Below are 112055 nucleotides of genomic sequence, written 5' to 3' on the forward strand. Positions count from 1 at the left end.
GGTGGGAAGGGTGGCGGATCGCGCCGCGCAGATCATGGGGGCGCTCGGCATGTCCGAAGACGCTCCGGTCTCGCTGATCCTGCGCGAGATGCGGCCGTTCCGCGTGTACGACGGCGCGTCGGAGGTGCACCGCTCGACGCTGGCCCGCCGTGTCCTGAAGGCGGCGATGGCCCCTTGATGCGTACCGTGGGTCCGCGAACCCAGTCCGGATGGACGCCTGCGGCCTATCGGGCCTTCGCACCCGGGCTCGGCGGCTTCAGCTTGGCTCGCGCCGCCAGCGCGAGTTCGCGCGCATGGCAGTCCTCGACATGGTCGTTGACCAAGCCCATGGCCTGCATGAAGGCATAGACCGTGGTCGGGCCGACGAAGCTCCAGCCCCTTTTCTTCAGGTCCTTGGACATCGCCATCGACTCCGGCGAGGTCGTCATGGCCTTCAACGCCTCGTGGGTGATGCGCCGCGGGCGCGAGGCCGGGTCGGGCTCGAAGCTCCAGGCATAGGCGGACAGCGAGCCGAACTGCTCGCGCAGATCCAGCACCCGCTGCGCGTTGTTGATGGCCGACTCGATCTTGCCGCGGTGCCGCACGATGCCCGCATCGCCGAGCAGGCGCTCCACGTCTTTCGACTTGAAGCGCGCGACGCGCTCCGCGTCGAACTCCGCAAAGGCACGCCGGAAGGCCTCGCGCTTGTTGAGGATGGTGAGCCAGCTGAGCCCCGCCTGGAAGCCTTCGAGGCACAGCTTCTCGAACAGGCGCCGGTCGTCGGTGACCGGGAATCCCCATTCGTTGTCGTGGTAGTGCTGGTAAGCCGTGGTGGACTGGCACCAGCGGCAGCGCAGCGCGCCATCTTCGCCCGCGAACAGCCCCGGTCGATCAAGACTCATGTGCTCACACTCACCAGCGCCTCGATCGCCAGCGCATAGCCCTTGACGCCGAAGCCGACGATGATGCCGCGCGCCGCCGGCGAGATGTACGAATGGTGGCGGAACTCCTCGCGCGCATGCACGTTCGAGATGTGCAGCTCCACCAGCGGCACGCTCGCGCCCTTGATCGCATCGTGCAGCGCGATCGAGGTGTGGGTGTAGGCGCCCGGGTTCATCACCACGCCCAGCATGCGCCCGGCGGCCACCTCGCGGCCGGCCTCGTGGATCCAGTCGATCAGCTGGCCTTCGTGATTGGACTGCCGGCATTCGATGCCCACGCCCAGCTTCGTGCCCGCGTCGGCGCACAGGCGCTCGACATCGGCCAGTGTTTCGTGGCCGTATTGCGCGGGCTCGCGGGTGCCGAGCAGGTTGAGATTGGGGCCGTTGAGGACGAGGATCTTTTTCATGGCCCGTTTGTAGCAGGTGCGGCGGCCTTCGGAGCAGCCGCCGGCTCGACAGGCACCGCGGGGGCGGCCAGCGGACCTCGACCGGAAACGGCAGCCCTGCGTGGCCGGGCAGACGAAGAAGGGCATGCCCTGCGGGAAGGCGGTCACCTCGCGCTGCAGCTGGGCGCGGTGGCGCTTCGCCGCGCGCAGGCGCTGCGGCTCCTGGTGCAGGCCGCGCTCGCAGGTCGGCCACCTGGCTGGCCGACAGCCGTGTCAGCTCATCGTTCACGACATCGCCCCGGCCACCACGCGCTGCGGCGGCGCGCAGCAGGAATCGCGCACCACGAGCATGGGCGCCATGATCTCCGTGCGCGGGGGCAGCGCCGCCGCGCTGCGGTCGATGCGCGACAGCAGCATGCGCACCGCCGACTCGCCCATCGCCGCAACCGGCTGCGCCACCGTGGTCATGCGCGGGCGGAAGGCATTGGCCCAGGCGAAGTCGTCGATGCTGACCACCGACACGTCCTCCGGACAGCGCAGGCCCAGGTCGGCGATCGCGCGCATCAGGCCGATGGCGATCAGGTCGTTGGCGGCGAAAACGGCGGTCGGCCGCTCACGCGCGCGCAGCATCTCGCAGGCCGCGTCGTAGGCGCGCTCCTCGCGGTAGCCGGCGTCGCGCACCCAGCGCTCGTCGTAGGCCAGGCCGCCTTCGAGCAGTGCCTCGCGGTAGCCGGCGAGGCGCTCGGCCGCAGTGCTGACGGCGGCCGGTCCGGAGAGCATGGCAATGCGCCGATGGCCGAAGCCGATGATGTGGCGCACGGCTTCGAGGCCGGCGCGGCGGTTGTCCAGCATCACCGCGTCGCGCCCGAACTCGGCCGAGCCACGGTCCACCAGCACCACTGGCACCTGCAACTGGCCGAGCGCCGCCGCGCGCTCGTGCGAGGCATGGCCGGTCGCCGCCAGGATGACGCCGTCCACGCGCTGCGCGCGCAGCAGCTGCAGATGCTGCTGCTCGCGCGCCGGGTCCTCGTCGCTGTTGCACAGCAGCACCGCGTAACCACCGTCATTCGCCGCGCGCTCCACCGCATGCACCAGCGAAGTGAAGAAGGGATTGGTGATGTCGGCCACGATCAGCCCGATGAGTCCGCTGCCGCGCCCGCGCATGCTGCGCGCCGCGGCATGCGGCGTGTAGCCCAGCGCCGCCACCGCCTTCAGCACGCGTGCCCGGGTGGCAGCCGCGACCGGCCGCGACTCGTTCAGCACGTTGGACACCGTGGCCACGGAAACCTCGGCGAGCCGCGCGACGTCATGAATGTTGGCGTTGGCAGGCGGTGCGTTGTCGTTCATGGATTGAAAAAGAAGAGCCGGGAGATGCTGCAGGATTGAAACGATTCAATGATGCGCCAACGCCCAGCCGCCGTGCTCACGCAGCGCACCCCTTTTCGTTCGGTATTTTCCCTTGGTGAGGATCACCAATATGGCGCCACGCACTCTCCACGCAGATTAATAAAACGTTTTACATCACAGACGAAGGAAACCGCCCGATGACCTAGGTTCTGCGTCGCCTGCTCGCCGTCGTGCCGGTGCTGGGCTTCGTTGCGGTGTTCGTCTTCGCGCTGCTGCAGCGCCTTCGGCGCGCTGGCCCTCCTGCTGCTGGCCGCGCTCGCGCGTATCGCGAACGGCGCCTTCGAGCCCTGGGCGGCATGGATCGCGCGCTTTGCCGCGCAGACCCAGGCTTGTTGCAAGCTCTCCGGCCTGGCCACCGAGGCCGGTCCCGGTTGGGATGCGCAGTGGCTGCGGCCCTGGGTCGAGCGCCTGCTGACGCACTCGGCTCTGCACGCCTGATGTGGGGCGGCGACTGGCCGGTGCCGGAGCTGGCAGGCAACTCTGGGCCAGCCTGGCGCTTCAATCCCAAAGAGTTCAATTTTTGCTTCGGCCGCGGCTCGCGATTCGCAGGTTTCGATGGCAGGCGGATTCTTCAGTTCTGAAGGCCGTGCACGGCCGGCCATCATGGCGGCCCTGCCAGGGGCAATTCATATCCCGGGTGTCGATGGCGGTCCCCAGCCATGGTTGGCTGCCATCTCCGGATTTCTGGTGGAGGAAGCGCAGAAGCCGCTACCGGGCTCCTCCCTCATGATTTCTCGCTTAATCGACCTGCTGGTGATCCGGGCACGCGGAGCTGGGCATCGAGCCACGCAGAGCGTGGAGGCTGGCTCGGCGGCCTGAGCGACGAGCGTATCGGCCGCGCGCTGAGCGCCATGCACGCCGACCCATGCCGGCGCTGGACCGTGCTGGCTTTGTCGAAGATTGCGCTGATGTCACGCACGGTGTTCGCCGAACGCTTTGCCGCCACCGTGGGCGAACCGCCGTTGCGCTATCTGGCGCGATGGCGCCTGACTATCGCCAGTGACCTGATGCGCAACGGCATGAAAGTGGCCCAGGCGGCACAGCGTGTGGGCTACGCATCGGATGCCGCATTCAGTCGCGCGTTCAAGAACCACTTCGGCTTTGCCCCGAGTGCGCTCAAGGACTAGTAAGGGTTGGCGGGAGACCTCGGCATGGGATGCGAGGGCCGCAACGTCGAGCCAGGCGATCCTTCGGGCGCTTGTGAGCGAGGGCGCTCAGTAAGGTCTGCGCTACGCGCCTTCCTGCGCGCCCGGTGCCAAGGTGGAGTGGTGAAGCCACCCCCGCGGCAAGGGCGCCTCATGCTCATCGGCCAACAGCACGGCCTTTTGGAGCTCACCCGGAAAGCAGCGCCCGGCGCAGTTGAGGGTCGTCGACCACCGCCATCTTCTCCACGTTCAGGCTGACCTCGACCGTCTGCAGGTGCCGCTGGAGCAGCTGAAGCGCCTTGGCGGCAGCACCCGATTCGAGCAGGTCGATGAACTCGGCGTGCTCGTCCTGCAGGCACTCGACATGCTCGTCATACTCATGGCGGTAGAGCAGCAGGATCAGCGCGATGCGCGCGACCAGCTGCTCGAGAGTTCGGGCGAGCAGCGCATTGCCGGCGAGCTGTGCCACCAGCACATGGAAGCCCGCGCCCAGCCGGCGCACCTCTTCCGCGTTGCGTGCGGCACGCGCCGCCCGTTCCAGCTTGACGTGCGCCCGCAACGCCGTCACGTCTTTCCTGGTGAGCTTCTGCGCCAGTGTCTCGGTCGCATGGCGCTCGATGGCCCAGCGCAGGTCGAAGGTATCGCGCGCCTCTTCGGGCGTCGGCTTGGCGACCGAGGCGATCCGGCCCGGCGTGAGATCCACAAGACCTTCGCGCGCCAGCGTCTGCAGGGCCTGCCGCACGACCGTGCGGCTCACGCCGTACAACTTGCCGAGCGCCACCTCGCGCAACTGCACGCCCGGCAGCAGGCGGTGTGCCGCGACGGCGTTGCGGATGCTCGAAACAATTTCGTCGGTCTTGCTGGACATGGCATCGGATTCTAAATACACTGAACCGGTATACCGATTCAGATTACTGTTTCGGAATTCCTATCGGCTTGCCGCACCCTCGCCCCACCGCACAAAAGGAGACAATCCATGGCCCTGCATTCCCCCATCCGCGCCCTGCTCGCCGGCGTCTTCGCCGCCTGCGCGGCGCTGCCCGCGGCCGCGGCCGATCCGCTCGAGATCGGCTTCGTCTACCAAAGCCCGGTCTCCGACGTGGGCTGGGTCGCGGTGCACGAAACCGCCCGCAAGCAACTCGAGAAAGAATTCGGCAGCCGCATCAAGACCCGCGTGGTGCAGGACGTGAAGGTCGGCCCCGACGGTGCGCGGGTCATGCGCGAGCTCGTCGGCGGCGGTGCCGGCATGGTCGTGCTCGGCAGCTTCGGCTACATGAACGACGGCTTGAAGCTCGCCGCCGAAGAGCCGAAGGTCAATTTCATCCATGCCAGCGGCTTCAAGCAGGCGCCCAACTTCGGCACCTACAACGCACGCTGGTACGAAGGCGCCTATGTCGCGGGAATGGTGGCCGGCAAGGTCACCAAGAGCAACAAGCTCGGCTACGTGGGTGCGATTCCGATCCCCGACGTGGTCTCCACGATCAACGCCTTTGCGCTCGGCGTGAAGCGCAGCAATCCTGCAGCCACCGTGTCCGTCGTCTGGGTCAACGAGTGGTTCAACCCGGGCAGCGAGCGCGACGCGGCCAACTCGCTGATCCAGCAGGGTGCCGACGTGATCGGCTCCGGATTCCAGGACAACCCGGCGATCGTGCAGGCCGCCGACGCCAAGGGCGTCTGGTCGGTCGGCATGTTCTCCGACCTGCGCAAGGCGGCACCGCACAAGCTGCTGACCTCGATCACGCATGACTGGACGCCGCACTTCCGCCAGGTCGTTGCCGACACGCTCGCGGGGAAGTTCAAGGGCGCCGCCTACGTGGGCACGCTCCAGAACGGCGGCGTGAACCTGCTGGACTGGAATGCGGCCGTGCCGCCGGACGTCGTGAAGATGGCCAAGGCCGCGCAAGCCGACATCGCCGCCGGCAGGTTGATCCCCTTTGCCGGTCCGCTGAAGGACAACACAGGCAAGGTGCGTGCCGCACCGGGCGCCGCTGTGCCGGATGCGGAGATCGCCGGGATGAACTGGTTCGTCGAAGGCATCCAGGGCGCAATGCCGCGCTGAAGGGCGGCGCCATGCATGAAGAAGCACAAGCTGGCGGCGCCTTTGCCGCCGACGGCTGGTTTGCCGTCGAGCTCTCGGTCCATGTGCCGCCTGGGCAGGTCGTGCAGACCTTGCTCCACGGCCAGGAACTGGCCTTGTGGCGGCCATCCGCAGGCTCGGTGCAGGCCTGGGAGAACCGCTGTCCGCACCGCAGCGTGCGGCTGACGCTCGGATTCGTCCACGGCGACCAGCTGGTCTGCCGCTACCACGGCTGGCGCTACGGCCGCGACGGGCGATGCACGGGCGTTCCCTCCACGCCTGCACTCGCGCCGCCGCCGGCCGCCTGCGTGCGAACGTACATGTGCCGCGAATCGGATGGCGTGATCTGGGCCAGCCTGGCACTCGCGCCGCGCGGCTATCCGCCGCGGCTGCCCGGCCTGGGCGCCTGCCGGAGCTTCGTGGTGGACATGGCGGCAGACGCTTTGGCCCAGGCGATCGAGGCCGCGGGCTTCGTGCCCGCCGGCCACCCGGGTGTCTGGCGCGAACCGGCCAGCAGCGGCGATGCCGCCACCCTGCTGCTCCAGCCGATGAACGCCGCCAGCACCTGCGCGCACCTCTTCATTACGGAAGGCCTTGGCGCAGCGCGGCGCCTGGCCGCGGCCCAACGCATGAAGGCGGTTTTCGCCAAGGAGCTTGCACATGTTTGACCCCATGGACGGCACCGCGCTGCAAGACACCCTGGATCCGGCCATTGCCAACGACTGGTTCGCGATCGGCGCGGGCAGCGATGCCATTGCGTCCGGTCCGGCACTGCACCGGCAACTGCTGGAGCGCGAGATCGAAGTCCGGCGCCATGCCTCGGGCGCGCTGTCCGCGAGCATTACAGATGGCTCGAGCGCCCCGTGCGTCGCGCGGGACCACTGCGGCTGCATCTTCGTGTGCCTCGGCGATGCGCCCAAGCCGCTGTTCGCGCTCGATGAATTCGACGCGCCAGGCCGGCGCTTCGTCTACATGGGCGCGATCGGCGTTCACACCGGCGGGCTGCGGGTGGTCGAGAACTTTCTCGACATGGCCCACTTCCCCTTCGTCCATGCGCACATCCTGGGCACCGAAGAGGCGACCGAGGTGCGCGCCTACGAGGTCGAGCTCGACGCACGTGGGGAGCTCTGGGCCCGCGGCTGCAAGTTCGTGCAGCCGATGGCTTCCGCGGCATCCGAAGGGCCGGCGGATGTCGACTACGTGTACCGCGTCGTCAATCCCTTCTCACCACTCCTCTACAAGGCGCCTGCCGGCCATCCGGGCGAGGCCGACATCATCTTCCTGTTCGTGCAGCCCACGCAGGAGGACGCCTGCACCGTGCATTTCGCGATCTCGCTCCTCGACGCCACGCACAGCGCCAGCGAGATCACGGCGTTCCAGCAGACCATCCTGGGGCAGGACAAGCCGATTCTCGAGAACCACGTCTACAAGCGGCTCCCGCTGGACGCGCGCCTCGAGGTCCCTTCGCGCGCCGACGCGGGCTCGAGCGCCTACCGGCGCTGGCTGCGCAGCATCGGGTTGCGCTGGGGCGTGGAGCCGACGGCCGCCACGGCGCCAACGCGGCTCGTCGTGGAGGTTGCCGACAAGCGCAGGGTGGCAGAAGGCGTGGCGAGCTTCACCCTTTGCTCGCCGGCGGGCGGCCCGCTGCCGCCGATGACGCCCGGCGCACATCTCGACGTGCACCTGCCGGGCGGGCTGATCCGACAGTATTCGCTGTGCAACGGACCGGACGATGACGGCTGCTACACGATCGCGGTGAAGCGCGAAGAAGCATCGCGCGGCGGCTCGGCCGCGATGCACGACAGGGTCCGGCCAGGCGACCTGCTGCACGTCGGACTGCCGAAGAACAACTTTGCGCTCGACAGCACTGCCGGGCACTCGCTCCTCATCGCGGGTGGGATCGGCATCACGCCGTTGCTGGCAATGGCACGGCATCTGGCTGCGCGCGGCGACGACTTCCACCTGCACTACTTCTGCCGCTCGGCCGCGCACGCCGCCTTCGGTGCCGAGTTCGATCGCGAGTTCGCGAACCGCTGGACCTTGCACGCGGCGCTTTCGCCCGAGGCCACCCGCAAGGCGATCGAGCGTGTGCTCGGCGCCCCCGACGCGGACACCCACGCCTACACCTGCGGTCCGCTGCCGCTGATGGAGCTGGTGACGTCGGTGGGCGCGGCCCTGTGCTGGCCCCCCGAACGCATGCACTTCGAGTACTTCAAGGCAGCGGGGCCGGTGGCAACGGGCGGCACGCCCTTCGAGCTCACGCTCGCGCGCAGCGGCCGCACGTTGCAGGTCCCGGCCGAGCGCAGCATCGTCGAGGTGCTGCGCTCGATCGACGTCGCGATCGAAACCAACTGCGAGCAGGGCGTGTGCGGCACCTGCCTGTGCACGGTGATCGATGGCGTGCCCGAGCACCGCGACCAGTACCTGAGTGCCGCCGAGAAGGCCGGCAACATGCAGATGCTGCCTTGCGTTTCGCGCGCCCGCTCCGGGAAGCTGGTGCTCGACCTATGAGCCGCACGGCCGTTCCGAAGGCGAATAACACCGCAGCCGAAGGCGAAGGTACTCCAGTGCGCCGCACGGCCGTTCCGAAGGCGCATAGCACCGCAGCCGAAGGCGAAGCTACTCCAGTGACCCGTGGGCAAGACACCATGATCAAGCTGTACAACGACGAGCTCTCCGGCAACTGCTACAAGCTCCGGCTCTTCATGAGCCTGCTGCAGCTGCCCTATGCGCGCGTGCCGGTGAACTTTCATCCGGGCCGCGAGCACAAGGGCGAGGCTTTCCTGCGCATCAACCCCTTGGGCCAGCTCCCCGCGATCGATGACGATGGCTATGTGCTGCGCGACGCCCAGGCCATCCTGGTCTACCTGGCCAGCCGCTACGACCGCTCCGAGCGCTGGTACCCGGCCGAGGCGGCCACACGCGGGCGCATCGCGCTTTGGCTCGCCGTGGCCGAGGACATCACGCGCAGCGCCTCGGCTGCAAGGCTGCACGATGCCTTCGGCTACCCCTTCGACATTGCCGCCTGCCGCGGCGCGGCGCATCGGCTTTTCGCGCACATCGAAGACCACCTTTCGGATGGCGAAATCGAAGGGCGCACGTGGCTGGCGGCACATGACGCCACGATTGCCGACATCGCGTGCTTTCCGTACATTGCCCTCGCGCCCGAAGGCGGCGTGGGACTCGAACGCTACCCTGCACTGAGACGCTGGATCGCCCGCTTGAAGGCACTGCCGAACTTCGTGGGCATGCCGGGCATCTTTGCCGCAGGGATCGACCCGGAACCGTCTTAAGCTCGGGGGTGCGCCGGCTCGCCGGCGGTACCCTCATCTCCCGAAGGACCAACGAATGAAGACCAAAGCTGCAGTTGCCTGGAAATCCGCCGCCCCCCTGTCCATCGAAACCGTCGACCTCGAAGGTCCGAGGTTCGGCGAGGTCCTGGTCGAGATCAAGGCCACCGGCATCTGCCACACTGACTACTACACGCTCTCGGGCGCCGACCCGGAAGGCATCTTCCCGGCCATCCTCGGCCATGAAGGCGCAGGCATCGTGGTCGATGTCGGGCCGGGTGTCACCTCGCTCAAGAAGGGCGACCACGTCATCCCGCTCTACACGCCCGAGTGCCGGCAGTGCAAGTTCTGCCTCTCGCGCAAGACCAACCTTTGCCAGCTGATCCGAGGCACGCAGGGCAAGGGCCTGATGCCCGACGCCACCAGCCGCTTCAACCTGGACGGCAAGCCCATCTTCCACTACATGGGCACTTCCACCTTCAGCAACTACACGGTGGCGCCCGAGATCTCGATGGCCAAGATCCGCGAGGACGCGCCCTTCGACAAGGTCTGCTACATCGGCTGCGGCGTGACCACCGGCATCGGCGCGGTGATCTTTACCGCCAAGGTGGAGGCCGGCGCCAACGTGGTGGTGTTCGGCCTGGGCGGCATCGGGCTCAACGTGATCCAGGGCGCGAAGATGGTAGGCGCCGACAAGATCATCGGCGTCGACCTGAACCCGGCGCGCGAGGCGATGGCACGCAAGTTCGGCATGACGCACTTCCTCAACCCGAAGGAGCACGCCAACATCGTCGATGCCATCGTGCAGCTGACCGACGGCGGCGCCGACTACAGCTTCGAGTGCATCGGCAACACGCAGGTAATGCGCCAGGCACTGGAGTGCACGCACAAGGGCTGGGGCCGCAGCATCATCATCGGCGTGGCCGAGGCCGGTGCCGAGATCAGCACCCGCCCCTTCCAGCTCGTCACCGGCCGCAAGTGGGAAGGCTCGGCCTTCGGCGGCGCGCGCGGGCGCACCGATGTGCCGAAGATCGTCGACTGGTACATGGAGAACAAGATCAACATCGACGACCTGATCACGCACACCATGCCGCTGGAGGACATCAACAAGGGCTTCGACCTGATGAAGCGCGGCGAATCGATCCGCGGCGTGGTCCTCTACTGACGGCGGCACGGCGATGGCGGCCATGACACCGGTTCGACAGGTCCGGGCCGGCGTGCTCGACATCGGCTACCACGAGAGCGGCCCGGCCGACGGGCCGCCGGTGCTGCTGGTGCATGGCTTCCCCTACGACATCCACGCCTATGCGGGGGTCGCGCCGCTGCTCGCGGCGAAAGGCTGCCGCGTCATCGTGCCCTTCATGCGCGGCTACGGCAGCACGCGCTTCCTCGACGCCGCGACGCCGCGCTCCGGCCAGCAGGGCGCCTTCGGTGCCGACCTGCTCGCGCTGATGGACGCGCTGGCTATTCCGCGCGCCGTGCTCGCCGGCTACGACTGGGGCGGGCGTGCCTGCTGCGTCGTGGCCGCGCTGTGGCCCGAGCGCTGCGCGGGCCTGGTCTCGCTCAACAGCTACAACATCCAGGACATCGCCGCCGCCTCGAAGCCGGCCGTGCCCGAGAACGAGCGGCGCCATTGGTACCAGTACTACTTCCACGGCGAACGCGGCCACGCCGGGCTCGAGCAGAACCGCCGCCCGCTGTGCCGGCTGCTGTGGTCGCTCTGGTCGCCCACCTGGGTTTTCGACGACGCCACCTTCGAGCGCAGCGCCGCGGCCTTCGACCACCCCGATTTCGTCGAGGTCGTGATCCACTCCTACCGCCACCGCTTCGGCCTGGTGCCCGGCGATCCAGCGTACGACGAGATCGAGCACCGGCTCGCCGCGCAGCCGCCGATCACCGTGCCCGCCATCACCTTCGACGGCGCCGACGACGGCGTGATGTCGATCGGCGGCACCGCCGCGCACGCGCGCCACTTCACCGGCCCGCACCAGCACCGCGTGGTGCCGGGCGCCGGCCACAACCTGCCCCAGGAAAAACCGCAGGACTTCGCCGATGCCATACTCGAACTGGTGAACGCTTCCCGACCATGAACCCAGGCATCCGCACGCTTTCCGAACACCGCTGCTTCGGCGGCACCCAAGGCTTCCACGAACACGACGCACGCGAGATCGGCCTGCCGATGCGCTTCTCGGTCTTCCTGCCGCCGCAGGCGCAGCAGGCCCCCGTGCCGGCCCTGATGTACCTCGCAGGCCTGACCTGCAACGAGGAAACCTTCATGGTCAAGGCCGGCGCCCAGCGGCTGGCGGCCGAGCTGGGCCTGGCGCTGATCGCACCCGACACCAGCCCGCGCGGCGCCCATGTGGCCGGCGAGAGCGACAACTGGGACTTCGGCGTCGGCGCCGGCTTCTACCTCGATGCCACGCTGGCCCCTTGGGCGACGAACTGGCGCATGGAAAGCTGGATCGTCCACGAGCTGCTGCCGCTGCTGGGCACACATTTCCCCATCGACATCCACCGCATCGGCGTCTTCGGCCACTCGATGGGCGGCCACGGGGCGCTCACGCTGGCGCTGCGCCATCCGGGCCGCTTCGCCTCGCTCTCGGCCTTCGCGCCGATCTGCGCGCCCAGCGAGTGCCCCTGGGGCGAGAAGGCCTTCGGTGGCTACTTGGGACCGGACCGCGAGCAATGGCTGGCGCACGATGCGAGCGCGCTGATGCAGTCGCAGACCGCCGCGCCCTACCCCGAGGGCATCCTCGTCGACCAGGGCCTGGCCGACAAGTTCCTGGCCGACCAGCTGCATCCGCACCGGCTCGAGACCGCCTGCCGCGCCGTGGGGCAGCCGCTCACGCTGCGGCGGCACGAGGGCTACGACCACGGCTACTACTTCGTGCAGAGCTTCGTGGCGGACCACCTGGCGCACCACGCCCGGTTCCTGCGGGGCTGAGGCAGACTGGCCCCGTCGTTGGTATGAGCCAGTTCGTGGAGAGCCTGCACGAGGTGTTCGAGCGCATGGGCCCCATCGAGGCGCGCCGCATGTTCGGCGGCCACGGCATCTACCACGACGGGCGCATGTTCGCCCTGGTGGCCAACGACACGCTCTACCTCAAGGCCGATGCGGACACGATGGCCGAATTCGAGAAGCGCGGACTGCCCGCCTTCGGCTACGAGCGCGAAGGCCGGCGCACGGAAATGTCCTATCGCTTGGCGCCCGAGGAGATCTTCGAGGACCGCGAGGAGGCCATTCGCTGGGGGCGGTCGGCCTGGGAGGCAGCCCTGCGCGCCGCGGCGCCGAAACGCGCTCGGCGTCCTGCGGCCAAGAGGACCAAAGGCCCGGCGCGCTGAGACGCGGCCCACTCGCAAGTGCTGAGCGGCACTTCACCCTTTTGCCTGATCCTCCTGGTCCTTGCGAATCAGGTCCCGAACGTACTCGCCCGATCGTCGCACTTCAGCGCCAGTCGACGGCCAGGAGGGGTGCCAGGCTGTTCTGGTGGTCCTGTGGCCATGTCGTCTGCCCCGGCGCCGGCACCGCGAAGGTGGCCATCGCCTGCACCAGGAGGCTCACGCTTCTTTCCATCTCCGCGGCCGCACGCATCTGCTCGCTGTTCCACACCGTGCCATCGGCGAAGCGCAGGTGCTCCACCTGCTTACCGTCTGCGGACCAGCCGGGGGACACCATCTGCAGATCCAGCGTGATGGTGTAGCCGGTCAGTGCATCGACGATGTGGTCGGGGTTGCCGTTGAGGCCCTCGATGATGCGCACGTCGCCCGGGTTGAGGTCCAGCAGTTCCACCGTGTCGTCGCCGCCCGTGTCCAGCACCGTGTCGTTGCCGTCGCCCGAGCGGTAGCGGTAGGTGTCGTGGCCCGCTCCGCCGTTGAGCGTATCGGCCCCGGCAGCTCCGTCGAGCGTGTCGTTGCCGAGCCCGCCGCTGAGCACATCGGCCCTGCTGCTGCCCGTCAGGATGTCGTTGTAGTTGCTGCCGAAGAGGTACTCGACGTTCCGCAGCGTATCGGTGCCGGAGCCCCCTGTGGCTTGCGCGCCGGTGGTAGCCAGACTGACGTTCACGGCGGAGCCGGCATAGGCGTACGAGACCCAATCATTGCCGCCGAGGCCATCGAGCACGTTGTCGCCGGCCCCGGCGTACAGGACGTTGCTCAGGGCATTGCCGGTGCCGTCGATGGCCGCTGTCGTGTTGAGCATCAGGTTCCCTGTCTTCTTTTCTCTGGGTGCAGCGCCGCTCAAGATCACGGCGTTCGCTGAATCAAGTCCGGCACGTTAACGCCCGCGACTACCAATTCAATGTGAATAATGCCCAAAGCGAGAATTGATCAGATTTGATTCCTGTGCGCTGCCACCTCGACGCATGAATCGCGGCAGAAGGCGCCAGTCCGCCTCAGGCCGAGCGGCCATGCGCAAATTGGCGAGCTCTTCAGAACCTGAGCAGTCGGCAGCGGTTCCAGGCCATCGGGGCCTGTTTACCCCCCCTCTAGGACGCGGCCGCTTCGAACTCGGCGACCACCTGGTGAGCCGCCACTTGCTCGCCGACGGCGACATGCAGCGCGCCCACCGTGCCTGCCGCGGGCGCCGCATGGATGTGCTCCATCTTCATCGCCTCGAGCGTGACCATAGGCTGCCCCTCCTCCACGCGGTCGCCCACCGCGACCAGCACGGCGACCACGCGCCCGTTCATCGAGGCGCGCAGCTTGCCGTCGCCGCTGCCCTCGCCCGCACGCACGCCCGCGGCGCGCGCGAGGTCATCGATGACGAAGGGCCGGCCGCGGTAGTGCAGCAGCAGGCGCGTGCCCTCGCGGTGGAACACCGCGCTGTCCATCACGCCGTCGCAGACCAGGCGCGCCCGGTCGCCGTCGAGCCGGAGCAGCGCGAGCGCGATGCTGCGGCCGTCGAGCTCGACCTCGAAGCGCTGGTGGTTGCGCAACTGCAGTTCGCCTTCATGACGCCGTCCGTCCACCTCGAATCGCAGCGGCACTGCCAGCGAATGCCTCAGCGCGCGTCCGGCCGGTCGCCGTGCACGGCCATCCGCGGACTCGTGCAGCAGCACGGCCGCGACGGCCGCGGCGTGCAGGTTCATCTCCTCGTCCGGCGCGAGCAAGGCATCGGCATGCTGCGCGATGAAAGCGGTGGTGGCCTCGCCCGCGACGAAAACAGGATGGGCCAGGCAGCGGCCCAGGAAGACCTGGTTGGTCCTGACGCCGAGCGCCACCAGTTCCTCCAGCCCGTGCAACAGGCGGCGGCGCGCCTCCTCGCGCGTGCGGCCCTGGCCGATCAGCTTGGCGATCATCGAGTCGTACCAGGGCGTGACTTCCGCGCCGGCGCGCAGCGCATGCTCGGTGCGCACGCCCTCCGGCGGCTGCCACAGCGCCAGGGTACCGCTCTGCGGCATGCAGCCCTGGTCCGCATCCTCGGCGCACAGCCGCAACTCGATGGCGTGTCCTTCGAAGCGCACCTGCGCCTGCGTGAGCGGCAAGGGCTCGCCCGCGGCGATGCGCAGTTGCAGTTCCACCAGGTCGAGGCCGGTGATCGCCTCGGTCACCGGGTGCTCGACCTGCAGCCGCGTGTTCATCTCCATGAAGTAGAACCGGCCCTCGGCATCGAGCAGGAACTCCAGCGTGCCCGCACCCTCGTAGCCGATCGCGTTCACGGCCGCCACCGCAGTCGTACCCATGCGCTCGCGCAGCTCGGGCGTGACCGCCGGCGAGGGTGCTTCCTCGATCAGCTTCTGATGGCGGCGCTGCACCGAGCAGTCACGCTCGCCGAGGTGGATGGCGTTGCCGTACCGGTCGGCGAAGACCTGGATCTCGATGTGGCGCGGCGCCGCGATGGCACACTCCAGGATCACGGCGTCGTCGCCAAAGGCACCGCGCGCCTCGGACTTCGCGCTCCTGAGCAGCTCTGCGAATCCGGTGTCTGACGATGCGAGCCGCATGCCGCGGCCTCCGCCGCCGGCGCTGGCCTTGATCATCACCGGATAGCCGATGCGCCCGGCCTCGGCCCTCAGCCGCTCCTCGCCCTGGTCGCCGCCGTGGTACCCCGGGATGCAGGGCACGCCGGCCTCGCTCATCCGGCGCTTGGCACCGGCCTTGTCGCCCATGGCGGCCATGGCCTCCGGCGAGGGCCCGATGAACACCAGCCCCGCCTCGCGGCAGGCGCGCGCGAAGGCCTCGTTCTCGGCCAGGAAGCCGTAGCCCGGATGCACCGCATCGGCGCCGGTGCGCCGCGCCGCCTCGATGATCGCAGGGATGCATAGGTACGACTGCGCCGGCAGCGGCTCGCCGATGCAGACCGCCTGGTCGGCCCGCTCGACGTGGAGCGAGCCGGCGTCGGCCGTGGAATACACCGCGACTGTCCGGTAGCCGAGCGAACGCGCGGTGCGCATCACGCGAAGCGCGATCTCGCCGCGGTTGGCGATGAGGATCTTGTGGAAGGGCGTAGGTAGAGCCGTCACGGCCGGGCCACCGAGAACTGCATGGGCTGCGGCGTCTTCGCCTCGGCATCGCGGCAGATCGACATCAGCTGGGCCAGCAGCGCGCGGGTGTCGCGCGGATCGATCACGCCATCGTCGAGCAGCAGCGCGCTGGTGCTGAACACACTCATCTGGCGCTCGAAGCGCTCGACGATCTGGCGCTGCAGCGCCTCGAGCTTTGCGTGGTCCACCTCGCCCTTGCGCCGCATCGCGGCCTCGGTGACGATGGCCATGGTGCGCGCCGCCTGCTCGCCGCCCATCACCGCCGTCCTGGCGTTGGGCCAGGAGAAGCAGAAGCGCGGATGAAAGCCGCGCCCGCACATGCCGTAGTTGCCGGCGCCGAACGAGGCGCCGCAATGAATGGTGAACTGCGGCACGCTCGCGCTGGTCACGGCCTGGATCATCTTCGAGCCGTGCTTGATCATGCCGGCCTCCTCGTGGGCGCGGCCCACCATGTAGCCGGTCGTGTTCTGCAGGTAGAGGATGGGCGTGCGCGCCTGGCAGCAGGCCTGGATGAAGTGCGTGGCCTTGTTCGCGCCGGCCACGTCGATCGGGCCGTTGTTGGTGATGATGCCCAAGGGCCAGCCCTCGATCTTCGCGGTGCCGCAGACGGTGGCCGGCCCGTAGTCCGGGCTGAAGGCGAGGAACTCGGAGCCGTCGACGATGCGGGCGATCACCTGCCGCATGTCGACCGGGCGCTTGGGGTCTATCGGCATGATGCCCAGCAACTCCTCGGCGTCGTGGCGCGGCGGCCTGAAGCTGCGCGGCTCCCGCACCGGGCCGCTGTTCCAGTCGATGCAGGCCAGGATCTCGCGCGCGATGCGCAGCGCGTCGCGGTCGTCCTCGGCCAGGTAATCGCCCAGGCCAGAGACAGAGGTATGCATCGCGGCGCCGCCCAGCTCCTCCTCGCTCGCGACCTCCCCGGTGGCCGCCTTCAGCAGCGGCGGGCCGGCGAGAAAGGCGCGGGTGCGGTCGCGCACCATCACGATGTGGTCCGACAGGCCCGTCTGGTAGGCGCCGCCGGCGGTCGAGGAACCATGCGTCACCGTCAGCACCGGGAGGCCGGCGGCCGACAGGCGGGCGAGGTTGCGGAAGATGCTGCCGCCGCGCACGAAGTCCTCGACCCGGTAGGCCATCAGGTTGGCACCGGCGCTCTCGACCAGCTGCACGAAGGGCAGCCGGTTCTCCAGCGCCATTTCCTGCACGCGCAGCTGCTTGTCCAGCCCCATGGGCTGGAGCGCGCCGGCGTCGATGCCGGAATCGGAGGCGCTGACCATGCAGCGGATGCCCGAGACCTGGCCGATGCCCGAGATCACGCCACCGCCCGGCACGCTCTTGTCCGGGTCGGGGTTGTCCTGGCAGAAGCCCGCCAGCGTGGACAGCTCGAGGAAGGGCGCCCCCGCATCGAGCAGCAGCGCCAGCCGCTCGCGTGGCAGCAGTTGCCCGCGCTTGCGGAAGCGCTCGCGCGAGGCGGCGGAGGCCTGCACGGTGCGCGCCTCGATGCCGCGGATGCGCTCGATCAGCGCGAGCATGCCAGCACGGTTGGCCTGAAAGACTTCGCCGCTGGGGGACAGGGTGGATTCGATCACGGCCATGCTTGCGACCTTAGCCCGCGCCCCTGCGGCGGGCTTGCGGGAACTGGCTACGCCGTGGGTCCGCCCGCCGCCTCGTCGCGCAGCCACGCCCGGGTCCGGTCCACCAGTTCGGACAGCGGCGCCGTCGCATCGACGGCCAGCACACCGGGCTCCCCGACCGGCGATTCGAGGGTCGCGAACTGGTCGGCGACCAGGCTCGCGGAGAAGAAGTGGCCGGCCCCGCGCCCGGCGACCCGGCGCTCGGCCTCCTCGCGCGACAGGTCCATGAAGACGAAGCGCAGCCGGGGCACCGCGGCACGCAACCGGTCGCGGTAGCCGCGCTTGAGCGCCGAGCAGGCCAGCACCGCTCCCTGCGGATGCGCGGCGAGCGTGCCCGCCAGCGTGTCCAGCCAGCCGGCCCGGTCGGCGTCGGTGAGCGCGATGCCGGCGCGCATCTTGCTCACGTTCCCGGGCGGATGGAAGTCGTCGCCTTCGATCAGCGGCAGCCCCAGCTCACGGGCCAGCGCGGCCCCGAGGCTGGACTTGCCGCAGCCCGAAACGCCCATCACGACAAGCCAGCGGGGTGGGTTCTCCGACGAAGATAAGTAAAGCTCGGTCATTGGAACTATTGTGTTGCGATCTCTACTTATGATGGCGCCCTTCGACGGGAAGTAACAAGCCGTGTCCATGGTTTCGCTGGCTCTGCGCCGCCCCTACACCTTCATCGTGATGGCGATGCTGATCGTGCTGGCCACGCCCTTCGTGCTGGCACGCATGGCGACCGATATCTTCCCGGACATCAACATCCCGGTGCTCAGCATCATCTGGAACTACGGCGGCCTGCCGGCGCAGGAGATGGGGCAGCGCATCGCGGGCCAGACCGAGCGCGGCCTCACCACCACGGTGAGCGACATCGAGCATATCGAGTCGCAGTCGCTGGCCGGGGTGAGCGTGATCAAGATCTTCTTCCAGCCCACGGCCAACATCGAGACCGCGATCGCCCAGACCGTCGCCTCGGTGCAGACCCAGGTGCGCCAGCTGCCGCCGGGCATCACGCCGCCGCTGGTGATCAAGTACTCGGCCTCCAGCATCCCGGTGATCCAGCTGGCGCTGTCGAGCAGCGAGCGGCCGGAGAACTCGCTCTTCGACTCGGCCATCAACCAGCTGCGGCCGCAGCTCATCACCATTCCCGGCGTCGCCATCCCCTTCCCCTACGGGGGCAAGAACCGCGTGATCTCGGTGGACCTCGACACCCAGGCCCTGCAGGCGCGCGGGCTCTCGCCGGCCGACGTGGTGAACGCGGTGAATGCGCAGAACCTGATCCTGCCCTCGGGCACCGCCAAGTTCGGCGCCACCGAGTACAGCGTGAAGATGAACGGCTCGCCGGAGGTGCTGGCCGGCCTGAACGACCTGCCGGTGCGCACGGCCAACGGGGCCACCACCTACCTGCGCGACGTGGCCTACGTGCGCGACGGCTTCCAGCCGCAGACCAACATCGTGCGGCAGGACGGCGTGCGCGGCGTGCTGCTGTCGGTGATCAAGAACGGCAGCGCGTCGACGCTGGACATCGTCGCCAACCTGCGCGCCCTGCTGCCCGTGGCGCAGCAGGGCATGCCGGCGGACATCAAGGTCACGCCGCTGTTCGACCAGTCGCTGTTCGTCAAGGCGGCCGTGCAGGGGGTGGTGCTCGAGGCCATCATCGCGGCCCTGCTGACCGCCGCGATGGTGCTGATCTTCCTGGGCAACTGGCGCAGCACGCTGATCATCGCGGCGACGATCCCGCTGTCGATCCTGGTCTCGATCCTGGCGCTCTACGCCCTCGGCGAGACGCTCAACCTCATGACGCTGGGCGGGCTCGCGCTCTCGGTCGGCATCCTGGTCGACCAGGCGATCGTGACCATCGAGAACATCGAGCGCCACCTGCACATGGGCACGCCGCTCAACGAGGCGATCATGGTGGGCGCCGGCGAGATCGGACCGGCGGCCTTCGTCTCCACGCTGTGCATCTGCATCGTGTTCGTGCCGATGTTCTTCCTCTCGGGCGTGGCGCGCTTCCTGTTCGTGCCGCTGGCCGAGGCGGTGGTGTTCGCGATGCTGGCCTCCTACATCCTGTCGCGCACGCTGGTGCCGACGCTGGTCATGCTGATGATGGGTCGAGCGCACGCGCAACACGCGCACGGCGGCGCCGCCGGCAACGCCAAGCCCAGCCTGCTGCAGCGGGTCTACCGCAGCTTCGACCGGCGCTTCGAGCGCGTGCGGCGCGCCTACACGCTGGTGCTGTCGGCGCTGCTGTCGAAGCGCGGCAGCTTCATCGCCCTCTTCCTCGGCTTCTGCCTCCTGTCCTGCCTGCTGTATCCGGTGCTGGGCCGCGACTTCTTCCCTGGCGTGGACGCGGGCCAGATCCGCCTGCACATGCGCGCGCCCACCGGCACCCGGATCGAGGAGACGGCGCGGCTGGCCGACGAGGTGGAAGCGGCGATCCGCGAGCTGGTGCCGAAGGACCAGCTCGAGACCATCCTCGACAACCTGGGCGTGCCCAACAGCGGCATCAACCTCTCGTACAGCAATGCCGGCACCATCGGCACGCTGGACGGCGAGATCCTGCTCTCCCTGCGCGACGGCCACCGGCCGACCGAAGAGTTCATCTCGCTGCTGCGGGCAGAGCTGCCCCGGCGCTTCCCCGGCATCGAGTTCTTCTTCCAGCCCGCGGACATCGTCACGCAGATCCTCAACTTCGGCCTGCCCGCGGCCATCGACGTGCAGTTCAGCGGCAGCGATCTGGCCGGCAATGCGCAGCATGCCGCGGCACTGGTCAAGGCCATCCGCAAGATTCCCGGCGCCGTCGATGCCCACGTGCACCAGCGGCTGGACGGGCCCAGCCTCAGCCTGCAGATGGACCGCACGCGGCTGCAGCAGGTCGGGCTCACGGCGCAGAACGTCGGCCAGAACGTGCTGATCGCGCTGTCGGGCAGCTCGCAGACGGCACCGGCCTTCTGGCTCAATCCGCAGAACGGCGTGGTCTACAACGTCGCGGTGCAGACGCCCCAGTACAAGGTCGACTCGCTCGATGCGCTGCTCAACATCCCGGTGGGCGGCCAGGGCGCCGCGGCCGGGCCGCCGCAGCTGCTGGGCAACCTGGTCGAGGCGCAGCCCGCGCGGCAGCCCTCGGTGGTCTCGCGCTACAACATCTCGCCGGTGATCGACGTGTACGTCAGCGTGCAGGGCACCGACCTCGCCAGTGTCGCGGGGGAGGTCAGGAAGCTCGTCGACGAAGTGCGGCCCAGGCTCTCGCGCGGCAGCCAGGTCGCAATCCGCGGCCAGGTGGAGACCATGCAGTCGTCCTTTCTCGGGCTGGGCGTCGGGCTCGCGATGGCGATCGTGCTGGTGTACCTGCTGATCGTGGTCACCTTCCAGTCCTGGCTGGACGCCGCGATCATCATCACCGCCCTGCCCGCGGCGCTGGCCGGCATCGCCTGGATGCTGTTCCTCACCGGCACCACGCTGAGCGTGCCGGCGCTGACCGGCGCGATCATGACCATGGGCGTGGCCACTGCGAACAGCATCCTGCTGGTGTCCTTCGCGCGCGACCGGCTGGCCGCCGGCGTGCCGCCCCTGTCGGCCGCGCTGGAGGCCGGCGCTACCCGCATCCGGCCGGTGCTGATGACGGCGCTCGCGATGATCATCGGCATGGTCCCGATGGCGCTGGGCGTGGGCGAAGGCGCCGAGCAGAACGCGCCGCTGGGCCGCGCCGTCATCGGCGGCCTGCTGTTCGCGACCGTCTCCACCCTCTTCTTCGTGCCGGCCGTGTATGCCGGCATCCACAGCCGCATGGCCCATCGCAAGGCGCGCCAGGCCGAATCGTCCGCGCCGCCGCAGGGCGTGCCCCAGGAGAGTTGAGACCATGACGGAGCAACGCCACGCGGCATTGGCCATCCATCCGATCGCCGCCGACGAGCAAGGCGAACATCACGAGCTGCTGCGGCGGCGCCAGATCGTGCGCCGCATGCGCATCGCCGTCCTCATCGTCCTGGTGCTGCTGGCCATCGGCGCGGCGCGCACGATGTTCGTGCGCATGGCCAATGCGCGGGCGCTCGAGGCCTCCTCCACCGAGCTCGCGAAGCAGTACGTCAAGACCGTGCTGCCGCAGACGGCCGCGGCCGGCCAGACGCTGGCGCTGCCGGGCACGCTGCAGGGCTTCGTGCAGGCGCCGATCTCGGCGCGTGCCAGCGGCTACCTCAAGCGCTGGACGAAGGACATCGGCAGCCAGGTGCAGAAGGGCGAGCTGCTGGCCGAGATCGAGACCCCGGAGATCGACCAGCAGCTCTCGCAGGCCATTGCCGCGCGGCAGCAGGCCGCATCGAGCCTGGAGCTCGCGAAGAGCACGGTGGCGCGCTGGGAGAACCTGCGCAAGAAGGACGTGGTGTCTCAGCAGGACCTGGACGAGCGGCGCAGCGGCCTCGCGCAGGCCACTGCCAACGTGGCCGCGGCGGATGCCAACGTGCAGCGGCTGCGCCAGACCGAGGGCTTCAAGCGCATCGTCGCGCCCTTTGCCGGCGTGGTCACACGGCGCAACGTCGATGTGGGCGACCTGATCGACGCCGGCGGCAGCCGGCCGCTGTTCCTGCTCGCGCAGACCGATCCGCTGCGCGTGTACATCAACGTGCCGCAGGCCTATGCGCAGCTGGTCAAGGCCGGCCAGCCGGTGGTGGTGACGCAGGCCGAGCTGCGCGGCCAGCGCTTCAAGGGCGAGGTGGCGCGCACCTCCGGCGCCATCGACACGGCCACGCGGATGATGCAGGTCGAAGTCGCACTGCCGAACCGCGAGGGCCTGCTCCTGCCGGGCGCCTACGTGCAGGTCTCGCTGCCGCTCGCGGCAAGCCGCGCGCTCAGCATCCCGGCTAACACGCTGCTGTTCCGCCCCGAGGGCACGCGGGTCGCCACGGTCGATGCCGAGGGGCGCGTGCGCCTGCGCAGCGTCAACCTGGGTCGCAACTACGGCGAGACGGTGGAGGTGCTGGATGGCATCGCCGCGAACGATCGGCTGATCCTCAATCCGGCGGACTCGCTGGCCGAGGGGGATGTCGTGGCGGTGGCCAAGGAACCCGCGTGAGCGTGCGGCTGCGTCCCTGGGCGGTCGTGGCCGGTGCGCTGCTGCTCGCGGCCTGCGCCGCCGGCCCGGACTACCGCGCGCCGCAAGTCGAGGTGCCGGTGAGCTGGCAGCTCGAGGCGCCCTGGCGCGTGGCCGCGCCCAGCGATGCGCTCGACAAGGGGCCCTGGTGGCAGCGCTACGGCGATTCCGAGCTCGATCGCCTGCAGCAGCAGGCGCTGCGCAACAGCCCCACGCTGACACTCGCGGGCGCGCGGCTCGCGCAGGCTCGCGCGGCGTTGGCAGCGGCCGACGCCGCACGCTATCCGCAGCTGGGCCTGGGCGCACGCGCGGCACGGTTGAAGATCTCCGCCAACCGCCCGCTCACGAACTACGGGGCGCAGAACTTCTCGACGGTGCAGAACGACTTCGCGCTCTCGCTCAATGCCAGCTACGAGCTGGACCTCGCGGGCCGCGTGCAGCGCTCGGTCGAGGGCGCGACCGCCTCCGCCGAGCAGTCGGGGGCCGACCTGGAAAACACGCGGCTGCTGCTCACCACCGACCTCGCCTCGGCCTACTTCAACCTGCGCGCGACCGACATCGAGCTCGACGTGCTGTCGCGCTCGATCGCCCTGCAGCGCCGCGCGCTGGAACTGGTGACGGCGCGCCACGACCTCGGCGCCGTCTCGGGGCTGGACGTGGCGCAACAGCAGGCGCTGCTGGACAGCACGCTGGCGCAGGTGGACGTGCTGAGGAAGCAGCGCTTCCAGTACGAGCATGCCCTCGCCACGCTCAGCGGCACGCCGGCACCGAGCTTTGCGCTGGCGCCGGACCTGCGCCCCATCGTGCCGCCGGCCATCCCGCTCGGCGTGCCCTCGGAGGTGCTGGAGCGCCGGCCGGACGTCGCCTCGGCGGAGCGCGCCATGGCAGCGGCCAACGCGCAGATCGGCGTCGCCACCGCTGCCTTCTATCCCAGTGTGGTGCTGGCGCCGATGGCGGGCGTGGACAGCCGCCTGATCGAAAGCCTGTTCGATGCGCCGAGCCTGCTGTGGTCGGTGGGCGTCTCGGCCACGCAAGTGCTGTTCGACGGCGGGCGCGTGCGCGCCAACGTGGACTTTGCGCAGGCCGGGCATGAGGCCACGGTCGCCAACTACCGGCGCGTGGTGCTGACGGCAATGCAGGAGGCGCAGGACGGCATCACCGGCCTGGCCGCGCTGGACCGCGCGGTGACGCAGTCGCTCGCCGCCGTCTCTTCGGCGCGCCGCGTGCTGGACATGGCGACCAGCCGCTACGAGGGCGGTGCTTCGACCTACCTCGACGTGATCAGCGCGCAGCAGTCGCTGCTGACCGCCGAGCGCCAGGCCGCGCAGCTGCAGGGCCAGCGCCTGCTGATCTCGGTATTTCTCGTGAAGGCCCTGGGCGGCGACTGGTGCGGCGTCGCGCCAGGCGGTGCCGACAGCGCGGCCGACGCTAGAACAGGCTGCCCTGCCCCGCTGCGCCGGGTGGCCGGAATGCGCTGAGGTCGAGCGCGATGCGCTCGCGGTTGAAGCCCAGGCGCTGCGCCGCCTTCTCGAAGCGCTGGCGGATCAGCTCGGCCCACAGGCCGCTGCCGACCATGCGCGTGCCGAAGTCGGCGTCGTAGTCCTTGCCGCCGCGCATCTCGTGGATGCGCGCCATGATGCGCGCGGCGCGCTGAGGGTAGTGCAGCTCCAGCCACTGCTTGAACAGCGGCGCGACTTCCCAGGGCAGGCGGATCACCGTGTAGAAGGCGCTGCGCGCGCCGGCCTCCCATGCGGCCTCCAGCACCTTCTCCATGTCCTCGGTGACGAAGGGAATCTGCGGTGCCACGCTCACGCCCACGGGCACCCCGGCCTCGGCCAGCGTGCGCACCGTGCGCAGCCGCCGGTGCGGCGCGGCGGCGCGTGGCTCCAGCTTGCGTGCCAGCTCGCCGTCGAGCGTGGTGATGGTGACGTAGACTGCCGCAAGATGCTGCGCGGCCATCGGCGCTATCAGGTCCAGGTCACGCTCGACGGCACTGGACTTGGTCACCAGGCCGAACGGATGGCGCACCTCCTGGAGCAACTCGATCACCGAGCGGGTGAGACCCAGCTCGCGCTCGATGGGCTGGTAGCAGTCGGTCGCGGTGCCGATCGCCAGGTTTTGGGGCCGGTAACTGCGCCGCCCCAGCTCGGCGCGCAGCACCTCCACGATGTTGCGCTTGGCGATCAGCTTGGTCTCGAAGTCCAGGCCGGGCGAGAGGTTCAGGTAGCTGTGGGTCGGCCGTGCGAAGCAGTAGATGCAGCCGTGCTCGCAGCCGCGGTAGGGATTGATCGAGCGATCGAAGTGGATGTCGGGCGAGTCGTTCTCGCTCAGCACCGACTTCACGTCCTCGAAGCGCACCTCGGTCTGCAGGGGCGGGAGCGGCTCGGCGGAACCTTCCTCGAGCGTGCCCCAGCCGTCGTCGAAGGCGTCGCGCGCGTCGCGCTCGAATCGGTGGGGCAGCCGGGTCGCCGCGCCGCGGCCCTTGATCGCGTGGATGGGAATGAAAGCATCGGGCATGGTCTTTCACCTCGGAAAACTGTATGGATATACAGTATTCCATCAATCGGCCGCGCCTGCACGCGCAGCAGCCATCCAACCCGTCTAGAACTCCGCGTCGAGCTCGTCGATCTCCTCGGGCTCCAGCTTCGCCGCGGCGATCCATTCCTGCATCGCGGGCAGCTCGGCGATCCGCCTGGCATAGGCCGCGCAGGGCTTGTCGAGCGCGACGTCGTAGGTCATGAAGCGCGTGACCACGGGCGCATACATCGCATCGGCCATGCAGGGCTGCCTGCCGAAAAGGAAGGGCCCGTCGTAGCCCTTGAGGCATTCGCGCCAGATCTCGACCACGCGGTCGATGTCGGTCTGCGCACGCGACCAGATCTTGAAGCCCGGGAAGCGGGCCTTGATGTTCATCGGCAGCGCGCCGCGCATCGAAGCGAAGCCCGAGTGCATCTCGCCGCAGATGGCGCGGCAATGGGCGCGGGCCTGGATGTCGGCCGGCAGCAGTCCCGCCTTTGGCTTGATCTCGTGCAGGTACTCGCCGATCGCCAGCGTGTCCCACACCTTCACGCGGCCGTGCTGCAGCGAAGGCACGAGCATCGACGACGAGAGCAGCAGCATCTCGGCCTTCATGGCCGGGTCGTCGGGCGGTATCACCTTCTCGACGAAGTCCAGCCCCGCCAGCTTGCACATCAGCCAGCCGCGCAGTGCCCAGGCACCGTAGTTCCTGCTGCTGATGGTGAGAACGGGTTTGGCGACGGCCATGCGGACTCCTCGTCTGACGGGATGGGCGGCTCGAAGCAGTGCAAGCCCTGTGCCAGAAGAGTGCGCGGTGCGCCGGGGCGCGGCCCTTGGCCCGCAAATTGCCTGCCCTCATGCATGTTGTACCGGGCCTACCAGACCAGCGCCGACCTGCTCTCGCCGTCACGGCTCGCGGCACAGTACGTCGGCAGCTCGCTGTGGCGACAGGACTCGGACCGCAGCGCCATGCGGCGCGTCGCAGCTGCCATGGAGGTCTACTCGCGCCTGCGGCTCACGCACACGCACCCGCCCTATGGCATCCGCAGCGTCATGGTCGGCGACGAAGAGGTCGCGGTGCACGAGGAGGTCGTCCTGAGCGCCCCTTTCGGCACCCTGCTGCGGTTCCGCAAGGACACCCCCCTGGTGCATCCGCCGGTCCTGCTGGCCGCACCACTTTCGGGCCACTTCGCCACCCTGCTGCGCGAAACCGTACGCACCCTTCTGGGCGACCACGACGTCTACCTGACCGATTGGCACAACGCGCGCGACGTGCCGCTGTGGCATGGCGGCTTCGGGCTGGACGACTACACGCTGCAGATCATCGCCTTCCTGGAGGCCATCGGCCCCGGCGTGCACATGGTGGCGGTCTGCCAGCCCTGCGTGGCCGCATTGGCGGCGACCGCGCTGATGGCGGAGGACGACAACCCTGCCTCGCCGCGCAGCCTCAGCCTGATGGCCGGGCCGGTGGACTGCCGCATCAACCCGACGGCCGTCAACAAGCTCGCGAACGAGCGCCCCATCGGCTGGTTCGAGCGCAACCTGATCAGCCGCGTGCCCTGGCCCCATGCAGGCTGCATGCGGCGCGTGTACCCCGGCTTCCTGCAGCTCACCGCCTTCATGAGCATGAACCCGGAGCGCCACAAGCAGCAGTTCCAGAAGCTCTTCGAGCACCTGGTCGAAGGCGAGCTCGACAAGGCCGCCGTGATCCGCGACTTCTACGACGAGTACCTGGCGGTGAACGACCTGCCGGCCGAGTTCTACCTGGAAACGGTGGAGCGCGTCTTCCAGACCTACGACCTGGCGCGCGGCGTGCTCACCGTGGGCGAGCGCAAGGTCGATCCCGCCGCGATCCGCCGCACCGCGCTGCTCACCGTCGAGGGCGAACGCGACGACATCTGCGCCATTGGCCAGACCGTCGCGGCGCAGGAGCTCTGCACCAGCGTGCGGCCCTACCTGAAGGTGCATCACCTGCAGGCCGGCGTCGGCCACTACGGCGTGTTCAGCGGCAGCAAGTGGAACACCCAGATCTACCCGCGCGTGCGCGAGATGATCCATACGGCGGCCGAACTGCACTAGCGCGAAGCCTTCAGCGTGTGCACCAGGCCGAGCGCCGGGCTTTTCCTATGGGCTGGCACTCACTAGACTCGCCCGGATGACGCCTGCACCACTCGACGCCTTCCTGCACGCGATGCCGAAGATGGAGCTGCACTGCCACCTGTTCGGCACCGTGCGCCACGCCACCTTCGCCGCGCTCAATCGCCGTGCCGGGTCGCCGCTGGCCGAACAGGAGGTGGAGGACTTCTACACGCGCGGCGAGAAGCCCGTCGGCGTGCTGCGCGTTCTGCGCGCGCTCGACGCCCAGTTGCTGCGCACGCCGGACGACCTGTACCGGCTGACGCGCGAATACCTCGAAGACGCCGCCGCCCACCATGTGCGCTACAGCGAGTTCTTCTGGAACCCGACGGGCACGGTGCATGTTTCCGGTCTTGCCTACGTGGACGCACAAGCGGCGATCGTGCGGGCCATCCGCGACGCGGAGCGTGACTTCGGCATCACCGGCCGCCTGATCGCGGCGATCGACCGGGAGGCCACGCCCGAAGCCGCCGTCGAGATGGTGGAATGGGTCACGGCGAACCGCCTCGAGGAGGTGATAGGCATCGGCATCGACTACCGCGAGGTCGACCGCCCCCCGGAGCTCTTCCTGCAGGCCTACCGCGACGCACGCCGCGCCGGCCTGAAGACCACCGCCCATGCGGGCGAGTTCGGCATGCCGTGGACCAACGTGCGCACCGCGCTCGACCTGTTGCAGGTGGACCGCATCGACCACGGCTACACGGTGGTCGACCAGCCCGAATTCGCGCGCGAATGCGCGGACCGCGGCGTGCTCTTCACAGTGGTGCCGACCAACTCCTACTACCTGCGCACGCTGCCGCCCGAGCGCTGGGCCATGGACCATCCGATCCGCCGCATGCCCGGCCTGGGCCTGCACATCCATCCCAACACCGACGATCCCACGCTGCACAAGGTCACGCCCACCCAGGCCTGGGCCAGGATGGTGCGGGACTTCGGCTTCGGCCTCGACGACCTGCGCAGCTTCATGCACAACGGGCTCGACGGCGCCTGGATCGACGACGGCACGCGCCGTGCATGGCGCGCGCAGTGGAGCCAGGAGTTCGACGCGCTGCGCGCGCAACTGCCCCCCGACGCCATCTTCTCCGGAAACTGACCATGCCCCAGCCCAAGCCCCTTCTTCTCGCCTCCCTGCTGCTGGCCGCCGCCCTGCCCGGCGCCGCCACCGCGCAGGCCGCCTGGCCCGCCGCCAAGCCCATCACGCTGATCGTGCCCTACTCGGCCGGCGGCAGCGTGGACTTCAACGCCCGCCTGGTCGCCACCAAGCTGGGCGAGCGGCTCAAGCAGTCGGTGGTGATCGAGAACGTGACCGGTGCCGGTGGCGCCATCGGCGTGGCCAAGGCGGTGAACGCGGCGCCCGACGGCTACACGCTGGTAGCGGGCCCCGACAGCGCGATCGCGATCGGCAAGCTGATCAATCCCGCCGCCTTCAAGTTCGACCCGCTGAAGGACCTGGCGCCGGTGGGCATGCTCAACACGGCGCCGATGGTGCTGGTGGCGCGCCCCGGCCTGGGGGTGCAGAGCTATGCCGATTTCGTGAAGCTCGCGAAGGCCGCGCCCGGCAAGTACAACTACGCCACCTCGGGCGTGGGCACGGTGCTTCAACTGGCAATGGAACTGCTCAAGGAGAAGAGCGGCATCTTCGTGACCCACGTGCCCTACCGCGGCGGCGCGCAGATCGCGACCGACGTGATCGGCAACCAGGTTGACCTGGCGATGCTGGTCAGCACCAGTGCGATTCCGCACGTCAACGGCAACCGCCTGAAGGCGCTCGGCGTCACCGGCAGCAAGCGGCTGGACGCGCTGCCCACCGTACCGGCATTCGACGAGATGCCTGGCCTCAAGGGCTATTCGATGGTGAGCTGGACGGGCATCTTTGCACCGGCGGCCACGTCGCCTGCGATCGTGAAGCGCCTCAACGAAGAACTCAACGCCGTGTTGAAGGACCCCGAGGTGCGTGCCAAGCTGCACGAGCAAGGCGCCCTGCCCGGCAGCGGCACGGCCGAGGAACTCGGCAAGTTCGTGCAAGCGGAGTACGCGCGCAACCAGAAGATCGTGCAGGCCGCGAACATCAAGGAGTGAGATCCACGCCGAGGTCGCGGAAGCTGATCACGTCCATCGGCATGTGCTTGTCCATCACCGGCATGTAAATCTCGCCAAATCTCTTCGAGCGAGGTCATCTCGAAGTCAGCTGCGTAGCATCCTTTCGCCCCCGCCGGATGCGGTTTGCCAACCTGACTTTCGACCTTCATGATTTCATTGCTGCGCTCCGTCACACTCGTCATCGCGTGCCTGGCTACCGGCTGCGCGAGCTTGCCGCCACCCGGTCCCCGCGTCTCCGAGCAGGCAATTCCCGCCTCGCCCCAGACAACACTCGGGCGCATCGCGCTGTCATTGAAAGCCGGGCCCGCCGGCCGGTCCGCCGTGCGACCCTTGCCGCAGGCGAGTTTCGCGCTCGATGCGCGGCTGGAGCTCATCCGCCGAGCGCAGGCCTCGCTGGACGTGCAGACCTACCATCTGGGCAACGACAAGACCGGCCTCCTGATCCTGCGCGAGCTGCGTGACGCAGCCCGGCGCGGCGTGAGAGTTCGGTTGCTGCTCGACGACTTCCATACAGTGGGCCTCGATCGCCCTCTGCTTGCATTGGCCGCGGAAGCCGGCGCCGAGGTACGCCTGTTCAATCCGTTTGCAGGTGGCCGCGAGCACACGGCCACGCGCTGGCTCTCCTTCTTCAGCGACTTCAGCCGCCTCAACCATCGCATGCACAACAAGCTCCTTGTCGCGGATGGCGCCATTGCGATCGCAGGCGGCCGCAACTTGGCTGACGAATATTTCATGCGCAGCAACGGGGCCAACTTCCTCGACTTCGAACTTCTGATGGCCGGCCCCGTCGTACCCCAGTCCGCGCGCATCTTCGACGAATACTGGAACAGCGATGTGGTGTATCCATTGGCGCATGTGGCGCGCACGCATGACACCGCCGACACGCTGAAAGGCGAATTCGAGCTCGCCAGTTCCGAGGCACATGCACCCCGGCCCGACAGGCCACCCGAACTCGACGCCTTCGGCGAGCCGCCGCTAGGCCAGGAACTCGCACGCGGAGAGCTCCGATGGATGCGAGCCGAGGCCGACGCCTTTGCAGACAGCCCGAACAAGGCCCTCGGCAGTCGCCCCGCGGGCATGGTGACCCTTGCGCAACGCTGGTACGCGACCATGGAAGCCGCCAAGTCGCAGCTGATCGTGATTTCGCCGTACTTCATCCCCGGCGACAAAGGGATGGAACGCATCCGCGCCGCTCGAGCGCGCGGGTTGCACATCACCGTCATCACCAACTCCCTGGCTGACACCGACGAGCCGCTGGTCAACGTGAACTACAACACTTATCGAGTCGCGCTGCTCCAGGCAGGTGTCGAACTGCTCGAGGTGAGCTCGCGCCAGATGAAGCGCAATGGGGTCATGCGTCGCGCGCTGCGCGACGCGCAAGGCCGGCTGCACGGCAAGCTGGCCTTGATCGATCGCGAATGGGTTCTGCTCGGCTCCATGAACCTCGACCCGCGCTCGGCACTGCTCAATACCGAATTCGGCGTGCGGGTACGCAGCTTCGAACTCACGCAAGCCCTGCACTATGCCTATCTGCTGGACAACGTCGAAGGCGTGTACCGCGTCAAGCTCGGGCCCGATGGCCAAGGCGTTCAGTGGGTGGGCACCGGCGACGAATCCAACGAAGTGCTGGACGACGAACCCGACTCCAGCATGCTGACGCGCCTTCAACTGCTGATGTTCTCGTGGTTCGTCCCGAGCGACCAGCTCTGAACCGCTCGGAAGCAAAAAAGCGCGGCGCCCGGCGCGCCCAAGCACTCAGGAAGACTCGTCCTCCGCCGGCCAGTCGCGGATGTAGGCCTTGAGCATCTTGTTCTCGAAGTTCTGGCTGTCCACCACCGCCTTGGCCACGTCGTAGAAGCTGATCACGCCCATCAGCATGCGCTTGTCCATGACCGGCATGTAGCGCGCGTGGCGCTCGAGCATGATGCGGCGGATCTCGTCGAGGTCGGTTTCCAGCGTGCAGGTGACGGGGTGGTCGTCCATCGCCTTGCGCACCAGGGTGCCGCCGACCTGCCCGCCGTTGCCGACGATGGCGACAATCACTTCGCGGAAGGTGAGCATGCCCACGAGCTCGCCATGCTCCATGACGACGAGCGAGCCGATGTCCTTCTCGGCCATGGTATTGACGGCGTCGGCCAGGGGTTCTTCAGGCGTGATGGTGTAGAGCGTGTTGCCCTTCACACGCAGGATGTCGCTGACTTTCATCGTGTTGCTCCTCACTTGGCTCGGCGCTGCTGCCGAAATTGAATATAGCCCACAATGGCCGCCCGTCCCCGGCCCCTGGCGCCATCGCACTCATTGCGCGCGTAACGGGGCATTGCAGAAACGACCTTGCTTCGAAAGGCCCCCATGCCCGGCTATTCCGATCCCGGCTTCGACACGCTCGCGCTGCACGCCGGTGCCGCGCCCGACCCCGCCACCGGCGCGCGCGCCGTGCCGATCCACCTCAGCACCTCCTTCGTCTTCGAATCGAGCGACCACGCGGCCGCGCTTTTCAACCTGGAGCGCGCGGGCCATGTGTACTCGCGCATCAGCAACCCGACCAACGCAGTGTTCGAGCAGCGCGTAGCCGCGCTGGAAGGCGGCATCGGCGCGATCGCCACCGCCAGCGGGCAGGCCGCGCTGCACCTGTCGATCGCCACGCTGATGGGCGCGGGCGCGCACATCGTCGCCAGCACGGCGCTCTACGGCGGCTCGCAGAATCTCCTGCACTACACGCTGCGGCGCTTCGGCATCGCGACCACCTTCGTCAAGCCCGGCGACCTCGACGGCTGGCGTGCCGCGATCCGGCCCGAGACGCGGCTGCTCTTCGGCGAGACCGTGGGCAACCCCGGCCTCGACGTGCTCGACATCCCGGCCGTCAGCGACATCGCGCATGCGGCCGGCGTGCCGCTGCTGGTGGACTCCACCCTGACCTCGCCCTACCTGATCAAGCCTTTCGACTGGGGCGCCGACCTGGTCTACCACTCCGCCACCAAGTTCCTCTCGGGCCATGGCACGGTGATCGGCGGCGTGGTGGTCGACGGCGGCAGCTTCGACTGGGAGCGCTCGGGCAAGTTCGCCGAGCTGACCCAGGCCTACGAGGGCTTCCACAACATGGTGTTCAGCGAGGAGAGCACGGTGGGTGCCTTCCTCCTGCGCGCGCGGCGCGAGGGGCTGCGCGACTTCGGCGCCTCGATGAGCCCGCACACCGCCTGGCTGATCCTGCAGGGCATCGAGACCCTGCCGCTGCGCATGGAGCGCCACATCGACAACACGCAGAAGGTGGTGGAGTTCCTGGTCTCCCATCCTTTCGTGGCGCATGTGGGCCATCCGCTGCTCGAATCGCACCCCAGCCATGCGCTGGCCGGCAAGCTGCTGCGCCACGGCGCCAAGGGTGCGGGCGCGGTCTTCAGCTTCGACCTCAAGGGCAACCGGCAGCAGGGCAAGGTCTTCATCGAGACGCTGAAGCTGTTCAGCCACCTGGCCAACGTGGGCGACTGCCGCAGCCTGGTGATCCACCCCGCGAGCACCACGCACTTCCGCATGACGGACGATGCGCTCGCCGCAGCGGGCATCTCGCAGGGCACCATCCGGCTTTCGATCGGGCTGGAGGATCCGGCCGACCTGATCGACGACCTCAAGCGCGCACTGAAGGCAGCAGAGAAGGCGGCAGAAAAGGCAGGCGCATGATGGAATTTTTGGTCAACGGCCACAAGACCTACTGCTACACCGGCGGCAAGCCCTTCGATGCCGCGAAGCCGACGGTGGTGTTCATCCACGGCGTGCTCAACGACCACAGCGTGTGGATCCTGCAAAGCCGCTGGTTCGCCCATCATGGCTGGAACGTGCTGGCGCCCGACCTGCCGGGGCATTGCAGGAGCGCGGGCCCGCCGCCCGCGAGCGTGGAAGAGGCGGCGCAATCCGTGATTGCGCTGCTCGACGCCGCGGGCATCGAGAAGGCCGCCCTCATCGGCCACAGCTTCGGCTCGCTGATCGCGCTGGAGGTCGCGGCACGCGCGCCGCTGCGCGTGTCGCATCTGGCGCTGGTCGGCACCGCCTATCCGATGAAGGTCTCGCCGGCGCTGCTCGACGGTGCGCTGAACGACCCGCTGCGCGCCATCGACATGGTCAACAGTTTCTCGCACTCGATGCTGGCGCCGCCGCCCTCCACGCTGGGCCCGGGCACCTGGCTCTACGGCGGCTCGCGCGCGCTGATGCGCCGCGTGCTGGCGAGCAACCGCGAGGCGAATGTGTTCCACATCGGCTTCAAGGCCTGCAACGACTACGCGGGCGGCGACGCCGCGATGGCCGCGGTGCAGTGCCCCGTCCTGTTCGTGCTCGGCAAGTCCGACCAGATGACGCCGCCCCGTGCCACGCAGGCGCTGATCGGCAAGGCCAGCGGCGCGCGCGTGGTCCACGTCGCCGCCGGCCATCAGCTGATGAGCGAGGCGCCGGACGAGGTGCTGTTCGCGCTGCGGGACTTCCTCAGCGCAGCGCGTTGATGTCCGGCATCTCCACCAGCGGCGCCCGCGCGCCGCGCTTGGCGGCAACCAGCATGGCGCGGCCGAGCTGCTCGCTGGTCGTCACGCGGTTCGGTGCCAGCCGGCGCACCAGGCCGAACAGGGGGCCGAGCAGCAGGTAGATCCACCGGTAGACCGCCGTCCTGGAGCGCACCCCGTGCAGCGGCTGGATGAAGCCGGGGCGGAACATGTAGGCGGCCTTGAAGGGCAGGCGCATCAACGCGTTCTCGGTCTCGCCCTTGACGCGCGCCCACATGCGCGGGCCGCGCTCGCTGCTGTCGGTGCCGGCGCCGGAGACGTAGATGAAGCTCATCTGCGGATTGAGGCGCACCAGCAGCCGGGCCGCCGCCAGCGTGATGTCGCAGGTGACGCGCCGGTAGTCTTCCTCGCTCATGCCGACCGAGGAGACGCCGAGGCAGAAGAAGCAGGCGTCGTAGCCCGCGAGCTGCTTCTGGACCGCGCTGTAGTCCATCAGGTCGGGCACGACCAGCTCGTGCAGCTTCGGATGCTGCACGCCCGTAGCGCGCCGCCCGACACTGAGCACCCGGCGCACGTCCGGGTCGAGCAGGCATTCGCGCAGCACGCCCTGCCCCACCATGCCGGTCGCGCCGAAGAGCAGGACGTTCATGGCTGGGCGCGGATGGGTCGGGGTGCTAGGCGACTTCGAAGGTGCCGGGCTCGCGCGCCAGCGCACCGAGCAGGGCCTCGACCTCGGGACTCGCGGCCTGTGCCGGCTGCAGGGCGCCGAGCATGCGCGCCAGCGTCCCGGCATGCGGCAGCATAGGCCCGAGGAAGCGGGTGCCGGACGCGCCGGCCACCAGCAGGGTGGGAAAGGTCTCGACGTCGAAGTCGTCGGCCAGCTCGGCATGGTCCTCGATGTCGACCCAGGCGAAGCGGAACTGCGGATGGGCGCGTGCCACCTGCTCGAACAGCGGCCGGTACTCGCGGCAGGCGCCGCACCATTCGGCGCAGAGGCAGACCACCCACAGGGTCTCGCCGGCGGCTCGCAGGGTCTCGGGGGTGGCGGAATCGTTCAAGGTCGAATGAATGAGGTGGAACGGACCGCCGCCATTATCGGCAAGGCAGCACATCCTGCAGCAGCAGCGTGCGCAAGGGGCCGCGCTGCCACAGGTTATCCAGGGGCGGCGACCGCGGCACCAGCAGTTGCACGAGCAGCGGCTCGAGCGAGGTGCGACCGGGGTCGGCCAACAGCACGTAGCGCGGATCCTCGTCGTCCGGCTCCTCGGCCAGCGGCCCGATCCAGTCGAGCGCGACGAGCGTCTCCAGCACCGGCGCCAGCTGCAGCGCATCGACCCGCATCCGCGCCACCAGCTCGGCCGCGCCCAGCCCCTTGGCGGGCGTGGCCTTCGCCAGCGCCAGCTGCTGCAGCGCCTCCACCGCCAGCTGCAGGGGCCAGCCGGGCATGCCGCCGCGCCGCGCCACGCCGCTCAGCAGGCTGGGCAGGTAGGCCGCGATCACCGCGCCCAGCAGCACGATGACCCAGGCGACATAGATCCACACCAGCAGTATCGGCACCGTCGCGAAGGCGCCGTAGAGCACCGAGTAGGTCGGCACCAGGCTCAGGTAGTAGGCGAGCACCCGCTTGGCGATCTCGATGGCGGCCGCCACGAAGAAGCCGCCGGCCCACGCATGGGCCCACTTGACGTGCGTGTTGGGCACGTAGTGGTAGAGCGAGGCCATGCCGCCCGCCAGCAGCACGAACTCGAAGGTGTCGAACGCCAGCTTGAGCATGCCGCGGACGCCGACCCACTCGCGCGAGACCGAGAAGACGTAGGCCGTGGTGCTCAGGCTCAGCGCCAGCACCAGCGGCCCGAGCGTGATGGCGGCCCAGTAGACCAGCACCCGCTGCGCGAAAGGCCGCGGCGTGCGCACGCGCCAGATGTTGTTGAGCGTCTTGTCGATGGTGAGGATCAGCGCGATGGCGGTGACCAGCAGCACCAGCAGGCCCGCGACGCCCAGCCCGCTGGCCTTGCTCGCGAACTGGTTGAGATAGCCCAGCACCTGGCGTGCGATGTTGTCCGGGATCAGGCTCTCGATCAGCCAGCGCTGCACCCGCCCCTGCATGGTCGCGAACATCGGGAACACCGTGAACAGCGCCAGCGCCAGGGTGAAGAAGGGCACCAACGCGATGGTGGTGGTGAAGGTGAGGCTGCTGGCGGTCAGGCCCAGCCGGTCCTTGCGGAAGCGCTCGCCCAGCACCGCGGCCGTGTTGCCCCAGGGAAAGTGCGAAAGATCCCTCCAGAGTTCCCGGCGATTCATGGCGGCTATCATGCCATCGGGTCCCGCGCCAGCCCGGCGCCGGCCGCCCCCGTTGCCCGTTCCCTGCCCGCCGTGACTCCTCCCGCCATCCCCTCCTCCGTCTCCGCCACGCGCTGGCTCGCCGTCGGCAGCCTGGTCGGGCTGATCGTGCTCGGGCTGGCCTGGGAGCTGTGGCTGGCGCCGCTGCGACCGGGCGGCTCCTGGCTCGCGCTCAAGGTGCTGCCGCTGGTCATCCCGCTCGCCGGCCTGCTGAAGAACCGGATGTACACCTACCGCTGGGTCAGCCTGCTGGTCTGGCTTTACTTCACCGAGGGCGTGGTGCGCGCCTGGAGCGACCTCGACGGCACCGGCCGCCTGCTGGCGCTGGGCGAGGTCGTGCTGTGCCTCGCGCTGTTCGCGGCCTGTGCCTGGCATGTGCGCCTGCGGCTGCGTCATGCGCGGGCTGCCCGCGAACTGGAAGGAGTTGCGCCATGAGTGCAGTGCTGATCGACAAGCTGCGCGCCGTGGTCGGCGCCGCCAACGTGCTGACGGAGGGCGACCTCGGCGCCTGGGAGCAGGACTGGCGCAAGCGCTCCCGCGGCAAGGCGCTGGCCGTGGTGCGGCCGGGCAGCACCCAGCAGGTGGCCGAGGTGGTGAAGGCATGCGCCGCCGCCGGCCGGGCGATCGTGCCGCAGGGCGGCAACACCGGCCTCGCGGTCGGCTCGATTCCGGACGAGAGCGGCACCCAGGTCGTGCTGAGCCTGCAGCGCATGAACGCCATCCGCGGCATCGACGCCGCCAACCTCGCGATGACGGTGGAGGCCGGCTGCGTGCTGCAGACCCTGCAGGAGACGGCCGCCAAGGCCGGCTTCCTGTTCCCGCTGAGCCTGGCGGCCGAGGGCAGTTGCACCATCGGCGGCAACCTCGCGACCAATGCCGGCGGCACGCAGGTGCTGCGCTACGGCAATGCGCGCGATCTGTGCCTGGGGCTCGAAGTGGTGACGGCGCAGGGCGGCATCTGGGAAGGCACCAGCGGCCTGCGCAAGGACAACACCGGCTACGACCTGCGCGACCTGATGATCGGCAGCGAGGGCACGCTGGGCATCATCACCGCCGCCACCCTGAAGCTGTATCCGCTCCCGGCCGCGCGGCTCACCGCCTGGGCCGCCGTGCCCACGCTCGAGCACGCAGTCGAGCTACTGGGCCTGGCCCACAAGCGCCTGGGCGCAGGCCTCACGGGCTTCGAGGTGATGGGCCGCTTCGCGCTCAGCCTCGTGGCAAAGCATTTCCCCGCCCTGCGCGTGCCCTTCCTCGAGGACGATGGCGTGCCCTACTGCGTGCTGCTCGAGAATTCGGACAACGAGTCGGAAGACCATGCCCGCGCCCGCTTCGAGGCCCTGCTCGAAACCGCCTTCGAGGCCGGCTGCGTCAGCGACGCGGTTGTCGCCGAAAACCTGACGCAGGCGCACCAGCTCTGGCACGTGCGCGAGAGCATCCCGCTGGCGCAGGCCGAGGAAGGGCTCAACATCAAGCACGACATCTCGATTCCAGTCTCGCGCATCCCGGCCTTCGTGGAGCAGACCGACGCATTGCTCGAATACGAGCTGCCCGGCGTGCGGCTGGTGAACTTCGGCCACCTCGGCGACGGCAACCTGCACTACAACGTGCAGGCGCCGGTCGGCGCCCACAACGCCAACTTCCTGCGCGACCACGAGGCGCGCATCAACACGCTGGTCTACGAGGCCGTCCGCCAGTTCGAGGGCTCCTTCTCGGCCGAGCACGGCGTCGGCTCGCTCAAGGTCGAGACGCTGGAGAAGCACAAGTCGCCGGTGGCGCTGGAGATGATGCGCGCCATCAAGCGGGCGCTCGACCCGCAGAACACGCTAAACCCAGGGCGGGTGATCCGGATCTGAAGCGAGGCAAAATTCCCCTGACATGACCCTCCGCCCCACCCGCTCCCAATACGAAGACTTCATGCGCCACGTCGACACCCACGGCGTGCACAAGAGCGACCGCACCGGCACCGGCACCAAGAGCGTGTTCGGCTACCAGATGCGCTTCGACCTGGCCGAAGGCTTCCCGCTGGTCACCACCAAGAAGGTGCACCTCAAGTCCATCATCCAGGAACTGCTGTGGTTCCTGACCGGCTCCGGCAACAACAACTGGCTCAAGGAGCGCGGCGTCACCATCTGGGACGAGTGGGCGCGCGAGGACGGCGACCTCGGCCCGGTCTACGGCGTGCAGTGGCGCAGCTGGCCGACGCCCGACGGCGGCCACATCGACCAGATCCAGCAGGTCATCGACACCCTCAGGACCAACCCGGACTCGCGCCGCATCATCGTCAGCGCCTGGAACGTGGCCGAGTTGTCGAAGATGGCGCTGATGCCCTGCCACGCCTTCTTCCAGTTCTACGTGGCCCCGCCGCAGGCGCCGGGCGAGCGCGGCAAGCTGAGCTGCCAGCTCTACCAGCGCAGCGCCGACATCTTCCTGTTTCCCGGCCAAAATAGTTTTGTTCAATCCATCCTGCCGAAAGCGGAGGTTTTTTATGCTGGTCGCCTGATTAAATTCCATCTATTCTTTTGTTCACTTGTTCAATCTTTGAGGTGGACAAAATGGCGCATCTTGCAGATTGGTTCTTGCTCGAGACCGGGTTGCGCACCTCGGAAGCGCTTCGCATCTGGACCAAGGACACTCCATGGTGGCTTTGGTCATCTACGCCTCTGGGGTCCATTGACCAGCGCTCCCCGTCAACAGTCAATCAGTGCGCCGAGACAGTTCGCGCGTCCATGCGGTACACGCAGCGCGACCCGAGGAACGGCGGTGCACGGTGAAGCTGTATCTTCGCCGTCCCGTGCCTGGTCGGAGCAAGCCGCGCTTGCTATTCCTTGACGACCGCGAGCGCGTCGTCGAGCTGGCAACGGGTTTTGTAGAGCACAAGAGCGGAAAACTTTCCGCGAAGTCGATTCCGCTTTACGCGCGTCGTATCAGAGACCTTTGCGCATACCTTGAAAGGCACGAGGTGTTTAGCGCAGTGCGGGTTGATGTTGCACTTACGCAGTTGTCCTTGAGCGTAATCAAGGACTTCTTGCGCGATAGGGAAGCCTTGGGGCACAAGTCCCAGACCCTGCGCGGCTACGAAATAACAATTCGCGAGCTTTGCAAGTGGCTTCCTTCTGCGGAGGCAGGGAACGCCTTGTCGCGAGACCCTTTCGTGAGCGACTCCTGGCTTACGGCCAAGCCAATCAGCGAGCTGCCAGCCCTAACCACTGTGGATGTGGTTATCAGGTTGTTGATGCACATGAACTTCGAAGAGCATCGAATGGTGGCCCACTTCATGTTCGATACAGGGCTACGTATTTCCGAAGTCGGGCGCGTCCTCAAGAGCGACATTCCAGACCCGACTCAGTACCCCCGTAGCGTGATGTACTTCCCGCTCTTTGTCCGCGGCGTGAAGGGCAGGCAGGACGAAGTGAATCACCGGGCCACAATTATCTCTAGAGCGATGATTGCTCGAATCAACAAGTATCACAACTCGTCCCATTACATAAGAAGCGCCCGCAAACTCGTTGAATCACACCAGAGCGGCGTAAAGCAAGCGGAGTCACCGGCGGCTTTCCTGCCCGCATTCCTGAACACCGAAGGCAAAGCGCTCACCCAGGACGCCATCGAGAACTTCATCAGGGATGCGGCGAAGAGAGCTGACCTGCACATCAGCTCTCACAAGCTCCGCCATGGCACTGGTTATTCCATCCTCCGCTCCGAGCACGGCAAGACCATGCTGGATAACCTCATCATTCTGAAGAAAGCGCTGGGCCACAAGCTGCTCTCCACCACTGAAGGCTACACAAACGTTCCGGCCGTCGCACTGGCCCGCAACGCCTTAAACACTCATCCTGAAGACATCGTCTTCCGTTTCGAAGAAGCGCAGTCAATCTTCGACCAAACGTATCTCGCCTCGCACTCGCAACTGAGGAAGCGTCGAGGGGTTGCATCGTGACCGGAAGAACTCGTCCACATGAACTCCCCCCGGACGTCCGCGACTACGGCAAACCACCTCACCCGACGCCGGACAGGCCGTATGCACAAGTGCAATGGATTTTCCAGCGGGTCATCTCGCTGAAGGCGACGCCGGCGACTCGTGGTCACTACGAGTTTGCATTGAAGTTCTACCTCGAGCACCTGAGGGCCGAGAAGATGACCGAGCCCTTCCTCTTGAAGAAGGAATGGGACCAGTACGCGCTCATGAGTTTTCGAGAGCAGGTCGAGCGGCGCGGTGCGAACGAGGACATCAAGTACGCCTCCCTGACGCTCATGGGGCTATTCAGCTGTGTGCGTGTAGTCATGAGGCACGCAGCCTCAGAAGGCCATCTAGCATGCGAGGCTGTCGCCGACGTAACCTACGGGTCGGGAGCTACCGAAACAGATATCTATGCTGCCTATTCAGACGGAGAGATGGCGCAGGTCATCGACGTCTTAGGAAGCAGCCTGCAACACGTCCGGGCGGCCCTCAAGCCCTATGTGCCTCAGCCCGCCGACGCCGGCCGAGACCCACGCGTGGAGAAACAGCGCGGAAATGCGAATGGCTACGGTTTTGGTGTCAAAGTAAATATGCGGTGGTATTTCGAGCATGTGCTTCAGTGCGTGCCCATCACGTACGCCAGTCGCCAGGAGGAGCATAAGACCTTCCTCACAGAAGCCAGCCTAACTCACGGCGGGCTCCACACATTGTATCGGCGCTGGGGAGTTACTGTCGCTTTCGGCATTGACATGCTGATGCCCCTGGTCATGCAGCTGGCTTACCTCACCGGCCTAAACCCGGGCCCACTGCTGGCACTAGACATTGACTGCTATGGAGAAAAGCACCCGGCGACCAACTCTCCATATCTTCGCTTCGTAAAGTCCAAGACTTCAAGCCAGCATGAGTTGCACCTCAACCTCCTTGATGCGGATGAAAAAGACGAGGAGGCACCTCTCGTAAACAACGAGAAGATGTTCGCACAGGAGCTGCGGTACTTGCCGCGCAAACAGGCGCATCAAATCGCTAAGACCATCGGGATGATATTGAGCGCCACCGCACTTCTCCGAGAGGAACTACCTGCAGAAAGTCCCCACAAGCGCAGGCTGCTCATCTATCGCGCGACGAGCAATTTTTCTGACGGACAAGTCTGCGGACTCAGCCCCGCCGCATCGAGCCAGTGGTGTCGGCTAGTCGTCAAGAAATACAACTTGGTCGGAGATGACGGAGGTCCGCTCAAGCTCAACCTTGTTCGATTCAGGTCGTCAAAGTTAACCGAACTCGCGCGACAAGGGAGGGACCTGCTAGAGATTCGCCTGATTGGAAATCACAAGAATGTCCGCACCACCATGGCGTACCTAAGCAGGCGTAACCTGGACGTCACGGCAAACCGAGTGCTGCGGAACGCCTTGGAGCAGATTCACGCGAATCGAGAGGAGTTCGGCACCGAGAGTTGCGCTCGCCCATCAGATGAAAAGCCGATTCAAATCTTCCGAGGAATCGTGTCCGACTGCAAGAACGTGTTCGACCCGCCGAAGAAGGTCCGCCTGGCACGGAGCTATCAAGCGGGCAAGGCCTGCAGTCGCTTCAACATGTGCTTGTTCTGCAAGAACATCATCATCTTTCGAGAACACCTCCCGCTACTGATTGCCTACCTCGGCCAGATTAACGTCTCCCTGGAAAACAATGTTCAGAACGTCCCTAACCCCAGACTGTACGAGGATTCGAAGGCAATGAAGCTGCTGTCAGTGAAGGCGTGGTGGAAGAGATTCGACGGGTCTCGCTCATCTATCGCGAGGCACCTCATCTGTTCGCCCTTCGAGGCCGCACCGCCGGGAAGACAAAGCCGGCAACGCTTATTCCCTTTGTTCGGGCCATGCTGGTCTTCTTCACCATCGTTGATGAAATTCGACTGGAAGCACTTGAAGAACTCGGCCTTGCCTCGTACCACACGCAGGCTAGTTCGATTGCGGACGTCCACTTTGCGGAGATTAAACTCGCTCTGGAACGCACTCCCAATGCTGATGGCCCGGTACTTCGAAAGGGACTGCGCTTTCTTTGCTCGGTCGTAATGAAAGGAAAGTTCTTTGGCGGCGACGTTCAATGGAATGAAGCAGACGTTTCTACGCTTGAGTTCCGAAAGTCAGGAAAGCGCGACGACTTCGAACGTCTTCTCCCGAACAGCCTTTTCCGCTTCCTAAGCAACACCACGTGTGATGACGTTTCAGGTTTCCTGCATCTACTTGGGCTGCCTCGGCTTGACTTCACCACGTCTCCTGCAATGCCCGATTTTGCCAACCAGCCTCGGCAGCTTCGTGATGCGTGGGAGGACTACATCACAATTCGGTTAGTCGACCGGCACGCGAGCTTCAAAGCCGGGAAAAAGGCCATCGGCTCAAGAACGTTGAGGAGGCGCTTTGAGTCCAAGTACGGCTTTACTGCGGGACGGCTGCTCGACTACTACTACAGGGTGCAGCGGGCTGCCTACTCAGTCATAGGCCTCTACGTCGGGGGCCGCTATTCCGACCTCACAAGCTTTGTCTCAGGCTGCGTACGAGAGCAACATGGTGGGTACGTTCTGGTTGGCACGGAGACAAAGCACGTCCCCGAGACGGCGCCGGAGAATCGAGATGTCTGGCCTGCTATCAACATCATGCGCGATGCGCTCGTGTGTCTGGAGCAAATATCGAGGGTTACCTGCAATCCCTACCTCATTTCCGGCAGAGAGACCGTGGCGCCTCGCGAGACGCCCGCTCCGCTTTCGCTGACCGGGCTGTGCGAAGGCATGACGCACTATCTCCGTGAGGTCGACACGAATGGGAGCTGGGCGTCGTGGCGCATCAGCTCAAACCAGCTGCGCCACACGCTAGTGCACCAGCTTGCGAGGGCCGACGTCAGCACTGTCTTCATCTCATACCAGCTGAAACACCTCTACACCGCGTTGGCAGAACTCCCTCCAGACGTCACCCTTGGGTACGGGAATCTCACCGAGCAGCGCATGCAACGCGCCACCGCTTCAGCTGAAGCGAACGCTGCCGCCGCTAGGGCCCTGTTCGACCCAGACAGGGCCAAGTCTGGCGGCCTGGGAGACGAGTTCAATAAACGGATGAAGGTCTATTTCGAAGGCAGGATGGCAGCCGGGATGAGCAAGGAAGAAGTCATCCTTGAGCTGGCGGCAGCAGGCAATCCATTCGTGAACGTGGGGCCAGGCTACTGCGGCGGCGTACGGGAGGAGGAATACGCCGATGGGACAAAGGAAAAACCACCATGTCTCGGCCAGCTGGAGTGCAATACGGGCACGTGCCACAACTCAGTAATCACCCAAATTCACAAGGTCCATTGGGCAGCCATCAGGGACAAAAACAAAGAGTATGCTAAGGACCCGCGACTGTCCCATGCCGCCGAGCATTTTAGAGAGGCTGTTGAGACTGCAAACAAGGTGCTCAACGACCTAGACGCTTCGACAACAGACGATGTCCAAGACAACGCTTCCGACTCCCCTGGTGGAGAGGAATGAACGCGACTATGACGAACTATCCGTCAGGATTGAGGCCGCGCTCAAAAAGCTCGAAACTGACCATCGACTCAAACTGACGCAGGAGACCTTTCGTCGGCTAGCAGGCTGCAGTCGGGGAACCTTGTACAACCGCGGCGCCATTGCCAAATTTGAGGCTTTGAAGGCTGCGCGGCGTACAGCTAAAACGGAACTAGCTAGCGCGAACGCTTCTAAAACGGCCGGCTCGGCAGCAGGTCAGGTCGAGGCCTCCGAGACCGAGGTTGAACGTCTGGAGCGAATGCTGGCGGACAGTCGAGAAGAGGTCGGGCGCTGGAGAGACGAGTGCAAGGAGCTGAGGACCAAGCTTGAGCAAGCGATGAACCTGCTCAAGACGGTTTCAGATACCTCCCCGAAGTCCGGCACCACCCCATCCAACGCACCTGCTGCGCCCCAAAAGCGTGGCCAGGTCGTCACGCTGGCCGGCGAGCCCCTGCCAAAATAGGCCTGCTGTTCCTCCCCAAGCATTCTGACGAGTCGCCTGCCAAAATCTGGGCTGACCGGCGGTTGCTATACGATTTCAACCTAGCTTCCGCGTCCGCATCATGAAACAGTACCTCAACCTCGTCCAGAACATCTTTGACAACGGAAGCTGGCAAACGAACCGAACCGGCGTTCGTACCCTCAGTCTTCCTGGAGCAATGCTTCGGTTTGACCTGCAAGAAGGTTTTCCGGCCGTCACCACGAAAAAGTTGGCGTTCAAGGCCGCAGTCGGCGAACTGGTTGGGTTCCTACGCGGTTATCGAAGCGCGGCCAAGTTTCGCGGCCTTGGTTGCAAGGTGTGGGACCAAAACGCGAACGAAAACGCCCAGTGGCTCGCAAACCCGTATCGACTGGAAATGGACGACCTAGGTCCGGTCTACGGGGTTCAGTGGCGCAACTGGCCTGCTTACAAGCTCATTGACCCCAACCAGCCCCAAGGGCAACGACAAATTGAGGACGCGTTGGGGCGGGGTTTCAGTCGAATCGGGAACGTCGACGGGACTGACGGACAGCAATCCGGGGTCCTCTTGTATAAGGCCGTTGACCAACTGCGCCAGTGCCTAGACACAATCATGACGGACCCTGGCAGCCGCCGCATCCTCTTCCATGGCTGGAACTGGGCGCAATTGGATGAGATGGCTCTCCCCCCTTGCCATCTGCTGTACCAATTCCTGGCCAATCCGAGCAAGAAGGAAATTTCGCTCTGCCTCTACATCAGGTCAAACGACGTCGGACTGGGGACACCCTTCAATCTCACAGAGGGCGCAGCTCTTATGCATCTGGTTGGTCGACTGACAGGATACAAGCCACGTTGGTTTACATACTTTGTGGGCGATGCGCACATCTACGAAACTCATGTAGACATGCTTACGGAGCAACTGAAGCGTGAACCCTTCGAAGCTCCAAAGCTCATCCTGTCTGACCGTATTCCTTCTTACGAGGTGACTGGTACCTATGAGCCAGAGTGGCTCGAAAAGGTTGAGCCATCCGACTTTTTGCTCGATGGTTACCGGCATCACGAGCACATAACTGCACCGATGGCGGTATAGCTACCGACCGCCAATATTTCGGGACGCGCGCCTGATAGGCAAGAGTGCTACTCTGGCCCGCACTTCGTGCGCATCTTTCCCGACCTGTACTGTCGTGGTAGTGACCAATCGGCGCATTTGTCACGCCGGCGCCTAAACACGTTGGGTCTGGCAGCCATGCGCTGCCCCCGGAAATTCGTAGAGCTTAGGTCTAGAGTCCGATCAACCCGAAATGGAGATCGGACCGATGAAGAAGCGATACACCGAGGAACAGATCATTGGCTTCCTGCGTGAGGCCGATGCGGGCATGCCGGTCAAGGAGCTGTGCAGGAAGCATGGCTTCAGCGAGCCGAGCTACTACGCCTGGAAGGCTAAGTTCGGTGGCATGAACGTCTCGGACGCGCAGCGCCTGAAGTCGCTGGAGGCAGAGAACACTAAGCTGAAGAAGCTGCTGGCCAACTCGATGCTCGAGATCGACGCCATGCGCGAGGTGCTCAAGGGAAAGTGAAGGCCGTGGCGGCGCGGCGCGAGGTCGTGCGGCAGTTTCGGGGTCTGGGCCTGAGCGAACGCCGGGCCCTCAGGCTGGTGGGCATGAGTGCCAGCACGCTGCGCTACGAACCCCGCGACGACGGCAATGCGGCCTTGCGCGAGCGCCTGAAGGAGCTCGCGGGGCAGCACCGCCGCCACGGCTACCGCATGCTGCACAGCCGGCTGCAAATCGACGGTTGGGCCATCAACGTGAAGCGCACCTACCGGATCTATCGCGAAGAGGGCTTGATGGTGCGAAAGCGGCGGCGCAAGAAGCTGCCGGTGCCAGAGCGCCAGCCACTGGTACGCCCGACACAACCCAACGAGGTGTGGAGCATGGACTTTGTGTTTGATGAGCTGGCCAATGGCCGGCGGGTAAAGACGCTGACGGTGGTGGACGACTGTTCCAAGGAGTCGGTGCAGATCGTTGCCGACACATCGATCCCCGCGCTGTACGTGACGCGCGTGCTAGACCAGGCCAAGGCCGAGCGGGGCTTGCCCAAGGTGATCCGCACCGACAACGGCCCGGAGTTCGCCGGACGCACGATGCAGACCTGGGCGGCGAAGAACGGCGTGGAGCTGCGCTTCATCCAGCCCGGCAAGCCGGTGCAGAACGCCTACATCGAGAGCTTCAACAGCCGCTTCCGCGACGAGTGCCTGTCGCAGCACTGGTTTGCCAGCTTGAGCCACATGCGCAGCGTCATCGACAACTGGCGCGAGGACTACAACCATCGCCGGCCGCACAGTACCCTGGGGTACGTGCCGCCGGCCGTGTTCGCCGCGCGTTGCTGCCAGCTCGCTGGCAGCAACGCGCAAACAGTCGCATCAACTACGATGCAAACCCCTGGACTCTAGATCGAAGTGCTACGAATGCCGGGGGCAGCGCACGGTTAGGCAAGAGCTCCATCGTCAACTTGCCCCTCTACTCGCTGGCGCAGCACTCTACCGAATGGAAGTCCACGAAGACGCCGACGTCGTTCAGGTGGTCACGACCCTGCCGCCGGCTCCAAGCGCAGTAGCGGTCGAACTGACAGAACTTGCATCTGGGCTTTGGGGGATGGTCGATACTAAGGAGGTGCTACCGGCCTTGGCTGAGCGGGCAAGGCAGCGCTTTTGTGTGATGACTCCGTTCATTGATGAAGTAGGCGCACCCGTTGTCAAGAACCTCTTTGAGCGCAGTCGAGCATGCGCAAAGAAGTCGCTTGTCATCAGAGCAACACCAGAGGGTGCGCTGCCGTCTGCCGTACAGAGTATTAGGTCCGACCTCGACGACTTGGGTGTGCAGATTCTCAGTTTACGAAAGGGTAGGACGGATGCTGCGGGGTATGAGACTTTTCATGCGAAGGTCATACTCGCTGATGAGGACGAGGTATACGTGGGTTCGGCAAACATGACTCGTTGGTCGTTCGAGCAGTCGCTTGAACTCGGTGTACTCATTCGGGGAAAGGCGGCTCAATCAATTGCTCGTTTGGTGGATGCCGTCGCGTCGGTGTCGACTGGATTCTGATGAACGACCACCAAACACGGAGCCACGGCTGCCATCAACTTGAAGAACACTTACGCCCTCCAAGAGTCAAAACGATTCGTTCGAAGCACTGGGACGCCGCCAGCCTATATCCGGTGGCGAGGAAGCAGACAGTGGCAGGCCGGGGGAAGGTGGACCACTGGCACTTGGACGGACGGGCCGCGGAGTTAAGCGTCCTATGGCGGCACTTAATTCCGCTGGCAACGGTCATTGGTTTGGGTCGCACGACGACTAGTTGTCGGCTTAGTCCGCGCTGTCTAACTCGCGCTAGGTACTTTCGCCGGACTTCTTACCATCTACCGCTGCGATAGCCGCCGCCAGGGTTGCGTTCTCTGTGCGACGAAAGTCCGAGCTGAGCGCCGCCCAGTCCGGCGGCAGCGGGAAGCCACTTTCGACGAACTCCATCGAATCGAGAATGGCCTTGACCTGCAACGGCTCACGCAGCTGCTCTATAAGGTCCTCTGCGGTTGGCACATCACCTGACCACAGGCGCGGGCCCGCTAACACTTCGGTTGACCCTTTGCCCAGACTGACGCTGCGAGCGAATACTTGCCCGCTCTTGAAGAAGCGCGACAGGGCTGAGTAGTCGTAGAAGAACACACCGTCTATGCCTCCAGGAACCGAGTAGGGCAGGCAGTTGAGAAGCACAGGAATCCGCTTCATGTAGACTGCGTCAGCTGGCAGGTTGTCTCGAAGGATGTCGGGATATTCCTCCAACGCCTTCATCAGTCGCTTCACTTGACGCACGTTTGAGCGGTTCGCGACGTCAAAGTAGTGCATCTGAAACGGATTGTTGTTTGGGAGCGACCTGTTCTTGCATTCGAATATGAACAAGTACTGTCCCCACGGGACGACGACGTCGTATTCGAACTCTTCACCGTTTCGATTCGCCTTGAACGAGAACGTTGGTATGCCAGCATCCTCAAAGGTCTGGCGAACCGCTCGCTCGAAGCTCTTCCCCTTCTTCTGAAACTGCTCGCCTAGGCTGCCGATTGCCGAGAACACAACTGTTGCAATGTTCATCGAAACAAACGAACCCTTGAACAACAGGTACTTGCCATCCTCTCGCTTGACGAACGGATGGTCGAACAAGTCCCGACTTGACCTGCGAAAGGTCAGCTGTTTGACTAACCGCTCGGCGACACCCGCCGTAAACCCACATCCGGCGAGGAAGTGCTGCCAACCTGACATGGTCTTGACCAGGTCGCTTGGCTTCGTCGTCTGTGCGAGCTCCTTCAAGACGCAGTAGCCCCGAATCCATTCCACAAGCCGCAGGCCACCAGGACGCTCTTGGTCTTCTCGCACGTCGTAGGCAAGCGCCTGGCTCACGCCCCAAAGCACCTGGAGTTCTTCGGTGGATAGCAAGCCGCGAGGGGGCAGCAGATTTCTGTTCTGAGATGCCTTGCTCACCACTTTCTGAGCTGACGGGCTTGATAGCATCTCCATGTAGTTCTGGTTGAGTCTATCGAGGAGACGCTCGGCAGCAACCCAATGCGGCAGCTCGATATTCGGGTTGACTTTGTGTTCGACTAACGTTTTCGCCTCGGGAGCTGCGCCTTCGGTGAATTCTTCCTGTTTAAGAATCCTAAGTCCGCCACCAAGGAGCCGCGCCCTTTGCTCTACAGACCGCCAACGTCTCCAGAGCGTAGCAAGTAGAAAAGTTGAACCTGCCTGATGCAGCGCCTCCTCACTCGGCTCGTCTGCAAGTGGAACGACGATGGCACCCTCGGAGTCAAACCATCCGCCTTTGAAAGCCTCCATCTGAACCGTCATCGACGCGAAGTTGACGATGTGCTCCAGTCCTGCGTCAGGGTCCAAGGGCGCCCCTCCTTCTCCGACATCAACGCGGATGTGCGGTGTGATGGAGCGTCGTCCCCTTACTTGCTCATCCAGCATGTCGTTCAGCGCTTCAGCTTCACGTACGGCGCGGTCCATCGATGCTGCGACGTGGACTGCGGGTTTGAGTTTCGAGGCGTCCGTTTTCGACAGAGCTTCAACCAACTGGCGGTAGCCCGCCTCGGCGACTCGGAGCGTCTCCATAGCCACCGCCACATCCTCGGGGACGTTGTTCGGTCGACCGGACGACAAGTACGCGACGAGTTCGACGTAGAACGCTTGCCGCTTCTTCTCCTTCGTCGGATTCGGGTACTCGTACAGCAAGCCGCCGGCACGGCGCAGCGCCTCGGTCAGTCTTGCCGTATCGGCGCTTGGTCCGCCAACAGCATCAAGCAAAGACCTCGCCAGAGGCCAGTCGAGTGCCTCTAAGGCGTCTTTCATTTGGTCAACCGAGAGAGCAGGGACAGAGCTTGTCATCATCAGAGCGTAGCGGACTTCTGTAAGCTTGAAAGCTCAGGCGACGATGGTAAGGAGACTCGAACGCGAAGGTCGCGACCGGCTTGTTATCGGCGCGCGCTCCGCTTCTCCACTTGTGCGCTAGGACGGCGTTCAACCGGCAGCTGTGAAGTGAGGCTATCCGTCAGTGGCACTTACCGCGATGGGTTTCATGTGCCTAGTTGGACGTCCGTGCTGAATGTCGGGTGTTAGCCGCTGACGGCTGTTGGTCGCAACTTGCCACATCCGCACCAGAATCCACGGACCCAAAGCAGAGGTCCATCGGGCTCCATGACAGACGCTCAAGTGCTGGAATCGACATCAATTCGACTACCGTGACGCTCAGCCGCATGCATAAAAAGATTCTCTAGGAGCTCTCGAGCTTCTGACTCCAACTGAACAAGGTCCACCTTCGGCAGATAGCCATCATGAACAAGGACACTTCGTTTGTCATACACGTGTAGCGCTCTGCGCTGCAATGCTCTCGATTCCTCTGCGTTTACGTCTTCAAGATTGGCGAAGAGCTTTCTCACCTGACTTCGAATCGAATCATCACCGCGGAAATCTAGCTCCCGGCGGAGCGCCTCAAGGCTCATAAATTCTTCGGACGAAGAATCCAATCTTGAAAGTTCAGATGCCAACTCCACTTTCCATCGGTCGAGCAATACCATAGCTGCGTCGTGCTTACGCGTAGGGGTCGCCAGTGCCTCCATAGCAATCACAAGGAGCAGAAATCGAACCCTGACCTGTTCCTCGTTGAAGTGGGCTGCATAGAGTTCCAAGGCTACGCGAAATTTCTCGCCATATGGAGGCTTCGAAAGAAGACTCGCAATGCTGACAAGAGCTTCGTGAACAGCGCTTTTCTCTAAGGTATACCGCTTCTGCATGGAAAGATGGACGCTCGTCTCCATGCTCCCCCTGCCACTACCGAGCTCCTTTCTCACTTGGAAGGGGGCCGCCACGGTGAGGACATCGTTTAGCTTCAGATTGACGAGCGACATGGTCGCGTAGGCAGTCGCCCTCAGAGCCTCGAGTAGCGGTAGCGTTGGTTCCCCATCTAGCTTGAAATTGATGAGTATGTCCACCTCGCCACGGTGCGCATTTCGATGAACCAGCGAAAGCTCTATTACATCGTCAGGGGACTTCAGAATCGCGTCACGAACTCGATGAAGGCCCGGCGTCTTGCCATCCCACACGAGCGGCCCAAACTTGGTCTCTTCATTCAAATAGCGCTCAGGGGCCGGCCGGCCTGCATAAGAGAGGATGACTAGCCGCGCCGGGATGGGCGTCGCACTTCCGTAGTCGATACTGAAGTCTCGAGACTCAACGCCAGACCTCTCGGGCCAGACGTTCCAGGTCTGACACCGCAGAATCGCCACAAACTCGTTTTCCTGATTCACCGTTGTCTCGCTTCGCTTCCAGGCTTCCGTTTCAAAGTGGCCGGCGGCCACACCCAGACTGACCAATCCTAGCCAAAGTTCCGGTCCAACGGCCGACTTCATCAAAGGTCAGGTCACCTATCGGCGGATTGTTGCCCACCGCCCGGTCAGTGCTCACACGCTCCTGAATCCCGGGAATGGCGGGGCAGCTCCGAGCCATGTTCCATGGCTGTTTCTTTGCTACGCCGGGTTGATAGCGCCAAGGAGCGAACTTAGAGCGAACAACAAGGTTGCAGCGGCCGTCCAGGCTGCCGCAATTTTGTTTGCGGCGGCTCCCTCAGCGAGCGTCCTGCCAATTGCAAGCATGTCTAGCGGACCCTTCGGCTTCCCAGTTGCCGCGTCAATCTCGGGCAGGCTAGTTCGTGCCGACTTGTACCAATACCACGCGCTTATCAATGCGAACGCCGCACCGGCCAGGTTAAAAATTAGCAATACAGTCTTCATGTGTTCCATGGAAGCCTCTTAGTTGCCCAGCGCGCCGAGTCGCTCGGGGAATATCGCCATGCTTGCTTCATTTCACGCAGGCCGCTCATTGACCTTCTGCTCTGCTTGAACTACGGACGTAATCATGCGCTTCCCTCATTCCTTGAATGCCAGCGGCACGAGCTCCTGCGTCCGCTGCAGGGTTCGATTTAAACCCGTGGGGATTCTGCCCCAGCCTGTCGTTCGAACACGCCCGCTCAGTTGGCCTTGGCATCAAAGTATGTCTCCCACGACGACGGCGAAGCTTGGCGTCCCTCGGAGTTTCGAAAGGTAGGAACAAGGCGGTTCGACGGGCTGAAAACTCCCTCAAACCAAGTTCGATATAGATTTTCATGGGCGGATAAAAGGGCCCCCTAAACATCTGACCATGACACACCAAAACCAAACCCGCCCCGACGCCCCTCCCGTTCAAATCCGAATCACCGTTGAAACGCTTGACTGCAAGGGGAAGGTTCAGCGGAGGATTTCCCTGTGCAACGACTTTCCCGCCTGGGCACAAGAGCGGGCCATCGAATACTGCTTGCTCGCAGCCTCGACCACGGCCGGAAATCTCCTCATGCGAGCGCTGCCCGTCCTGCAGGTCGGCACTGGCGCCAACGTCACCGAACTCGACCCCCTTGACTACAACAGCATCACCCGCGAGCCGCTGACTGCGCAGGAAAAGGTCCTGAGAATCTTTACAAGCTCCCTTTCCCCCGACTTCTCGAAGCGAGCAGCGGAGCTTGGCATCAGCTCGCTCAATGTCGACGAGAACACCCCGGAACCGTATCTCGAGCTGATTGCAAAGTGGTTCACCACGTGGAAGCTTGCCGTTCGTGCGTCAGACGCAGCCTCGCGGTCAGGTGGATGCTAAGCTCGATTCTTTCGCCCCTGGGGCTCGCGAGCTTGCCACAGCGGGAGCACTGAATAGAGGCAGCCAGCCGTTGCTCTCGCTACCAGTCCTTGGGTCGGCCGAACGCGTGCGGCGGAAATGTCAATTTGGCACCACGCGCCACGGCGGCTGGTATCAAGTGAAGGCTCCGCGGGTACCGGTCGCCGTCCGCGACCTGCGCCTCGAGCCAGGCGTAAGCCCGCGCAAGTTTAAGGCATTGCCTGTGACACGGGCTTCTTGAGGACGGGGCGCTTGGCCATGACCTTCATTTTGGGCGATATCTTTCCCCGCTCCCAGCTTGGTCCAAAGGTGCGGTGCCGTCAGCGCTTACCACTCAACTTTCGGCACATCGGTGCCGTATGGCTGCAGCATCACCTCAACGCCGAGCACAGCGGTGATTGTCAGCAGCTGGTCGATAGTCATCGCCGAGGGGTTGAGCTCGAGTGAAGAAACACGTTTCTGCGACAGCCCGACCCGCGCGGCCAAGTCGGCCTGGCTCAACGATTCCGCCTTGCGGGCACCTCGCAGGATTGGTCCCAGCTGGGAAGGCAGCGAAAGCTTTTGCCTCATACCTGCGAGGTGGGTATTCGCCTCTTTACTTGTGAGCCGAGTAGCGGCTTCATATGCGTAGCACGTCCACGGCTTCGTGTGGGTCCTCCGCATCCTCGAGTGATATCACTAGCCTAGTGCCACCAGCGTGCGCCAGGCGTATGAGTGTGAGCAGCGATGGCCCATCGTCCAAACCAGCGATGTTGAGGACGCTCTTGTCAGGTGTCATGCTGCCATCTGCCCGAACTTGCGCACCGGCTTCCTTGAGTTGCTGGACAAACGTGCCAATCGTGCGCAGCAGCTCATAGTGCTTAGCACCAAATGCGATGTCAGCGTCGCGTAGCAGTGAACGTTCGAACTCGCTTGTTATATCTGCCATGGTGGACTTGGATGGGGACAGCCACGCTTCAATAGCCGATGGGGCCGGCCCTTCCGTTGCGCTTCGGAGCGGGGAGCGAGAGGTACCGGGGAGGAACGGCTGCTGTCAGCCAAACTGCGTTCTCTGATTGCTGGAATTGATGCCCGTCTTTGTTCATTGCGTAGGTGTCGACAACGAGAATCACCGGCGTACCGCGGCGCGCTCCTACCGCGCTTGCGGCCTCTTTCGTCGCCGACAGATGCACCGCATGCCGGCTCATTGGTCGCAGGCCATCGCGGAGGATTGCGGGCAGGTTCTTGCGGACAGTGCCGTGATACAAAACAGGCGGCGGGACGGCCGTGCGTAGCTTGAGGTCGACCTCCACCGAGTGCCCTTGTGCAGCGCGGATGCGAAGGCCGTCCGCCGAGACCGTGAATCTCCGCTTATCGTTGGTCTCAACAATCTCGAGCAGCTCGTCGGCCGTGAGGTCCTGACCGTGGCCGGCAGCGCCGGCGAGCAAGTCTCCGACTCGGCACCAGCCTTCGCGGTCGAGTCGCACACCCCACAACGCCGGCTTGTGCCGCAGAACGCGCGCGAGCTCGCGTGATTTTGGAACGAGCTCTGGTCTCATAGTTGTGGCATCAGGTGGCGCGGTCATCAGATGCACTAGTCGCGAGGGGCGCCTGGTTCTGCCCACAGAAGCGGCAAGACCTGCGCAGTGAAGCGCACATCGGTCTCATCGGGATAGTGCCGAAGAAGCGAGTCGGCTACGTATTGCAGGTGGGTTAGCGAGGCAGACGCCAGTCGGCCGCTCGAGAGTTGCTCCAGGAATTTCCTCGTCTCAACGAGGGCGCGCGTTCGCTCGTAAGGAGTAGTCATTCCGGACCTCGGCCAGCTTGGCGGCGAAGCTGGAATGCGACGCAGAGCTTGGCGTACTCCACCTCGGTCACCCCGACGTTTTCCCTGCATTTCACAATGAACTGCAAGGTTTCGCTGGCCGGCCCGTGGTCGAGCCCAGTGCCTGAGAGCTCATCGTCAAGAACTACCCAATTGCTCGCAAACTCTGGGTGGCCTTGCAGCCAAGCGGAGATTTCGGCCCAGCGGTTGGTGCGGCCACGGATGGTCGGTGTGACGAGGTCATGGTGCAGGCTGTCGACAACGAAAGCTAGGCCGCCTCGGCTGAGGGCGACACGGAGGTTGCCGTCGTCAAGAACCCGCGCCCATGAAGATGATATGACGTACGTAGGGCGAAACTCCTCGTCGATGCGCCTCAGGTGTGCGGATGCAACGGCATTGAAGAGTTGGTCCCAGAGACCGAGGGGAGCGGTCTTCGCGCCGCGGGAATTTGGCGACAGCGCGAGGGCAACGTCGCAGCCGCCGTACGGGTGATTCAGACAAACCACGTCGTCTAGGTCAAGGAATAGCACTATCCGAGCAGGATGTTCAGTAGACGAGTGAGCCACTACGTCCCCTGGCAAACGCCCTGTTGAAAACCTCCTGCGCCTTTCCGCCCGATGAATCCGCGCTGAGGTCGCGTTCCAATACCACCAGGCCGTTGGCAAGGTGAAACATCAAGGTTCCGTCCGCCGAAGAATAGACCTCGTCGAGTTCCTCGAACAGCATTCCGTACCCTTCGCTCAGGGGGGCACGTAGGCGCACATACACGCGGCTCCATTCAGCGGTTCCATACCGTCTGAGAAAGCGCCGCGCCTCCTGGAGGTCGGTGGTCACAAAGGAGATGAGCCGAGGTTCCTCCGTGATGACATAAGCCTCCGCTAGGAACCACGCTTGGGCGCGAATCTCGGCTCCGGTCCAGTAACGCTGCCCGCGCACCCTTTCGATGCTCGGGGGTGTCCGCTCGTCGTCGAGACGGGTGCAGAGCGTTTTGGTGGCAATGCCGGCTACGTTCATGAGCTTCCTTAAGGGCCATCTGGAGTCCTCCAAGAGACAGCCGATTTAGACGATGTCGCGGGCACTTCATGACCGCCTTTAAATGCATAGTGTACTATGCATAATAAACTATATATAGTTTACTTGGTTTATTTTAAATGGGTATCCCCGGACACTTCGCGCTTTCGAAGGGGCACGGGTGGATTCCGAGCAGAAATGGAGGGTGGCGCTGGGCTTGGTCTTGAGGCAGATGCGCCAAGACGCCGAGATATCGCAAGAAGGGTTTGCTCACCACGCCCATGTCACGCGCCTCACCGTGCACAGCATCGAGCGAGGAGCCGCTAGCATCGGCTTCGATAGGCTCGTTCGCTTCTGCGAGGTCCTAAAGGTGCGACCGTCAACGGTCCTTTTGCAGACAGAGGAATTGGTCGGGTCGCCTGCGCGGCTCAAGAAGGCTGTGGACCAGCTGGAAACTGAGCGCAAGCGCGGAAGACCACGTGTGGTCAAGAAGTAGCTTCGTCGATGCATCAGATGATGGTGCCGCGCCTTATTCGACGTGCTGTCGCGGGGTTGTCGGCAAAGCGAGACCCTCACTGAGGTGCAAGTGCATCAGCCCAGTGGGCGGTCGCAGCCAAGCGGTAGAACTGACTGGGACTCTGCGAGTTGTGTGCCTTCTCCACCCAAAGTGCTTGCGGGGTGCCGGCGTCGCCGACGATTGCCTTCGCGGGACCGCTCCACGCCACAGCTCGGCGCTAGACTTCGCCTCGGGCTTTCGAGTTATCCACAGGGGGCCCGCCCCCCCCCTGCACCCCCCACCGATTTAGACAAATGTCCAATACACAAATGCCCAAATGCCTCGAGAATTCGATGTATTGGACAAAATTTGGCCGGCAAGCCCCCTTGGGCGTGCCCTTCAACATCGCGAGCTACGCGCTGCTCACCCACATGGTCGCGCAGCAGTGCGACCTGGACGTGGGCGACTTCATCTGGACCGGCGGCGACTGCCACATCTACAGCAACCATGCCGAGCAGGTTGCGCTGCAGCTCAGCCGCACGCCCTACCCCTACCCGACGCTCGTCATCAAGCGCAAGCCGGCCTCGATCTTCGAGTACGAGTACGAGGACTTCGAGGTGGTGGACTACCGGCACCACGAGGCCATCAAGGCGCCCGTGGCGGTCTGAGGTCTGAGCCATGGCCACCCGCATCAACCTCATCCTCGCCCGCGCCGCCAACGGCGTGATCGGCCACGAGGGTTCCATGCCCTGGCACCTGCCCGAGGACATGGCGCACTTCAAGAAGCAGACCGCCGGCGCGCCGGTGATCATGGGCCGCAGGACCTGGGATTCGCTGCCCCCGCGCTTCCGGCCGCTCTCGGGCCGACGCAACATCGTGATCACCCGGCAGCCCGATTGGCAGGCCGAAGGGGCCGAGCGTGCCACCAGCCTGCAAGAGGCCCTGGCCCGCTGCGAGGCGGCGCAGGAGCCCGAAGTGTGGGTGATCGGCGGCGCGCAGATCTACGCCGAGGCGGAGCCGCTCGCGCACCGCGCCCTGGTGACCGAGATCGGCCGCGACTTCGAGGGCGACGCCTGGGCCCCTCGCTTCGACGTCTCCTGGCGCGAGACGGCGCGCGAGTCGCATGTCTCGTCGAACGGGCTGCCGTACAGCTTCATCACGCTCGAACGGCCTGAGTAAACGAGCGTCGGGGACGCTCAGGCCAGCGACACGTACACCCGCCCGCCTTCGATCTTCACCGGATAGCTGCGCAAATCCTCGGTGACCGGCGCGCACAACGCCTTGCCGCTGCGCACGTCGAACTTGCCCTGGTGCAGCGGGCATTCGATCTCGTGCCCTTCGAGAAAGCCGTCGCACAGCCGCGCCTGGCCGTGGGTGCAGGTGTTGCTGGTGGCGAAGACCTGGCCATCGACGCTGTAGAGCGCGATGTCCAGCCCCTGGACCTCCAGGCCCATCACATCGTCTTCGGGGAGTTCGTCGACCGCAGCCGCGTCGACCCAATCGCTCATGCTCATGGCGGATTCTTCCTTCAGAGTGTCAGTTCTCGGGCTTCAGCCCGGCGCGTTCGATCACCGGCTTCCAGCGGCGCAGCTCTTCGTTCATGAAGGTGGCCAGTTCCTGCGGTGTGCTGCCGACCGGATCGAAGTACGCCGTCGAGAGGCGCTGCCGCGTCGCCTCGTCCTTGAGCACCGCGGCGATCTCGCGGCTCATCCGCTGCACCACCTGGGGCGGCGTGCCCTTCGGCGCCATGTAGGCGAACCAGGGCACGGCCTGGAGGTCCGGCACGCCGGATTCGCGCAGCGTCGGCAGCTCGGGCAGCAGCGGGGAGCGCTCGGCCGAGGTCACGGCCAAGGCCTTGAGCCGCCCAGCCTTGGCCTGCGGCATCACGGCCACGGGCGGGAGGCAGGCGTACTGCACGTCGCCCTGGATGATGGCGGTGGTCGCCTGGCCCGAGGAGGCATAGGGAATGTGGACCGCGAAGGACTTGGTCTTGAGCTTGATCAGCTCCACGCCCAGGTGTGAGATGGAGCCGCTGCCGGTCGAGGCGAAGTTGAACTTGCCCGGGTTGCGCTGCATGGCGGTGAGCCAGCCCTTGACCGAGTCCACGCCCAGCGCGTTCGACACCACGCAGACGTTGGGCGTGGTCGCGGCCAGCGACACCGGCTGCAAGTCGCGGAACGGGTCGTACGGCAGGTTCTTGTACAGCACCGTGTTGTAGACCAGCGGCGCGTTGACCGACAGCAGGAAGGTGTAGCCGTCGGGCTGCGCCTTTGCGACCAGGTCGGTGCCGCTGTTGCCGCCGGCGCCCGGCTTGTTGTCCACGATCAGCGGCTGGCCGAGACGGCCCGCGAGCTTGTCGTTGACGATGCGCGCCAGGATGTCGGGCGAGGAACCCGCGGCGAAGGGCACGACGATGCGCACCGGGCGCTGCGGCCAGTCCTGCGCGGCGGCGTGGACGGCGGACAGGGCAAGCAGCGCGAGGGGCAGAAGGCGAAGGCGCATCATGACTGCCGCTCCCCGATCTCGACCATCTCCGCATGGTCGCGCTGCTCGCGCGCGATGAAACCCGCCACCAGCGCGCGGTAGGCGGCCTCGACGACTTCCGGATAGGCGCCTTTCTCTTCGGCCAGCCGCCGCACCTTGTCGAACACCTCCTGCTGGCGCTGCGGCGCCGAGACCTGGAAGGCATCGCGCTTGAAGCGCGCCGCGTCCTTGACGTAGCGGCCGCGCTCGGCCAGGAGCTCGACGATCTGCGCATCGATCGCATCGATGCGCTCGCGAAGCAACGCCAGGTTGTCGGCCAGCGGCACATAGGCCGGATCGAGGAAGCGGCGCAGCGCGGCGCCATGGGCATCGGGTTCTTTTTCTGTCATATCTCAGATCGGGTAGATGATGGAGTTCGGGATCATTTCGCTGTCGTACACCACCAGCCGCGACGCGAACTTCAGCCCTTCGGGCCTGCGCACGACGGTGTCGATGTAGCGGCCCACGTTAAAGACGGTGGACAGCTCGCTCAGCTTGGTGCGGAACACCGCGTAGTTGGCCTCGCTGTGGATGGTGCCGTCGGCGTCGACCTTGTGCACGAGCGGCTGGCCGACCACGTGGCGCTGGTAGTAGGGGTCGTGGAAAAGGGTCTCGCGGATGCCGTAGACCCGGTCCTCCAGCATGCCCCGGCTTTCGAACGAAAGCGTGGCCAGCGGCAGGCCGCGCTCGTGGTTCTCGCGCGGCTGCAGGCGGTAGCTGCAGTCCTCGATGAAGAAGGCGGGCCACAGGTCCCAGTTGCCGGAATCGACGGCGCGCGCGTAGTCGGCGTAGAGCTGGTTGAGCGCGAAGTAGTCTTCAAAGCCCATGGTCATGCCTCCATCACCTCGCGCCAGTACTTGTACATGCCGCGGATCAGCGTCTCGGTCACCATGTGATCGGTGTCCTCCACTTCGCGCCCGCCGAGCTCGGCCAGCGTGCGGTGGTAGGGCTTCTGCTCGAAGCCCTGCTGCGAGAACTCGATCACCTCGCCGTCATCGGCCGAGACGAAGCCCGCCGGCCCGAACAGGTTGGCCTGGCGCAGGCGGCGCTGCTGCATCTCCTCGCTGTCGTCCTCGAAGCCGAAGTGCGTCCACACGAAATCGAAGGCGTCGTGGCCCACCGGCTGGATGTGGCGCGTCGAGACGCTGTTGACCTGCTGCTGCAGGATCACGCTCGGGAACAGCGTCGTCATCACCGCGGTCGGCCCGCCCCACCAGGACTCGGGCACGATGTCCAGGAAGCGGGGGTCCTTCAACTGCATGCTCTCCTTGAAGCTGGAAACCTGCGTGACCTGCGCCGCCTTGCCGGCGCTGCCGCGGGTCGAGATCATCGCGGCGTGACGGCCGCGCGCGTCCATCCTCAGTTCCGACTTGTTGTCGGCGCGCCAGAGCCCGAAGGTCACGAACCAGGTGTGCAGCAGGCCGGGGTGGTACGGATCCTTGATGTTCTCCTGCATCAGCTTCCAGTTGCCCGGGATGCGCTGGCGGTTGTAGCCGAGGATCTTCAGCTTCCGGCCATCGAAAAGGCGATCGAAGTAGTGCAGGATCGCCGGCCCCATGAAGTCCTCCAGCGACTCGATTTCATGGTCGAAGGACGCGAAGACCACACCGCCGCGCGTCGCCACCTTCAGTTTGTTGAGGCTGTTCTCCTCCGTCTTGAAGTCGGCCGGCATGCCGCCGTTGACCTTGCCGTCCTGCTTCACGCCGCGGCGGAAGGGCACGCCCTGCAGGTCGCCCTTCAACGTGTAGTTCCACTGGTGGTAGGGGCAGACGAACTCCTTGCGGTTGCCCTGCCGCTCGCGGCAAAAGCGCATGCCGCGATGAGCGCAGACGTTCTCCACCACGTTGATGCCGCCGTCGGCGTCGCGCACCATGATCACCGAGCGCTCGCCGATCGCGGTGCGCTTGAAGTCGCCCGCGTTCGGGATCTCCGCCTCCAGGCCGACGTAGCACCAGTGCTTGCTGTAGAAGAAGCGCTCCAGCTCCTTCTTGTGCTGTTGCTCGCCGGTGTAGGCCATGAAGGGAATGCGGCTGGTCTTCTCCGATTCCCATCGCAGCTCCCGCGGGAAGACGGTGGAGGGGTTGGCGTTCGTCATGGGGGTCTCCTTTCTTCTGGTCTTCGCTTCAGGCCGCCTGAGGATAGAAGGCGTCGGCATGGATCTTCTCAGTGGGCAGCCCGCGCTCCTCGAGCAGCAGCGTGACCGCCTCCACCATCGGCGGCGAACCGCAGAGGTAGGCACGCCAGCCCTCGAAGCCGGCGGGCCAGTCGGCGCGGATGGCGTCGGTGATCAGGCCCTGGCGCATGCCCGGGCGCATCGGCCCGGTGACGCCGACGACATGCACCTTCAGTGCCGGATGCAGCGCCTGCAGCTCGCGCAGCTCCTCGAGTCCGTACACGTCCGCGTCCGAGCGCACGCCGAAGTAGAGATGGATCGGGTTGGCCATGCCGGCCTCGATCGCGCCGCGCACGATCGCCAGCACGGGCGCCAGCCCCGTGCCGCCGGCCGCGCAGAGGATGGGGCCGTCGTGCCGCGTTCGCAGGTAGGCCGCGCCCATCGGCCCGCTCACGCGCACCGCGTCGCCCGGCTTGAGCTTGTCGAACACGTAGTCGGTGACGCGGCCACCCGGCACGCGGCGCACATGGAATTCCAGCTCCGCGTCGCCGCTCGTGCGCGCCATCGAATAGGGCCGCACATGCTCGGGCGCGAACTGCAGCTGGGCGTACTGCCCCGGCGAGAAGGACAGCGGCTTGGCCGGCTTCAGGCGCAGCCGCCGGATGTCGTGGGTGAGCATGTCGATGCCTGCGATGGTGGCCTTGACGATGCGCGCCGGGTGCACCACCACCTCGTCGGGCTCGGGGATCTCGATGGTGCAGCTTTCGGTCAGCGTGCTCTGGCAGGCCAGCACGTGCTGCTCGCGGAGGCCCTCGGGCCGCATCGCGCCCGGCCCCGGCCCGCCGTCGAGCAGCCGGCCTTCGACCAGCTTGCAGCGGCAGGTGCCGCAGCGCCCGGCCATGCAGCTGTACGAGACCGGCACCTGGTGCTCGCGCAGGACCTCGAGCAGGTTCGCGCCGGGGCGAACGTCGAGGGTGCGGCCCAGGGGGCGGATGTGCAGGTCCATGGCGCCGATCATCGGCTCCGGACGCACATTGGCCAATAGAATCTCGTGAATCTACCGAATCACTGCCGTGAATAAAGGTCTGCGCGCATGCAGCTCAAGGACATCGACCTCAATCTGCTCCTCGTCTTCGACCGCATGCTGGCCGAGAAGCGCGTCTCGACGGTGGCCGAGACGCTAGGCCTGTCGCAGCCGGCCATCAGCAATGCGCTGGCGCGGCTGCGCCGCGTGTTCGGCGACGAGCTGTTCCTGCGCACTGCGCGCGGCATGGAGCCCACGCCCTTCGCGCTGCAGCTGGCAGAGCCGGTGGCCTATGCCATGAGCGCGCTGCACGGCGCGCTGAACCAGCACACCGTCTTCGAGCCGGCCACCAGCACGCGCGGCTTCACGCTCGCGATGACCGACATCGGCGAGATCTACTTCACGCCGCTGCTCATGGAACTGCTCGCGCGCACCGCGCCGGGGGTGACGATCAGCACCGTGCGAAACACCGCCGTCAACCTGCGCGATGCGATGGAGGCCGGCCACGTGGACATCGCCATCGGACTGCTGCCGCAGCTGAAGGCCAGCATCTTCCAGCGGCGCCTGTTCCGGCAGCGCTATGTATGCCTGTTCAGCGCGGCGCATCCGCTGGCCGCCAAGCCGCGGCTTTCGCTCAAGGACTTCTCGGCCGCCGACCACCTGCTGGTGCAGGCCGTTGGCACAGGCCACGGCCAGGTCGACGAGCTGATGGCCGCGCAGGGCATCGCGCGCCGCATCCGCCTGACGGTGCCGCACTTCGTCGCCATCGGCCACATCCTGCGCGCCACGCCGATGATCGCCACCGTGCCCGAACGCCTGGCCCGCAGCATCGCTGAGCCCTTCGGGCTGGTCTGGCGCGCGCACCCGGCGAAGCTGCCGGAGATCGCGATCAACTGCTTCTGGCATGCGCGCTTCCACCGCGACCCGGGCAACCAGTGGCTGCGCGGGCTGCTGTTCGAGCACTTCGCGGACAGCTGACTGGCCTGCCGCAGCGCCAACCCCCTATGCGCTCCCGTCGTACGGAAACGGCCGCGCGACTCGGGTACGCTTCGGTCCTGCACCTGGATCAACCCCAAGCCGTTCACACGCCGTTCATGAAAATTGCCACCTGGAATGTCAATTCCCTCACCGCCCGGCTCCAGCATGTGCTGGACTGGCTGATCGCCAACCCCGTCGACGTGTTGTGCCTGCAGGAGCTCAAGATGAGCGACGACAAGTTCCCGCTGGACGTACTGAAGTCGGCCGGCTATCACGCCGCGGTGTTCGGCCAGCGGACCTACAACGGCGTCGCGATCCTGAGCCTCGCGCCGTTGCGCGACGTCGCGAAGAACATCGGCGGCTTCGCCGATGACCATTCGCGCGTGATCAGCGCCACGGTCGACACACCCGCCGGCGGATTGCGCGTCGTGAACGGCTATTTCGTCAACGGACAGGCGCCAGGCACCGAGAAGTTCGCCTACAAGATGAGCTGGCTGCGCGCGCTGCGCGACTGGCTGCGCGAAGAGCTGGCGGCGCATCCGCGGCTGGCGCTGCTGGGCGACTTCAACATCGCGCCGGAGGACCGCGACAGCTTCGATCCCGCGGGCCTGGCCGAGACCATCCATCACACCACCGAGGAGCGCGAGCACTTCAAGGCCCTGCTGCAGCTCGGACTGGTGGACAGCTTCCGCTTGTTCGAGCAGCCGGAGAAGAGCTACTCGTGGTGGGACTACCGCATGCTGGGCTACCAGAAGAACCGCGGGCTGCGCATCGACCACATCCTGGTGAGCGAGCCCCTGGTGCCGCAGGCGAAGGGCTGCGTCATCGACCGCGTGCCCCGAAAGTGGGACAAGCCCAGCGACCATGCACCCGTGATCCTGGAGCTCCACGCATGAGAACTTGCGCTACTGCATTCAAGGCCGCGCTGCTCGCGGCCGCACTCGGCCTCTCCGCCTGCTCGATTTTGAAGCCGGACGCAGCAGCCCCCGCGGCTTCGCGCGACAAGGACAAGCCTGCGGACGAAGTGCCCGGGCCCTCGGCCGAGGTGCCCACTGTGCGCCTCATCACCGCGCAGACGCCGGCGGTGCGCGCCTATCGGAAGCTCGGCGCCCGGCACATCTACAACGCCTATCCCAAGCGCATCTACAAGGGGAAGATCCCGCCGCTGGTGTATGCGGTCGTGGTGACCGAGACCGACATCGACGCCACGGGCCGGGTGACCGGCGTGCACTTCACGCGCACGCCGAGCCACGCGCCGGAGGTGAGCGGCAAGATCGCCGAGCTGATCCGCGAGGCCTCACCGCTGCCGAACCCGGGCAAGCTCGGCGCACACACCTATGTCGACACCTGGCTGTGGGACAAGAGCGGCCAGTTCCAGCTCGACACGCTGACGCTGGGGCAGCGCAGCCGCTGAGCGCAGGCCGCGGCCTGCGCGGACCTACTCCAGGCCCAGTTCCTGGATCTTGCGGGTGATGGTGTTGCGGCCGATGCCGAGCTTCTGCGCTGCCTCGATGCGGCGGCCCCGCGTGTTGGCCAGGGCGGTGAGAATCAGGCGCGACTCGAAGCGGCGCGACAGCGCGTCCCAGACGTCGTGGCGCCCGGCCGCCAGCAGGCTCTGGGCTTCCTGCTCCAGGCCGCTTTCCCAGCCGGCGACCTGGCCGACGGCGGCAGCCGGGGCCGCCGGCACAGCGGCCGCGGGGGGGACGGCCGAAGGAGCGGCCGCCTCGCGTTCGGCGAGCGCCGAAGGGGCGGCGCTCGGTGCGGAGAGCGGCGCCTCGACCGGCGCACCGGCCATCACCTCGGGGGGCAGGTCCTTGGCCTCGATCAGCTGCGCCGGCGCCATCACGGTCAGCCAGTGGCAGATGTTCTCGAGCTGCCGGACGTTGCCGGGGAAATCGAAGGTCGACAGCCGCGCCAGCGCCGCGTCAGAAATGCGCTTGGGCTCGACGCCGAGCTGCTTGGCGCTCTGCTGCAGGAAGTGGCGGGTGAGTGCGGGCACGTCCTCGCCCCGTTCGCGCAAGGCCGGCAGCCGCAGCCGGATGACGTTGAGGCGGTGGAACAGGTCTTCGCGGAAGCCGCCCTGCTTCACGCGCAGCTCCAGGTCCTGGTGCGTGGCAGCGATCACGCGCACGTTGGCCTTGACCGAGTTATGGCCGCCCACGCGGTAGAAGTGCCCATCGCTCAGCACGCGCAGCAGGCGCGTCTGCAGGTCGAAGGGCATGTCGCCGATCTCGTCGAGGAAGAGCGTGCCGCCCTCGGCCTGCTCGAAGCGCCCGCGCCGCATGGTCTGCGCGCCGGTGAAGGCACCGCGTTCGTGGCCGAAGAGCTCGCTCTCGAGCAGGTCCTTCGGGATCGCCGCGGTGTTGATGGCCACGAAGGGCCCGTTGGCGCGTGGCGAATGCTTGTGCAGCGCGCGCGCGACCAGTTCCTTGCCGCTACCGGACTCGCCGGTGATCAGCACCGTCACGTTGCTCTGCGACAACCGCCCGATCGCGCGGAACACGTCCTGCATGGCCGGCGCCTGGCCCAGCATTTCGGGGGTGGCGGCCATGCGCTCCTCGGCCACTTCCTCGCGCTGGCTCTCGTCGACGGCGCGGCGGATCAGTTCCACGGCGCGCGGCAGGTCGAAGGGCTTGGGGAGGTACTCGAAGGCACCGCCCTGGAAGGCCGAGACAGCGCTGTCGAGGTCGGAGAAGGCGGTCATGATGATGACCGGCAGGCCGGGATGCTTGGCCTTGATCTTGTCGAGCAGTTCCAGGCCCGAGCCGCCCGGCATGCGGATATCGCTCACCAGCACCTGGGGGCCGAGCATCTCGTCGTCGGCCGCGGCTTCGAGCGCGGCGAGCACCTCGCGGGTGTTGGTGAAGCTGCGGGTGGGCAGGTCCTCGCGCAGCAGCGCTTTTTCCAGCACGAAGCGTATCGATTGGTCGTCATCCACTATCCAGATCGGCTTCATGCAGTTCCTTCTTCCCTGTCCTAAGGCAACGGTATCAATATCTTGAAATCAGTCCGGCCCGGAACACTGTCGCACTCGATCACGCCGTGGTGCTGTTGCACGAAAGTTTGTGCCAGCGTCAATCCAAGGCCTGTTCCGCCCTCCCTGCCCGACACCAGCGGATAGAAGATGCGGTCCTTGATCGCGTCCGGCACACCCGGTCCATTGTCGATGACATGCAATTCCAGTGCCAGTCGATACCACTGCTTGTTGAATATCACCTGACGCGCGATGCGGGTCTTGAAGGTGATGCGCGCGTCGCCGGCCGCGCGCCGCTCGGCGAGCGCCTGCGCCGCGTTGTGAACGATGTTGAGCGTGGCCTGAATGAGTTGCTCGCGGTCGCCGCGAAACTCCGGAATCGATACGTCGAAGTCGCGCTCGATATGCAGGTCGCGCGGGAACTCGGCGAGGATCACCGAACGCACGCGCTCGCAGACTTCGTGGATGTTGACGTCGCCGACCACGTGCGGGCGGCGGTGCGGCGCCAGCAGGCGATCGACGAGGGTCTGCAGGCGATCGGCCTCGTGGATGATGACCTGCGTGTACTCGACCAGGTCGCGCGACTCCACCTCCATCTGCAGCAGCTGCGCCGCGCCGCGAATGCCGCCCAGCGGGTTCTTGATTTCGTGCGCGAGGTTGCGGATCAGCTCCTTGTTCGCCTGCGCCTGGTCGAGCAGGCGCTCCTCGCGGTCCTGCCGCACTTGCTGCTCGAGTGGCGACATCTCGATGATCAGCTCGCCCTTGCGATCGCCCTGCGCGAGCGTCACCTGCACGGGCATCAGCTCGTGGTTGACGCGGCGCAGGAAGGCCTCGTAGCGCAGCGTGGCGAAGTCGTTGCTGCGCGCGCCGTCGATGGCGGTGCGCAGCACCTGGGGTTCGTGGAAGCAGGCGCCGAACTGCGAGCCTTCGAGCGTACGGCGCGAGGTGCCCAGCGCGTCCTCGAGGCCAGCATTGGCGAAGAGCACCGAGCCGTCGGTGCGCACCACCGCGATCAGCGTGGAAAGGAGGTCGAAAGCCTGGAAGCGCTTGGCGGCGGCAGCGGACTTGCCGAAGGCCATCAGCGCGTGGCCGGCAGCCGGCCGATTTCCCGGCGGATGCCGGCGATGTCGCTCTCGTTACGGGCGATCTCGGCCTTCATCTCGGCCACGCGGTCGAGGTACTTCTGGTAGTTGCGGGACTCGCTGCCCTGCTTCTCGGGCTCGCCGTTGTTGTATTCCCTGAGCAGCTGGGCCTGGCGCTCCTCGGCCTTCTTGAGCTCGGACTCCAGCACCGAGCGGGCTTCGCCGTCGCGGGCGCGCTGGTCGACGCTTTCGACACGCGGGCTGCCGGCAGGGGCCCGCACGGCGCCACCGCTGCTGGGGGCGGCCGCAGCGACCGGCCGGCTTCCCTGCACCACGGTCACGTTGCCGCCTTCCATGACCTTGCAGCCGCGTTGCTGGGCCATGGCTGCGTTGTTGGTGTATTCGTTGCCGCAGCGCCAGACGCGTTCCTGCTGCGCCTGGGCCTGCATGTGAACGCCGGCCGCTGCCATGGCGGCCAGCAGGTAAACGAAAGAAGTCTTCATGATCATCGTATGAAAAGTGGGCAACCGGATGGCATTTTCATGCAATTCGATGGCGCCGCCACGGGGGGCCATCGCCCCAAGAAAAAAGGACGGCAAGCCGTCCTTTATTTCACCGAAAGGCGCCCGGGAGGGGCGATGCCCTTACAGGGAGTAGTACATGTCGAACTCGACCGGGTGCGTGGCCATGCGGAAGCGCGTGACTTCCTGCATCTTGAGGTCGATATAGGCGTCGATGTAGGCATCGGTGAACACGCCGCCCTTGGTCAGGAACGCACGGTCCTTGTCGAGGTAGTCGAGCGCCTGGTCGAGGCTGTGGCAAACGGTCGGGATCAGCGCGTCTTCTTCCGGGGGCAGGTGGTAGAGGTCCTTGCTGGCGGCCTCGCCCGGATGGATCTTGTTCTCGACGCCGTCCAGGCCGGCCATCAGCATGGCGGCGAAGCCGAGGTAGGGGTTCATCATCGGATCGGGGAAGCGCGCCTCGACGCGGCGGCCCTTCGGGTTGGCCACGAAGGGGATGCGGATGGAAGCCGAGCGGTTCTTGGCCGAGTAGGCCAGCTTGACCGGGGCTTCGAAGCCGGGCACCAGGCGCTTGTAGCTGTTGGTGCCAGGGTTGGTGATGGCGTTCAGCGCGCGGGCATGCTTGATGATGCCGCCGATGTAGTGCAGCGCGAAGTCGCTCAGGCCCGCGTAGCCGTCGCCGGCAAACAGGTTCTTGCCGTCCTTCCAGACCGACTGGTGCACATGCATGCCGGAGCCGTTGTCGCCGACGATGGGCTTGGGCATGAAGGTCGCGGTCTTGCCATAGGCGTGGGCCACGTTGTGGATCACGTACTTCTGCAGCTGGACCCAGTCGGCGCGCTGGATCAGCGTGCTGAACTTGGTGCCGAGCTCCATCTGGCCGGCGTTCGCCACTTCGTGGTGATGCACTTCGACCGGGATGCCCAGCGACTCGAGCACCAGGCACATTTCGGAGCGCATGTCCTGGAAGCTGTCGACCGGCGGGACGGGGAAGTAGCCGCCCTTGACCGCCGGGCGGTGGCCCGTGTTGCCGTGCTCGAACTCCTTGCCGGTGTTCCACGAGGCCTCTTCGGACTCGATCTTGACGAAGCAGCCGGACATGTCGTTCTGCCAGCGCACGCCGTCGAAGACGAAGAACTCGGGCTCCGGCCCGAAGAAGGCGGTGTCGCCCAGGCCGGAAGCCTTCATGTAGGCCTCGGCACGCTTGGCCAGGGAGCGCGGATCGCGCTCATAGGGCTTGCCGTCGGTGGGGTCGACCACGTCGCAGGTCAGGATCAGGGTGGTCTCTTCGAAGAAGGGGTCGATGTTGGCCGTGTTCGGATCGGGCATGAGCAGCATGTCCGAGGCCTCGATGCCCTTCCAACCGGCGATCGACGAGCCGTCGAAGGCGTGACCGTCGTTGAACTTGCCCTCGTCGAAGTGCGAGACCGGCACGGTCACGTGCTGCTCTTTACCGCGGGTGTCGGTGAATCGAAAGTCGACGAACTTGACCTCGTTTTCCTTGACGAGTTTCAGTACATCGGCGACGGTCTTAGCCATCAGGCTTCTCCTAGGATTGGTAGTGGTTGGAAATACAGCGGGGATCGAGATGCAGTTTCTGTGCCATTGTCGGGGGCATGAAGGGCCATTCAACCCCCGGCGGTGCGCCCAAAAACAGGCAAGTTGTAACCAAACTGGTGCCTGGCAAATCAACGCACCAATTCAGGGCCTAGGCGCGCATTAAAACTGTGCAAGCCCTCGCGCAGCTGCGAATAGGCCGCATCGACGCGCTGGGGGTCCCCCTTGACGCCGAGCTCGATGTGACGGCCGTACTCGGCGTGGTCGACGCTGGGCAGGCTGAAGACCTTGATGCCCGGATGCGCGCGCTCGACGGCCTCCATCAGCGGCGTGAGCGTGGCTTCCATGGTCCCGTAGACGATCACCGACTTCTCGACCGAGCGGTGGTGGCCGAACAGGTGGCCGTAGCGTTCGTCGAGCACCGACTCGATCATCGGCCAGGCCATGACGGGGAAGCCGGGGACGAAATGCACGTCAGCCACGCTGAAGCCGGGAATCTTGTTGTAGGGGTTGCGGATGATCCTGGCCCCGAGCGGGAACACGCCCATGTTGAGGCGATGGATGTTGTCGGGGCGGTCCGGCTCGTAGATGGTGCCCTGCTCGCGCGCCGTATCCTGCATGCGTTCCCGGATCAGGGCCTCGGCCTCGGGATGCAGGGCCAGCGGCACGCCCAGCGCCGCGGCCGCGCACTGGCGCGTGTGATCGTCGGGCGTGGCGCCGATGCCGCCGGTGGAGAACACGATGTCGCCCGAGGCGAAGGCGCGGCCCAGCGCAGCCGTGATGCGGGTCGGCTCATCGCCGACGTATTCGGCCCAGGCCAGTTGCAGGCCGCGGGCGGCGAGCAGCTCGATCAGTTTGGGCATGTGCTTGTCGGCGCGCTTGCCCGAGAGGATCTCGTCGCCGACGACGAGCAGGCCGATGAGACGGGTCATGGAGCACCCCATTGGGTTGCGACAGCGCGGGCGTCCGCCGCCTCGGCCGTCGTGGTGGGAAGGGCCGCTGCCGCACGCTGCGCCCGCAGCTTGGCCAGCGCATCCAGGCAGTAGTGCGAGAACCAGAGCGCGGAAAACGCGAACACCAGCGTATAGATCCAGATCGCGAGCGGCGCCAGCACCAGGAAGGCAGCGACGAAGAGCAGCCCGGACGCCCAGACGATGCTGGGCGCGGCGCCCAGGTAGCCGCACAGCACGCCGATGCCGAGCAGGGGCAGCCGGTGGGCGCGCAGCAGGGTTGCACGCTCCTCGGGGCTCGCATGCTCTGCGAGGGCGTCGAAACTCATCACGCGGTAGGTCAGCCAGCCCCAGATCAGCGGCGGCAGGATCAGCACCAGCGGCGGGATCAGCCACAGCGGCATCGAAACCACCAGCGCGAGCAGCGCCAGCACCGTCAGGCCCAGCGAGCGGAACACGCTGCCGACGAAGGAAGCGCCCTTCTTCTCCTCCAGCGCCGGGAAGCGGCGCTCGGCCACCAGTCGCGTCAGCGCCGGCGCCATCAGGCCGGAGACGACCAGCAGCGCCACCACCACGAGCAACGGCGTCGCGGCGATCACCACCACCATCGGCGCGACCACGGAGGTGACGTCGCCGGAGAACAACCGACCGATCCAGCCCCAAAAACTGGCCAGCAGCGGCCAGGCCTCGAGCGCCCCCCGGGTCCAGGCAACCGTGGCGTCCCAGTAGAAGTAACCGAGCAGCGCCGCCAGCACCACCATGAGCCCGAGCGGGAGCAGCGACAGCACGATCACCCGCGGGTGCATGCAATAGGCAACCGATCGCCAGAAGGAGTCGAGGAGGAGACGCATCGGGGGCAGAGGATAACGCCAGCGCGTGAACGCCGGCTCAGTGACCCTCGCATGAGCCGCGTGGCGCTTCGAAGGCGAACAGCACCGTCGCCGAAGGCGAAGGTGCTCCAGTGCGCCCTTGTTCAGCCGCGGCCGGCCAGGCGCTTCAGGCCCAGCCACTGCTGCGACCAGAAGCCGCGGCCGTAATCCCGCAGGCGGCCATGCGCATCGGGCTCGACCTGGTCGCGCACGCCCGTCGGGTCGTAACGCTCCTCGAAATTGACGGTGCGAAAGAGCATGTCCCACCACGGCAGCAGCACGCCGAAGTTCTGGCCACCGAGCGTGCGCGGGCCCTTCGATTCGTGGCCGATGCCGATGCTGTGGTGCACGCGATGAAAGCGCGGGCTGATCCAGAGCCGCTCGCCGAGCGCGCCGAAGCTCCAGCGCAGGTTGGCATGCTGCAGGCTCTCGCTGAGTTGCGTGAAGGCGACGATGGCGATGAACTGCCCCGGCGCCACGCCGATCAGCTGGGCCACCACGACGATGATCGAGTCGTGGATGAGGTCGTCGAGCAGGTGGTTGCGGTTGTCGCTCCACATGGTCATCTGGCGCTGCGAGTGGTGCAGCGAATGCAGCGCCCACCACCAGTTGAAGCGGTGCTGTCCGCGGTGGATGAGGTACTCGACGAAATCCAGCACCACCAGGTAGATGGCGAAGGCGACCCAGGGAATGTCGGTCAGGCCCGGCCAGAGCTGGTCGAGGTGGACGGAGCCCCACCCCGCCGCACGCACCGCGCCCAGCACCTCGTCGAACAGCGGATCGACCGCGAAGAACATGGCCAGGCGAAACAAGCCCAGCCGATGGATCAGCGTATAGAGGACGTCGGTGCGGATGGCCGGCCGGTCGACCACCGGCTCGGCCGGGCGCCATCGCTGCAGCGGCCCGATGAGCGCGACCAGCACGCCGATCTGGATCAGCCCGACCAACAGCCAGCCCGTGCCGTCGAAGGCGTCCTCGACCCAGCCGCCGAGGCCGACGGCGTAGACCAGCGGCTGCACCGCGGCTTCGAAGAGCCACTGCTGCACGTTGGCGAAGATGTCGGTCATCCAGTCCATCGGCACAGTACCACGCGATTCAGGAATGCGATGCGATCCAGGCACGATAGGCCGGATGCTGGCGCAGCGTCTTGAAGCAGAAGCCTTTGGCCTTGAGCCCGACGATCAAGGGTTCCAGCACCGCCGGCGCCCATGGATCCTTGCGCGACCAGATGCCCAAGTGCGCGACGAGGATGTCGCCAGGTCGAATGCCATCGAGGGCCTGTTGCAGCAGCTTTTCGTTGCTGAATTTCTCGCTCGGCAGCTCGTCGCCCAGGAAGCCGGCCGGCGACCAGCCCACGTGCTCATAGCCGCAAGCCTTGGCCGCCGCCAGCAGCTTGGGCGAGGTCTTGCCGCCCGGGGCCCGGAACAGCGGCAGCGGCTTCTTGCCGGTGATGTGCTGCAGCCGATCGGAGGCCTTGACGATGTCTGCACAGTACTGCTCCGCATCCCAGGTGAACTGCCGTCCGGCGAAGGCACCGGACGAGGGCTGGATGCGAAAGCGCGGCGCGATGCCCTTGATGTCGCCTCGCCAGTAGGCGTGATCGTAGGTGTGGGAGGCGAATTCATGGCCCTCGGCCGCCCTCGCCTTCCACCACGGCGCCCACTGGCTGTCCAGGCTGTCGCCGCCCGTCTGGGTGCGCTCGGCCGCGGCGAAGAAGGTAACGCGCACGTCCTGGCGCCTGAGCACATCCGCCACCAGCGGCGCCACCCCCATGTGGCCGGTGTCGAAGCTCAGGTAGACCGGCTTGGCGCAGTTGCCTTGCGCGAGGGCGCCGGCGGGCGCGACGGCCACTGCAAGAAGAAGGAAGAAAGCGGCCGCGGCCCTAGCGCTTTGCATGATCCAGGGTCCAGACGCCGTGGGGCGAGCGGCCGACGGGCACCTGCCTCACCACCTTGTGGCCTGCCAGGTCGACCACGCTGAGCTTTTTGGCCCAGCGCGAGGTCACGTAGAGCGTCTTGCCGTCGGCCGAGACATCCATGCAGTCGGGTCCGCCGGGCACCGGGTAGGTGTCGACGACCTGCAGGGTCTGCAGGTCGATGCGGCTGATGCTGTTGGCCACGCGGTTGCTGACGAAAACGCTGCGGCCGTCGCCGGCCGAGCGGAAGGCATGGGCGCCCTTGCCGGTCGGGATCTTGCCGACCTGCTTGGGCTGCGGCCCCGCGACGTCGAAGACCTGCACGCCGTCGCTGCCGGTGAGCCCCACCAGCAGGGTCTTGCCGTCGTGGATCCCGAAGATGTCGGCGGGCATCGGCCCGGTAGGGGTGCGCCAGCGGATGGTCTGGGTGGCCAGGTCGACGGCGACCAGCTCGTCGCTGTCCTGCATGGTCACGTAGGCAGTGGTGCTCTTGCCGTCGATCCAGATGTGGCTCGGTGTCTTGCCCGACGGGATGCGCTTGACCAGCTTGGGCTCCTTGCCGTCCCAGCGGTAGATATCGACATGGTTGAGCCGGTTGCCGGCTGTGACGAACCACTTCATGTCCGGCGAGAAGCGCAGGTGATACGGATCGATGATGCCGTAGACCACGCGCTGAACCTCCGCCGTACGGGGATTGAGGAAGGTCAGCGAATCGCCCGCCGAGTTGGCGACGATCAGCGAGCTCTCGTCGGGCGAGAGGTAGAGATGATGCGGCTCCTTGCCGGTCGGGATGCGCTGCTTCTCGCTCCAGTTGGCCGGATCGATCACGCTCACCGTGGCATCGAGCGAATTGAGCACGAAGACCGGTGGCGGCTCGGCAGCCAGCGAAGGCAGCGCCAGGCAGGCAAACAAAAAGGCCGCAAAAAGGCGGCCTGGGACGGAGAACTTGAAGCGCAAGGGGGACGTTCCGGAAGAAGGCTTCAAATTTTAACGATCGATCCTGTTTGGCGGCTGACCGGCGCGTGCATTTCGCAGGGCCTCGACCTGCTCCGTCTCCAGCCACCGCCACTGGCCGGGCGCCAGATCCTGCGGCAGTGCGAGCGGGCCGATGCGGGAACGGTGCAGGGTCTCGACCCGATTGCCCACGGCGGCAACCATGCGCTTGACCTGGTGATACTTGCCCTCCGTCAACGTCAGCCGAAGCTGCAGCGGGCCGATCGCCTCGCAGGCCGCCGCCCGCACCGGCTTGGGATCGTCGTCGAGCACCACGCCGGCCAGCAGCCGGTCGAGTTGGACAGGATCGATCGGATGCTTCGTACCCACCTCGTAGACCTTGGGTACGTGGTGCTTGGGCGAACTCATGCGGTGGATGAACTGGCCGTCGTCGGTCAGCAGAAGCAGCCCCGTGGTGTCCTGGTCCAGGCGCCCGATAGCTTGCACACCCTGCACCGCGCCCTTGTTGGGGCGCTGGCGCAGGGGCGCCGGCAGCAGCGTGTAGATGCTGGGGTAGGTCGAGGGCTTCTGCGAGCATTCGGTGCCAGCCGGCTTGTGCAACATCAGATAGGCCTTCTCGTGGTACTCCCACGAGCTGCCCTGCACGGTGAAACGCAGGCCCTGCAACTCGAACTCGGCGCCCGGATCGGTGACCGCTGCCCCTTCCACCTGGACGAAGCCTTGTTGAACCAGCCCGGCGCAAACGCGCCGGGTGCCGAAACCCTGGGTGTAGAGGATCTCCTCGATGCGCATCAGTAGCCGAGGGCGAGTCCGGTATTGCGGCGCGGGTCGTTGGCGCCGTAGAAGCGGTTCTTGCCCACCGGCTTGCCGCCCAGCGAGGGCGCGCCGACGATGATCGCCGCGACATGATTGGCCGGCTGGGGCACCCCGAGGTTGTGCCCCATGTCGGTCAGCATCTTGCGGGTGTCGGGACTGAGCGCGAAGGTCTCCACATTGGTCACGTCGGGCAGCCACTGCTGGTGAAAGCGCGGTGCATCGACCGCCTCCTGCACGTTCATGCCGTAGTCCACCACGTTGAGGATGGTGTGGAGCACCACCGTGATGATGCGGCTGCCCCCCGGCGTGCCGACCACGAAGACGGGCTTGCCGTCCTTGGTCATGATGGTCGGGCTCATCGAGGACAGCGGCCGCTTGCCCGGGGCGATGGAATTGGCCTCGCCCTGCACCAGGCCGTAGAGGTTGGGCACGCCCACCTTGGAGGTGAAGTCGTCCATCTCGTTGTTGAGCAGCACCCCGGTGCCGGCCGCCGTGACCTTGGCGCCGAACCAGTCATTGAGCGTGTAGGTCACGGAGACCGCATTGCCCCACTGATCGACGATCGAATAGTGGGTCGTATTGCTGCCTTCGTGCGGCGGGACGCCGGGTTTGAGTTCCTTGGAAACGCCGGCCTTCTTCGGGTCGATGACCGCGCGGATCTTCTGGGCGTAGCCCTTGTCGAGCAGGCGGTCGAGGGGGTTTTTCACGAAATCGGGATCGCCCAGGTAGCTGTTGCGGTCCATGTAGGCGTGGCGCATGGCCTCGATCTGGTAGTGCACCGCCTCGGCAGAGCGGAAGCCCAGGTCCTTGAGCGGGTAGCCCTCGAGGATGTTCAGCATCTCGCAGATCACCACCCCACCCGAACTCGGCGGGGGCGCCGAGATCACGCGGTAGCCTCGGTAGTCGCATTCGATCGGCGCCAGCTCGCGGGTCGTGTACTGGTCCAGGTCGGCCTGGGTGATGATGCCCTTGCCCTCCTGGCTCGACTTAACGATGGCCGCGCCGACGGGGCCCTTGTAGAAGCCGTCGGGCCCCTTCTGGCTGATGGCCTTGAGCGTTTTTGCCAAGTCCTTCTGCACCAGTTTCTGGCCGACCGCGAAGGGCTCGCCCTTGTTGAGGAAGATCGCGCCGGTGGCCGAATCCTTCTTGAACTCGGCGGTGGCTGTGGTGAGCATGTCGATGTCACCCTGCTCCAGCGCGAAGCCGCGTTCGGCCAGCGCGATCGCCGGCGCAATCAGTGCGGCACGCTGCAGGGTGCCGTATTTCTGGCGCGCCAGTTCGAGGCCTGAAACGGTGCCCGGAACGCCGACTGCAAGATGGCCAAAGGTGCTCAGGCCCTTGACCACATTGCCTTCCTTGTCGAGGTACATATTGGCGGTGGCCGCCAGGGGCGCCTTCTCGCGGAAGTCGAGGAAAGTCTTGCGGCCGTCGGCCAGTTGCACAGTCATGAAGCCGCCGCCGCCCAGGTTTCCGGCCGCCGGATAAACCACCGCGAGCGCGTAGCCCACCGCCACCGCCGAATCGATGGCATTGCCCCCGCGCTTGAGCACGTCCACCCCGATCTTTGTCGCCAGGTGCTGAGCGCTCACCACCATGCCGTTCTCGGCCGCCACGGGCGCCTGTGAAGCGGCATGCAGTTGGGCCGCTCCAGCCAGCGCCAGCGCCGCCACGACCGCGCTGCGCGCTGCCGTGGTCCACATGAGTTGTTTCACCGCGATCTCCTTTTTGCAAAGGAGTGCATCATGCCTCTATCAGCGCCTTTCGACGAAGATCGCGCAAGGCCAGGGCCACCTGCCGCTGCGTGAACTCGCGCAGCGCCACTTCCTCGGTCAGCGGCTTCTCGTCCTTGATGAAACGCAGCCGTCCAGCTCGGGCCTCGGCGGCCAGGTGCTCGGCCAGGGATTCGTGCGAATGCCTGCCGTCGAGCAAGGGCAGCAAGCAGCGCTCGAGCAGGGAGAGTCCCACCAGCTCATGCCATTGATTGCAGGCGACGGCCGTTGGCCCTGCACTCAGCGCGAGACCCCGCGCATTGCGGGTCACGGCCGACGCCCGCGGGAAGGCCGACACCGCGACGCTGGCCTGTGGCGGCGTGCGCCGGATGCGCACCGCGCCGAGGATCAGCAGTTCTTCCAGCATCGCCATGACCGGCGTCTCGACGGCGCCGCGCGGCTCGCCGGTGCGCGCCGAGACCGCGGCGATCAACGTATTGGTCGGCGTGCTCGCCGGGTAGCGCTCGTCGAGCACCTGGGCCACCGCCTTGTGGACCGGCAGCCGCAACGTGACCTTGAGGTTGCGTATCGCGCGGCAGACCTGCTCGCGCGCGTCGAGCGTGAGCACTTCGCCATCTTCGGCCGAAAACACCCCGGCGTACTCAAGCGCCCTGATGCGCTCCGTGTCGAGGCGATAGCGGACGCCCGAGGCACGCCCCTGCTTGACGAGCAGCGTTTGCCGGAAGGTCCTGTTGACCAGGAAATCCAGGTATTGCTCCATCATGATCTGGCTGCCCCCGCATTCCCTCAGCAGCGGGTCGCGCACCTTTTCCCCGTAGTTCTGCACGAACATGGTCGAGGGCTCGGCGTCCGCCAGGTAGCTGAGGCCGTGGGCGCCGGCGCGGGCGGCGAACTCCTTGAAGTAGCAAGGGGCGTTGTGCGGCTCGAGGAACTCGTGCAGGAGGTAGTACGCCCCTGAGTTGCGCACGATCGGCATGGCCTCTTCCAGCGTCTTCTTGAGCACGCTGTCTGGCCTTGCCGACTGTTCCAGGAACTCGAGCATGCCGCGAGCGTAGGAAAGCTTCTCGTCGGGTTCGTCGCGCGGGGCGCCGCGCAGGATCATGGCGTCGCGCACGATCTCGCGTGCCTTCCAGCCCGGGTACACGTTGTAGCTGATGTAGGCCACGCCCTCGGGGGCCAGGTTTTGGGAGCAGATGCGCAGGATGGCATCCTGCACCGGCGCCGGCACCCAGCTGTAGACGCCGTGGCAGATGATGTAGTCGAACTGGCCGAAGGAAGCGTCGATGCCTGTGATGTCCAGCGCCCGCAGCTCGATGTTCTTGAGTTGCGCCTGGTCGATGGCCGCCTGGCCCTGCTGGATCTGGACCGAGGACAGATCAACGCCGACCATCGATGCGTCCGGATGGCGGGCGGCGATGGGGATCAGGTTGCCGCCCGCCGCGCAGCCCAGTTCGAGCACCCGCGCCTTCTTGAGCGGCGGCGTGGCGAGGCCGAAGAGGAAGGCGAGGGCCTCGAGATGCTCGATCGTCGATTGTGGAAAGGGATGAGACTCGTACGGAACGACATCGTAGTAGTTCGAGGTCGTGGGCTTCGTCGATGATTCCATGTGTATCCTCCAGCGCGCGCCGGCCACGGGTTCTCCGTTGCCTGCCGGAGGGCCGATCCCCTCAGGCTGCATGCGCGAGCGAGGCGGACTATAGCCCGCGTGCGACAACGCGCGAGGAACGCGATAGAAAGAATCAGAATTGCAGCTGGACGCCGCTGCTAGCCGTCGCGCGTGTGCGCCGTCAGCAAATACGCCGCGAGGTCGGCGAGACCCTGCGACAAGCCATACATGTGCTGGTACTGGAGGATCTGACGCGCGACGAGTTGCAGGCGGGCGTCGAAGCCGGGAAGGGGTTTCTGTTCCAGCAAGGGAGACATCGCCGGAAGATGTTCCCCGCGCCGGAACGGCCGCATGATGGGTTGAACATCGCCGCGCTGAAACTCCAGTGCCATGCTCATGCGGGGGTGCTCGGCAAACTCGCTGGTCGGGCCGCCCCAGTGCATGACGCACTGGTTCCAGACCAGGTAGTCGCCGGGCTTCGCCGGCAGCGCGCGCGCGGCAAACACAGGCGTCGGCGGCTCCGGCATGCCGGCGGGCGTGCTGTAACCGGGATCCATTTGCTTCGGCACGATGTACATGCAGCTGTTGAGCGGGTTCGCGTCGGACAGCGGGATCCAACAGGTGAGCGAGATCGGCGACCCATCCGCGGCGAGCGAGTTGTAGCGATTGTCACGGTGCGGCTTCCAGCCGGTCTCCCCCTTCTTCGGATCGACGTGCCACGCCCAGAACGCCGGCAATGGCTTGAACTCGGCACCCAGGAAATGCGCGAACACGGGTCGGAGGCGCGCGTAGCAAGCCCACGGCTCGTCGTAGACCCACGCGAACACGGCCGGCAGCCCGACGGCGACGCAGCGCTTCACGGCCTCGCCGACGCGCGGCGCCAGCCGCTCGATCACCTCGTCGCTGTCGCCGAAATAGCCGTCCTTCGACATCCGTTGCGCGAGCCGCTCATAGCTCTGCCGCGGCGCGGCCCCAGCATCCGACTGCACACCGCCGATACGAAGCTGCGGCGCGAGCGAACGCCAGAAGCGGGCATCGCACAGGTCACTCCACGCGACAGGCTGCAGCGAGGGTGTGGTGATTGTCATTGTGCGTCTCCCGAAATTGCGCGCCGGCCCGACAGAACCGATCGGCGCGGCATCGTACTTGAAGGGAGGGTGGAAGCGATGACGATGCGGTGCCCCTCGGGAGCAAACCGCGACATCGTGAACGCAAAGAAGAAGTCTTTGCGAGTTGAATGGTGGAGCTGGGGGGATTTGAACCCCCGTCCGCAAGCCTTCTTCGCGCAGATCTACATGTTTAGCGATCTGTTTTGAGTCTCGCCACCGGTGTCGCGCAGTCGCACGCTACACCGGCCGCCAGTACCCTTGGATCTCGCCTCGACCCAAGGTACCCGGATCGAGGCCAGCCGATGTAGATTATCTTTGCAGCCGGGAGGCGCGGATTGCTCCGTGCCCCCTTGCCCAGCCCATCGGCGTGCTGTTGCAAAGCTCACCGGCAATTAAGCGGCGAGTGCGAAACGTTCGTCGTTTGCAGTTAGTTTGTTTGAATCTGTTTTACGAGCGCATTCAGCTCGACATGCCCCGCTGCGATTCCGAACCCACGTCGAAACCAGTGCAGCCCCAAGTTGCCTATTTTAGGCCGCTTCCAGTAGTTGCAAGAGCTCAAGGGGCGATTCGATGGCCGCGTCGGCTTCCCACAGCGTGACATCCGCATCGGCGCCCATGTAGCCGTACGCCGCGGCCACGGTGCGCATGCCCGCGGCCCGCCCAGCCGCCATGTCGCGCTCGTCGTCGCCCACATAGATGCAGCGCTCCGGCCTCACGCCCAGTTGCCGTGCCGCCTCGAACAGCGGCTCGGGATGCGGCTTGGCGTAAGGAGTTGTGTCGCCGCTGACGATCGCACGCGCCGTGGCGAACAACGGCATTGCACGCGTGAGCGGCTCGGTGAAGCGGACCGACTTGTTGGTCACCACACCCCAGTGCATGCCGTGCGCGCAAATGGCCGCCACCAACTCAGCCACGCCCTCGAATACACGCGTGCGCATCATCAGAGCTTCATAGTTGAGGAAAAATTCCTCGCGCAGCGCTGCGAAGTCCGGGGCGTCGGGCGTGATACCGAAGGCCACGCCCAGCATCCCGCGCGCGCCAGCGCCGGCCATGGGGCGATAACGCTCCATCGGCAGTGAGGCCAATCCGCGGTCGGTGCGCATTTGATCGGCAGCAGCGCCCAGGTCGGGTGCGCTGTCGATCAGCGTACCGTCCAAGTCGAACAGGACGGCTCTGGTTCCGGTAGCGGAGATCATGACTGGGGTAACGGGGGCTTGCGCGTTGCAAACATGTAGTTGACGCTGGTGTCGTCACTGAGCCAATAGCGGCGCGTGATGGGATTGTGCTGCAGGCCGCGGGTCTGGCGCAGGTCGAGCCCTGCAGCGCGGCAGTGGGCAGCCAGCTCGCTCGGCCGGATCAGTTTCCGGTATTCGTGCGTACCGCGCGGCAGCATTCCCAGCACGTATTCCGCCCCGACGATCGCCAACAGGAATGACTTGAGGTTGCGATGGATGGTCGAGAAGAAGACCCAGCCGCCGGGCTTGGCCAGCCGGGCGCAGGCCTCCACGACCGAGGCCGGCTGCGGCACGTGCTCCAACATCTCCATGCAAGTGACAACGTCAAAGCTCTCGGGCTGCTCCGCAGCCAGCGCCTCGGCGCTGATCTGGCGATACTTCACGCCGCGCGTCGCAGCCTCCAGCGCGTGCAGTTGGGCCACCTTGAGGGCCTTGTCGGCCAAGTCGATGCCAAGCACGTCGCCGCCGCGCCGCGCCATAGCATCGGCGAGGATTCCGCCGCCGCAGCCCACGTCCAGCACCCGGCGTCCTGCTATGGGCGCAATACTTTCGATCCACTCAAGGCGGAGTGGATTAATTTCATGGAGCGGCCGGAATTCACTTTCCAGATCCCACCAGCGGTGCGCCAGCTCTGAGAATTTGGCGAGTTCCGCTGGATCGGCATTCACGGTTTCGGTCATATGTGGATTATGAAACGACGCGAATTGCCTTAGGCCAGCCTCGGCGAATCCGCAAATGCATTTCTCCATTAAAAAACCCCGCCGAGGCGGGGTTTGTTTTGAAGATTCTTGCGAATCAACGATTGGCGCGGGTACCGACCACTTCGATTTCCACGCGGCGGTTCTTGGCGCGACCTTCGCGGGTGCGGTTGTCGGCGACAGGTTGCTTCTCGCCCTTGCCTTCGGTGTAGACGCGGTTGCGTTCGATGCCCTTCGAGACCAGGTAGGCCTTGACGGCTTCAGCGCGACGAACCGACAGGCGCTGGTTGTAGGCGTCGGTACCGATCGAGTCGGTATGACCCACGGCGATGATGACTTCGAGGTTCACGTCGCGGATCTTCGAAACCAGGTCGTCCAGCTTGGCGCGGCCTTCGGGCTTGAGCACGGACTTGTCGAAATCGAAGAAGGCATCGGCAGCGAAGGTGACCTTCGAGGCGGCAACAGCGGGAGCAGCCGGAGCAGCCGGAGCTGGCGGAGCAGCCGGAGTCACGGCAGCGGGGGGCGGCGGCGGAACCAAGGCGCCGTCGCAGCCAGCGGCAGCGGTTGCAGGCGTCCAGTTCGCATCGCGCCAGCAGAGTTCGTTCGTGCCGTTCTTCCAGACCAATTCGCCAGTGCCGTTTTGCCAGTTGTCGATCACGGGCCCACCGTTCGCGGCGGTGACACGGGTCTGCGCGCCGGCGGCAGTGGCGAGCGCAGCGACTGCAAACATCATCGCCACTTTATTCAGTTTCTTCATGGTTCTCCTCTTGGGGAAAAAGCCGCAGCCGCGCTGCGAATCAAGGACGCTTTAAGTGACCACCACCCAAAACGTTGAGGCGATTGTGCCATGGGATCTTTGGCAAACCGCCCGGCAGGCGCCCCTGAACCGTAGGACGAAGGCGGAATCCCGGGCTTGTGTTGCGGCGGTGCGACACCCTGCACGGCGTAAAATTTCCGGTTCCTTGCCGTCAGCCCGCTGCCAATGACCTCGTTCGCCAAAGAAACTTTGCCCATCAGCCTCGAAGAGGAAATGCGCCGCAGCTATCTCGATTACGCCATGAGCGTGATCGTGGGACGCGCCCTCCCCGATGCGCGCGACGGCCTCAAGCCGGTGCATCGGCGCGTGTTGTACGCGATGCACGAGCTCAACAACGACTGGAACCGTCCATACAAGAAGTCGGCGCGTATCGTCGGCGATGTCATCGGCAAGTACCACCCGCACGGCGACCAGTCGGTCTACGACACCATCGTGCGGCTGGCTCAGGACTTCTCGATGCGCCACATGCTGGTCGATGGCCAGGGCAATTTCGGATCCGTCGACGGCGACAACGCGGCCGCGATGCGCTACACGGAAATTCGGCTCGCGAAGATTGCGCATGAAATGCTGGCCGACATCGACAAGGAAACCGTCGATTTCGGTCCGAATTACGATGGCAGCGAGAAAGAACCGCTGGTATTGCCAAGCAAACTGCCGAATTTGCTGGTCAACGGTTCGGGTGGCATTGCCGTCGGGATGGCAACCAACATCCCTCCTCACAACCTGAACGAAGTCGTCGATGGTTGCCTGCACCTTCTGCGCCACCCGGACGCCAGCATCGACGACCTGATGGAAATCATCCCGGCGCCGGATTTCCCGACCGCCGGGATCATCTACGGCGTCAACGGAATCAAGGACGGCTACCGTACGGGTCGCGGCAAGGTGGTGATGCGCGCCAGGTGCCACTTCGAGGACATTGACCGCGGCCAACGGCAGGCGATCATCGTCGACGAGCTGCCCTACCAGGTCAACAAGAAGACGCTGCAGGAGCGCATGGCCGAGCTGGTGCACGAGAAGAAGATCGAAGGCATCAGCCATATCCAGGACGAGTCCGATAAGTCGGGCATGCGGCTGGTCATCGAGCTCAAGCGCGGCGAGGTGCCCGAGGTCGTGCTGAACAACCTCTACAAGCAGACCCAGCTGCAGGACACCTTCGGCATCAACATGGTTGCGCTGGTAGATGGTCAGCCGAAGCTGTGCAACCTGAAGGACCTGATCGAGGTCTTCCTGCAGCACCGCCGCGAAGTGGTGACGCGCCGCACGGTCTTCAACCTGCGCAAGGCGCGCGAGCGCGGCCACGTGCTCGAAGGCCTGGCGGTCGCGCTGGCCAATATCGACGAGTTCATCGCCATCATCCGCAACGCGCCAACGCCGCCAGTCGCCAAGGCAGAGCTGATGACGCGCCGCTGGGACAGCAAGCTGGTGCGCGAGATGCTTACCCGCGCGCGCGCTGACGGCGGAATCGTCAATGCCGACGACTATCGCCCGGACGGGCTGGAGCGCGACTACGGCATGAGCTCGGACGGTCTGTATCGTCTTTCGGACACGCAGGCCCAGGAAATCCTGCAGATGCGTCTGCAGCGCCTGACCGGCCTGGAGCAGGACAAGATCGTGGCCGAGTACAAGGAAGTGATGGCCGAGATCGACGATCTGCTGGACATCCTGGCCAAGCCCGAGCGCGTCTCGACCATCATCGGCGATGAGCTCGCCACCCTCAAGCAGGAGTTCGGCCAGGCCAAGCTGGGCGCGCGCCGCAGCCAGGTCGAGCACAGCGCCTTCGACCTGTCCACCGAGGACCTGATTACGCCGACCGACATGGTCGTCACCCTCTCCCACGCCGGCTATATCAAGAGCCAGCCGCTGGGCGAGTACCGGGCGCAGAAGCGCGGCGGACGCGGCAAGCAGGCCACTGCCACCAAGGAAGACGACTGGATCGACCAGCTCTTCATCGCCAACACGCACGACTACATCCTTTGCTTCTCCAACCGCGGCCGGCTGTACTGGCTCAAGGTGTGGGAGGCACCGGCGGGCTCGCGCGGTTCGCGCGGCCGGCCCATCGTCAACATGTTCCCTCTGCAGGAAGGCGAGAAGATCAACGTCGTGCTGCCGCTCACGGGCGAGAAGCGCACCTTCCCGGCCAACCAGTACGTCTTCATGGCGACTTCCATGGGCACGGTCAAGAAGACCGCGCTCGACGAGTTCAGCAATCCGCGCAAGGCCGGCATCATCGCGGTCGACCTGGACCCGGGCGACTACCTCATCGGCGCCGCACTGACCGACGGCGCGCACGACGTCATGCTGTTCTCCGACGGCGGCAAGGCTGTGCGCTTCGACGAGAACGACGTGCGTCCGATGGGCCGCAATGCGCGCGGCGTGCGCGGCATGACGCTGGAGGACGGCCAGGGCGTGATCGCCATGCTGGTGGCCGAGGACGAGGAACAGAGCGTGCTCACCGCTACGGAAAATGGTTACGGAAAACGCACAAGCATTACCGAGTACACGCGTCACGGCCGCGGAACCAAAGGCATGATTGCCATTCAACAAAGTGAGCGCAACGGAAAGGTCGTGGCTGCCACCCTGGTGCATGCCGACGATGAAATCATGCTCATCACCGACAAGGGCGTGCTCGTGCGCACCCGAGTCTCCGAAATCCGCGAACTCGGCCGCGCGACGCAAGGTGTCACGCTGATCGGGCTCGACGAAGGCGCCAAGCTCAGCGGCCTGCAGCGCATCGTCGAGAACGACGCGAATGCGGAAAACGACAACGGCGCCGACGACGCTACTTCAACATCTTCAACGGAGAACCCTCAGTGAAAAATTTCAAGTTCGCGCTCCTCGCGATCGCGATCGCCGGCAGCTCCATGGCCATGGCCCAGGACAAGCCGGCAATGGTCAAGCAGTTCCTCGACCTGCAGCGCCCCGGCATCGAGGCGCTCGCACGCGGACTGGTCGAGCAGTCGAGCGCTCCCATCGCGCAGGCCGGCTCGCAATACCTGCAGACGCAGGTCCCCGCCGAGAAGCGCGAGGCCGCCGCCAAGGCTGCCGACGCCGAGCTCAAGAAGTACTTCGACGAAGCCTACCCCATCGTGCGCGACAAGGCCGTGGCGCTCGCGCCGGACGCGCTAGGCCCGATCCTGCGCGACAACTTCAGCGAAGAAGAACTGCGCCAGCTGCTGGCCTGGATCAACTCGCCCCTGAGCAAGAAGTACCAGGAACTCAACCCCAAGATGCAGACCGCGCTGACGGAAAAGCTGGTGGCCGAGACCCGCTCCAGCATCGAGCCGAAAATGCGCACGCTCGACGCCAATGTCGCCAAGGCCCTGGGGGCGCCGACGGAAGGTGCATCGCCGGCCAAGTCAGCGCCCAAGGCGCCCGCCAAGAAGTGACGCCAAGCGCGGGTCGCCCGTACAACTTCTCCGCCGGTCCGGCCGCGATGCCGGAGGCAGTGCTGCAACGCGCCGCCGCCGAGATGCTGGACTGGCATGGCAGCGGCATGAGCGTGATGGAGATGAGCCATCGCGGCAAGGAGTTCGGCGCAATCTGCGCTCAGACCGAAGCCGACCTGCGCACGCTGCTCGCGGTGCCCGAGCAGTTCCACATCCTCTTCATGCAGGGCGGCGGCCTGGGCGAGAACGCGATCGTCCCCATGAACCTGTCGCGCGGCGGAAGCGTCGACTTCGTGATCACCGGCAGTTGGAGCGCCAAGTCGCAGAAGGAAGCGCAGCGCTATTGCCAGTCGCGCATTGCGGCCTCGAACGCCGACAGCCAGCACACACGGCTGCCCGCGGCTGCGAGCTGGCAGCTCTCGGGCGATGCTTCCTACGTGCACCTCTGCTCGAACGAGACCATCCACGGCGTCGAATTCCAGGAGTTGCCTGATCTGGCCGCGCTGGGCAGCAAGTCCCCACTGGTCATCGACTTCTCCTCGCACGTGGCTTCGCGCCCCGTCGACTGGGGCCGCGTCGGCCTGGCTTTCGGCGGCGCTCAGAAAAATCTCGGCCCGGCTGGCCTCACGCTGGTGATCGTGCGCGACGACCTGCTGGGCCACGCGCTCGAGATCTGCCCCAGCGCCTTCAACTACCGGATCGTCGCGGACAACGGGTCCATGTACAACACCCCGCCGACCTGGGCCATCTACGTTGCGGGACTCACCTTCCAGTGGCTGCGGCAGCAGACTGAGGGCGCGCTGACCGGCGTCGCGGCGATGGAGCAACGCAACATCGCCAAGGCACGGCTGCTCTACGACTTCATCGATGCGTCGCCGTTCTACGAAAACCGGGTCGCGCCCGACTGCCGCTCGCGCATGAACGTCCCCTTCTTCCTCAAGGACGAGAGCCGCAACGAGGCTTTCCTGGCGGGCGCGCGCGAGGCCGGCCTGCTGCAGCTCAAGGGCCACAAGTCGGTCGGCGGCATGCGGGCCAGCATCTACAACGCGATGCCGCTCGAAGGCGTGCAGGCGCTGGTGGGCTACATGCGAGAATTCGAGCAGTCGCACGCGTAGAGATGCGTGCGACCTGACCGATGACCGCCTCCACGCCCTCCCCCGCCTCCGACCCTTCCGCCAGCCTCGCCGACCTCCGGGTGCAGATCGATTCGCTCGACCGGCAACTGCTCGACCTCCTCAACCGCCGCGCCCACGTGGCCGAGCAGGTGGGTGAGGTCAAGAAGCGCGAAGGCACGCCCTACTTCCGACCCGACCGCGTCGCGCAGGTGATCGAGAAGATGCAGCAGAGCAACCAGGGCCCGCTCAAGGCGCTGCACGTGGCTGCCATCTGGCGCGAGATCATGTCGGCCTGCCTGGCGCTCGAGTCGCCGCAGCGCGTCGCCGTGCTTGGACCCGAGGGCACCTTCTGCGAGCAAGCGGCCATCGAGTACTTCGGCGGCGCCGCCGACCTGATCTACTGCGCCAGCTTCGACGAGGTTTTCCACGCCACGGCGGCTGGTAGCGCGCAATACGGCGTGGTCGGCGTCGAGAACACCACCGAAGGCGTGGTCACGCGCTCACTCGACCTGTTCCTGCACTCCCCGACCCACGTGGTCGGCGAGGTCAGCCTGCTGGTGCGTCACCACCTGCTGCGCACGGTCAATTCGCTGGAGGGTATCGAGGCGGTCCTGGCCCACCCGCAGGCGCTTGCGCAGTGCCAGACCTGGCTGTCCAAGCACCTGCCGCATGCAGAGCGGCGCGCCGTCTCCAGCAATGCCGAGGGCGCCCGGCTCGCGGCCGGCAACCCGGCCTGGGCCGGCTTGGCCAGCGAACGGGCCGCCACGCGCTTCGGGCTGCACATCGTGTCGCATGCGATCCAGGACGACTCGTACAACCGCACCCGTTTCGCCATCATCTGCCTGCCGCAGACCCTGGCCATGCCGCCGGCCTCGAGCAAGGACTGCACCAGCCTGGTGGTCTCCGTGCCGAACCGGCCGGGCGCCGTCCACGACCTGCTGGTCCCCCTCAAGCTCAACGATGTTTCGATGACCCGCTTCGAGTCGCGCCCCGCGCGCACCGGCCAGTGGGAGTACTACTTCTACATCGACCTCGACGGCCATCCTTCGCAGCCCAACGTGGCCGCCGCCCTCGCCGAACTGCGCAAGCTCTGCGCGTTCTACAAGGTCATCGGGGCCTACCCCGTCACCGCCTGAGGTCGCCGCCATGTTCGAACAGCTCGGCTTGATCGGCTGCGGCCTGATGGGCGGCTCCTTCGCGCTGGCGCTCAAGCGCGCCAAGCTGGTGAAGCGCGTGGTCGGCTACAGCAAGTCGCCATCGACCACGGAGCGGGCCCGGCAGCTGGGCGTGATCGACGTCGCGGCGCCCTCCGCACTGCTTGCGGTGTCTGGCGCCGACCTGGTGCTGATCGCGGTGCCGGTGGGCGCCTCTGAAGCCACCTTCAAGGCGATCCGCCACGGCATATCCGAGCAGATGCTCGTGATGGACGTGGGCTCGACCAAGGGCGACGTGATCGAGGCTGCGCGACGCGGGCTGCATGATCAGTTCGCCAGCTTCGTTCCCGCGCATCCGATCGCCGGCAGGGAGGTCGCCGGTGTCGAGCACGCCGATGCGAGCCTCTACGCCGGACGCCAGGTGGTCCTGACGCCCGTCAAGGCCACGCTGCGTTCCAACGTGCAGCGCGCAACGCAGGTCTGGTCCGGAATCGGTGCCAAGGTCTTGACCATGACACCGGAGGCGCACGACAAGGCTTTCGCGGCCGTCAGCCACCTCCCCCACCTGCTCGCCTTCGCCTTCACCAACGCAATCACGGCCCAGCCTGAGGGGCAGCGCTTCCTCGAGCTGGCCGGCCCGGGCTTTCGCGACTTCACGCGCATCGCAGCCGGCGACCCGGCCCTGTGGCGCGACGTCCTGATGGCCAATCGCGAGCAGGTACTGCAGCAGTCGCAGGCCTTTCTCGCGTCCCTCTCGCAGCTCGAAGCCCTGGTGCGCGCCGGCGATGCGCAGGCGCTCGAGGACGCCATCGCTGCAGCGAGCGCCGCCCGCGCACGATGGCAGCCGGGCGCCGGCGTGTCGCCGGACTGACCATGTTCTCCACGCCCTTCCTCGACCTCCCACCACTCGCGGGTGCCGGCGGCACCGTGCGCCTTCCAGGTTCAAAGAGCATTTCCAACCGGGTACTGCTGCTGGCGGCGCTTGCCGGTGGCACGACCACCGTGCACGACCTGCTGGACTCGGACGACACGCGGGTGATGCTCGATGCCCTCGCTGCGCTCGGCTGCCGCATCGACCGCGCAGGCGCCGCACTACGCATCGAGGGTCTCGACGGCCGGCTGCGCACCTCCGGCGCCAAGCTCTTCCTGGGCAATGCCGGGACCGCGATGCGGCCGCTGACAGCGGCGCTGTCGCTGCTCGGGGGCGAGTTCGAGCTGTCGGGCGTGCCGCGCATGCACGAGCGGCCGATCGGCGATCTGATCGACGCGCTCGTGCAGCTCGGCTGCCGCATCGACTACCTCGGCAACCCCGGCTATCCGCCGCTGGCCATCCATCCGGTGCCGATCGATACGCTCCAGTTGGATGCGCCGATCCGGGTGCGCGGCGATGTCTCCAGCCAGTTCCTGACCGCCCTGCTGCTGGCGCTGCCGCTGGCCGCGGGGTCTGCCCCACCCGGGAACGGTCCGGCCGCGGGGCGCGACATCACGATCGAGGTGATCGGCGAACTGATCTCCAAGCCCTACATCGAGATCACGCTCAACCTGCTGTCACGCTTCGGCATCGACGTCCGGCGCGAAGGCTGGGAACGCTTCGTCATCCCGGCCGGCAGCCGCTACCGCTCGCCCGGAGACATCCACGTCGAAGCCGATGCGTCCTCGGCCAGCTACTTCATCGCGCTTGGCGCGATCGCCAAGGGTGAAGGCATCCGCATCGAGGGGGTGGGCGCGGACTCGATCCAGGGCGACATCCGCTTCGTCGAGGCGGCGCGGCAGATGGGCGCCCGGATCGACAGCGGCCCCAACTGGCTGGCGATCTCGCGCGGAGCCTGGCCGCTCAAGGCAATCGAGCTCGACGCCAATCACATCCCCGACGCCGCGATGACCCTGGCTGTCATGGCGCTGTACGCCGACGGCCCCTGCCTGCTGCGCAACATCGCGAGCTGGCGCGTCAAGGAGACCGACCGCATCGATGCCATGGCCCGGGAACTGCGCAAGCTGGGGGCCGTCGTCGAGGACGGCCCCGACTTCCTGCGCGTGCATCCTCTCCGCGCGGCCGATTGGCGTGCCGCGAGCATCCGCACCTACGACGACCACCGGGTGGCAATGTGCTTCTCGCTGGCAGCCTTCAATCCGTCCGGGCTGCCCGTGCGCATCCTCGAGCCGCATTGCGTCGCCAAGACCTTTCCCGACTACTTCGAGACCCTCTTCTCGGTGGCCGAGGCGGCCGAAGTGCCGGTGATCTGCATCGACGGCCCCACCGCCTCGGGCAAGGGGACGCTGGCCGTGGCCGTGGCATACCAGCTGGGCTACCACTATCTCGATTCGGGCACGCTCTACCGCGTCACCGGCCTCGCGATGCGCCGCAGCGGCCTCGAGGCGGACGCCACCCACGAAGCACGGATCGCCGAACTCGCGCGCACCCTGCCCCTGCGCTTCGCCGACGGCAAGGTCCTGTTGGCCGACGAGGACGTCAGCGACGCCATCCGTACCGAGGCGGCCGGCATGGACGCCTCCCGCGTCTCCGCGCTGCCGGTCGTGCGACAGGCGTTGCTGTCGCTGCAGAAGAGCTTCCGCCGCCTGCCCGGTCTCGTGGCCGACGGCCGTGACATGGGCACGGTCGTCTTTCCCGATGCCGCCCTCAAGGTCTACCTGACCGCCAGTGCCGCCCAGCGCGCGGAGAGGCGGCATAAGCAATTGATTTCAAAGGGTATTTCGACTACACTCGCCGGTCTTCGCGCCGATCTGGAAGCGCGCGACCTTCGGGACTCCTCCCGCAGCGTCGCCCCTTTGAAGCCGGCGCCTGATGCCCGCCTCCTGGACAACTCCACTCTCTCGGTCGAGCAATCGGTCGAGCAAGTGCTGTCCTGGTGGCAGGAAGTACAGCCCTTCGGGTCCTCCTGAAGAGCGTTTCGGTCCAGCAGGTCCCCGCCGCGCGACAGCGCACCGGCCTGCTGGTTGTTCAACTCAACCCGGGCACCAAGCCCACAACCGCCGTCTCCAGACCCAGCCAGGCGCAATGGTGCGACTGCAAACCCTGCGTGACGGAAGGAAATGACACATGTCTGAATCTTTTGCCGACCTGTTCGAAGAATCCCTGAAGCGTTCCGAAATGCGCAGCGGCGAGGTCATCACCGCCGAAGTCGTGCGCGTCGAGCACAACCACGTCGTGGTCAACGCCGGCCTCAAGTCCGAGGCCTACGTGCCGATCGAGGAGTTCAAGAACGACAAGGGCGAACTCGAAGTCCAGGCCGGCGATTTCGTCTCCGTGGCCATCGGCAGCGTCGAGAACGGCTACGGCGACACCATCCTCTCCCGCGACACCGCCAAGCGCCTGGCCTCGTGGCTGGCGCTCGAGAAGGCGCTCGAATCCGGCGACTTCGTCACCGGCACGACGAGCGGCAAGGTCAAGGGCGGCCTGACCGTCCTGGTCAACGGCATCCGCGCCTTCCTGCCGGGCTCGCTGATCGACACCCGTCCGATCAAGGACCTGACCCCGTACGAGAACAAGACCCTCGAATTCAAGGTCATCAAGCTCGACCGCAAGCGCAACAACGTGGTGCTCTCGCGCCGCGCAGTGGTCGAGGCCAGCATGGGCGAAGAGCGCGCCAAGCTGATGGAGACCCTGAAGGAAGGCGCAGTCGTGCGCGGTGTGGTCAAGAACATCACCGAATACGGTGCGTTCGTCGACCTCGGCGGCATCGACGGCCTGCTGCACATCACCGACATGGCCTGGCGCCGCGTCCGCCACCCGAGCGAGGTGGTGCAGGCCGGCCAGGAAATCACGGCCAAGATCCTCAAGTTCGACACCGAGAAGAACCGCGTCTCGCTGGGCCTCAAGCAGATGGGCGACGACCCGTGGATGGGCGTCTCGCGCCGCTACCCGCAGGGCACGCGCCTGTTCGGCAAGGTCACCAACATCGCCGACTACGGCGCCTTCGTCGAGCTCGAGCCCGGCATCGAGGGCCTGGTGCACGTCTCCGAGATGGACTGGACCAACAAGAACATCGCCCCCAACAAGATCGTCTCCCTGGGGGACGAAGTCGAAGTCATGGTCCTCGAGATCGACGAAGACAAGCGCCGCATCAGCCTGGGCATGAAGCAGTGCAAGGCCAATCCGTGGCAGGAATTCGCGCAGAACACCAAGCGCGGCGACCGCGTCAAGGGTCCGATCAAGTCGATCACCGACTTCGGCGTGTTCGTGGGCCTGGCTGCCGGTATCGACGGCCTGGTGCACCTGTCCGACCTCTCTTGGAACGAGCCCGGCGAAACCGCCGTGCGCAACTACAAGAAGGGCCAGGAAGTCGAAGCGATCGTGCTGGCCGTCGACGTCGACCGCGAGCGCATCAGCCTGGGCATCAAGCAGCTCGACAGCGACCCCTTCACCACCTTCACTACGGTGAATGACAAGGGCCAGATCGTGACCGGCAAGGTCAAGACCGTCGACCCGCGCGGCGCCGAAATCGACCTGGGCGACGACATCATCGGCTACCTGCGCGCCAGCGAGATCTCCCGCGACCGCGTGGAAGATGCCCGCAACGTGCTCAAGGAAGGCGACGAGGTCACGGCCGTGGTGGTCAATGTGGATCGCAAGACCCGCAACATCCAGCTGTCGATCAAGCAGAAGGACCTGGCCGACGAGCAAGGCGCGATGGCCAACCTGAGCCAGCAGTCGGCACGCGAGAACGCAGGCACGACCAGCCTGGGCGCCCTGCTGCGCGCCAAGCTCGACAGCAACAACGAAAAGTAAACAGACGAGAACACGGTGAGCTCTGGCTCACCGTGTACTTCTGTGGTTTATGACTCGTTCGGACCTTGTTGAAGAATTAGCTGCCCGCTTCGCGCAACTCACGCACCGCGATGCCGAATACGCCGTCAAGACCATTCTTGACGCGATGAGCGACGCGCTGGTGCGCGGTCACCGCATCGAGATCCGCGGCTTCGGCAGCTTCACGGTGAACCGGCGTCCGCCACGCATCGGACGCAATCCGCGTTCGGGCGAAAGCGTGCAGATCCCCGAGAAGCGCGTGCCGCATTTCAAGCCGGGCAAGGCCCTGCGCGAAGCGGTCGATGCGCGCACCGCGGAGCTGGATGCCGAGCAGCGTCGGCGCGAAGGCTGAAGCATAGAATTCCCCCGCCAACGGGGACGCGCATGAAATATCTCCTGTGGCTGCTCAAGGCAGCCATTTTTTTTACCCTCTTCGCTTTCGCGCTGAACAACCAGCACGACGCCACTGTCTACTTCTTCTTCGGCACCTCCTGGCGCGCCCCGCTGGTGCTGGTGGTGCTCGCCGCCTTTGCCGGCGGGCTGGTAGTGGGCGCACTCGGCATGCTGCCGGGCTGGTGGAAGCACCGTAGCGCAGCCGCTCAGCTGCCCGGCGCTGCCGCCCCTGCTGCCGCGACAAACGGCGCGCCCACGCCACCGGCTGCCACGACCGACCTGCCCGCCGTACGCCAACATGGACTTTGACTTCAGCTGGCTGCTGCTTGGCCTGCCGCTCGCATTCGTCCTGGGCTGGCTCGCCTCGCGCTTCGACCTTAGGCAGCTGCGCATCGAGAACCGCCAGGCGCCCAAGGCCTACTTCCGCGGCCTCAACTTCCTGCTCAACGAGCAGCAGGACCAGGCCATCGACGCCTTCATCGAGGCCGTGCAGAACGACCCCGACACTCAGGAGCTGCACTTCGCGCTCGGCAACCTGTTCCGCCGCCGCGGCGAATACCAGCGCGCGGTGCGCGTGCACGAGCACCTGCTGGGCCGGGGCGACCTGAGCCGAGCCGATCGCGACCGCGCGCAGCACGCGCTGGCGCAGGACTTCCTGCGCGCCGGACTGCTCGACCGTGCCGAGGCCGCGCTGCAGAAGCTCGAGGGCACCCGCTACGAGAACGAGGCCCGGCTCGCGCTGCTTGCCATCTACGAGCGCTCGCGCGAATGGACGCAGGCCGCAGCCGTTGCGCACAAGCTCGACGAGGCCGAACAGGCCAGCTACAGCGTGCGCCGTGCGCACCACCTCTGCGAGCAGGCCGCCGAGCAGGTGGCTGCCGGAGACGCCCAGGGGGCGGCCCGGCTGCTGGAACAGGCGGTCGCGCTCGCGCCACAGGCGCCGCGCCCGGCCATCGACACCGCCGCGCTGCAGCTGCGCAACGGCGATGCGGCCGGCGCCTACAACACACTCGCCGCCCTGTGCGAGACCGCGCCGCTGGCACTGCCGCTCTACGCCACGATGCTCCAGCAGGCCGCGGTCGCATCGCAGCGCGGTGGCGAGGCGCTGCTCATGCTGCAGCGCCGCTATGCAGACTCGCCTTCCATCGACGTACTCGAAGCCATCATGGCGCTGGGCGGCACCCCAGTGCTGCCCGACGATATCGCAGCGGAAGCCTCGGCGCCCCCCGAGCCGCGCGACGGCTACATCGCCCACCTGAGCCATCAACCCTCGCTGGTGGCGGCCGCGCGCTGGCTGGCCGGCGAGCGCTTCGCGCATGAGCAGTACCGCCAGCCCGTGCAGCGGGCTCTGGACCAGGCCGCGCGGCCGCTGATGCGCTACCGCTGCGCCGCGTGCGGCTTCGAGGCGCACCAGCATTTCTGGCATTGCCCGGGCTGCCAAGCCTGGGACAGCTATCCGCCGCGGCGCGTGGAAGAGCTCTGAAATCCCTCAAATTGTCGCAACTTCAACAACGTTCGCGATCTTCTCGTTCAAATCCACGCCGCATGCGATCCGCATGCGGCGGGGCGCAAGGAGCGTCTCTTTCACAACGTTGACAGGGAAATTTCAAGAATGTTGAAGAAGATTCTGGCCATCATGGCCATGCTGTTTGCCGCTGCCTCGTGGGCGGCTGTCGATGCCAACAAGGCAAGCGATGCGGAGCTCGATGCCGTCAGGGGCGTAGGTCCTTCGCTCTCCAAGCGCATCATCGACGAGCGGAAGAAGGGTGGAGACTTCAAGGACTGGCCCGACCTCATGAGCCGGGTCAAGGGCGTCAAGGAAAAGGCGGCTGCCAAGCTGTCGGCCGAGGGCCTGACGGTCAACGGCCAAAGCTTCGGTGGCTCGGCGCCAGCGACCAAGGTCGCCAAGGCGGAGTCCAAGAAGGACAAGGCCGAGGGCACGGCAAAGAAAGCCGAGCAAAAGCCCTGAGCACCCCGCATGCGGCCACGCCGCATCGCCAACCGAAAGCCGCCCGCTTGGGCGGCTTTTTTGCGAGCACCCCCAGTACGCGTCAGACGACACCCTCACGGGAAAGCCCCACGCGGTGGCCCGATATTTGCACGTATGCTCCTCGACGCCCTTCCCATCCGTACGTTCTGGAGAGCCCATGATTCACAAGTTCGGCATCGCCCTCGCCAGCCTCGCCCTTGGCGCGGCAGCCTTCGCGCAAACCAAGTGGGACCTGCCCACCGCCTATCCGGCCGCCAACTTCCACACCGAGAACATCACCCAGTTCGCGAGCGACGTCGACAAGGCGACTGGCGGCAAGCTCAAGATCACCGTTCATGCGAACGCCGCCCTGTTCAAGGCGCCGGAGATCAAGCGTGCCGTGCAGGGCGGACAAGCGCAGATGGGCGAGATCCTGCTCGTCAACTACCAGAACGAGTGGCAGATCTTCGGCACCGACGGCATCCCTTTCCTGGCCGACAGCTACGACGCCGCCTGGAAGCTCTACCAAGCCCAGAAACCGACGCTCGAAAAGAAGCTGGCCGAGCAGGGGATGATGCTGCTCTACGCGGTGGCCTGGCCGCCGCAGGGCATCTTCGTGAAAAAGGAGATCGCGTCCGCTGCCGACCTCAAGGGCGTGAAGTGGCGCGCCTACAGCCCTGCCACGGCGCGCATCGGCGAACTGGTGGGCGCCCAGCCGGTCACGGTGCAGCAGGCCGAGTTGTCGCAGGCCATGGCCACCGGCGTGATCGAGTCCTACATGTCCTCGGGTTCGACCGGCTACGACACCAAGACCTACGAGTACATCAAGAACTTCTATGACACCCAGGCCTGGCTTCCCAAGAATGCGGTCCTGGTGAACAAGAAAGCCTTCGACGCGCTCGACAAGGCCACCCAGGACGGACTGCTGAAGGCCGGTGCCGAGGCCGAGAAGCGCGGCTGGGAAATCTCCAAGAAGAAGAACGTCGAATACCTGGAGCTGCTCAAGAAGAACGGCATGGCGATCCATCCGCCATCTGCGCAGCTCAAGAGCGACATGAAGAAGGTCGGCGACACCATGATCAAGGAATGGCTGGACAAGGCCGGCCCCGAAGGCCAGGCGGTGGTCGACGCCTACAAGAAGATGTAGGCGCGCGTGACCCGGATGCGCAAGACGCTCGATTTCGTCTACGACAGCGCCGCCGCCCTGGCGGCGCTTTTCATGATCGGCCTGCTGGTGGCCGTGCTGCTGTCCATCGTCGGTCGCCAGTTGCACTTCAACATTCCGGGGCTCGACGCCTACGCCGGCTACATGATGGCAGGCGCCGGCTTCCTGGCGCTGGCCCATACGCTCAAGCGCGGCGAGCACATCCGTGTCACGCTGGTACTGGGCAGGCTGCACGGCGGATCAAGGCGTTGGCTGGAGCGCTGGGCGACGGGAGCTGCGGCGCTGCTGGCAGCGCTCTTCGCCTTCTACAGCGTACGTCTCGCATGGCAATCGCATGCCTACAACGACATCTCGACCGGCAACGACGCGACACCGCTGTGGCTGCCGCAGCTGAGCATGGCCGCCGGCGCGCTGGTCTTCGCCATTGCCGCAGTCGACGAATTCCTGATCGAGTGGCGCGGCAGGCCGATCAAAGACGAGACCGCCGAGGCCCTCCGCCATGAGTGACATTGCCGTCGCCGGGTTGCTGATCGCCACCCTTTTCCTCATTCTCGGCAGCGGCGTCTGGATCGGCCTCACCCTTTCGGGCGTCGCATGGATCGGCATGCAGCTGTTCTCTGCCCGGCCCGCGGGCGACGCGATGGCCGTGACCATCTGGGGCTCGGCCTCCGGCTGGACGCTCACCGCCCTGCCCCTGTTTCTCTGGATGGGCGAAGTACTCTTCCGCACCCGTTTGTCGCAAGACATGTTCAAGGGTCTGGCGCCGTGGATGCAGCGGCTGCCCGGCCGGCTGCTGCACACCAACGTGGCAGGCTGCGCGGTGTTCGCCGCCGTCTCCGGCTCGAGTGCCGCCACCTGCGCAACCATCGGCAAGATGACGCTCCCGGAGCTCAAGCGCCGTGGCTACCCGGAAGACATGGTGATCGGCACGCTGGCCGGGGCCGGCACCTTGGGCCTGCTCATCCCGCCCTCGATCATCATGATCGTCTACGGCGTGAGCGCCGACGTGTCGATCGCCAAGCTCTTCATCGCAGGGGTGGTGCCGGGCATCCTGCTGGCCGTGCTGTTCTCGGGCTATATCGCTGTGTGGGCGCTGATGAATCCGCATCGCGTTCCGCCGCCCGATCCGCCGATGAGCTTCGTGCAGAAGCTGCGTGCATCGCGGAGCCTGATCCCGGTCGCAGTGCTGATCCTCGCGGTGCTGGGCTCGATCTACGCAGGCATCGCCACCGCCACCGAAGCTGCTGCTGTCGGCGTCGTGGGGGCGCTGGTGATCTCGGCGGCGCAGGGCTCGCTCAACTGGCAGACCTTCAAGGACTCGCTGCTGGGCGCCACGCGCCTGTACTGCATGATGGCGCTGATCCTCGCCGGCGCCGCTTTCCTCACCCTCGCCATGGGCTACATCGGTCTGCCGCGCCACCTTGCCGAATGGATCGGCTCGCTCGGCCTGTCGAAGTTCCAACTGGTGGTGATGCTGGCGGTGTTCTACATCGTGCTCGGCTGCTTCCTTGACGGCATCTCGATGGTCGTGCTCACCATGGGCGTGGTCATGCCGACGGTGCTGGCCGCAGGCATCGATCCCCTGTGGTTCGGCATCTTCGTCGTGCTGGTGGTCGAGATGGCGCAGATCACGCCGCCGGTGGGATTCAACCTCTTCGTGCTGCAAGGCATGACGGGCAAGGACCTGCTCTACATCGCACGGGTGACCCTGCCGATGTTCGCGCTGATGGTGGCGGCGGTGCTGATCATCTACTTCGCCCCCGACCTCGTGACCTGGCTGCCGCGGCAAATGGCGCCCTGAGAGCGGGGATACTTCCGCGCATGCTGCTTCATGTCCTCGCCATCTGCGCCGGCGCCTCGATCGGCGCGCTGGCCCGCTGGGGCCTGGGCCTCTGGCTCACGACTGCCGCTTTCCCCTACGGCACGCTCGCATCCAACCTGGTCGGCGGCTACCTGATCGGCATCGCGGTCGCGGTGTTCCAGACGATGCCGCAGCTCGATCCGGCCTGGCGCCTGCTGCTCATCACCGGCTTCCTCGGCGGGCTCACCACCTTCTCCAGCTTCTCGGCCGAAGTCGTCGCGATGCTGATGAGCGAGCGCCTCGGCCTGGCGCTGGGCACCGCCGCGCTGCATGTCTGCGGCTCGCTGTTTCTCACCTGGCTCGGCATCCGCACGGTGCAGCAGTTCAGCGCCTGATCGCAGGGGCTCGCACCAGGAGCGGTCGATAGAATCGAACGCGATGCCCCTTGCCCTCCTTGTCGCACTTCCCTTCATCGCCAGTGTGATCGCGGCCCTGCTGCCGTCGAACGCGCGCAACCGGGAGTCGACACTGGCAGGCCTGGTCGCGCTGGGCTGCGCGGCGCAGGTGGCGTGGTTCTTTCCTCGCCTCGCCGCCGGCGATGTGATTCGCGAGGAGATCCGCTGGATTCCTGCGCTGGGCCTCGACCTCGTGTTCCGCATGGACGGCTTCGCCTGGCTGTTCTGCATGCTCGTGCTCGGCATCGGTGCACTGGTGGTGCTCTACGCGCGCTACTACATGTCGCCCTCGGATCCGGTACCGCGCTTCTTCTCCTTCTTCCTCGCCTTCATGGGGTCGATGGTGGGCGTGGTGCTCTCCGGCAACCTGATCCAGATGGTGCTGTTCTGGGAGCTCACCAGCCTTTTCTCCTTCCTGCTGATCGGCTACTGGCACCACCGGCGCGATGCGCGACGCGGCGCGCGCATGGCGCTCACGGTCACCGGCGCGGGCGGCCTGTGCCTGCTGGCCGGCGTGCTGGTGCTCGGCCGCATCGTGGGCAGCTACGAGCTCGACGCGGTGCTGGCCTCCGGCGAGCAGATCCGCGCCAGCCGGCTCTACCCGCTGGTACTGCTGCTGGTCCTGCTCGGCGCCTTCACCAAGAGCGCGCAATTCCCCTTCCACTTCTGGCTGCCGCGCGCGATGGCGGCACCCACTCCGGTGTCGGCCTACTTGCATTCGGCCACCATGGTGAAGCTCGGCGTCTTCCTGATGGCGCGCCTGTGGCCGGTCCTCTCCGGCACCGAAGCCTGGTTCTGGCTGGTGGGCGGCGCCGGAGCCGCCACCCTGCTGCTGGGCGGCTACGTAGCCATGTTCCAGCGCGACCTCAAGGCGCTGCTCGCCTACTCGACCATCTCGCATCTCGGGCTCATCACGCTGCTGCTCGGGCTCAACAGCCCGCTCGCCGCGGTCGCGGCCGTCTTCCATGTGATGAACCACGCGACCTTCAAGGCCTCGCTCTTCATGGCGGCCGGCATCATCGATCACGAGAGCGGCACGCGCGACATCCGCAAGCTCAGCGGATTGCTCAAGCTCATGCCCATTACCGGCACGCTGGCCATCATCGCCAGCGCCTCGATGGCGGGCGTGCCGCTGCTCAACGGCTTCCTCTCGAAGGAAATGTTCTTCGCCGAAACCGTCTTCATCCAGGCGACGCCCTGGGTCAACCGAAGCCTGCCGGTGATCGCCACGCTGGCCGGCGTCTTCAGCGTGGCCTACTCGGCCCGCTTCGTGTTCGACGTCTTCTTCGGCCCGCTGCCCGGGCCCGAGGTGCCGAAGCAACCGCACGAGCCGCCGCACTGGATGCGCGTGCCGGCCGAGCTGCTGGTGCTGATCTGCCTCGTGGTGGGCGTGGCCCCGGCCTGGTCGGTGGGCGCCTTCCTCGCCACTGCCGCGACGCCCGTGGTCGGCGGCAAGCTGCCCCAATACAGCCTGGCGGTGTGGCACGGCTTCAACCTGCCGCTCGCAATGAGCGCCGTCGCGCTGCTCGGCGGTGTCGGGCTCTACCTGATGCAGCGGCGGAGCCGCGCGCATGGCGCGCTCCAACACACCCCGCTGCTGCACCGCTTCGACGGTCAGCGCATCTTCGAGAACCTGATGGCCCGCCTGAGCGAGGCCGGCCGGCGCAGCCGGCGCGTGCTGGGCACGCGGCGCATGCAGATGCAGTTGCTGCTGCTGGTCGTGGTGGCGGTTGCCGGGGCCGGGGCCTCGCTGTGGCTGGCGCCAGCGACCCGCGGCGCACGCGAGCTGCTGCCCTTCTCGCCGATGTTCGCGATGACCTGGGTGATCGGCTGCACCTGCGCGCTGGCGGCTGCCTGGCAGGCCAAGTTCCACCGCCTGGCCTCGCTGATGCTGGCCTCGGGCGCGGGCCTGGTGTGCTGCACCACCTACATTTGGTTCTCGGCGCCCGACCTCGCGCTGACGCAGCTGGTGGTCGAGACCGTGACGATGGTGCTGATCCTGCTCGGCCTGCGCTGGCTGCCGATGCGCACCGCCAAACCGCAGCCGATGCGCGCGCGCCTCAGGCCGTGGGGGCGACGCGGGCGCGACCTCCTGGTGGCGGCCGCCGCGGGCGGCGGCATGGCTGCGCTCGCCTGGACAATGATGACCCGGACCTTCCCGCAGAGCATCTCGCCCTTCTTCCTCGAGCACGCGCTGTCCGAAGGCGGCGGCACCAACGTGGTCAACGTGATGCTGGTCGATTTCCGCGGCTTCGACACCTTCGGCGAGATCACGGTGCTCGGCATCGTGTCGCTGACGGTCTATGCGCTGCTGCGGCGCTTCCGCCCCGCGCCCGAATCGATGGCCCTGCCCGTGCAGCAGCGGGCCCAAGCCGACGACGGCAGCAGCGACCTGCTGAACCCGCGCCGCGCCCCGGACACCGCCATCGGCTACCTGATGGTGCCGGCCGTGCTGGTGCGCTTCCTGCTGCCGCTCGCGGCGCTGGTGTCGGTCTACTTCTTCATGCGCGGCCACAACCAGCCGGGCGGCGGCTTCGTCGCCGGGCTGGTGATGTCGGTGGCGCTCTTGCTGCAGTTCATCGTCTCCGGCGCCGAATGGGTGGAGGAGCACCTGCGCATCTATCCGCGCCGCTGGATCGCCGGCGGCCTGCTGCTGGCGCTGGCCACGGGCTCGGGCGCGCTGCTTTTCGGCTACCCCTTCCTCACCACGCACACCGCGCACCTGCACCTGCCGGTGCTCGGCGACGTACACGTGCCCAGCGCGCTGTTCTTCGACATCGGCGTGTTCGCACTCGTGCTCGGCGCGACGATGCTGATCCTCACCGCGCTGGCACACCAATCGATCCGCAGCCACCGCTGGGCCGAGGAACAAGCGGAGAGGGAAGCCGAGCGCGCAACGCTCGCAGCGAAGGGCGCCGCCTGATGGAAGCCGTGCTCGCCATCGCCATCGGCGTCCTCACCGGCTCAGGTGTCTACCTGCTGCTGCGGCCACGCACCTTCCAGGTGATCATGGGCCTCACGCTGATCTCCTACGCGGTCAACCTCTTCATCTTCAGCATGGGCCGCATCAAGGTCGACAGCGAGCCGGTGCTGGTCCCCGGCCTCGCCGCCACCCTGGCCAACACCGCCGACCCGATGCCGCAGGCGCTGGTGCTCACCGCCATCGTGATCGGCTTCGCGATGACGGCCTTGTTCCTGGTCGTGCTGCTGGCCTCGCGCGGGCTCAGCGGCACCGACCACGTGGACGGTGAAGAAAAGAAGGAGCTCGCGGAGTGACGAGCCTCGTCTCCTTCCTCGACCGCCTGCTCGAGTTCGGCATGCCGCACCTGGTCGCGGTGCCGATCCTGCTGCCGCTCCTCACGGCCGCGCTGATGCTCCTGATGGGCGAGGAGCGCCGCCGCGCCAAGTCCTTCCTCAGTGTCGTCTCCGGCCTGCTGGGCCTCCTGGCCGCGCTGGCGCTGCTGCGCTGGGTCAACGCCCCCGACACTGGCGACGGCCCCGGCTCGGTCGGCGTCTACCTGCCCGGCAACTGGCGCGCGCCCTTCGGCATCGTGCTGGTGGCCGACAGGCTCTCGACCATGATGGTCGCGCTCACCGGCGTGGTCGCCTTCTGCGCCTCGATCTATTCCACCTCGCGCTGGGACCGCGCGGGCGTGCATTTCCATCCGCTGCTGCAGCTGCAGCTCATGGGCCTCAACGGCGCCTTCCTCACGGGCGACCTGTTCAACCTCTTCGTCTTCTTCGAGGTCATGCTGGCCGCCTCCTACGGCCTGCTGCTGCACGGCTCCGGCCGGCTGCGCGTGCAGGCCGGCCTGCACTACGTGGCGATCAACCTTGCGGCCTCCTCGCTGTTCCTGGTCGGCGCGGCCCTGCTCTACGGGGTGACTGGCACCCTCAACATGGCCGACCTGGGCCTGCGCATCGCGCAGTTGGCACCGGCCGATCGCGGGCTGGTGCACGCGGCGGCGGCCATCCTGGCCACCGCCTTCTTCGCCAAGGCCGGCGCCTGGCCGCTCAACTTCTGGCTGGTGCCGGCCTACAGCGCCGCGGTGTCGCCCGTGGGCGCGGTGTTCGCGCTCCTCACCAAGCTAGGTATCTACACGCTGTTGCGGCTGTGGAGCCTGCTGTTCCCGCCCGACGCCGGCGGTTCGGCGCTGTTCGGTCAGGCAGCGCTGGTCGCGATCGGGCTGGCCACGCTGTTCTGCGGCGCGCTCGGCATCGTCGGCACGCAGCGCCTGTCCAACCTGGCGGGCTTCAGCGTGCTGGTGTCGGCCGGTACCCTGCTGACGGCCATCGGGCTGGGTCAGCCGTCCGTGTGGGCCGGCGCGCTCTACTACCTGCTGAGCTCCACGCTGGCGGTCAGCGCCTTCTTTCTCCTGACCGACATGATCGAGCGCTGGCGCAACGCCGGCCTGAGCATCGCGCCGCACGAGACACCCGGCGGCGCGCCCTTCCTCGCGGAGGACCTGCGCAACCTGGAAGACCTCAATCTCGACGACGAAGCGCAGGCCCTCTACGGCCGGGCCATTCCCGCCGGCATTGCCTTCCTCGGCCTCAGCTTCCTCGGCTGCACGCTGTTGCTGGCGGGCCTGCCGCCGCTGTCGGGCTTTGTCGGCAAGTTCGCGATGCTCTCGGGCCTTCTGGGCGAGACGCGCGGCCTCTCGCCGGCCGGTTGGACCTTTACCGCGCTGCTGCTCGCCTCCGGTTTTTTCACGCTGATCGCGCTCAGCCGCACCGGCATACGCCATTTTTGGACCCAGCCGCACCAGACCCTGCCTGCGCTGCGTGCGCTCGAAGTACTGCCGGTGGCGGCGCTGCTGGCCGCCAGCCTGGCCCTCACGCTGATGGCCGAGCCGGTGATGCAGCACGCCAGCGCCACCGCCCAGGGGCTGCGCTCCCCCGGCGCCTATCGCGAGGCCGTGTTCGGTGCGCGCCAGCGGCCCGGTCCGACCCTCTCCAAGGGAGACTCCGCGCCATGATCAAGCGCTGGATGCCCTCGCCGCTGCTGTCGCTGGCGCTCTTCGTCGTCTGGCTGCTGCTGAACCAGTCGCTGCATGCGGCCACGCTGCTGCTCGCGGCCTTGCTCGCGATCGTGGTCCCACTGCTGACGCAGAGCCTGCGGCCGGCACGCGTGAAGATGCGAAAGCCGTGGCTCGCGCTTCGGCTTGGAGGCCTGGTGGGCTACGACCTGGTGGTTTCGGCGCTCACCGTGGCCCGCCTGCTCCTCACCCGGCGCAGCAGAGAGATGTCGCCGCGCTTCGTGCGCGTACCGCTCGCAATGCGCGACCCCAACGCGCTCGCCACGCTGGCGATGATCCTCTGCCTGACGCCCGGCACAGCCTGGGGCGAGATCGCGCTGGACCGCTCGACCCTGCTGATCCACCTCTTCCACGAGGAGGATGAAGCGGCATTCATCGACATGATCAAGACCCGCTACGAACGTCCACTGATGGAGATCTTCGAATCATGACCCCGATACTCCTCTGGGCCCTCAAGCTGGCGCTGCTGCTGCTCGCCGTCGCCATGCTCTGCGCGCTGGCGCGGCTGCTCATCGGCCCCGCCGCGCAGGACCGCATCATGGCGCTGGACTGCCTGTACATCAACGGCATGCTGATGATGCTGGTGCTCGGCATCGTGTACGCCAGCAGCGTGTATTTCGAGGCCGCGATGCTGGTTGCGCTCTTCGGCTTCGTCGGCTCCACCGCACTCGCCAAGTTCCTGCTGCGCGGCGAGGTGATCGAATGAACGACTTCATCGCAGGGCCGCTGCCGCTGTGGGCCGAAATCCTGACCGCGGTGTTCGCCGTCGTCGGCGCCGCCTTTGCCGCCATAGGCTCGTTCGGGCTGGTGCGGCTGCCCACCTTCTTCAGGCGCATCCATGCGCCCACGCTGGGCTCCACGCTGGGCGCCTGGTGCATCACGCTGGCCACCACCGTCTACTTCTCGATGCAAGGGGCGCATCTCTTCCTGCACGCGGCGCTGATCGCGTTCTTCGTCGCCCTCACTGCGCCCGTTACGACCATCTTCCTGATGCGCGCCGCGCTGTTCCGCGAGCGCCAGAAAGGCGGCGACGTGGCGTCCGGACGCGGTTGAGCCACCACCGGACCCAACCCGCCACAGGGCATCGACTACCAAGTCACGCGCAGGCCGACCGTGCCCTGCACCGATGACTTCACCCGGGTGTCGCCGCCTGTGCTGAAGGTGCGGCCGATTTCGCCGTACACCGTGGTGGCCGACGTCAGCGCCAGCGAAAGTCCGCCGGCCACCTCGGTCGCGGTGTAGCCGCCGCTGCTGGCCACGCGGGTGGCGGCCGCCGGGGCGACGAAATCCACCACATCGGCACCCGCGCTGGCGCGGTAGACGTTGAACCGCGCATAGGGCTGCAGCCGCCCCGCACCAGTGGGCACGTCACCCTTGATCCGCACGCCCAGGCGGCCGATCCAGCCGCCATCGGCATGCTGGCGGACCAGCGCGCCGTTGATCGACACGTCGTCGACCCGCGTTCTTTGACGGATCAGTTGCACTTGTGGCTCGATGCTCCAGCTTTCGGACAGCGCGAAGGACTTGCCGGTCTCGATCGAGGCCGAGACGCTGCGCGCCTTGCCCGACACCGGCAGGCTGCCGTCGGGCCGAACGCTGTAGCGGTGGTGGCCGGCTTGCAGCACGGCCTCGACGTACCAGCCGCTGGCCGCGTCGCGCCAGTTCGCATAGCCGGCGAGATAGCGCGATTGCAGATCGGTACTGCCGACCCTGCCGAAGGTGCCGTTGGCGTTGCCGCTCACCTCGGCGCTTCCGTCCAGCCCCCCGACGTAGGCGCCGACGCGCCAGTTACCGCCGGCCAGGAGGTCGGCGCCGACCTGCACGCCGCCGACATGGCCCCGGCTGTGCGGGGCAGCGCCGCCGGCCTGGCGCAGGTCGAGGTCGGTGTAGACCGCGCGTGCCCAGGCACTGCGATCCGGGCCGGCGTCGCCGACGCGGCCGTGCATATTGCCGAGCATTGCGAGATCGGCTTGCCGAAGCTGGGCGGGGAGCGCCGCGAAAAGCGGCACTTCGGTGCGATACACCGGCGGGGCGGGAGGCGGCGCGATGGCGGGCGCCGGGGCCTGGGCGACCGCCTCTGCTTCGGGAGCTTTGGACACGGTGACCTCGGTCGTCGTCGAAGCGAGTTCGGGCGCGGGTGCCGCTGGGGGTGCTTCTGCCGCGGCGGGTGCCGCTGCGGGTGCGGGTGCCACTGCGGGTGCGGGTGCCGCTGCCGCTGCGGCTGCGGGTGCGGGTGCGGCTGCGGGTGCGGGTGCGGGTGCGGGTGCGGGTGCGGGTGCGGGTGCGGGTGCGGGTGCAGGCGCAGGCGCTGGCACTGGTGCAGGCGCAGGTGCGGGTGCAGGCGCAGGCGCAGGCGCAGGAGCAGGTGCGGGAGCAGGAGCAGGCGCAGGTGCAGGTGCAGGTGCAGGTGCAGGTGCAGGAGCAGGAGCAGGAGCAGGAGCAGGAGCAGGAGCAGGCGCAGGTGCAGGCGCAGGCGCGGGAGCGGGAGCCTGCCCGTGGTCCGGTGCGTTGCACGTAGCCTTGCCGACGTCCTTGTCATTGCCGCAGTTCCCCGCCGAGGCGACCCCGGCCAAGGCGAGAAGCACCATGGCCATGCACGCCTGCAGTCCCTTGGCGCGCGCAAACCGGGGCATCTGGAGCTGCGAACAGGACCGGGAGCTGCCGCCTGCAGATGACTTGCCGGCCCGGGTTGCCAGCTCGGAAGCAACGGTCCAAAGGCCCCTTGTTGAATTCCAGACGATCCTGAAGACGCAGTTCATGTTGTCTACCTTCCGAGTTACAAGCACGCCGCCGCAGCGGCAAATGAATACTTTTGAATTTAGTTCTAAGGTACTCACCTGCTAAGGAAGGAGTTCACACAACTGGTTACGAATGCATACTTTTGTCCTCTTGAGGCTATGATTCAGATAGCACGCCGGCGCCGCCCCATGACCCTTCGTGAGTTTTTTCACATCACGAGATCGGGGCACCTTGGGACGCAGCGGAAAAACGGCGTTGCTTCGGACTCGCCAAATCCGCTCACGGACGCGCGGTAACGCGCCGCGGGCTTGCGGGCTCAGAACTGGCGCGATTGCCGCAGCATCACCGGCGGCAGCGCTCATTGGCAAGAAGGCCGGCCCTCAGCCGACTCCCTGGAACTGGCGGGCCGCCAGAAGCGGAGCGGCAGTCAAGCCGTGTGCTTCCCGGTGATGCTGATGCTCAAAGGCCGGCGAACCACTTGAAGCCGGCGACCAGGGCCGCGCCGAGCAACGCGAAGATGACGAGGCGTCCCCAACCAACGGCCTCGGGATCCGAATCCTCGAAGGACTCGGATTGCCTGATGGGGTCGAAACTGGTGTCGGTCTTCTCCCTCGCCCAGTCATGAAAGGTGTCGCGATCCGTATTCATGTAATACATTTTAACTACATGTAAACAAATACTGCGAACGTCGGCGTTCATTTTTGCGGCGGCGTTATCCGAAGGGTCACACGGCTATACAAGATTTCGCCTCCGGCTTACCGCTGCTTCACAGAGGCGGGGCACGATGAAGGCACTTTGTTCCACAGAAGGAGCTCGCATGAAGAAGATCACTTTCGCTCTCGGCGCCGCCGCGTTGCTCTCGCTCGGCGCCCTCGCCACCGTTCCGGCCCATGCCCATGACGGCCGCTACCGCTACGACAACCGGGTGATCGTCGTCCCCGCGCCGCCTCCGCCGCCTCGGGCCTACTATGCGCCCCCGCCGCGCCACTACGGTTACGACGATCGCCGCTACTACCACCGCGGCCGCGGCTGGGGTGACCGCGATCGCGATGGCGTGCCGAACCGCTACGACCGCGATCGCGACGGCGACGGCGTGCCCAACTACTACGACCGCCAGCCGGGCAATCCGTACCGTTACTGATCCAGCCCCGCCGCCAGATCCGAAGTCCTCGGCCGCGGCGTCTCCGAACCCCCGCAGCAGATGTGGACGCCGTCCAGTATCTTTGCTATGGTTGTGTACGCCATCCACAACCAGGAGCTTCCATGCTGCTCACCCGCGAGACCGCCGTTGATCCACAGCAAGAAAACTTGAGCCGCACGGCGGCCCCGAAGGCGACGGTGCTCCGATGAGGCAGAAGCACATCGAAGGGCGCCGCCGCTGGCTCGCGCTGATGGTCCTCTGCCTGGGCGTGCTCATGATCGTGCTCGACACCACGATCGTGAACGTCGCCCTGCCCTCGATCCGCACCGACCTCGGCTTCAGCGAGACGTCGCTGGTCTGGGTCATCAATGCCTACATGCTCACCTTCGGCGGCTTCCTGCTGCTGGGCGGCCGGCTGGGGGACCTGTTCGGGCACCGCCGGCTGTTCCTCGCCGGCATCACGCTGTTCACGCTGGCGTCGCTCGCCTGCGGCCTGTCGAACTCGCAGGCCCTGCTGATCGCGGCGCGGGCCGTCCAGGGCCTGGGCGGGGCCGTGGTCTCGGCGGTGGCGCTCTCGCTGATCATGAATCTGTTCACCGAGCCGGCGGAGCGCGCCAAGGCGATGGGCGTCTACGGCTTCGTGTGCGCCGGCGGCGGCAGCATCGGCGTCCTGCTCGGCGGGTTGCTGACGCACGCGCTGAGCTGGCACTGGATCTTCCTGGTCAACCTGCCGATCGGCGTGGCGGTCTATGCCCTCTGCCTGGCACTGCTGCCGCACCTGCCCGGCCATGCGGCCGGCGAGCGGCTCGACGTCGGGGGCGCGCTCACGGTCACCGTTTCGCTGATGCTGGCGGTCTATGCCATCGTCAACGGCAACGAGGCCGGCTGGGCTTCCACGCAGACGCTCGGCCTGCTCGGGCTCGCGGCGCTGCTGCTGGCCGCCTTCATCGCCATCGAGGCGCGCGTGCGCCACCCGTTGATGCCGCTGCGCCTGTTCGGCCTGCGCAATGTCGCCGTCGCCAACGTGATGGGCGTGCTCTGGGCCGCCGCGATGTTCGCGTGGTTCTTCATCTCGGCGCTCTACCTGCAACTGGTGCTGGGCTACAGCCCGATGCAGGTGGGCCTGGCCTTTCTGCCGGCCAACCTGATCATGGCCGCCTTCTCGCTCGGCCTGTCCGCCAGGCTGGTCATGCGCTTCGGCAACCGGGGGCCGCTGGCCTTCGGGCTGCTGCTGGCGGCGGCGGGGCTGCTGCTCTTTGCCGGCGCACCAGTGGAAGGTAGCTTCCTGCTGCACGTCATGCCCGGCATGACGCTGCTCGGCCTGGGCGCCGGCATCGCGCTCAATCCGATGCTGCTGGTCGCGATGAGCGACGTTGCACCCAGCGAATCGGGCCTGGCCTCCGGCATCGTCAACACCGCCTTCATGATGGGCGGTGCGCTGGGCCTGGCCGTGCTGGCGAGCCTGGCCTCGGCGCGCACCGAGGTCATGACGGCCGCCGGCGCCGGACCGCTGCCCGCGCTGGTGGGTGGCTACCAGCTCGCCTTCGTGGTCGGCGCCGCGTTCGCGGCCGCGGCGGCGGTGCTCGGTGCGCTGCTGCTGCGCGCCGGATTGCCGTCGAGGGCGAACGCGGGCGACCGGCCCGCCGAGGCGGGGCGAACGAGCTGAGCGGCGGTGATCATGTAACCGTCGCGACGATGGAACTTGGCCTACAGCATTCGAGGATTTCGCCGCCCACCATGAATAAGCCATGAAACATCCTCCGATCAAGCTCACCATCGACGAGGCGGCACCCGGGTCCTTCGTCTGGACATTGCTGCAGACCGACGACGGCGGCGCGCCGCAGAAGGTCCTGAAAGCCGCCGAATACGGCTCCGACACCTACGAGGCCGCCCTCGCAGCCGGCACGCGCGCCATGGATGCGGAACTGCGCCGCAACGCAGCCGCCGAAGAGCGCAGCAGCAAACGCACTGCAGCGGCCAGCAGCTAGGCCTGTTGACAGGCCTTAGGCCAGGTGCGTCTTCAAGGGCACGGCGGGGTCCGAGGCCACCGCCGGGTCCGGGTTGCGCCCGGCTTCCAGCAGCTTGCGGCTCATCATGTGGTCGACCGGCGCGTTGACCGATTCCACGCAACGCAACACGCCATCCACATAGTGCAGCAGCGAGAAGGCGGCCGCGTTCGCGCCGGGGCGGCGCACCATGCTCGAGCCGGGCATGCCCTCGGCGGGCACCAGCCCTGCCATCTGCAAGCGCAGGCCGCCCTGGTCGGACCAGAACCACGGCACGGCGTCGTGCGGACGCGCCGCGCCGGTCAGCGTCGCCACGGCCGTGCGCGCCTGGTCGTTGGCGTTCTGCACCGACTCGAGTCGCAGCGCCTGCCCGGCGCGCCGGTCCGGGAAGCGCGTGCAGTCGCCCACCGCCAGCACGGCCTCGTCGCTGGTCTGCATGTAGGCATCGACCACGATGCCGTCGGCGCACTCGAGGCCGGCCGCCTGTGCCAACGCGGTCTCGGGCACGGCGCCGATGCCGACCATCAGCAGGTCCACCGGCAGCGCCTCGCCGTCGACCTCGATGGCTGCGAGCCGCTGCCCGTCGGTCTGCCAGGCGCCGGTCTTCGCGCCGACGCGGATGTCCATGCCGGCGGCGCGATGCGTCGCGAGCACATGCTCGGACAGCGCGGGCGACACCGCCCGGCTCAGCAGGCGTGGCGCACTTTCCAGCACGGTCACCTGCTTGCCCAGCGCCAGCGCCGTGGCCGCCACCTCCAGCCCGATGAAGCCACCGCCCAGCACCGTGACCTGCTGCGCCGCGCCGAGCATCGAGCGCAGCTGCGCCGCCTCGTCGGCCGCGCGCAGCAGCGCCACGTTCGACAGCCCGACCAGCGCCGGCAGGCGACGCGCGCGCGTGCCGGTGGCGAGCACGAGCCGCTCCCAGCCCAGCACCGCGCCGGAGCGCAAGGTGACGGTGCGCGCCGCGCGGTCGATCGACAGCGCCGGATCGCCCAGGTGCAGCGTGATGCCGGCGTCGGCGTACCAGGCTTCGGCGCGGTGCAACTGCGGCGCCTCCTCGGGGCTCTTGAGGAAGGTCTTGGACAGCGGCGGGCGGTGGTAGGGAATGCAATCCTCCTCGCACACCAGGTGCACGCGGGCGCCCTGCCCCGCCTCGGCCAGGCCGGCGCACAGCTGCGCGGCGGCGTGGCCGCCGCCGATGATGACGATGTCTTGGCTTGAACTCATGGGTGGTCTCACGTTGTCGAGGGCCGCTCGCCCCCGTTTCCAGCAGCTTACGCGGATGGTCGGGCGGGTGCGGCATGGGGCCGGTATGGGGAATTGTCCTTCAGCGTTCCTCGCCTCCGCGTCCCCTTCGCCTGGGACATGCCTTCGGAAGGAGGATCCCGCCATCGGGCGCGACCCTCGATCGAGATACGGACTGCGGCGGGTAGAGTGCGCGCATGGTCGTCCTCTACCACTGCGTCAGCGCCCGCTCCTTCCGACCGCTCTGGATGCTCGAAGAGCTGGGCGCGCCCTACGACCTGCGCGTGTTGCCTTTCCCGCCCCGCGCGCACCAGCGCAGCTACCTCGACATCAATCCGCTGGGCACCATCCCCTTCCTGATCGACGGCGACACGCGCATGACCGAGTCGGCCGCGATCTGCCAGTACCTGGCCGAACGCCTCGATCCTCGGAACGCCAAGGGTCTCGCCGTGCGCCCTCACGAGCCCGGCTTCGGCGCCTGGCTCAACGGCCTGCACCAGGGCGAGGCCACGCTGACCTTTCCGCAGACCCTCGTGCTGCGCTACGGCCGCTTCGAGCCGGACGAGCGCAAGCTGCCACAGGTGGTCGAGGACTACACCCGCTGGTTCCTCGCGCGGCTGCGCGGCATCGACGCCGTGCTGCAGCACGACGAGTTCCTCGCGGCCGGGCGCTTCACTGCCGCCGACATTTCGGTCGGGTATGCGCTGATGCTCGCCGAACAGTTGCACCTTGGTGCTCGACTGCCTGCGGCCGTAGCGGCCTATTGGGCGCGGCTCCGGCAGCGCGAAGGCTTTCGGCGCGCCCTTGCCGCGCAACATGAAGCCGCCGTGGCCCAGGGCGTGTCGCCGCAGGATGCCAGCATTGACTGATGCGACGCCGCGGCTCATAACCCGACGATGGACCTCCACCATCCCCTGATCCAGAGCCTGCTGCTGCCACTGCTCGTCGCGTTCACGGTAACGGGCATGTTGCGCGGAGCCCTCGGCGGCGTGCAGGGACGGCGCTGGGCTGCCGCGGGCGTGGCCGTGGCCATCGTCGGCGCGGCCGTGTGGCTGCTCGGCTGGCAGTTGCCGCCCGGCGCGCTGACCGAGCGGTTGCCCTGGATCTATGCCGCCGCGGCACTTGTGGGGCTGGGGCTGGAGGCGCTGCATGCCAGCCGGCGGACGGAGTGGCTGGCTGCCGGCCTCCTGTGGGCACTGGCGCTCGCAACCTTGGCCGCCAAACCTCTGCCGCTCATGATCGGCCTCTGGCTCCTGGGCCTGGCGGTGATCCGCGCCGTGCTTCGCGAGCACGCGGCCCGCGCCGACGCCGCCGCGGTGCTGGTGATCGCCAGCCTCGGCCTGGCCGCCATCGCCATGCTCTCGGGCTCGGCGCTGCTCTTCGAGGCGAGCCTGGCGCTCGCCGCCGCGGTTGCGGGCGGCGCGCTGTGGCTCTGGCCTTTCGTGCGGATCGCCTTCGGCGCGAGCGGTGCGATCGTTGCGGTGCTGGCCTGGCTCGCCCTGATGCTGGCCACGGCGCTCCTGACGGAGGCGCGGCCGCTGCCGCTGCTGCTCCTTGCCGGGGCCTTCATGTCCGGGCCGTTGGTACGCTGGGCGCGCCGGCGCCTGCGACGCCCATCTGGACCTGCCAGCACGACCGCCAGGACCTGGGTCGAGCCGCTCATCGTCGCTGCCGTCGCGCTCGTCTGGGTGGCCGCCGCGCTCGCCGTGGCCCAGGGCGGCGCGTCCGATGCGCCAGGCGCTACGATGGACGATCCCTACTACAAGCCCAGGTGGTGAATGCCCGCAACCTGCGTCCACCCCTGATGCAAGCCCCGCTCACGCTCCCCGGCATCGATGCGCTGTGGCCCCTGTGCCTGGAGATCGTGCGCCATCGCCGTGGCCTGGGCCCACGGCCGGTATCCGATGCGACGCGGCCCTTCACCTGGCATCCATCGCGCGGCTTCGCGCTTCACGAGGACGCGTGGGACGAAGAAGCCATCGAGCTCTTCGCGCTGCTCAAGCCCGTGCTCGACCGCCCGCCGGAAGGCAGCGCCTGGGTGATCGGCCAGTTGGGCCAGAGCCTCGACGGCTGCATCGCCACGCGCAGCGGCGACTCCAACTTCGTGAACGGGCCCGAGGCGCTGGTACATCTGCACCGGCTGCGAGCGCTTTGCGACGCCGTGATCGTCGGCGCCGGCACGGCTGCCATGGACAACCCGCAGCTCACGACGCGCCGCGTGGCGGGCGAACACCCGGTGCGGGTGCTGATCGACCCTTCGCTGCAGCTGCCCCCGACGCTGCGCGTGCTGTCGGACCGGCAGGCCCCCACGCTGCTGGTCTGCGATGCCACACGTGCGGCGGAGGCAGCGCAGCGCGTGGGCGCCGAGCAGGTGCTCGGCGTGCCCGGCCTGATGAAGAACGCGGACGGCCCGCTCGACCTGCGCGTGCTGCTGCCCGCATTGCAGCAACGCGGCCTGCAGGTGCTCTTCGTCGAAGGCGGCGGCGTCACCGTCTCACGCTTCATCGCGCAAGGGTGCATGGACCGGCTGCACCTCAGCGTTGCACCGGTGCTGATCGGCAGCGGGCGGCCGGGGCTGTCGTTGCCGCCCGGCGCGGCGATGCGGGAATGCCCGCGGCCTGCTGCGCGCGTGTTCCGCATGGGAGCGGATGTGATGTGGGACCTGGATCTGCGGGCAGCGAGTTCAGCGCGATGAATCCACGGGCTGCTATTGCATCGCCAAGC

112 protein-coding genes, 1 other RNA gene and 3 pseudogenes (2 of these 116 only partly in view) are annotated in these 112055 nt (G+C 66.4%); 66 read left to right on the plus strand and 50 right to left on the minus strand.

All coding sequences use genetic code 11. The features are described 5' to 3' along the window. Nucleotides 1–178 carry the 3' portion of an acyl-CoA dehydrogenase family protein gene (locus E5P3_RS22100; RefSeq protein ID WP_162587918.1) on the plus strand. 986 nt of this gene lie to the left of the window's left edge, so the window shows 178 of its 1164 coding nt (coding positions 987–1164); its start codon lies beyond the left edge, outside the window; it ends in the stop codon at nt 176–178. Nucleotides 179–224: 46 nt separating this feature from the next. Here the strand turns inward: E5P3_RS22100 and E5P3_RS22105 are convergent, their stop codons facing one another. From E5P3_RS22105 to E5P3_RS22115, 3 genes are all read right to left on the minus strand, one after another. Beyond that, nucleotides 225–881: a DNA-3-methyladenine glycosylase I gene (locus tag E5P3_RS22105; protein WP_162587919.1), complete on the minus strand. Its 657-nt coding sequence runs from the start codon at nt 879–881 to the stop codon at nt 225–227. Then, nucleotides 878–1327, minus strand: coding sequence for a type II 3-dehydroquinate dehydratase (aroQ, locus tag E5P3_RS22110; protein WP_162587920.1), 450 nt, complete (start codon nt 1325–1327; stop codon nt 878–880). Before aroQ ends, E5P3_RS22105 begins: the two co-directional genes overlap by 4 nt. Before the next feature lie 264 nt (nt 1328–1591). Continuing rightward, the gene (locus tag E5P3_RS22115; RefSeq protein ID WP_162587921.1) at nt 1592–2653 is read right to left on the minus strand and encodes a LacI family DNA-binding transcriptional regulator; all 1062 of its coding nucleotides are present in this window, start codon (nt 2651–2653) and stop codon (nt 1592–1594) included. 249 nt (nt 2654–2902) lie between these two features. On the opposite strand from E5P3_RS22115, the gene E5P3_RS22120 reads away from it, so the two are divergent. The 3 genes from E5P3_RS22120 (at nt 2903) to E5P3_RS35840 (ending at nt 3840) form a co-directional block, all read left to right on the plus strand. Beyond that, nucleotides 2903–3151, plus strand: a complete 249-nt coding sequence (locus E5P3_RS22120) for a hypothetical protein (protein ID WP_162587922.1) — start codon at nt 2903–2905, stop codon at nt 3149–3151. A gap of 78 nt (nt 3152–3229) precedes the next feature. Beyond that, entirely contained in the window at nt 3230–3532 is a 303-nt protein-coding gene (locus tag E5P3_RS35835) for a cupin domain-containing protein (protein WP_443083293.1), read from the plus strand. Between the two features lie 32 nt (nt 3533–3564). Further along, entirely contained in the window at nt 3565–3840 is a 276-nt protein-coding gene (locus E5P3_RS35840; RefSeq protein ID WP_232073261.1) for a helix-turn-helix transcriptional regulator, read from the plus strand. Nucleotides 3841–4045: 205 nt separating this feature from the next. On the opposite strand, the gene E5P3_RS22130 is transcribed toward E5P3_RS35840, so the two are convergent. After that, nucleotides 4046–4726, minus strand: a complete 681-nt coding sequence (locus E5P3_RS22130) for a GntR family transcriptional regulator (protein ID WP_162587923.1) — start codon at nt 4724–4726, stop codon at nt 4046–4048. Nucleotides 4727–4834: 108 nt separating this feature from the next. Between E5P3_RS22130 and E5P3_RS22135 the strand changes: the two genes are divergently transcribed. From E5P3_RS22135 to E5P3_RS22170, 8 genes are all read left to right on the plus strand, one after another. After that, complete coding sequence (locus E5P3_RS22135; RefSeq protein ID WP_162587924.1) at nt 4835–5917, plus strand: BMP family ABC transporter substrate-binding protein; 1083 nt, start codon at nt 4835–4837, stop codon at nt 5915–5917. Nucleotides 5918–5928: 11 nt separating this feature from the next. Continuing rightward, complete coding sequence (locus E5P3_RS22140) at nt 5929–6603, plus strand: Rieske (2Fe-2S) protein (protein WP_162587925.1); 675 nt, start codon at nt 5929–5931, stop codon at nt 6601–6603. Next, nucleotides 6596–8446 (plus strand): 2Fe-2S iron-sulfur cluster-binding protein, encoded by a 1851-nt coding sequence (locus tag E5P3_RS35845; RefSeq protein WP_232073262.1) that lies wholly within the window; start codon nt 6596–6598, stop codon nt 8444–8446. Before E5P3_RS22140 ends, E5P3_RS35845 begins: the two co-directional genes overlap by 8 nt. A gap of 137 nt (nt 8447–8583) precedes the next feature. Next, the gene (locus tag E5P3_RS22150) at nt 8584–9228 is read left to right on the plus strand and encodes a glutathione S-transferase family protein (protein ID WP_162587926.1); all 645 of its coding nucleotides are present in this window, start codon (nt 8584–8586) and stop codon (nt 9226–9228) included. Between the two features lie 55 nt (nt 9229–9283). Then, on the plus strand, nt 9284–10390 hold the full coding sequence (locus tag E5P3_RS22155) for an S-(hydroxymethyl)glutathione dehydrogenase/class III alcohol dehydrogenase (RefSeq protein WP_162587927.1): 1107 nt from the start codon (nt 9284–9286) through the stop codon (nt 10388–10390). A gap of 13 nt (nt 10391–10403) precedes the next feature. After that, nucleotides 10404–11315 (plus strand): alpha/beta fold hydrolase, encoded by a 912-nt coding sequence (locus E5P3_RS22160; RefSeq protein WP_162587928.1) that lies wholly within the window; start codon nt 10404–10406, stop codon nt 11313–11315. Then, a complete protein-coding gene (fghA, locus tag E5P3_RS22165) occupies nt 11312–12169 on the plus strand; it encodes an S-formylglutathione hydrolase (protein WP_162587929.1) in 858 nt (285 codons plus the stop codon). Before E5P3_RS22160 ends, fghA begins: the two co-directional genes overlap by 4 nt. Nucleotides 12170–12192: 23 nt before the next feature. Then, nucleotides 12193–12567: a TfoX/Sxy family protein gene (locus E5P3_RS22170; protein WP_162587930.1), complete on the plus strand. Its 375-nt coding sequence runs from the start codon at nt 12193–12195 to the stop codon at nt 12565–12567. 103 nt (nt 12568–12670) lie between these two features. On the opposite strand, the gene E5P3_RS22175 is transcribed toward E5P3_RS22170, so the two are convergent. From E5P3_RS22175 to E5P3_RS22190, 4 genes are all read right to left on the minus strand, one after another. Then, nucleotides 12671–13423 (minus strand): calcium-binding protein, encoded by a 753-nt coding sequence (locus E5P3_RS22175; protein ID WP_162587931.1) that lies wholly within the window; start codon nt 13421–13423, stop codon nt 12671–12673. A gap of 286 nt (nt 13424–13709) precedes the next feature. Further along, nucleotides 13710–15617, minus strand: a complete 1908-nt coding sequence (locus E5P3_RS22180; protein WP_232073481.1) for an ATP-binding protein — start codon at nt 15615–15617, stop codon at nt 13710–13712. A 65-nt stretch (nt 15618–15682) separates the two neighbouring features. Further along, a complete protein-coding gene (locus E5P3_RS22185) occupies nt 15683–17299 on the minus strand; it encodes an acyl-CoA carboxylase subunit beta (RefSeq protein WP_162587932.1) in 1617 nt (538 codons plus the stop codon). 47 nt (nt 17300–17346) lie between these two features. After that, complete coding sequence (locus E5P3_RS22190; RefSeq protein WP_232073264.1) at nt 17347–17898, minus strand: gluconokinase; 552 nt, start codon at nt 17896–17898, stop codon at nt 17347–17349. A gap of 61 nt (nt 17899–17959) precedes the next feature. On the opposite strand from E5P3_RS22190, the gene E5P3_RS22195 reads away from it, so the two are divergent. The 3 genes from E5P3_RS22195 to E5P3_RS22205 are packed head-to-tail and all read left to right on the plus strand — an operon-like array spanning nt 17960 to nt 23884. Beyond that, nucleotides 17960–21175 carry an efflux RND transporter permease subunit gene (locus tag E5P3_RS22195; protein ID WP_162587933.1) on the plus strand — a complete coding sequence of 1072 codons (3216 nt, stop codon included), beginning with the start codon at nt 17960–17962 and terminating at the stop codon, nt 21173–21175. Between the two features lie 4 nt (nt 21176–21179). Beyond that, entirely contained in the window at nt 21180–22388 is a 1209-nt protein-coding gene (locus E5P3_RS22200; RefSeq protein WP_162587934.1) for an efflux RND transporter periplasmic adaptor subunit, read from the plus strand. After that, on the plus strand, nt 22385–23884 hold the full coding sequence (locus E5P3_RS22205; RefSeq protein ID WP_232073266.1) for an efflux transporter outer membrane subunit: 1500 nt from the start codon (nt 22385–22387) through the stop codon (nt 23882–23884). Before E5P3_RS22200 ends, E5P3_RS22205 begins: the two co-directional genes overlap by 4 nt. Here E5P3_RS22205 and E5P3_RS22210 read toward each other — a convergent pair. Beyond that, nucleotides 23835–24923: a PA0069 family radical SAM protein gene (locus tag E5P3_RS22210; protein WP_162587935.1), complete on the minus strand. Its 1089-nt coding sequence runs from the start codon at nt 24921–24923 to the stop codon at nt 23835–23837. The genes E5P3_RS22205 and E5P3_RS22210 overlap by 50 nt on opposite strands. A gap of 84 nt (nt 24924–25007) precedes the next feature. After that, complete coding sequence (locus E5P3_RS22215; RefSeq protein ID WP_162587936.1) at nt 25008–25670, minus strand: glutathione S-transferase; 663 nt, start codon at nt 25668–25670, stop codon at nt 25008–25010. Between the two features lie 114 nt (nt 25671–25784). Between E5P3_RS22215 and E5P3_RS22220 the strand changes: the two genes are divergently transcribed. The 4 genes from E5P3_RS22220 to E5P3_RS22235 all read left to right on the plus strand — a co-directional run bounded on the left by E5P3_RS22220 (nt 25785) and on the right by E5P3_RS22235 (nt 30869). Then, nucleotides 25785–27002: a polyhydroxyalkanoate depolymerase gene (locus E5P3_RS22220; protein ID WP_162587937.1), complete on the plus strand. Its 1218-nt coding sequence runs from the start codon at nt 25785–25787 to the stop codon at nt 27000–27002. A gap of 76 nt (nt 27003–27078) precedes the next feature. Further along, nucleotides 27079–28152, plus strand: coding sequence for an adenosine deaminase (gene add / locus E5P3_RS22225; RefSeq protein ID WP_162587938.1), 1074 nt, complete (start codon nt 27079–27081; stop codon nt 28150–28152). A gap of 2 nt (nt 28153–28154) precedes the next feature. Continuing rightward, nucleotides 28155–29138, plus strand: coding sequence for a Bug family tripartite tricarboxylate transporter substrate binding protein (locus E5P3_RS22230; protein ID WP_162587939.1), 984 nt, complete (start codon nt 28155–28157; stop codon nt 29136–29138). 168 nt (nt 29139–29306) lie between these two features. Continuing rightward, nucleotides 29307–30869: a phospholipase D family protein gene (locus E5P3_RS22235; RefSeq protein WP_162587940.1), complete on the plus strand. Its 1563-nt coding sequence runs from the start codon at nt 29307–29309 to the stop codon at nt 30867–30869. A gap of 45 nt (nt 30870–30914) precedes the next feature. Here the strand turns inward: E5P3_RS22235 and E5P3_RS22240 are convergent, their stop codons facing one another. Then, on the minus strand, nt 30915–31364 hold the full coding sequence (locus E5P3_RS22240) for a CBS domain-containing protein (protein WP_162587941.1): 450 nt from the start codon (nt 31362–31364) through the stop codon (nt 30915–30917). A gap of 144 nt (nt 31365–31508) precedes the next feature. On the opposite strand from E5P3_RS22240, the gene E5P3_RS22245 reads away from it, so the two are divergent. Next, nucleotides 31509–32831 (plus strand): O-acetylhomoserine aminocarboxypropyltransferase, encoded by a 1323-nt coding sequence (locus E5P3_RS22245; RefSeq protein WP_162587942.1) that lies wholly within the window; start codon nt 31509–31511, stop codon nt 32829–32831. After that, nucleotides 32831–33643: an alpha/beta fold hydrolase gene (locus tag E5P3_RS22250; protein ID WP_162589799.1), complete on the plus strand. Its 813-nt coding sequence runs from the start codon at nt 32831–32833 to the stop codon at nt 33641–33643. Before E5P3_RS22245 ends, E5P3_RS22250 begins: the two co-directional genes overlap by 1 nt. On the opposite strand, the gene E5P3_RS22255 is transcribed toward E5P3_RS22250, so the two are convergent. The 3 genes from E5P3_RS22255 to E5P3_RS22265 are packed head-to-tail and all read right to left on the minus strand — an operon-like array spanning nt 33627 to nt 35953. After that, the gene (locus tag E5P3_RS22255) at nt 33627–34289 is read right to left on the minus strand and encodes an NAD(P)H-binding protein (RefSeq protein ID WP_162587943.1); all 663 of its coding nucleotides are present in this window, start codon (nt 34287–34289) and stop codon (nt 33627–33629) included. The genes E5P3_RS22250 and E5P3_RS22255 overlap by 17 nt on opposite strands. 25 nt (nt 34290–34314) lie before the next feature. Then, a complete protein-coding gene (locus E5P3_RS22260) occupies nt 34315–34698 on the minus strand; it encodes a thioredoxin family protein (RefSeq protein ID WP_232073267.1) in 384 nt (127 codons plus the stop codon). A gap of 34 nt (nt 34699–34732) precedes the next feature. Then, nucleotides 34733–35953 carry a YihY family inner membrane protein gene (locus E5P3_RS22265; RefSeq protein ID WP_162587945.1) on the minus strand — a complete coding sequence of 407 codons (1221 nt, stop codon included), beginning with the start codon at nt 35951–35953 and terminating at the stop codon, nt 34733–34735. A 51-nt stretch (nt 35954–36004) separates the two neighbouring features. On the opposite strand from E5P3_RS22265, the gene E5P3_RS22270 reads away from it, so the two are divergent. The 10 genes and pseudogenes from E5P3_RS22270 to E5P3_RS22315 all read left to right on the plus strand — a co-directional run bounded on the left by E5P3_RS22270 (nt 36005) and on the right by E5P3_RS22315 (nt 47034). Further along, nucleotides 36005–36415: a DUF2069 domain-containing protein gene (locus tag E5P3_RS22270; RefSeq protein ID WP_162589800.1), complete on the plus strand. Its 411-nt coding sequence runs from the start codon at nt 36005–36007 to the stop codon at nt 36413–36415. Then, the gene (locus tag E5P3_RS22275; RefSeq protein WP_162587946.1) at nt 36412–37833 is read left to right on the plus strand and encodes an FAD-binding oxidoreductase; all 1422 of its coding nucleotides are present in this window, start codon (nt 36412–36414) and stop codon (nt 37831–37833) included. The genes E5P3_RS22270 and E5P3_RS22275 overlap by 4 nt, the downstream gene beginning before the upstream one ends. 22 nt (nt 37834–37855) lie before the next feature. Then, a pseudogene (gene thyA, locus E5P3_RS36340) lies at nt 37856–38410 on the plus strand (thymidylate synthase); the annotation flags it as partial. 337 nt (nt 38411–38747) lie between these two features. Further along, nucleotides 38748–39917: a tyrosine-type recombinase/integrase gene (locus E5P3_RS22285; protein WP_162587947.1), complete on the plus strand. Its 1170-nt coding sequence runs from the start codon at nt 38748–38750 to the stop codon at nt 39915–39917. Further along, complete coding sequence (locus E5P3_RS22290; protein ID WP_232073268.1) at nt 39914–42007, plus strand: hypothetical protein; 2094 nt, start codon at nt 39914–39916, stop codon at nt 42005–42007. The genes E5P3_RS22285 and E5P3_RS22290 overlap by 4 nt, the downstream gene beginning before the upstream one ends. Next, the gene (locus tag E5P3_RS22295) at nt 42007–43452 is read left to right on the plus strand and encodes a hypothetical protein (protein ID WP_162587949.1); all 1446 of its coding nucleotides are present in this window, start codon (nt 42007–42009) and stop codon (nt 43450–43452) included. Before E5P3_RS22290 ends, E5P3_RS22295 begins: the two co-directional genes overlap by 1 nt. Then, entirely contained in the window at nt 43409–43933 is a 525-nt protein-coding gene (locus E5P3_RS22300; RefSeq protein WP_162587950.1) for a hypothetical protein, read from the plus strand. The genes E5P3_RS22295 and E5P3_RS22300 overlap by 44 nt, the downstream gene beginning before the upstream one ends. 100 nt (nt 43934–44033) lie before the next feature. Beyond that, the gene (locus E5P3_RS22305; RefSeq protein WP_162587951.1) at nt 44034–45020 is read left to right on the plus strand and encodes a thymidylate synthase; all 987 of its coding nucleotides are present in this window, start codon (nt 44034–44036) and stop codon (nt 45018–45020) included. 226 nt (nt 45021–45246) lie between these two features. After that, a protein-coding gene (locus E5P3_RS22310; RefSeq protein WP_162584305.1) for an IS3 family transposase occupies nt 45247–46382 on the plus strand; the annotation gives its coding sequence in 2 pieces (ribosomal slippage) (nt 45247–45499 and nt 45499–46382; 1137 coding nt in all). A gap of 94 nt (nt 46383–46476) precedes the next feature. Next, nucleotides 46477–47034 (plus strand): phospholipase D-like domain-containing protein, encoded by a 558-nt coding sequence (locus E5P3_RS22315; protein ID WP_162587952.1) that lies wholly within the window; start codon nt 46477–46479, stop codon nt 47032–47034. 285 nt (nt 47035–47319) lie between these two features. On the opposite strand, the gene E5P3_RS22320 is transcribed toward E5P3_RS22315, so the two are convergent. From E5P3_RS22320 to E5P3_RS22330, 3 genes are all read right to left on the minus strand, one after another. Next, entirely contained in the window at nt 47320–49368 is a 2049-nt protein-coding gene (locus E5P3_RS22320) for an NERD domain-containing protein (protein ID WP_162587953.1), read from the minus strand. A 317-nt stretch (nt 49369–49685) separates the two neighbouring features. Continuing rightward, the gene (locus E5P3_RS22325) at nt 49686–50834 is read right to left on the minus strand and encodes a HEPN domain-containing protein (protein WP_162587954.1); all 1149 of its coding nucleotides are present in this window, start codon (nt 50832–50834) and stop codon (nt 49686–49688) included. Nucleotides 50835–51002: 168 nt separating this feature from the next. After that, nucleotides 51003–51275 (minus strand): hypothetical protein, encoded by a 273-nt coding sequence (locus tag E5P3_RS22330; protein WP_162587955.1) that lies wholly within the window; start codon nt 51273–51275, stop codon nt 51003–51005. 397 nt (nt 51276–51672) lie between these two features. Here E5P3_RS22330 and E5P3_RS22335 point away from each other — a divergent pair, with 397 nt between their 5' ends. Further along, on the plus strand, nt 51673–52158 hold the full coding sequence (locus tag E5P3_RS22335; protein ID WP_162587956.1) for a hypothetical protein: 486 nt from the start codon (nt 51673–51675) through the stop codon (nt 52156–52158). Nucleotides 52159–52503: 345 nt separating this feature from the next. Here E5P3_RS22335 and E5P3_RS22340 read toward each other — a convergent pair whose 3' ends face one another. From E5P3_RS22340 to E5P3_RS22360, 5 genes are all read right to left on the minus strand, one after another. Next, complete coding sequence (locus E5P3_RS22340) at nt 52504–52839, minus strand: helix-turn-helix domain-containing protein (RefSeq protein WP_332107387.1); 336 nt, start codon at nt 52837–52839, stop codon at nt 52504–52506. Nucleotides 52840–53132: 293 nt separating this feature from the next. Further along, nucleotides 53133–53741: an RNA 2'-phosphotransferase gene (locus E5P3_RS22350; RefSeq protein WP_332107388.1), complete on the minus strand. Its 609-nt coding sequence runs from the start codon at nt 53739–53741 to the stop codon at nt 53133–53135. A gap of 8 nt (nt 53742–53749) precedes the next feature. Continuing rightward, the gene (locus tag E5P3_RS36485) at nt 53750–54052 is read right to left on the minus strand and encodes a BPSL0761 family protein (protein ID WP_443083261.1); all 303 of its coding nucleotides are present in this window, start codon (nt 54050–54052) and stop codon (nt 53750–53752) included. Further along, nucleotides 53959–54546, minus strand: coding sequence for an HAD domain-containing protein (locus tag E5P3_RS22355; RefSeq protein ID WP_332107389.1), 588 nt, complete (start codon nt 54544–54546; stop codon nt 53959–53961). Before E5P3_RS22355 ends, E5P3_RS36485 begins: the two co-directional genes overlap by 94 nt. After that, the gene (locus tag E5P3_RS22360) at nt 54527–54994 is read right to left on the minus strand and encodes a hypothetical protein (RefSeq protein WP_162587961.1); all 468 of its coding nucleotides are present in this window, start codon (nt 54992–54994) and stop codon (nt 54527–54529) included. The genes E5P3_RS22355 and E5P3_RS22360 overlap by 20 nt, the downstream gene beginning before the upstream one ends. 202 nt (nt 54995–55196) lie before the next feature. On the opposite strand from E5P3_RS22360, the gene E5P3_RS36490 reads away from it, so the two are divergent. The 3 genes and pseudogenes from E5P3_RS36490 to E5P3_RS22375 all read left to right on the plus strand — a co-directional run bounded on the left by E5P3_RS36490 (nt 55197) and on the right by E5P3_RS22375 (nt 56666). After that, nucleotides 55197–55487, plus strand: coding sequence for a helix-turn-helix domain-containing protein (locus tag E5P3_RS36490; RefSeq protein WP_443083294.1), 291 nt, complete (start codon nt 55197–55199; stop codon nt 55485–55487). A gap of 386 nt (nt 55488–55873) precedes the next feature. Further along, nucleotides 55874–56155: pseudogene (gene thyA, locus E5P3_RS22370) on the plus strand (thymidylate synthase); the annotation flags it as partial. A 10-nt stretch (nt 56156–56165) separates the two neighbouring features. After that, the gene (locus tag E5P3_RS22375; protein ID WP_162587963.1) at nt 56166–56666 is read left to right on the plus strand and encodes a dihydrofolate reductase; all 501 of its coding nucleotides are present in this window, start codon (nt 56166–56168) and stop codon (nt 56664–56666) included. A 17-nt stretch (nt 56667–56683) separates the two neighbouring features. On the opposite strand, the gene E5P3_RS22380 is transcribed toward E5P3_RS22375, so the two are convergent. From E5P3_RS22380 to E5P3_RS22405, 6 genes are read right to left on the minus strand one after another with little or no spacing between them, the layout of a single operon-like run. Beyond that, nucleotides 56684–57001: a non-heme iron oxygenase ferredoxin subunit gene (locus tag E5P3_RS22380; RefSeq protein WP_162587964.1), complete on the minus strand. Its 318-nt coding sequence runs from the start codon at nt 56999–57001 to the stop codon at nt 56684–56686. Between the two features lie 22 nt (nt 57002–57023). Next, nucleotides 57024–57992 (minus strand): Bug family tripartite tricarboxylate transporter substrate binding protein, encoded by a 969-nt coding sequence (locus E5P3_RS22385; protein WP_232073270.1) that lies wholly within the window; start codon nt 57990–57992, stop codon nt 57024–57026. Next, nucleotides 57989–58360 (minus strand): chorismate mutase, encoded by a 372-nt coding sequence (locus E5P3_RS22390; protein ID WP_162587965.1) that lies wholly within the window; start codon nt 58358–58360, stop codon nt 57989–57991. Before E5P3_RS22390 ends, E5P3_RS22385 begins: the two co-directional genes overlap by 4 nt. Nucleotides 58361–58363: 3 nt before the next feature. After that, the gene (locus E5P3_RS22395; RefSeq protein WP_162587966.1) at nt 58364–58837 is read right to left on the minus strand and encodes an aromatic-ring-hydroxylating dioxygenase subunit beta; all 474 of its coding nucleotides are present in this window, start codon (nt 58835–58837) and stop codon (nt 58364–58366) included. A gap of 2 nt (nt 58838–58839) precedes the next feature. Continuing rightward, the gene (locus tag E5P3_RS22400; protein ID WP_162587967.1) at nt 58840–60105 is read right to left on the minus strand and encodes an aromatic ring-hydroxylating dioxygenase subunit alpha; all 1266 of its coding nucleotides are present in this window, start codon (nt 60103–60105) and stop codon (nt 58840–58842) included. A gap of 28 nt (nt 60106–60133) precedes the next feature. Then, entirely contained in the window at nt 60134–61129 is a 996-nt protein-coding gene (locus E5P3_RS22405; RefSeq protein ID WP_162589802.1) for a 2Fe-2S iron-sulfur cluster-binding protein, read from the minus strand. 87 nt (nt 61130–61216) lie between these two features. Between E5P3_RS22405 and E5P3_RS22410 the strand changes: the two genes are divergently transcribed. The 3 genes from E5P3_RS22410 (at nt 61217) to E5P3_RS22420 (ending at nt 63539) form a co-directional block, all read left to right on the plus strand. After that, nucleotides 61217–62125, plus strand: a complete 909-nt coding sequence (locus tag E5P3_RS22410; protein ID WP_162587968.1) for a LysR family transcriptional regulator — start codon at nt 61217–61219, stop codon at nt 62123–62125. A 116-nt stretch (nt 62126–62241) separates the two neighbouring features. After that, on the plus strand, nt 62242–63021 hold the full coding sequence (gene xth, locus E5P3_RS22415) for an exodeoxyribonuclease III (RefSeq protein WP_162587969.1): 780 nt from the start codon (nt 62242–62244) through the stop codon (nt 63019–63021). Continuing rightward, nucleotides 63018–63539 (plus strand): hypothetical protein, encoded by a 522-nt coding sequence (locus E5P3_RS22420; RefSeq protein ID WP_162587970.1) that lies wholly within the window; start codon nt 63018–63020, stop codon nt 63537–63539. The genes xth and E5P3_RS22420 overlap by 4 nt, the downstream gene beginning before the upstream one ends. 24 nt (nt 63540–63563) lie before the next feature. Here E5P3_RS22420 and ntrC read toward each other — a convergent pair whose 3' ends face one another. From ntrC to ompA, 17 genes are all read right to left on the minus strand, one after another. Beyond that, the gene (gene ntrC, locus E5P3_RS22425) at nt 63564–65081 is read right to left on the minus strand and encodes a nitrogen regulation protein NR(I) (protein WP_162587971.1); all 1518 of its coding nucleotides are present in this window, start codon (nt 65079–65081) and stop codon (nt 63564–63566) included. Between the two features lie 20 nt (nt 65082–65101). Beyond that, complete coding sequence (gene glnL / locus E5P3_RS22430) at nt 65102–66178, minus strand: nitrogen regulation protein NR(II) (RefSeq protein ID WP_068685182.1); 1077 nt, start codon at nt 66176–66178, stop codon at nt 65102–65104. Further along, on the minus strand, nt 66178–66684 hold the full coding sequence (locus E5P3_RS22435; RefSeq protein ID WP_162587972.1) for a hypothetical protein: 507 nt from the start codon (nt 66682–66684) through the stop codon (nt 66178–66180). Before E5P3_RS22435 ends, glnL begins: the two co-directional genes overlap by 1 nt. 141 nt (nt 66685–66825) lie before the next feature. Then, complete coding sequence (gene glnA, locus E5P3_RS22440) at nt 66826–68241, minus strand: type I glutamate--ammonia ligase (RefSeq protein WP_162576046.1); 1416 nt, start codon at nt 68239–68241, stop codon at nt 66826–66828. 149 nt (nt 68242–68390) lie between these two features. Then, on the minus strand, nt 68391–69191 hold the full coding sequence (locus E5P3_RS22445) for a competence/damage-inducible protein A (protein ID WP_162587973.1): 801 nt from the start codon (nt 69189–69191) through the stop codon (nt 68391–68393). Then, the gene (locus tag E5P3_RS22450; protein WP_162587974.1) at nt 69188–70060 is read right to left on the minus strand and encodes an EI24 domain-containing protein; all 873 of its coding nucleotides are present in this window, start codon (nt 70058–70060) and stop codon (nt 69188–69190) included. The genes E5P3_RS22445 and E5P3_RS22450 overlap by 4 nt, the downstream gene beginning before the upstream one ends. A 122-nt stretch (nt 70061–70182) precedes the next feature. After that, entirely contained in the window at nt 70183–71154 is a 972-nt protein-coding gene (locus E5P3_RS22455; protein ID WP_162587975.1) for a sterol desaturase family protein, read from the minus strand. Between the two features lie 19 nt (nt 71155–71173). Further along, nucleotides 71174–71974 carry a polysaccharide deacetylase family protein gene (locus E5P3_RS22460; protein ID WP_162587976.1) on the minus strand — a complete coding sequence of 267 codons (801 nt, stop codon included), beginning with the start codon at nt 71972–71974 and terminating at the stop codon, nt 71174–71176. Next, nucleotides 71961–72905: a YVTN family beta-propeller repeat protein gene (locus E5P3_RS22465; protein WP_232073483.1), complete on the minus strand. Its 945-nt coding sequence runs from the start codon at nt 72903–72905 to the stop codon at nt 71961–71963. The genes E5P3_RS22460 and E5P3_RS22465 overlap by 14 nt, the downstream gene beginning before the upstream one ends. A gap of 75 nt (nt 72906–72980) precedes the next feature. Beyond that, nucleotides 72981–73739, minus strand: coding sequence for a pseudouridine synthase (locus E5P3_RS22470; protein WP_162587978.1), 759 nt, complete (start codon nt 73737–73739; stop codon nt 72981–72983). Next, nucleotides 73739–75358 (minus strand): gamma-glutamyltransferase, encoded by a 1620-nt coding sequence (ggt, locus tag E5P3_RS22475; protein ID WP_443083295.1) that lies wholly within the window; start codon nt 75356–75358, stop codon nt 73739–73741. The genes E5P3_RS22470 and ggt overlap by 1 nt, the downstream gene beginning before the upstream one ends. Before the next feature lie 145 nt (nt 75359–75503). Continuing rightward, nucleotides 75504–77099, minus strand: coding sequence for a methyltransferase regulatory domain-containing protein (locus E5P3_RS22480; RefSeq protein ID WP_162587980.1), 1596 nt, complete (start codon nt 77097–77099; stop codon nt 75504–75506). Between the two features lie 158 nt (nt 77100–77257). Further along, nucleotides 77258–78187, minus strand: coding sequence for a phytanoyl-CoA dioxygenase family protein (locus E5P3_RS22485; protein ID WP_162587981.1), 930 nt, complete (start codon nt 78185–78187; stop codon nt 77258–77260). 150 nt (nt 78188–78337) lie between these two features. Beyond that, nucleotides 78338–78723: a transfer-messenger RNA gene (gene ssrA, locus E5P3_RS22490) on the minus strand. A gap of 12 nt (nt 78724–78735) precedes the next feature. Beyond that, nucleotides 78736–79404: an HAD-IA family hydrolase gene (locus E5P3_RS22495; RefSeq protein ID WP_162587982.1), complete on the minus strand. Its 669-nt coding sequence runs from the start codon at nt 79402–79404 to the stop codon at nt 78736–78738. Next, a complete protein-coding gene (ubiG, locus tag E5P3_RS22500) occupies nt 79401–80123 on the minus strand; it encodes a bifunctional 2-polyprenyl-6-hydroxyphenol methylase/3-demethylubiquinol 3-O-methyltransferase UbiG (RefSeq protein WP_162587983.1) in 723 nt (240 codons plus the stop codon). Before ubiG ends, E5P3_RS22495 begins: the two co-directional genes overlap by 4 nt. 115 nt (nt 80124–80238) lie before the next feature. Further along, nucleotides 80239–80898 carry an outer membrane protein OmpA gene (gene ompA, locus E5P3_RS22505; RefSeq protein WP_162587984.1) on the minus strand — a complete coding sequence of 220 codons (660 nt, stop codon included), beginning with the start codon at nt 80896–80898 and terminating at the stop codon, nt 80239–80241. Nucleotides 80899–81123: 225 nt separating this feature from the next. Between ompA and gyrA the strand changes: the two genes are divergently transcribed. The 21 genes from gyrA (at nt 81124) to mnhG (ending at nt 103253) form a co-directional block, all read left to right on the plus strand. Next, a complete protein-coding gene (gyrA, locus tag E5P3_RS22510) occupies nt 81124–83772 on the plus strand; it encodes a DNA gyrase subunit A (RefSeq protein ID WP_162587985.1) in 2649 nt (882 codons plus the stop codon). Further along, a complete protein-coding gene (locus tag E5P3_RS22515) occupies nt 83769–84344 on the plus strand; it encodes a DUF2059 domain-containing protein (protein ID WP_162587986.1) in 576 nt (191 codons plus the stop codon). Before gyrA ends, E5P3_RS22515 begins: the two co-directional genes overlap by 4 nt. 47 nt (nt 84345–84391) lie before the next feature. Then, a complete protein-coding gene (gene serC / locus E5P3_RS22520; protein ID WP_162589803.1) occupies nt 84392–85459 on the plus strand; it encodes a 3-phosphoserine/phosphohydroxythreonine transaminase in 1068 nt (355 codons plus the stop codon). 20 nt (nt 85460–85479) lie between these two features. Beyond that, nucleotides 85480–86595 (plus strand): prephenate dehydratase, encoded by a 1116-nt coding sequence (pheA, locus tag E5P3_RS22525; RefSeq protein ID WP_162587987.1) that lies wholly within the window; start codon nt 85480–85482, stop codon nt 86593–86595. A gap of 10 nt (nt 86596–86605) precedes the next feature. Next, on the plus strand, nt 86606–87484 hold the full coding sequence (locus E5P3_RS22530) for a prephenate dehydrogenase (protein WP_162587988.1): 879 nt from the start codon (nt 86606–86608) through the stop codon (nt 87482–87484). Between the two features lie 2 nt (nt 87485–87486). Next, a complete protein-coding gene (locus E5P3_RS22535) occupies nt 87487–89514 on the plus strand; it encodes a bifunctional 3-phosphoshikimate 1-carboxyvinyltransferase/cytidylate kinase (RefSeq protein ID WP_162587989.1) in 2028 nt (675 codons plus the stop codon). 157 nt (nt 89515–89671) lie between these two features. Then, entirely contained in the window at nt 89672–91360 is a 1689-nt protein-coding gene (gene rpsA, locus E5P3_RS22540; RefSeq protein WP_068685144.1) for a 30S ribosomal protein S1, read from the plus strand. 49 nt (nt 91361–91409) lie between these two features. Then, nucleotides 91410–91730, plus strand: a complete 321-nt coding sequence (locus E5P3_RS22545) for an integration host factor subunit beta (RefSeq protein ID WP_068685143.1) — start codon at nt 91410–91412, stop codon at nt 91728–91730. Between the two features lie 32 nt (nt 91731–91762). Then, entirely contained in the window at nt 91763–92080 is a 318-nt protein-coding gene (locus tag E5P3_RS22550) for a LapA family protein (RefSeq protein ID WP_162587990.1), read from the plus strand. Then, nucleotides 92070–93254: a lipopolysaccharide assembly protein LapB gene (gene lapB / locus E5P3_RS22555; protein ID WP_162587991.1), complete on the plus strand. Its 1185-nt coding sequence runs from the start codon at nt 92070–92072 to the stop codon at nt 93252–93254. Before E5P3_RS22550 ends, lapB begins: the two co-directional genes overlap by 11 nt. Before the next feature lie 129 nt (nt 93255–93383). Next, a complete protein-coding gene (locus E5P3_RS22560; RefSeq protein WP_162587992.1) occupies nt 93384–93740 on the plus strand; it encodes a ComEA family DNA-binding protein in 357 nt (118 codons plus the stop codon). Between the two features lie 178 nt (nt 93741–93918). Then, nucleotides 93919–94887 (plus strand): TRAP transporter substrate-binding protein, encoded by a 969-nt coding sequence (locus E5P3_RS22565; protein ID WP_162587993.1) that lies wholly within the window; start codon nt 93919–93921, stop codon nt 94885–94887. 15 nt (nt 94888–94902) lie between these two features. Next, the gene (locus tag E5P3_RS22570) at nt 94903–95412 is read left to right on the plus strand and encodes a TRAP transporter small permease (RefSeq protein WP_162589804.1); all 510 of its coding nucleotides are present in this window, start codon (nt 94903–94905) and stop codon (nt 95410–95412) included. Next, a complete protein-coding gene (locus E5P3_RS22575) occupies nt 95405–96706 on the plus strand; it encodes a TRAP transporter large permease (protein WP_162587994.1) in 1302 nt (433 codons plus the stop codon). The genes E5P3_RS22570 and E5P3_RS22575 overlap by 8 nt, the downstream gene beginning before the upstream one ends. A 20-nt stretch (nt 96707–96726) precedes the next feature. Next, nucleotides 96727–97101, plus strand: coding sequence for a fluoride efflux transporter CrcB (gene crcB, locus E5P3_RS22580; RefSeq protein WP_174263089.1), 375 nt, complete (start codon nt 96727–96729; stop codon nt 97099–97101). A gap of 43 nt (nt 97102–97144) precedes the next feature. After that, nucleotides 97145–100084 carry a monovalent cation/H+ antiporter subunit A gene (locus tag E5P3_RS22585; protein WP_162587995.1) on the plus strand — a complete coding sequence of 980 codons (2940 nt, stop codon included), beginning with the start codon at nt 97145–97147 and terminating at the stop codon, nt 100082–100084. Beyond that, on the plus strand, nt 100084–100437 hold the full coding sequence (locus E5P3_RS22590; protein ID WP_162587996.1) for a Na+/H+ antiporter subunit C: 354 nt from the start codon (nt 100084–100086) through the stop codon (nt 100435–100437). Before E5P3_RS22585 ends, E5P3_RS22590 begins: the two co-directional genes overlap by 1 nt. A gap of 41 nt (nt 100438–100478) precedes the next feature. Next, nucleotides 100479–102140 (plus strand): monovalent cation/H+ antiporter subunit D, encoded by a 1662-nt coding sequence (locus E5P3_RS22595; RefSeq protein ID WP_162589807.1) that lies wholly within the window; start codon nt 100479–100481, stop codon nt 102138–102140. Next, nucleotides 102140–102631 carry a Na+/H+ antiporter subunit E gene (locus E5P3_RS22600; RefSeq protein WP_162589806.1) on the plus strand — a complete coding sequence of 164 codons (492 nt, stop codon included), beginning with the start codon at nt 102140–102142 and terminating at the stop codon, nt 102629–102631. The genes E5P3_RS22595 and E5P3_RS22600 overlap by 1 nt, the downstream gene beginning before the upstream one ends. Beyond that, nucleotides 102628–102906, plus strand: coding sequence for a K+/H+ antiporter subunit F (locus tag E5P3_RS22605; RefSeq protein ID WP_068685120.1), 279 nt, complete (start codon nt 102628–102630; stop codon nt 102904–102906). The genes E5P3_RS22600 and E5P3_RS22605 overlap by 4 nt, the downstream gene beginning before the upstream one ends. After that, complete coding sequence (gene mnhG, locus E5P3_RS22610) at nt 102903–103253, plus strand: monovalent cation/H(+) antiporter subunit G (RefSeq protein ID WP_162587997.1); 351 nt, start codon at nt 102903–102905, stop codon at nt 103251–103253. Before E5P3_RS22605 ends, mnhG begins: the two co-directional genes overlap by 4 nt. 35 nt (nt 103254–103288) lie before the next feature. Here mnhG and E5P3_RS35850 read toward each other — a convergent pair whose 3' ends face one another. Beyond that, complete coding sequence (locus tag E5P3_RS35850) at nt 103289–104299, minus strand: autotransporter domain-containing protein (RefSeq protein WP_232073271.1); 1011 nt, start codon at nt 104297–104299, stop codon at nt 103289–103291. A 50-nt stretch (nt 104300–104349) separates the two neighbouring features. On the opposite strand from E5P3_RS35850, the gene E5P3_RS35855 reads away from it, so the two are divergent. Continuing rightward, complete coding sequence (locus tag E5P3_RS35855) at nt 104350–104718, plus strand: hypothetical protein (RefSeq protein ID WP_232073272.1); 369 nt, start codon at nt 104350–104352, stop codon at nt 104716–104718. 136 nt (nt 104719–104854) lie between these two features. On the opposite strand, the pseudogene E5P3_RS36495 reads toward E5P3_RS35855, so the two are convergent. Further along, a pseudogene (locus tag E5P3_RS36495) lies at nt 104855–104959 on the minus strand (ESPR domain-containing protein); the annotation flags it as partial. A 439-nt stretch (nt 104960–105398) separates the two neighbouring features. Further along, on the minus strand, nt 105399–105638 hold the full coding sequence (locus E5P3_RS22620; RefSeq protein WP_162587999.1) for a hypothetical protein: 240 nt from the start codon (nt 105636–105638) through the stop codon (nt 105399–105401). Nucleotides 105639–105756: 118 nt separating this feature from the next. Between E5P3_RS22620 and E5P3_RS22625 the strand changes: the two genes are divergently transcribed. From E5P3_RS22625 to E5P3_RS22635, 3 genes are all read left to right on the plus strand, one after another. Next, entirely contained in the window at nt 105757–106080 is a 324-nt protein-coding gene (locus tag E5P3_RS22625) for a hypothetical protein (RefSeq protein WP_162588000.1), read from the plus strand. 205 nt (nt 106081–106285) lie between these two features. Further along, nucleotides 106286–107746, plus strand: coding sequence for a DHA2 family efflux MFS transporter permease subunit (locus E5P3_RS22630; RefSeq protein ID WP_162588001.1), 1461 nt, complete (start codon nt 106286–106288; stop codon nt 107744–107746). An 82-nt stretch (nt 107747–107828) separates the two neighbouring features. Further along, the gene (locus E5P3_RS22635; protein ID WP_068681201.1) at nt 107829–108068 is read left to right on the plus strand and encodes a hypothetical protein; all 240 of its coding nucleotides are present in this window, start codon (nt 107829–107831) and stop codon (nt 108066–108068) included. A gap of 15 nt (nt 108069–108083) precedes the next feature. On the opposite strand, the gene E5P3_RS22640 is transcribed toward E5P3_RS22635, so the two are convergent. After that, the gene (locus E5P3_RS22640) at nt 108084–109313 is read right to left on the minus strand and encodes an NAD(P)/FAD-dependent oxidoreductase (protein ID WP_162588002.1); all 1230 of its coding nucleotides are present in this window, start codon (nt 109311–109313) and stop codon (nt 108084–108086) included. A 215-nt stretch (nt 109314–109528) separates the two neighbouring features. On the opposite strand from E5P3_RS22640, the gene E5P3_RS22645 reads away from it, so the two are divergent. Genes E5P3_RS22645 through E5P3_RS22655 form a run of 3 tightly spaced genes read left to right on the plus strand, consistent with a single transcriptional unit; the run spans nt 109529 to nt 112026 of the window. Then, nucleotides 109529–110200: a glutathione S-transferase family protein gene (locus tag E5P3_RS22645; protein ID WP_162588003.1), complete on the plus strand. Its 672-nt coding sequence runs from the start codon at nt 109529–109531 to the stop codon at nt 110198–110200. Nucleotides 110201–110227: 27 nt separating this feature from the next. After that, a complete protein-coding gene (locus E5P3_RS22650; protein ID WP_162588004.1) occupies nt 110228–111109 on the plus strand; it encodes a hypothetical protein in 882 nt (293 codons plus the stop codon). Beyond that, the gene (locus E5P3_RS22655; protein ID WP_162588005.1) at nt 111106–112026 is read left to right on the plus strand and encodes a RibD family protein; all 921 of its coding nucleotides are present in this window, start codon (nt 111106–111108) and stop codon (nt 112024–112026) included. Before E5P3_RS22650 ends, E5P3_RS22655 begins: the two co-directional genes overlap by 4 nt. 12 nt (nt 112027–112038) lie before the next feature. Here the strand turns inward: E5P3_RS22655 and E5P3_RS22660 are convergent, their stop codons facing one another. Then, nucleotides 112039–112055 carry the 3' portion of a WD40/YVTN/BNR-like repeat-containing protein gene (locus E5P3_RS22660; protein WP_162588006.1) on the minus strand. The gene runs 1234 nt beyond the window's last position, so the window shows 17 of its 1251 coding nt (coding positions 1235–1251); its start codon lies off the right edge, out of view — the gene reads right to left on this strand; it ends in the stop codon at nt 112039–112041.

This window comes from Variovorax sp. RA8 (assembly GCF_901827175.1).
GTDB lineage: Bacteria > Pseudomonadota > Gammaproteobacteria > Burkholderiales > Burkholderiaceae_C > Variovorax.

Coding starts and splice junctions, on each gene's coding strand:
- ggt (WP_443083295.1), bottom strand. CDS start 75,358: ATGGTGGTGAGCGCTCAGCACCTGGCGACAAAGATCGGGGTGGACGTG.
- E5P3_RS22620 (WP_162587999.1), bottom strand. CDS start 105,638: ATGAACGCCGACGTTCGCAGTATTTGTTTACATGTAGTTAAAATGTAT.
- E5P3_RS22550 (WP_162587990.1), top strand. CDS start 91,763: ATGAAATATCTCCTGTGGCTGCTCAAGGCAGCCATTTTTTTTACCCTC.
- E5P3_RS22530 (WP_162587988.1), top strand. CDS start 86,606: ATGTTCGAACAGCTCGGCTTGATCGGCTGCGGCCTGATGGGCGGCTCC.
- E5P3_RS22380 (WP_162587964.1), bottom strand. CDS start 57,001: ATGAGCATGAGCGATTGGGTCGACGCGGCTGCGGTCGACGAACTCCCC.
- E5P3_RS35845 (WP_232073262.1), top strand. CDS start 6,596: ATGTTTGACCCCATGGACGGCACCGCGCTGCAAGACACCCTGGATCCG.
- E5P3_RS22420 (WP_162587970.1), top strand. CDS start 63,018: ATGAGAACTTGCGCTACTGCATTCAAGGCCGCGCTGCTCGCGGCCGCA.
- E5P3_RS22155 (WP_162587927.1), top strand. CDS start 9,284: ATGAAGACCAAAGCTGCAGTTGCCTGGAAATCCGCCGCCCCCCTGTCC.
- E5P3_RS22390 (WP_162587965.1), bottom strand. CDS start 58,360: ATGACAGAAAAAGAACCCGATGCCCATGGCGCCGCGCTGCGCCGCTTC.
- E5P3_RS22470 (WP_162587978.1), bottom strand. CDS start 73,739: ATGCGCATCGAGGAGATCCTCTACACCCAGGGTTTCGGCACCCGGCGC.
- fghA (WP_162587929.1), top strand. CDS start 11,312: ATGAACCCAGGCATCCGCACGCTTTCCGAACACCGCTGCTTCGGCGGC.
- pheA (WP_162587987.1), top strand. CDS start 85,480: ATGACCGCCTCCACGCCCTCCCCCGCCTCCGACCCTTCCGCCAGCCTC.
- E5P3_RS22405 (WP_162589802.1), bottom strand. CDS start 61,129: ATGGACCTGCACATCCGCCCCCTGGGCCGCACCCTCGACGTTCGCCCC.
- E5P3_RS22445 (WP_162587973.1), bottom strand. CDS start 69,191: ATGACCCGTCTCATCGGCCTGCTCGTCGTCGGCGACGAGATCCTCTCG.
- E5P3_RS22230 (WP_162587939.1), top strand. CDS start 28,155: ATGCCCCAGCCCAAGCCCCTTCTTCTCGCCTCCCTGCTGCTGGCCGCC.
- E5P3_RS22495 (WP_162587982.1), bottom strand. CDS start 79,404: ATGATCTCCGCTACCGGAACCAGAGCCGTCCTGTTCGACTTGGACGGT.
- E5P3_RS22585 (WP_162587995.1), top strand. CDS start 97,145: ATGCCCCTTGCCCTCCTTGTCGCACTTCCCTTCATCGCCAGTGTGATC.
- E5P3_RS22320 (WP_162587953.1), bottom strand. CDS start 49,368: ATGATGACAAGCTCTGTCCCTGCTCTCTCGGTTGACCAAATGAAAGAC.
- E5P3_RS22150 (WP_162587926.1), top strand. CDS start 8,584: ATGATCAAGCTGTACAACGACGAGCTCTCCGGCAACTGCTACAAGCTC.
- E5P3_RS22220 (WP_162587937.1), top strand. CDS start 25,785: ATGTTGTACCGGGCCTACCAGACCAGCGCCGACCTGCTCTCGCCGTCA.
- E5P3_RS22560 (WP_162587992.1), top strand. CDS start 93,384: ATGTTGAAGAAGATTCTGGCCATCATGGCCATGCTGTTTGCCGCTGCC.
- E5P3_RS22575 (WP_162587994.1), top strand. CDS start 95,405: ATGAGTGACATTGCCGTCGCCGGGTTGCTGATCGCCACCCTTTTCCTC.
- E5P3_RS22185 (WP_162587932.1), bottom strand. CDS start 17,299: ATGGCCGTGATCGAATCCACCCTGTCCCCCAGCGGCGAAGTCTTTCAG.
- E5P3_RS22485 (WP_162587981.1), bottom strand. CDS start 78,187: ATGACAATCACCACACCCTCGCTGCAGCCTGTCGCGTGGAGTGACCTG.
- E5P3_RS22175 (WP_162587931.1), bottom strand. CDS start 13,423: ATGCTCAACACGACAGCGGCCATCGACGGCACCGGCAATGCCCTGAGC.
- E5P3_RS22265 (WP_162587945.1), bottom strand. CDS start 35,953: ATGATAGCCGCCATGAATCGCCGGGAACTCTGGAGGGATCTTTCGCAC.
- E5P3_RS22235 (WP_162587940.1), top strand. CDS start 29,307: ATGATTTCATTGCTGCGCTCCGTCACACTCGTCATCGCGTGCCTGGCT.
- E5P3_RS22455 (WP_162587975.1), bottom strand. CDS start 71,154: ATGGACTGGATGACCGACATCTTCGCCAACGTGCAGCAGTGGCTCTTC.
- crcB (WP_174263089.1), top strand. CDS start 96,727: ATGCTGCTTCATGTCCTCGCCATCTGCGCCGGCGCCTCGATCGGCGCG.
- E5P3_RS22190 (WP_232073264.1), bottom strand. CDS start 17,898: ATGACCGAGCTTTACTTATCTTCGTCGGAGAACCCACCCCGCTGGCTT.
- serC (WP_162589803.1), top strand. CDS start 84,392: ATGCCGGAGGCAGTGCTGCAACGCGCCGCCGCCGAGATGCTGGACTGG.
- E5P3_RS22375 (WP_162587963.1), top strand. CDS start 56,166: ATGGCCACCCGCATCAACCTCATCCTCGCCCGCGCCGCCAACGGCGTG.
- E5P3_RS22640 (WP_162588002.1), bottom strand. CDS start 109,313: ATGAGTTCAAGCCAAGACATCGTCATCATCGGCGGCGGCCACGCCGCC.
- E5P3_RS36485 (WP_443083261.1), bottom strand. CDS start 54,052: ATGCAGGGAAAACGTCGGGGTGACCGAGGTGGAGTACGCCAAGCTCTG.
- xth (WP_162587969.1), top strand. CDS start 62,242: ATGAAAATTGCCACCTGGAATGTCAATTCCCTCACCGCCCGGCTCCAG.
- E5P3_RS22360 (WP_162587961.1), bottom strand. CDS start 54,994: ATGAACGTAGCCGGCATTGCCACCAAAACGCTCTGCACCCGTCTCGAC.
- E5P3_RS22330 (WP_162587955.1), bottom strand. CDS start 51,275: ATGGAACACATGAAGACTGTATTGCTAATTTTTAACCTGGCCGGTGCG.
- E5P3_RS22565 (WP_162587993.1), top strand. CDS start 93,919: ATGATTCACAAGTTCGGCATCGCCCTCGCCAGCCTCGCCCTTGGCGCG.
- E5P3_RS22545 (WP_068685143.1), top strand. CDS start 91,410: ATGACTCGTTCGGACCTTGTTGAAGAATTAGCTGCCCGCTTCGCGCAA.
- E5P3_RS22140 (WP_162587925.1), top strand. CDS start 5,929: ATGCATGAAGAAGCACAAGCTGGCGGCGCCTTTGCCGCCGACGGCTGG.
- E5P3_RS22340 (WP_332107387.1), bottom strand. CDS start 52,839: ATGCGGAGGACCCACACGAAGCCGTGGACGTGCTACGCATATGAAGCC.
- E5P3_RS22275 (WP_162587946.1), top strand. CDS start 36,412: ATGAGTGCAGTGCTGATCGACAAGCTGCGCGCCGTGGTCGGCGCCGCC.
- E5P3_RS22630 (WP_162588001.1), top strand. CDS start 106,286: ATGAGGCAGAAGCACATCGAAGGGCGCCGCCGCTGGCTCGCGCTGATG.
- glnL (WP_068685182.1), bottom strand. CDS start 66,178: ATGGCCTTCGGCAAGTCCGCTGCCGCCGCCAAGCGCTTCCAGGCTTTC.
- E5P3_RS22590 (WP_162587996.1), top strand. CDS start 100,084: ATGGAAGCCGTGCTCGCCATCGCCATCGGCGTCCTCACCGGCTCAGGT.
- glnA (WP_162576046.1), bottom strand. CDS start 68,241: ATGGCTAAGACCGTCGCCGATGTACTGAAACTCGTCAAGGAAAACGAG.
- mnhG (WP_162587997.1), top strand. CDS start 102,903: ATGAACGACTTCATCGCAGGGCCGCTGCCGCTGTGGGCCGAAATCCTG.
- E5P3_RS22435 (WP_162587972.1), bottom strand. CDS start 66,684: ATGAAGACTTCTTTCGTTTACCTGCTGGCCGCCATGGCAGCGGCCGGC.
- E5P3_RS22395 (WP_162587966.1), bottom strand. CDS start 58,837: ATGGGCTTTGAAGACTACTTCGCGCTCAACCAGCTCTACGCCGACTAC.
- E5P3_RS22410 (WP_162587968.1), top strand. CDS start 61,217: ATGCAGCTCAAGGACATCGACCTCAATCTGCTCCTCGTCTTCGACCGC.
- E5P3_RS22115 (WP_162587921.1), bottom strand. CDS start 2,653: ATGAACGACAACGCACCGCCTGCCAACGCCAACATTCATGACGTCGCG.
- E5P3_RS22450 (WP_162587974.1), bottom strand. CDS start 70,060: ATGCGTCTCCTCCTCGACTCCTTCTGGCGATCGGTTGCCTATTGCATG.
- E5P3_RS22170 (WP_162587930.1), top strand. CDS start 12,193: ATGAGCCAGTTCGTGGAGAGCCTGCACGAGGTGTTCGAGCGCATGGGC.
- E5P3_RS22570 (WP_162589804.1), top strand. CDS start 94,903: ATGCGCAAGACGCTCGATTTCGTCTACGACAGCGCCGCCGCCCTGGCG.
- ntrC (WP_162587971.1), bottom strand. CDS start 65,081: ATGAAGCCGATCTGGATAGTGGATGACGACCAATCGATACGCTTCGTG.
- E5P3_RS22245 (WP_162587942.1), top strand. CDS start 31,509: ATGCCCGGCTATTCCGATCCCGGCTTCGACACGCTCGCGCTGCACGCC.
- ubiG (WP_162587983.1), bottom strand. CDS start 80,123: ATGACCGAAACCGTGAATGCCGATCCAGCGGAACTCGCCAAATTCTCA.
- E5P3_RS22295 (WP_162587949.1), top strand. CDS start 42,007: ATGAAAGGAAAGTTCTTTGGCGGCGACGTTCAATGGAATGAAGCAGAC.
- E5P3_RS35840 (WP_232073261.1), top strand. CDS start 3,565: ATGCACGCCGACCCATGCCGGCGCTGGACCGTGCTGGCTTTGTCGAAG.
- E5P3_RS22180 (WP_232073481.1), bottom strand. CDS start 15,617: ATGCGCACCGCGCGTTCGCTCGGCTACCGGACAGTCGCGGTGTATTCC.
- E5P3_RS22335 (WP_162587956.1), top strand. CDS start 51,673: ATGACACACCAAAACCAAACCCGCCCCGACGCCCCTCCCGTTCAAATC.
- E5P3_RS22240 (WP_162587941.1), bottom strand. CDS start 31,364: ATGAAAGTCAGCGACATCCTGCGTGTGAAGGGCAACACGCTCTACACC.
- E5P3_RS22650 (WP_162588004.1), top strand. CDS start 110,228: ATGGACCTCCACCATCCCCTGATCCAGAGCCTGCTGCTGCCACTGCTC.
- E5P3_RS22480 (WP_162587980.1), bottom strand. CDS start 77,099: ATGGAATCATCGACGAAGCCCACGACCTCGAACTACTACGATGTCGTT.
- E5P3_RS22535 (WP_162587989.1), top strand. CDS start 87,487: ATGTTCTCCACGCCCTTCCTCGACCTCCCACCACTCGCGGGTGCCGGC.
- E5P3_RS22625 (WP_162588000.1), top strand. CDS start 105,757: ATGAAGAAGATCACTTTCGCTCTCGGCGCCGCCGCGTTGCTCTCGCTC.
- E5P3_RS22210 (WP_162587935.1), bottom strand. CDS start 24,923: ATGCCCGATGCTTTCATTCCCATCCACGCGATCAAGGGCCGCGGCGCG.
- E5P3_RS22460 (WP_162587976.1), bottom strand. CDS start 71,974: ATGCAAAGCGCTAGGGCCGCGGCCGCTTTCTTCCTTCTTCTTGCAGTG.
- E5P3_RS22305 (WP_162587951.1), top strand. CDS start 44,034: ATGAAACAGTACCTCAACCTCGTCCAGAACATCTTTGACAACGGAAGC.
- E5P3_RS22385 (WP_232073270.1), bottom strand. CDS start 57,992: ATGATGCGCCTTCGCCTTCTGCCCCTCGCGCTGCTTGCCCTGTCCGCC.
- E5P3_RS22250 (WP_162589799.1), top strand. CDS start 32,831: ATGGAATTTTTGGTCAACGGCCACAAGACCTACTGCTACACCGGCGGC.
- rpsA (WP_068685144.1), top strand. CDS start 89,672: ATGTCTGAATCTTTTGCCGACCTGTTCGAAGAATCCCTGAAGCGTTCC.
- E5P3_RS22605 (WP_068685120.1), top strand. CDS start 102,628: ATGACCCCGATACTCCTCTGGGCCCTCAAGCTGGCGCTGCTGCTGCTC.
- E5P3_RS22215 (WP_162587936.1), bottom strand. CDS start 25,670: ATGGCCGTCGCCAAACCCGTTCTCACCATCAGCAGCAGGAACTACGGT.
- E5P3_RS22595 (WP_162589807.1), top strand. CDS start 100,479: ATGCCGCACCTGGTCGCGGTGCCGATCCTGCTGCCGCTCCTCACGGCC.
- E5P3_RS22200 (WP_162587934.1), top strand. CDS start 21,180: ATGACGGAGCAACGCCACGCGGCATTGGCCATCCATCCGATCGCCGCC.
- E5P3_RS22300 (WP_162587950.1), top strand. CDS start 43,409: ATGTCCAAGACAACGCTTCCGACTCCCCTGGTGGAGAGGAATGAACGC.
- E5P3_RS22130 (WP_162587923.1), bottom strand. CDS start 4,726: ATGTCCAGCAAGACCGACGAAATTGTTTCGAGCATCCGCAACGCCGTC.
- E5P3_RS22135 (WP_162587924.1), top strand. CDS start 4,835: ATGGCCCTGCATTCCCCCATCCGCGCCCTGCTCGCCGGCGTCTTCGCC.
- aroQ (WP_162587920.1), bottom strand. CDS start 1,327: ATGAAAAAGATCCTCGTCCTCAACGGCCCCAATCTCAACCTGCTCGGC.
- E5P3_RS22160 (WP_162587928.1), top strand. CDS start 10,404: ATGGCGGCCATGACACCGGTTCGACAGGTCCGGGCCGGCGTGCTCGAC.
- E5P3_RS22645 (WP_162588003.1), top strand. CDS start 109,529: ATGGTCGTCCTCTACCACTGCGTCAGCGCCCGCTCCTTCCGACCGCTC.
- E5P3_RS22400 (WP_162587967.1), bottom strand. CDS start 60,105: ATGACGAACGCCAACCCCTCCACCGTCTTCCCGCGGGAGCTGCGATGG.
- E5P3_RS22315 (WP_162587952.1), top strand. CDS start 46,477: ATGGAAGTCCACGAAGACGCCGACGTCGTTCAGGTGGTCACGACCCTG.
- add (WP_162587938.1), top strand. CDS start 27,079: ATGACGCCTGCACCACTCGACGCCTTCCTGCACGCGATGCCGAAGATG.
- E5P3_RS22635 (WP_068681201.1), top strand. CDS start 107,829: ATGAAACATCCTCCGATCAAGCTCACCATCGACGAGGCGGCACCCGGG.
- lapB (WP_162587991.1), top strand. CDS start 92,070: ATGGACTTTGACTTCAGCTGGCTGCTGCTTGGCCTGCCGCTCGCATTC.
- ompA (WP_162587984.1), bottom strand. CDS start 80,898: ATGAAGAAACTGAATAAAGTGGCGATGATGTTTGCAGTCGCTGCGCTC.
- E5P3_RS22350 (WP_332107388.1), bottom strand. CDS start 53,741: ATGACCGCGCCACCTGATGCCACAACTATGAGACCAGAGCTCGTTCCA.
- E5P3_RS22255 (WP_162587943.1), bottom strand. CDS start 34,289: ATGAACGTCCTGCTCTTCGGCGCGACCGGCATGGTGGGGCAGGGCGTG.
- gyrA (WP_162587985.1), top strand. CDS start 81,124: ATGACCTCGTTCGCCAAAGAAACTTTGCCCATCAGCCTCGAAGAGGAA.
- E5P3_RS22105 (WP_162587919.1), bottom strand. CDS start 881: ATGAGTCTTGATCGACCGGGGCTGTTCGCGGGCGAAGATGGCGCGCTG.